This window comes from Desulfomicrobium macestii (genome assembly GCF_014873765.1).
Lineage (GTDB): Bacteria > Desulfobacterota > Desulfovibrionia > Desulfovibrionales > Desulfomicrobiaceae > Desulfomicrobium > Desulfomicrobium macestii.
This window is the reverse complement of record NZ_JADBGG010000004.1, coordinates 1-113,179: the sequence shown is the minus strand read 5'-3', so window position 1 is coordinate 113,179 and position 113,179 is coordinate 1. Positions and strand designations below refer to the sequence as shown.

114 protein-coding genes and 3 tRNA genes (1 of these 117 cut by a window edge) are annotated in these 113,179 nt (G+C 61.0%); 70 read left to right on the top strand and 47 right to left on the bottom strand.

Going from position 1 to position 113,179, the window contains the following annotated elements:
- The 18 genes from H4684_RS04080 to H4684_RS03995 form a co-directional block, all read left to right on the top strand.
- On the top strand, positions 1-54 hold the 3' portion of the coding sequence (locus H4684_RS04080; RefSeq protein WP_092188765.1) for a CesT family type III secretion system chaperone. The gene continues 420 nt to the left of window position 1, outside the view; the window shows 54 of its 474 coding nt (coding positions 421-474); its start codon lies off the left edge, out of view; the stop codon is at positions 52-54.
- On the top strand, positions 54-2,279 hold the full coding sequence (gene sctC, locus H4684_RS04075) for a type III secretion system outer membrane ring subunit SctC (RefSeq protein WP_225940230.1): 2,226 nt from the start codon (positions 54-56) through the stop codon (positions 2,277-2,279). The genes H4684_RS04080 and sctC overlap by 1 nt, the downstream gene beginning before the upstream one ends.
- Positions 2,276-3,742: a type III secretion system inner membrane ring subunit SctD gene (gene sctD / locus H4684_RS04070; RefSeq protein WP_192622909.1), complete on the top strand. Its 1,467-nt coding sequence runs from the start codon at positions 2,276-2,278 to the stop codon at positions 3,740-3,742. The genes sctC and sctD overlap by 4 nt, the downstream gene beginning before the upstream one ends.
- Positions 3,735-3,947, top strand: coding sequence for a hypothetical protein (locus H4684_RS04065; protein ID WP_092188769.1), 213 nt, complete (start codon positions 3,735-3,737; stop codon positions 3,945-3,947). The genes sctD and H4684_RS04065 overlap by 8 nt, the downstream gene beginning before the upstream one ends.
- Before the next feature lie 45 nt (positions 3,948-3,992).
- A complete protein-coding gene (locus tag H4684_RS04060) occupies positions 3,993-4,244 on the top strand; it encodes an EscF/YscF/HrpA family type III secretion system needle major subunit (protein WP_092188771.1) in 252 nt (83 codons plus the stop codon).
- Between the two features lie 10 nt (positions 4,245-4,254).
- Positions 4,255-4,623 (top strand): tetratricopeptide repeat protein, encoded by a 369-nt coding sequence (locus tag H4684_RS04055; protein ID WP_192622908.1) that lies wholly within the window; start codon positions 4,255-4,257, stop codon positions 4,621-4,623.
- A gap of 9 nt (positions 4,624-4,632) precedes the next feature.
- Entirely contained in the window at positions 4,633-5,247 is a 615-nt protein-coding gene (locus tag H4684_RS04050; protein ID WP_192622907.1) for a hypothetical protein, read from the top strand.
- Between the two features lie 19 nt (positions 5,248-5,266).
- The gene (gene sctJ / locus H4684_RS04045) at positions 5,267-6,085 is read left to right on the top strand and encodes a type III secretion system inner membrane ring lipoprotein SctJ (protein ID WP_092188777.1); all 819 of its coding nucleotides are present in this window, start codon (positions 5,267-5,269) and stop codon (positions 6,083-6,085) included.
- An 84-nt stretch (positions 6,086-6,169) separates the two neighbouring features.
- Positions 6,170-6,877, top strand: coding sequence for a hypothetical protein (locus H4684_RS04040; protein ID WP_192622906.1), 708 nt, complete (start codon positions 6,170-6,172; stop codon positions 6,875-6,877).
- Positions 6,856-7,476: an HrpE/YscL family type III secretion apparatus protein gene (locus H4684_RS04035; protein WP_192622905.1), complete on the top strand. Its 621-nt coding sequence runs from the start codon at positions 6,856-6,858 to the stop codon at positions 7,474-7,476. The genes H4684_RS04040 and H4684_RS04035 overlap by 22 nt, the downstream gene beginning before the upstream one ends.
- Positions 7,477-7,535: 59 nt before the next feature.
- Positions 7,536-8,852: a type III secretion system ATPase SctN gene (gene sctN, locus H4684_RS04030; protein WP_092188783.1), complete on the top strand. Its 1,317-nt coding sequence runs from the start codon at positions 7,536-7,538 to the stop codon at positions 8,850-8,852.
- Positions 8,853-8,854: 2 nt separating this feature from the next.
- Positions 8,855-9,343, top strand: coding sequence for a type III secretion protein (locus H4684_RS04025; protein ID WP_092188784.1), 489 nt, complete (start codon positions 8,855-8,857; stop codon positions 9,341-9,343).
- A gap of 23 nt (positions 9,344-9,366) precedes the next feature.
- Positions 9,367-9,996, top strand: coding sequence for a type III secretion HpaP family protein (locus tag H4684_RS04020; RefSeq protein ID WP_192622904.1), 630 nt, complete (start codon positions 9,367-9,369; stop codon positions 9,994-9,996).
- An 11-nt stretch (positions 9,997-10,007) separates the two neighbouring features.
- Complete coding sequence (gene sctQ, locus H4684_RS04015) at positions 10,008-11,135, top strand: type III secretion system cytoplasmic ring protein SctQ (protein ID WP_192622903.1); 1,128 nt, start codon at positions 10,008-10,010, stop codon at positions 11,133-11,135.
- On the top strand, positions 11,122-11,775 hold the full coding sequence (gene sctR / locus H4684_RS04010; protein WP_092188790.1) for a type III secretion system export apparatus subunit SctR: 654 nt from the start codon (positions 11,122-11,124) through the stop codon (positions 11,773-11,775). The genes sctQ and sctR overlap by 14 nt, the downstream gene beginning before the upstream one ends.
- A gap of 12 nt (positions 11,776-11,787) precedes the next feature.
- Positions 11,788-12,120, top strand: a complete 333-nt coding sequence (locus H4684_RS04005; RefSeq protein ID WP_092188792.1) for an STAS domain-containing protein — start codon at positions 11,788-11,790, stop codon at positions 12,118-12,120.
- 8 nt (positions 12,121-12,128) lie between these two features.
- Positions 12,129-12,545, top strand: a complete 417-nt coding sequence (locus H4684_RS04000; RefSeq protein ID WP_192622902.1) for an ATP-binding protein — start codon at positions 12,129-12,131, stop codon at positions 12,543-12,545.
- The gene (locus tag H4684_RS03995; protein ID WP_225940229.1) at positions 12,545-13,246 is read left to right on the top strand and encodes a lytic transglycosylase domain-containing protein; all 702 of its coding nucleotides are present in this window, start codon (positions 12,545-12,547) and stop codon (positions 13,244-13,246) included. Before H4684_RS04000 ends, H4684_RS03995 begins: the two co-directional genes overlap by 1 nt.
- A 136-nt stretch (positions 13,247-13,382) precedes the next feature.
- Here the strand turns inward: H4684_RS03995 and H4684_RS03990 are convergent, their stop codons facing one another.
- The 4 genes from H4684_RS03990 to H4684_RS03975 form a co-directional block, all read right to left on the bottom strand.
- The gene (locus tag H4684_RS03990) at positions 13,383-14,810 is read right to left on the bottom strand and encodes a GGDEF domain-containing protein (RefSeq protein ID WP_192622901.1); all 1,428 of its coding nucleotides are present in this window, start codon (positions 14,808-14,810) and stop codon (positions 13,383-13,385) included.
- A gap of 23 nt (positions 14,811-14,833) precedes the next feature.
- Positions 14,834-18,343, bottom strand: coding sequence for a hypothetical protein (locus H4684_RS03985; RefSeq protein WP_192622900.1), 3,510 nt, complete (start codon positions 18,341-18,343; stop codon positions 14,834-14,836).
- A 46-nt stretch (positions 18,344-18,389) separates the two neighbouring features.
- On the bottom strand, positions 18,390-18,845 hold the full coding sequence (locus tag H4684_RS03980; RefSeq protein WP_192622899.1) for a type III secretion system chaperone: 456 nt from the start codon (positions 18,843-18,845) through the stop codon (positions 18,390-18,392).
- A gap of 383 nt (positions 18,846-19,228) precedes the next feature.
- Positions 19,229-19,305: transfer RNA gene (locus tag H4684_RS03975), tRNA-Pro, on the bottom strand.
- A 95-nt stretch (positions 19,306-19,400) separates the two neighbouring features.
- Here H4684_RS03975 and H4684_RS03970 point away from each other — a divergent pair.
- From H4684_RS03970 to H4684_RS03930, 9 genes are all read left to right on the top strand, one after another.
- Positions 19,401-20,183 (top strand): SAM hydrolase/SAM-dependent halogenase family protein, encoded by a 783-nt coding sequence (locus H4684_RS03970; protein WP_092188802.1) that lies wholly within the window; start codon positions 19,401-19,403, stop codon positions 20,181-20,183.
- Entirely contained in the window at positions 20,180-20,908 is a 729-nt protein-coding gene (locus H4684_RS03965) for an adenosylcobinamide-GDP ribazoletransferase (protein ID WP_192622898.1), read from the top strand. The genes H4684_RS03970 and H4684_RS03965 overlap by 4 nt, the downstream gene beginning before the upstream one ends.
- A gap of 216 nt (positions 20,909-21,124) precedes the next feature.
- Positions 21,125-22,207, top strand: a complete 1,083-nt coding sequence (locus H4684_RS03960; RefSeq protein WP_092188806.1) for an NAD(P)H-dependent flavin oxidoreductase — start codon at positions 21,125-21,127, stop codon at positions 22,205-22,207.
- Between the two features lie 80 nt (positions 22,208-22,287).
- A complete protein-coding gene (gene fliJ / locus H4684_RS03955) occupies positions 22,288-22,731 on the top strand; it encodes a flagellar export protein FliJ (RefSeq protein ID WP_192622897.1) in 444 nt (147 codons plus the stop codon).
- Complete coding sequence (locus tag H4684_RS03950; RefSeq protein WP_192622896.1) at positions 22,652-23,305, top strand: MotE family protein; 654 nt, start codon at positions 22,652-22,654, stop codon at positions 23,303-23,305. Before fliJ ends, H4684_RS03950 begins: the two co-directional genes overlap by 80 nt.
- Before the next feature lie 3 nt (positions 23,306-23,308).
- Positions 23,309-24,049 (top strand): tRNA pseudouridine(38-40) synthase TruA, encoded by a 741-nt coding sequence (truA, locus tag H4684_RS03945; RefSeq protein ID WP_092188812.1) that lies wholly within the window; start codon positions 23,309-23,311, stop codon positions 24,047-24,049.
- A gap of 84 nt (positions 24,050-24,133) precedes the next feature.
- Positions 24,134-24,973, top strand: a complete 840-nt coding sequence (locus H4684_RS03940; protein ID WP_192622895.1) for a flagellin — start codon at positions 24,134-24,136, stop codon at positions 24,971-24,973.
- 192 nt (positions 24,974-25,165) lie between these two features.
- A complete protein-coding gene (locus H4684_RS03935) occupies positions 25,166-25,759 on the top strand; it encodes a hypothetical protein (protein WP_192622894.1) in 594 nt (197 codons plus the stop codon).
- Between the two features lie 84 nt (positions 25,760-25,843).
- A complete protein-coding gene (locus H4684_RS03930) occupies positions 25,844-26,599 on the top strand; it encodes a DUF4197 domain-containing protein (protein ID WP_192622893.1) in 756 nt (251 codons plus the stop codon).
- Positions 26,600-26,704: 105 nt separating this feature from the next.
- Here the strand turns inward: H4684_RS03930 and H4684_RS03925 are convergent, their stop codons facing one another.
- The gene (locus H4684_RS03925) at positions 26,705-28,057 is read right to left on the bottom strand and encodes a phosphohexomutase domain-containing protein (RefSeq protein WP_192622892.1); all 1,353 of its coding nucleotides are present in this window, start codon (positions 28,055-28,057) and stop codon (positions 26,705-26,707) included.
- Between the two features lie 356 nt (positions 28,058-28,413).
- Between H4684_RS03925 and H4684_RS03920 the strand changes: the two genes are divergently transcribed.
- The 7 genes from H4684_RS03920 (at position 28,414) to H4684_RS03890 (ending at position 34,494) form a co-directional block, all read left to right on the top strand.
- Positions 28,414-31,227 (top strand): FAD-binding and (Fe-S)-binding domain-containing protein, encoded by a 2,814-nt coding sequence (locus tag H4684_RS03920; RefSeq protein ID WP_192622891.1) that lies wholly within the window; start codon positions 28,414-28,416, stop codon positions 31,225-31,227.
- 194 nt (positions 31,228-31,421) lie between these two features.
- Positions 31,422-31,670, top strand: coding sequence for a type II toxin-antitoxin system Phd/YefM family antitoxin (locus tag H4684_RS03915; protein ID WP_092188820.1), 249 nt, complete (start codon positions 31,422-31,424; stop codon positions 31,668-31,670).
- Entirely contained in the window at positions 31,660-31,947 is a 288-nt protein-coding gene (locus tag H4684_RS03910; protein ID WP_192622890.1) for a type II toxin-antitoxin system RelE family toxin, read from the top strand. The genes H4684_RS03915 and H4684_RS03910 overlap by 11 nt, the downstream gene beginning before the upstream one ends.
- 191 nt (positions 31,948-32,138) lie before the next feature.
- Entirely contained in the window at positions 32,139-32,336 is a 198-nt protein-coding gene (locus tag H4684_RS03905; protein ID WP_092188824.1) for a twin-arginine translocase TatA/TatE family subunit, read from the top strand.
- A 308-nt stretch (positions 32,337-32,644) separates the two neighbouring features.
- Complete coding sequence (locus H4684_RS03900; protein ID WP_192622889.1) at positions 32,645-33,235, top strand: peroxiredoxin family protein; 591 nt, start codon at positions 32,645-32,647, stop codon at positions 33,233-33,235.
- The gene (locus tag H4684_RS03895) at positions 33,232-33,825 is read left to right on the top strand and encodes a peroxiredoxin (RefSeq protein WP_192622888.1); all 594 of its coding nucleotides are present in this window, start codon (positions 33,232-33,234) and stop codon (positions 33,823-33,825) included. The genes H4684_RS03900 and H4684_RS03895 overlap by 4 nt, the downstream gene beginning before the upstream one ends.
- Positions 33,826-33,981: 156 nt before the next feature.
- On the top strand, positions 33,982-34,494 hold the full coding sequence (locus H4684_RS03890; RefSeq protein ID WP_318779610.1) for a nitroreductase family protein: 513 nt from the start codon (positions 33,982-33,984) through the stop codon (positions 34,492-34,494).
- Between the two features lie 128 nt (positions 34,495-34,622).
- Here H4684_RS03890 and H4684_RS03885 read toward each other — a convergent pair whose 3' ends face one another.
- Together H4684_RS03885 and H4684_RS03880 are read right to left on the bottom strand one after the other, a co-directional pair.
- Positions 34,623-36,587: a TonB-dependent receptor plug domain-containing protein gene (locus tag H4684_RS03885; protein ID WP_192622887.1), complete on the bottom strand. Its 1,965-nt coding sequence runs from the start codon at positions 36,585-36,587 to the stop codon at positions 34,623-34,625.
- 89 nt (positions 36,588-36,676) lie between these two features.
- Entirely contained in the window at positions 36,677-36,946 is a 270-nt protein-coding gene (locus tag H4684_RS03880; RefSeq protein ID WP_192622886.1) for a TM1266 family iron-only hydrogenase system putative regulator, read from the bottom strand.
- A gap of 101 nt (positions 36,947-37,047) precedes the next feature.
- Between H4684_RS03880 and H4684_RS03875 the strand changes: the two genes are divergently transcribed.
- The gene (locus H4684_RS03875) at positions 37,048-37,548 is read left to right on the top strand and encodes a tetratricopeptide repeat protein (RefSeq protein WP_192622885.1); all 501 of its coding nucleotides are present in this window, start codon (positions 37,048-37,050) and stop codon (positions 37,546-37,548) included.
- A 71-nt stretch (positions 37,549-37,619) separates the two neighbouring features.
- On the opposite strand, the gene H4684_RS03870 is transcribed toward H4684_RS03875, so the two are convergent.
- The 10 genes from H4684_RS03870 to H4684_RS03825 form a co-directional block, all read right to left on the bottom strand.
- Positions 37,620-37,961: an iron hydrogenase small subunit gene (locus H4684_RS03870; protein WP_225940228.1), complete on the bottom strand. Its 342-nt coding sequence runs from the start codon at positions 37,959-37,961 to the stop codon at positions 37,620-37,622.
- A 12-nt stretch (positions 37,962-37,973) separates the two neighbouring features.
- Positions 37,974-39,215: a [FeFe] hydrogenase, group A gene (locus tag H4684_RS03865; RefSeq protein ID WP_192622884.1), complete on the bottom strand. Its 1,242-nt coding sequence runs from the start codon at positions 39,213-39,215 to the stop codon at positions 37,974-37,976.
- A gap of 396 nt (positions 39,216-39,611) precedes the next feature.
- On the bottom strand, positions 39,612-39,971 hold the full coding sequence (locus H4684_RS03860; protein WP_192622883.1) for a response regulator transcription factor: 360 nt from the start codon (positions 39,969-39,971) through the stop codon (positions 39,612-39,614).
- Between the two features lie 96 nt (positions 39,972-40,067).
- Entirely contained in the window at positions 40,068-42,260 is a 2,193-nt protein-coding gene (locus H4684_RS03855) for a TonB-dependent receptor (RefSeq protein ID WP_192622882.1), read from the bottom strand.
- A 175-nt stretch (positions 42,261-42,435) separates the two neighbouring features.
- Positions 42,436-43,047: an FmdE family protein gene (locus tag H4684_RS03850; protein WP_192622881.1), complete on the bottom strand. Its 612-nt coding sequence runs from the start codon at positions 43,045-43,047 to the stop codon at positions 42,436-42,438.
- 12 nt (positions 43,048-43,059) lie between these two features.
- Positions 43,060-43,815 carry an ABC transporter ATP-binding protein gene (locus H4684_RS03845; RefSeq protein ID WP_192622880.1) on the bottom strand — a complete coding sequence of 252 codons (756 nt, stop codon included), beginning with the start codon at positions 43,813-43,815 and terminating at the stop codon, positions 43,060-43,062.
- On the bottom strand, positions 43,812-44,879 hold the full coding sequence (locus H4684_RS03840; protein ID WP_192622879.1) for a FecCD family ABC transporter permease: 1,068 nt from the start codon (positions 44,877-44,879) through the stop codon (positions 43,812-43,814). The genes H4684_RS03845 and H4684_RS03840 overlap by 4 nt, the downstream gene beginning before the upstream one ends.
- A complete protein-coding gene (locus tag H4684_RS03835; protein ID WP_192622878.1) occupies positions 44,879-45,976 on the bottom strand; it encodes an iron ABC transporter substrate-binding protein in 1,098 nt (365 codons plus the stop codon). The genes H4684_RS03840 and H4684_RS03835 overlap by 1 nt, the downstream gene beginning before the upstream one ends.
- A 73-nt stretch (positions 45,977-46,049) precedes the next feature.
- Complete coding sequence (locus H4684_RS03830; RefSeq protein ID WP_192622877.1) at positions 46,050-46,973, bottom strand: energy transducer TonB; 924 nt, start codon at positions 46,971-46,973, stop codon at positions 46,050-46,052.
- 314 nt (positions 46,974-47,287) lie between these two features.
- Positions 47,288-48,262, bottom strand: a complete 975-nt coding sequence (locus tag H4684_RS03825; protein ID WP_225940227.1) for a sigma-54 interaction domain-containing protein — start codon at positions 48,260-48,262, stop codon at positions 47,288-47,290.
- 425 nt (positions 48,263-48,687) lie between these two features.
- Here H4684_RS03825 and H4684_RS03820 point away from each other — a divergent pair, with 425 nt between their 5' ends.
- Genes H4684_RS03820 through H4684_RS03775 form a run of 10 tightly spaced genes read left to right on the top strand, consistent with a single transcriptional unit; the run spans position 48,688 to position 56,390 of the window.
- On the top strand, positions 48,688-49,632 hold the full coding sequence (locus tag H4684_RS03820) for a sulfite exporter TauE/SafE family protein (protein ID WP_225940226.1): 945 nt from the start codon (positions 48,688-48,690) through the stop codon (positions 49,630-49,632).
- Between the two features lie 28 nt (positions 49,633-49,660).
- Positions 49,661-50,080 carry a DUF1634 domain-containing protein gene (locus H4684_RS03815; protein ID WP_192622875.1) on the top strand — a complete coding sequence of 140 codons (420 nt, stop codon included), beginning with the start codon at positions 49,661-49,663 and terminating at the stop codon, positions 50,078-50,080.
- An 11-nt stretch (positions 50,081-50,091) separates the two neighbouring features.
- Positions 50,092-51,324, top strand: coding sequence for a sigma 54-interacting transcriptional regulator (locus tag H4684_RS03810; RefSeq protein WP_192622874.1), 1,233 nt, complete (start codon positions 50,092-50,094; stop codon positions 51,322-51,324).
- A 2-nt stretch (positions 51,325-51,326) separates the two neighbouring features.
- Entirely contained in the window at positions 51,327-51,680 is a 354-nt protein-coding gene (locus H4684_RS03805; RefSeq protein ID WP_092188848.1) for a NifB/NifX family molybdenum-iron cluster-binding protein, read from the top strand.
- Positions 51,677-53,392: a sensor histidine kinase gene (locus tag H4684_RS03800; RefSeq protein ID WP_192622873.1), complete on the top strand. Its 1,716-nt coding sequence runs from the start codon at positions 51,677-51,679 to the stop codon at positions 53,390-53,392. The genes H4684_RS03805 and H4684_RS03800 overlap by 4 nt, the downstream gene beginning before the upstream one ends.
- A 2-nt stretch (positions 53,393-53,394) precedes the next feature.
- The gene (locus H4684_RS03795) at positions 53,395-53,787 is read left to right on the top strand and encodes a response regulator (protein WP_192622872.1); all 393 of its coding nucleotides are present in this window, start codon (positions 53,395-53,397) and stop codon (positions 53,785-53,787) included.
- Complete coding sequence (locus tag H4684_RS03790) at positions 53,780-54,406, top strand: hypothetical protein (RefSeq protein WP_192622871.1); 627 nt, start codon at positions 53,780-53,782, stop codon at positions 54,404-54,406. Before H4684_RS03795 ends, H4684_RS03790 begins: the two co-directional genes overlap by 8 nt.
- A gap of 23 nt (positions 54,407-54,429) precedes the next feature.
- A complete protein-coding gene (locus H4684_RS03785) occupies positions 54,430-54,813 on the top strand; it encodes a response regulator (RefSeq protein WP_192622870.1) in 384 nt (127 codons plus the stop codon).
- Positions 54,814-54,819: 6 nt separating this feature from the next.
- Complete coding sequence (locus tag H4684_RS03780) at positions 54,820-55,968, top strand: hybrid sensor histidine kinase/response regulator (protein WP_192622869.1); 1,149 nt, start codon at positions 54,820-54,822, stop codon at positions 55,966-55,968.
- A 2-nt stretch (positions 55,969-55,970) separates the two neighbouring features.
- On the top strand, positions 55,971-56,390 hold the full coding sequence (locus H4684_RS03775; RefSeq protein ID WP_015774444.1) for a response regulator: 420 nt from the start codon (positions 55,971-55,973) through the stop codon (positions 56,388-56,390).
- A gap of 61 nt (positions 56,391-56,451) precedes the next feature.
- On the opposite strand, the gene H4684_RS03770 is transcribed toward H4684_RS03775, so the two are convergent.
- The 7 genes from H4684_RS03770 to H4684_RS03740 all read right to left on the bottom strand — a co-directional run bounded on the left by H4684_RS03770 (position 56,452) and on the right by H4684_RS03740 (position 61,562).
- A complete protein-coding gene (locus tag H4684_RS03770) occupies positions 56,452-56,811 on the bottom strand; it encodes a response regulator transcription factor (protein ID WP_192622868.1) in 360 nt (119 codons plus the stop codon).
- A gap of 76 nt (positions 56,812-56,887) precedes the next feature.
- On the bottom strand, positions 56,888-57,265 hold the full coding sequence (locus tag H4684_RS03765) for a NifB/NifX family molybdenum-iron cluster-binding protein (protein WP_092375189.1): 378 nt from the start codon (positions 57,263-57,265) through the stop codon (positions 56,888-56,890).
- Positions 57,266-57,292: 27 nt separating this feature from the next.
- Complete coding sequence (locus H4684_RS03760; RefSeq protein WP_092188864.1) at positions 57,293-58,165, bottom strand: ATP-binding protein; 873 nt, start codon at positions 58,163-58,165, stop codon at positions 57,293-57,295.
- Complete coding sequence (locus tag H4684_RS03755) at positions 58,158-59,027, bottom strand: ATP-binding protein (RefSeq protein WP_092188866.1); 870 nt, start codon at positions 59,025-59,027, stop codon at positions 58,158-58,160. Before H4684_RS03755 ends, H4684_RS03760 begins: the two co-directional genes overlap by 8 nt.
- A gap of 9 nt (positions 59,028-59,036) precedes the next feature.
- The gene (locus H4684_RS03750) at positions 59,037-59,729 is read right to left on the bottom strand and encodes a DUF134 domain-containing protein (RefSeq protein ID WP_092188868.1); all 693 of its coding nucleotides are present in this window, start codon (positions 59,727-59,729) and stop codon (positions 59,037-59,039) included.
- An 84-nt stretch (positions 59,730-59,813) separates the two neighbouring features.
- Positions 59,814-60,386, bottom strand: a complete 573-nt coding sequence (locus tag H4684_RS03745; RefSeq protein WP_192622867.1) for a DUF134 domain-containing protein — start codon at positions 60,384-60,386, stop codon at positions 59,814-59,816.
- A 195-nt stretch (positions 60,387-60,581) separates the two neighbouring features.
- A complete protein-coding gene (locus tag H4684_RS03740; RefSeq protein ID WP_192622866.1) occupies positions 60,582-61,562 on the bottom strand; it encodes an ABC transporter substrate-binding protein in 981 nt (326 codons plus the stop codon).
- Between the two features lie 456 nt (positions 61,563-62,018).
- On the opposite strand from H4684_RS03740, the gene H4684_RS03735 reads away from it, so the two are divergent.
- From H4684_RS03735 to H4684_RS03690, 10 genes are all read left to right on the top strand, one after another.
- Positions 62,019-62,672 carry a CBS domain-containing protein gene (locus tag H4684_RS03735; RefSeq protein WP_192622865.1) on the top strand — a complete coding sequence of 218 codons (654 nt, stop codon included), beginning with the start codon at positions 62,019-62,021 and terminating at the stop codon, positions 62,670-62,672.
- A complete protein-coding gene (locus H4684_RS03730; RefSeq protein WP_092188876.1) occupies positions 62,659-63,453 on the top strand; it encodes an ABC transporter ATP-binding protein in 795 nt (264 codons plus the stop codon). Before H4684_RS03735 ends, H4684_RS03730 begins: the two co-directional genes overlap by 14 nt.
- Positions 63,454-65,358 carry an AMP-binding protein gene (locus H4684_RS03725; RefSeq protein ID WP_192622864.1) on the top strand — a complete coding sequence of 635 codons (1,905 nt, stop codon included), beginning with the start codon at positions 63,454-63,456 and terminating at the stop codon, positions 65,356-65,358.
- 220 nt (positions 65,359-65,578) lie between these two features.
- Entirely contained in the window at positions 65,579-66,466 is an 888-nt protein-coding gene (locus H4684_RS03720) for a branched-chain amino acid ABC transporter permease (protein ID WP_192622863.1), read from the top strand.
- Entirely contained in the window at positions 66,463-67,512 is a 1,050-nt protein-coding gene (locus tag H4684_RS03715) for a branched-chain amino acid ABC transporter permease (protein ID WP_225940225.1), read from the top strand. The genes H4684_RS03720 and H4684_RS03715 overlap by 4 nt, the downstream gene beginning before the upstream one ends.
- Positions 67,513-67,563: 51 nt before the next feature.
- Positions 67,564-68,721 carry an ABC transporter substrate-binding protein gene (locus H4684_RS03710; protein ID WP_192622862.1) on the top strand — a complete coding sequence of 386 codons (1,158 nt, stop codon included), beginning with the start codon at positions 67,564-67,566 and terminating at the stop codon, positions 68,719-68,721.
- Between the two features lie 95 nt (positions 68,722-68,816).
- Positions 68,817-69,614, top strand: coding sequence for an ABC transporter ATP-binding protein (locus H4684_RS03705; protein ID WP_092188886.1), 798 nt, complete (start codon positions 68,817-68,819; stop codon positions 69,612-69,614).
- A gap of 107 nt (positions 69,615-69,721) precedes the next feature.
- A complete protein-coding gene (locus H4684_RS03700; protein ID WP_192622861.1) occupies positions 69,722-70,978 on the top strand; it encodes a phenylacetate--CoA ligase family protein in 1,257 nt (418 codons plus the stop codon).
- A gap of 9 nt (positions 70,979-70,987) precedes the next feature.
- Positions 70,988-72,400: a sigma-54-dependent transcriptional regulator gene (locus tag H4684_RS03695; protein ID WP_192622860.1), complete on the top strand. Its 1,413-nt coding sequence runs from the start codon at positions 70,988-70,990 to the stop codon at positions 72,398-72,400.
- Positions 72,397-74,007 (top strand): PAS domain-containing sensor histidine kinase, encoded by a 1,611-nt coding sequence (locus H4684_RS03690; RefSeq protein WP_192622859.1) that lies wholly within the window; start codon positions 72,397-72,399, stop codon positions 74,005-74,007. Before H4684_RS03695 ends, H4684_RS03690 begins: the two co-directional genes overlap by 4 nt.
- A 238-nt stretch (positions 74,008-74,245) precedes the next feature.
- On the opposite strand, the gene H4684_RS03685 is transcribed toward H4684_RS03690, so the two are convergent.
- Positions 74,246-74,476, bottom strand: a complete 231-nt coding sequence (locus H4684_RS03685; RefSeq protein ID WP_092188894.1) for a hypothetical protein — start codon at positions 74,474-74,476, stop codon at positions 74,246-74,248.
- A gap of 12 nt (positions 74,477-74,488) precedes the next feature.
- Positions 74,489-74,980 carry a YajQ family cyclic di-GMP-binding protein gene (locus H4684_RS03680; RefSeq protein WP_092188896.1) on the bottom strand — a complete coding sequence of 164 codons (492 nt, stop codon included), beginning with the start codon at positions 74,978-74,980 and terminating at the stop codon, positions 74,489-74,491.
- 302 nt (positions 74,981-75,282) lie between these two features.
- Here H4684_RS03680 and H4684_RS03675 point away from each other — a divergent pair, with 302 nt between their 5' ends.
- Positions 75,283-75,687, top strand: coding sequence for a MucR family transcriptional regulator (locus H4684_RS03675; RefSeq protein ID WP_092188915.1), 405 nt, complete (start codon positions 75,283-75,285; stop codon positions 75,685-75,687).
- Between the two features lie 50 nt (positions 75,688-75,737).
- Here the strand turns inward: H4684_RS03675 and H4684_RS03670 are convergent, their stop codons facing one another.
- From H4684_RS03670 to H4684_RS03645, 6 genes are all read right to left on the bottom strand, one after another.
- Entirely contained in the window at positions 75,738-76,136 is a 399-nt protein-coding gene (locus H4684_RS03670) for a response regulator (protein WP_192622858.1), read from the bottom strand.
- A gap of 15 nt (positions 76,137-76,151) precedes the next feature.
- Positions 76,152-76,952 (bottom strand): hypothetical protein, encoded by an 801-nt coding sequence (locus tag H4684_RS03665; protein ID WP_192622857.1) that lies wholly within the window; start codon positions 76,950-76,952, stop codon positions 76,152-76,154.
- Positions 76,949-77,182, bottom strand: coding sequence for a hypothetical protein (locus tag H4684_RS03660; RefSeq protein ID WP_092188921.1), 234 nt, complete (start codon positions 77,180-77,182; stop codon positions 76,949-76,951). Before H4684_RS03660 ends, H4684_RS03665 begins: the two co-directional genes overlap by 4 nt.
- Positions 77,183-77,254: 72 nt before the next feature.
- On the bottom strand, positions 77,255-77,866 hold the full coding sequence (locus tag H4684_RS03655; protein ID WP_092188923.1) for a DUF4881 domain-containing protein: 612 nt from the start codon (positions 77,864-77,866) through the stop codon (positions 77,255-77,257).
- A 25-nt stretch (positions 77,867-77,891) separates the two neighbouring features.
- A complete protein-coding gene (locus tag H4684_RS03650; protein ID WP_092188925.1) occupies positions 77,892-78,947 on the bottom strand; it encodes a sulfite exporter TauE/SafE family protein in 1,056 nt (351 codons plus the stop codon).
- Positions 78,948-78,977: 30 nt separating this feature from the next.
- Positions 78,978-79,277 carry a DVU0150 family protein gene (locus H4684_RS03645; RefSeq protein WP_092188927.1) on the bottom strand — a complete coding sequence of 100 codons (300 nt, stop codon included), beginning with the start codon at positions 79,275-79,277 and terminating at the stop codon, positions 78,978-78,980.
- A gap of 289 nt (positions 79,278-79,566) precedes the next feature.
- Between H4684_RS03645 and H4684_RS03640 the strand changes: the two genes are divergently transcribed.
- From H4684_RS03640 to H4684_RS03605, 8 genes are all read left to right on the top strand, one after another.
- A complete protein-coding gene (locus tag H4684_RS03640) occupies positions 79,567-82,146 on the top strand; it encodes a sigma 54-interacting transcriptional regulator (RefSeq protein ID WP_192622856.1) in 2,580 nt (859 codons plus the stop codon).
- A 22-nt stretch (positions 82,147-82,168) separates the two neighbouring features.
- Positions 82,169-84,727 carry a PEP/pyruvate-binding domain-containing protein gene (locus H4684_RS03635; RefSeq protein WP_192622855.1) on the top strand — a complete coding sequence of 853 codons (2,559 nt, stop codon included), beginning with the start codon at positions 82,169-82,171 and terminating at the stop codon, positions 84,725-84,727.
- A gap of 357 nt (positions 84,728-85,084) precedes the next feature.
- Positions 85,085-86,722, top strand: coding sequence for a glutamate synthase-related protein (locus H4684_RS03630; RefSeq protein WP_092188933.1), 1,638 nt, complete (start codon positions 85,085-85,087; stop codon positions 86,720-86,722).
- Between the two features lie 108 nt (positions 86,723-86,830).
- Positions 86,831-87,976 (top strand): sensor histidine kinase, encoded by a 1,146-nt coding sequence (locus tag H4684_RS03625; protein ID WP_192622854.1) that lies wholly within the window; start codon positions 86,831-86,833, stop codon positions 87,974-87,976.
- Positions 87,963-88,631: a response regulator transcription factor gene (locus tag H4684_RS03620; protein ID WP_092188937.1), complete on the top strand. Its 669-nt coding sequence runs from the start codon at positions 87,963-87,965 to the stop codon at positions 88,629-88,631. The genes H4684_RS03625 and H4684_RS03620 overlap by 14 nt, the downstream gene beginning before the upstream one ends.
- A 146-nt stretch (positions 88,632-88,777) precedes the next feature.
- Complete coding sequence (locus H4684_RS03615) at positions 88,778-90,088, top strand: hemolysin family protein (protein WP_192622853.1); 1,311 nt, start codon at positions 88,778-88,780, stop codon at positions 90,086-90,088.
- 207 nt (positions 90,089-90,295) lie between these two features.
- On the top strand, positions 90,296-90,541 hold the full coding sequence (locus H4684_RS03610) for a type II toxin-antitoxin system CcdA family antitoxin (RefSeq protein ID WP_092188941.1): 246 nt from the start codon (positions 90,296-90,298) through the stop codon (positions 90,539-90,541).
- A complete protein-coding gene (locus tag H4684_RS03605; RefSeq protein WP_092188943.1) occupies positions 90,542-90,859 on the top strand; it encodes a CcdB family protein in 318 nt (105 codons plus the stop codon). It begins immediately after the preceding gene.
- A 1,264-nt stretch (positions 90,860-92,123) separates the two neighbouring features.
- On the opposite strand, the gene H4684_RS03600 is transcribed toward H4684_RS03605, so the two are convergent.
- The 9 genes from H4684_RS03600 to H4684_RS03560 all read right to left on the bottom strand — a co-directional run bounded on the left by H4684_RS03600 (position 92,124) and on the right by H4684_RS03560 (position 100,863).
- On the bottom strand, positions 92,124-92,357 hold the full coding sequence (locus tag H4684_RS03600; RefSeq protein WP_192622852.1) for a hypothetical protein: 234 nt from the start codon (positions 92,355-92,357) through the stop codon (positions 92,124-92,126).
- Positions 92,357-93,103 carry an N-acyl homoserine lactonase family protein gene (locus tag H4684_RS03595; protein WP_192622851.1) on the bottom strand — a complete coding sequence of 249 codons (747 nt, stop codon included), beginning with the start codon at positions 93,101-93,103 and terminating at the stop codon, positions 92,357-92,359. Before H4684_RS03595 ends, H4684_RS03600 begins: the two co-directional genes overlap by 1 nt.
- 52 nt (positions 93,104-93,155) lie before the next feature.
- On the bottom strand, positions 93,156-93,995 hold the full coding sequence (locus tag H4684_RS03590) for an MBL fold metallo-hydrolase (RefSeq protein ID WP_192622850.1): 840 nt from the start codon (positions 93,993-93,995) through the stop codon (positions 93,156-93,158).
- Positions 93,996-94,010: 15 nt separating this feature from the next.
- Complete coding sequence (locus tag H4684_RS03585; protein WP_192622849.1) at positions 94,011-94,922, bottom strand: Mrp/NBP35 family ATP-binding protein; 912 nt, start codon at positions 94,920-94,922, stop codon at positions 94,011-94,013.
- 158 nt (positions 94,923-95,080) lie between these two features.
- Complete coding sequence (locus H4684_RS03580) at positions 95,081-95,620, bottom strand: NifB/NifX family molybdenum-iron cluster-binding protein (RefSeq protein ID WP_092188953.1); 540 nt, start codon at positions 95,618-95,620, stop codon at positions 95,081-95,083.
- A 159-nt stretch (positions 95,621-95,779) separates the two neighbouring features.
- Positions 95,780-97,156 (bottom strand): sigma-54 interaction domain-containing protein, encoded by a 1,377-nt coding sequence (locus H4684_RS03575; RefSeq protein ID WP_192622848.1) that lies wholly within the window; start codon positions 97,154-97,156, stop codon positions 95,780-95,782.
- A 105-nt stretch (positions 97,157-97,261) separates the two neighbouring features.
- Positions 97,262-98,431: a methionine adenosyltransferase gene (metK, locus tag H4684_RS03570; RefSeq protein ID WP_192622847.1), complete on the bottom strand. Its 1,170-nt coding sequence runs from the start codon at positions 98,429-98,431 to the stop codon at positions 97,262-97,264.
- Between the two features lie 30 nt (positions 98,432-98,461).
- A complete protein-coding gene (ahcY, locus tag H4684_RS03565) occupies positions 98,462-99,883 on the bottom strand; it encodes an adenosylhomocysteinase (protein WP_192622846.1) in 1,422 nt (473 codons plus the stop codon).
- Positions 99,884-99,927: 44 nt separating this feature from the next.
- Positions 99,928-100,863: an ArsR/SmtB family transcription factor gene (locus tag H4684_RS03560; protein ID WP_192622845.1), complete on the bottom strand. Its 936-nt coding sequence runs from the start codon at positions 100,861-100,863 to the stop codon at positions 99,928-99,930.
- A 124-nt stretch (positions 100,864-100,987) separates the two neighbouring features.
- Between H4684_RS03560 and H4684_RS03555 the strand changes: the two genes are divergently transcribed.
- The 4 genes from H4684_RS03555 to H4684_RS03540 all read left to right on the top strand — a co-directional run bounded on the left by H4684_RS03555 (position 100,988) and on the right by H4684_RS03540 (position 102,321).
- Positions 100,988-101,470, top strand: coding sequence for a DUF721 domain-containing protein (locus H4684_RS03555; RefSeq protein WP_161949012.1), 483 nt, complete (start codon positions 100,988-100,990; stop codon positions 101,468-101,470).
- Positions 101,467-102,102, top strand: coding sequence for a DUF2927 domain-containing protein (locus tag H4684_RS03550; RefSeq protein ID WP_092188968.1), 636 nt, complete (start codon positions 101,467-101,469; stop codon positions 102,100-102,102). Before H4684_RS03555 ends, H4684_RS03550 begins: the two co-directional genes overlap by 4 nt.
- 61 nt (positions 102,103-102,163) lie before the next feature.
- Positions 102,164-102,237 (top strand) — tRNA-Gln (locus H4684_RS03545).
- A 6-nt stretch (positions 102,238-102,243) separates the two neighbouring features.
- Positions 102,244-102,321, top strand: a tRNA-Glu gene (locus H4684_RS03540).
- Between the two features lie 107 nt (positions 102,322-102,428).
- Here the strand turns inward: H4684_RS03540 and H4684_RS03535 are convergent.
- Genes H4684_RS03535 through H4684_RS03520 form a run of 4 tightly spaced genes read right to left on the bottom strand, consistent with a single transcriptional unit; the run spans position 102,429 to position 110,099 of the window.
- On the bottom strand, positions 102,429-106,292 hold the full coding sequence (locus H4684_RS03535) for an efflux RND transporter permease subunit (protein ID WP_192622844.1): 3,864 nt from the start codon (positions 106,290-106,292) through the stop codon (positions 102,429-102,431).
- A gap of 2 nt (positions 106,293-106,294) precedes the next feature.
- The gene (locus H4684_RS03530) at positions 106,295-108,412 is read right to left on the bottom strand and encodes an efflux RND transporter periplasmic adaptor subunit (RefSeq protein ID WP_192622843.1); all 2,118 of its coding nucleotides are present in this window, start codon (positions 108,410-108,412) and stop codon (positions 106,295-106,297) included.
- An 18-nt stretch (positions 108,413-108,430) separates the two neighbouring features.
- Positions 108,431-108,712 (bottom strand): YHS domain-containing protein, encoded by a 282-nt coding sequence (locus H4684_RS03525; protein ID WP_092188974.1) that lies wholly within the window; start codon positions 108,710-108,712, stop codon positions 108,431-108,433.
- Between the two features lie 16 nt (positions 108,713-108,728).
- A complete protein-coding gene (locus tag H4684_RS03520) occupies positions 108,729-110,099 on the bottom strand; it encodes a TolC family protein (RefSeq protein ID WP_192622842.1) in 1,371 nt (456 codons plus the stop codon).
- A 411-nt stretch (positions 110,100-110,510) separates the two neighbouring features.
- Between H4684_RS03520 and H4684_RS03515 the strand changes: the two genes are divergently transcribed.
- Complete coding sequence (locus H4684_RS03515) at positions 110,511-111,425, top strand: AEC family transporter (RefSeq protein ID WP_318779609.1); 915 nt, start codon at positions 110,511-110,513, stop codon at positions 111,423-111,425.
- 130 nt (positions 111,426-111,555) lie between these two features.
- Positions 111,556-112,146 carry a DUF4143 domain-containing protein gene (locus tag H4684_RS03510; protein WP_318779608.1) on the top strand — a complete coding sequence of 197 codons (591 nt, stop codon included), beginning with the start codon at positions 111,556-111,558 and terminating at the stop codon, positions 112,144-112,146.
- A 180-nt stretch (positions 112,147-112,326) separates the two neighbouring features.
- Here H4684_RS03510 and H4684_RS03505 read toward each other — a convergent pair whose 3' ends face one another.
- On the bottom strand, positions 112,327-112,608 hold the full coding sequence (locus H4684_RS03505) for a type II toxin-antitoxin system RelE/ParE family toxin (RefSeq protein ID WP_092188980.1): 282 nt from the start codon (positions 112,606-112,608) through the stop codon (positions 112,327-112,329).
- The gene (locus tag H4684_RS03500) at positions 112,601-112,855 is read right to left on the bottom strand and encodes a prevent-host-death protein (protein WP_092188982.1); all 255 of its coding nucleotides are present in this window, start codon (positions 112,853-112,855) and stop codon (positions 112,601-112,603) included. Before H4684_RS03500 ends, H4684_RS03505 begins: the two co-directional genes overlap by 8 nt.
- Between the last annotated feature and the right edge of the window lie 324 nt (positions 112,856-113,179).

Sequence of the window (113,179 nt, the reverse complement as noted above, 5' to 3'; positions counted from 1 at the left end):
CCGTCTCCCTTCAGCCTGTCCGGATTCGGCGGCTCCTGGTCTCCGGGACGTTGATGGGCATGGTCATTCATCCGCCTTCACGCTTCCTGCGCCGCGCGGCAGTCCTCCTGGTCCTCGCCCTGGCCGTCCTGACGGCGGCCCCGGTCCCGGCCGCCCTCGGCTCGCCCATGCTCAACGGCATCCGCCACCGTTCCGAACCCGGACACACGCGAGTGGTTCTGGATGTCAGCGCACCGGCGGACTTCACGCAGGCCCTGGAAGAAAAAGCCGGAACACGGCGGCTTCGGATCACCCTGCGCGGTATCGGCATGGCCAAAGACGTCAAGCCCGAGCGCGCCGTCGGCGACGGCATCGTCTCGTCAATCCAGGCCACCTCCACCCCGGACTCAGGGGTGGAGGTCTCCATTGACCTCATGGCCATGGGCCGCCACCGCATCTTCACCCTGACAGGCCCCGACCGGGTGGTCGTGGACATGTACACGGCCCCGGCAGTGAAAAAGCAGCCGACGACCGCGCCGACGCTCGCCGGACTCTCGGTCGCCCCGGTCCCCGTGGCGTCCGGGAGCGGTTTCTCCAAACCCTTCAGTTACTACGCGGACCAGCAGGAACTCGCCACGGTGCTCATGCACTTCGCCCGCGCGCAAGGACTTGGGGCTTCCCTGTCCGCCGGGGTGACCGGCAAGATCAGCGGCCGTTTCTCCGACGTGCCCGCGGACAAATTTTTGCAGGGCATGCGCGCCGCCTTTGGCGTGTCCTGGTATCGCATCGGCAGCACCCTCCATTTCTTCAATGACGCGGAGATGACCCGCGCCTTCATCACCCCCAGGGCGCTGACGGCCGAAAAACTCTATTCCATGCTCCAGCAATCGGCCGTATTCTCACCGCAGCTTCACCCTGTCCTGGCACCGGACGGGAACATGATCGTCGTTTCCGGTCCCCCGGAATACATCAACCAGGTCATGAGCGCCGTGACGGCCTTCGAAGAGGCCCAGACCGGGACCGTTGTAATGCGCGTCTTCCCGCTCAAGTACGCCTGGGCCGAAGACATCACCGTGAACAGCATGGACAAGACCGTGACCATACCCGGCATCGCGAGCATCTTGCGGGCCATGCTGAACGGAACGCCCGTCTCGGCCACGCGTGTGACCCAGCAAAAAGCAACGCTGGACACACTCTCGGGCACAGGGCTGGCCGCCCAGGGCCGGGAGTCAGAACAGCCGGAGCAGGCCGCGCAGCCCGAGGCGACCGGCCCAGGCGCCAACATCATGGCCGACCCCAGGGTCAACGCCGTTCTGGTCCATGACGCCGAATACCGCATGCCCTACTACGCCAAGGTCATCGAAGACCTGGACAAACCCGTGGAACTCGTCGAGATCCACGCGGCCATCGTGGACATCGATACGGACTTCAAGCGCGACCTTGGCATCACCTACCAGGCCGCGGACGGTTCCAGCAAAGGCTGGGGATTCGGCGGCGAGCTGTCGTCAAGCGACGGCGCATTTTCCGCCCTGCCCGTACCCGGCTCTCCGTCCGGCGCGGGGCTGACCCTGTCCACCATCTACACCATGGGCTCCGACTACTTCCTGGCCCGCATCCAGGCCCTGGAAGAAGAGGGCGAGGCACGCATGCTCGGCCGCCCGTCCGTCCTCACCGTGGACAACGTGCAGGCCACCCTGGAGAACACCACCACCTACTACATCCCCATTCAGGGCAACGAAGCGTCGGACCTGTTCAAGGTCGAGGCGGGCACGGTGCTGCGCGTCACCCCGCATATCATCACGGAGCAGGACGGACGGCGCACCATCAAGCTGGCCGTGAACGTCCAGGACGATCAGAACAACAACAGCGAAGCCACGTCTACCACGACCATCCCCCCCATCAAGCAGACCAAAATCAACACCCAGGCCATCGTCGGGGCCGGACAGAGCCTGCTCATCGGCGGCTACTACTACGAGCAGAAGGGCAGCGCCGAAAGCGGCATCCCCATCCTCAAGGACATCCCGGGCGTAGGAAATCTGTTCAAGACCACGTCGAAAAGCAGCAAACGCATGGAACGGCTCATCCTCATAACCCCGAGGGTCATCAATCTGCAGGACATGCCCGCCATCCCCCCACGGGTGGATGATCCGGCCATGCGCCAGAGCCCGACCCAGGCGGACTATTCAGAGCGCCCGGCACCGCCCAAGCGTAGCGGTTGTGCGCACGCCGCCCCGACCGACGAGGCACTCGCGGCGCCGTTCAGACCCGCAGCCAGGCAGGCGGGAGGCTCCCAGCCATGACCCCGGCCGGCTCCATCCGCCTGCGAATCTTTTCCGGCCCCCACATGGGCGCGGAAATCATCCTGCCGCCCGGGGAACACCTGGTCGGCAGTGACGATTCCTGCGACATCATCCTGAGTGAGGGATTGGTGTCGCCGCGACACGCCCTGGTGCGGATCATCCCCGTCCAGGACGACTCGCCGCAGGCCGACATCCGGCCCGTGGACGACACAGTACTGATCGACCAGAGCCCGGCCGCTGCCGACGGCACTCCCTGGAGCCCCGGTTCACCGTGCCTGCTGGGCTCGACCATGCTGGCCTGGCTGCCGGCCGAAGACACGGCTGAAGCATGGCAGGAACTCATCGCCCGCCTCGCGAAACCCGCAGACAGCACCGACAGGCAGGCAACGCCCCCTTTGGCAACCGACACACCGGTCGTCGAAGCCGGAACGGATCAGGCGCCAACAGAATTGGCAAACGCCGACTCCGTTGACTCCGAAGCGACGCCGCCCCGACCCCGAAGCCGGACCGCAGGCAAGATCATACGCGCCCTTGTGGTCCTGCTCTGCCTTGGCTCCCTGGCCGTATCCTACGAATTTTCAACCCGGCCGACCGGCGTCAGCCAGCAAGAACTCACTGAAATTCTGAAAGAAAGCGGGTTCACAAGCCTCTCGGTCCAACGCGACGGAGAGATCCTGGAGGTACGCGGGGAAGTGGCGGACGACCACGAACGGGCCCGTTTGCTCAGGCTGGCCCAAAGTCTGCAATCACCTGTTCAACTCGATGTCCACGTGCGTGCGGACCGGATCGGGGCCATCGCCTTCGCCTTCAACAGCCAAGGACTGTTCCCGGAGATCTTGAAGACCGAGGAAAGCAACGGCTACCAGGTGCGCGGCTACATGCGCAGCAGTCAGGTGGAGGAAGCCGCCTTCGCCGCGGCGCTGGAGGATTTCCCGGCCAACATGCGTCCCCTGCTGGTGCGGGACATCATCCATGCCGACGCAGTGGATGGAGTCCTGCGCCCCCTGCTGGCCCGCACGGGCATGGACTTCGTCTCGGCCGACTACCGCCCCGGGATGGTCCTCTTCTCAGGGACTTTTTCCGAAGCCCAACGCAGCGTGCTTGAGTCGGTCATGTCCGAGACGCAACAAGCCCTCGGCGTTCCGGTGCCTTTCAGAATTGTTGCCGCGACGCAGGTCACGCTGACCAGGGCTGCAACTCCCGCGAACACGACATCGGCCATGCCCATGGCTGCCCCGAGCCCCATGGCGGCAGAACCTTCCGAAGCGAGCATCGAGGGGCTTCAGGTGACGGGCGTGACCCTCTCACCCATGCGCTTTATCTCCGTACACACGGGTGAACGGGTTTTCGAAGGCGGATTGCTGCCCACGGGGCACACCCTGGAAAGCATCGATGACAAGGAACTAAGGCTCCGCAAAGACGGGGTTGTAACCATTTACAGACTGCGAGGCACCAATGAATGAAGCTTTTGTCTCGGTCCTGGACATACTGGAGAACGATCCATCGGGTGCGGGCCTAAAGCCCATCCGGGAAGACCTTCTGAACATGGACATGGACATCCGTAGAAACATGGACCGGGGTCTGGCACCGGATGAAATGACCACGGCCCGGACGTCGCGCGCCATGATCCAGGCCGCGGAGAGCATCCTGAACAAGCTCTCATCCTGATCTGAAAAACGCAGCCTGCCGCACCGGCGGGCAAGGAAGGTACATATGGCTATTTCAGGAACCCCCGGACTGAACCTGGGCAATCTCTTCGACAAGAGCATGGAAGCCGTGAGCAAGCGCGGCGCGAACATCGAGCAGAAAATGAAGGAGCTGCAGAACAGTGAGTCTGCCAGCCCCGAGCAGATGGCCATGCTCAATTTCGAACTTGGCCAGTACAACGCCATGCTCGAATCCCTCTCCACCGTCACCAAGAGCATGAACGACATGCTCAAAAGCCTCGCCCAGCGCGCGGGCTAGGGAGAAACCCATGCTTTCCACGGAACACAGACAACGCCTCCTCGACATCGCCAACGCAGGCTGCTCCAAGGGCCTCGTAGTCGAGGCGCGGGCCATCTACGAAGGCCTGCTGACCCTGGACCCGGAAATGGCTCCGGCCAACATCGGTCTGGCCTTGAGCCACATCGTCCTCAACGAGTTCACCGAGGGCGAGGAACTCCTGCGGGAGAAAGTTCTGGCTGCCGACCCGGCCGACCAGGAAGCCCGCGCCATGCTCGGCCTTTGCCTCACCCTGGCCGGACGGTGCAATGACGCCGAGGACATACTGGAACCCCTGTCCCGCGAAGGCGGTCCCAGAGCCGAACTCGCGACGACCCTGCTCGAACGCGCTCGTCAGTAGCAGACACCCATGGAACTGGGGTCCGTTGCCAACCTGGCCAGTCGGCTGCTCGCCGCCCTGGAAAAAACCGGAGTCTCCAGCGGCGCGGAGCTGCGCTCGGACTTCGGCCCCAGTGGGCAACCGGACCCTGAACTTGTACGCGCCTTCGAGGAAGCCATGGAGCGCGGCCCCGAGCCCGTTTCCCCAGGATCATCCGGGACCGACGACGCTACGGGATTAAACGAGCAGGCCCAGATCGACGTGCAGCCGACAGAGCAGACCCAGTTCCAAACGGAGGCCGTGCCAAACGGTCCCCAGGCCATGGACGCTCCGGAGGCCCCGGAGAAAATCGCCGACCAGTCCGAGGGCTTGCGCACGGCGGAAACGAATGGGTTCGCTCCACGAGAGGCTGCGGCTACGGATGCAGCCCCCCAGACGGATGCTTCGTCCAGGGTCGAGGCCTCGGACGGGCTGCGCGAACTTGAGAATATCCTGGGTCGCATCGAGTCGGGCCAACTGCGTGCCGAGGACCTGTTCCGCATGCAGTATCTCGCCGGGATGCTCAAGGTACACGCCGAAAGCGGCATGAAAGCCTCGCAAAAAATGGCCCAGGGGTTCGAAAGCCTCCTCAGACAAAAGGGATAACAAACACAAGGATTGCACGGTGCCCACACCCAACGTTTCAACTCCCCGGGGCCGCTTCCCCCTGCCCGGTCGGCTCATCCCGGCCATTCTCGTGCTATTGCTCTGTCTCGTCCTGGCGGGATGCCAGGTCGAAGTCTACCGGGAACTGAGCGAGGAACAAGCCAACTCCATGCTGACCGTTCTGCTCAAGCGGGACATCCAGGCCAAAAAGGTGGCCGAAGGCAAGAAAGGCTTCTCCATCACCGTCGATGAGAAAGAGCTCGTCCAGGCCCTGGAGATCCTCCAGGAAAACAACCTGCCGCGCGGCAGCTTCACGGACATGGGACAGATCTTCTCCGGGCAAGGCATGATCTCCTCTCCGGCCGAGGAACAGGTGCGCCTGGCCTACGCCATCTCCCAGGAACTCGCGGACACCTTCTCGCGCATCGACGGCGTGCTCACTGCCAGAGTGCACGTGGTCCCGGCCGGAGTCGCCCAGGCCGGTGAGCACCAGAACCTGCCGTCGGCGGCCGTATTCATGCGTCACCTGCCGGATTCCCCCGTGACCAACCTCGTGGCCCGGGTGCGCGAGGTCACGGCCAAGGCCGTTCCGAATCTCGACCCCGAACGCGTCTCGATCATGCTGGTTCCGGCGCGCGAATCCGTGAGTGTCCCCATGGTCGCACAGGAACGCTTCCTGGGCATACCGTACAGACCCGCCGACGGTCCGCCGTTTGTCCAGGCCCTGGCCCTTCTGGTCGCGGCCCTGTGCGTCAGCGGGGGCATCCTCTTGGCGGGGTACGAGCTGTACCGTCGCAATCAGCGCCGGAAGGATCCAAAGGCCGCCCTGCCCGAGTGAACCGGCGCGATCCAAACGGATCAGCGTTCCCGACACCAGCTCGGCGGACTCCTTCGCAAGTGACCCGTGACGACAAGGCAACGCATGCACAAAGACTTTTTTGTCCACATCATCCGGCACAAGCCGCAGCTCTTTCAATCCATGCTCGCATTCAACGGGCAGGATGAACTGCGGTCGACCAAGACGCCGGTCGGCCTGCTCCGGATCCAGGGCTTGGCCGCAGAGACCCTGTGGGCTCACGGGCGCGCTCGACGCCGCCTCGTCGACTACGTCACTTCCGACGGACCGAGCCACTTCTGGGACTTCGCGGAGGAATCGCGTCGGCTGGCCCTTCTGCCGCCGGAACTCCTGGACCGGGCCGTGCTCCAGTTCGGCGTGGCCCTGCATGCCGACGAACTGTCCCATCTCATCGCACGCGAGGACGTCCTGACCGCGCGAGGGGAAATAGGCCCGGAACTCTTTGCCTATGCCCTGCAACGCGGCAGATTCCAGGCAGGATCACTGGCTGGCCTCTTCGGCGACAGCCACGGCGGCCTGGCCGCGCGCATCCGTCGGCACGGACGCCAGGCCCTGTCCCTGTGCAGCTCCGTCTGGCCCCGGGAACTGCTGGACATCTGCGCCACCCGATTCGCCGAACTGGCCCCGGCGTTCTCCGCCGTGGGCGCCCCGGACAACATGGACACGGACCTGGACGAGACTCTCCCGGCCGAAGCCAGACGAGCCGTATGGTTTGGATTCAAGAAAATTCTGCTCAAGGAGGTCGCGCCGCAATGGGCTCCATGTTTCGACTAACCAAGGACACGATCTTGCCCCCGGCCGGCCTGCGGGTGCTCAAGGCCGCGGACGCCGCGACCCTCCATTCGTCCCAGCAGATCCTCGACGCCGCGCGTGAGCGGGCGGAAGCCATCGTGCGCGAGGCCGAAGAAGTTTACGAACAGCAACGCCAACAGGGCTACGAGGACGGCCGGACCGAGGGCAAGCTCGCACACTCCGAGAAAATGCTTGAAACGATCATGTCCTCGGTGGAGTTCATCGAAGGCATCGAATCGACCCTGGTCAACGTCGTCGGCCAAGCCCTCCGCAAGATCATCGGAGAACTCGACGACGCGGACCGCATCGTGCGCATCGTACGCACGGCCCTGATGGGCGTACGCAACCAGCAGCACGTCACCGTGCGCGTTGCCCCCGCCGACGCCGCAGCCGTGGAGAAGGCCCTGGCGGCCATGTTGCAGGCCGCCCCTGGTCGAACCAGTTTCCTGGACATCGTGCCCGACGCGCGCCTCGAACGCGGAGCCTGCCTCCTCGAAAGCGAACTGGGCGTGGTGGACGCCAGCCTCGAAACCCAGTTGCGGGCCTTGGAGAATGCGCTGCAGGCCCGCATCAACGCCTGATCCGCGCAGCGGGCCGGCATAATCCGCGCGGCCCTCGGCTGCACGGAAGGAGAACGGGAATGGCATTTGAATATATCGGCGCTCTCTTGGAGGAGACGGTCCAGAACACCAGTTCCGTGGAGGTCCGAGGCCGCGTGGAGCAGGTCGTTGGCACCATCATCCGGGCCGTGGTGCCCGGGGTCAAGGTGGGCGAGCTGTGCATCCTGCGCAATCCGTGGGACAGCTGGACCCTCAAGGCCGAGGTGGTGGGCTTCGTCAAACAGGTAGCCCTGCTGACCCCCCTGGGAGATCTGCAGGGCATCTCCCCTGCCACGGAGGTCATTCCCACCGGCGAAATCCACTCGGTTCCCGTAGGCGAAGACCTTCTGGGCCGTGTGCTTGACGGCCTGGGCAATCCCATCGACGGTGGGCCGCCGCTGAAACCTCGCACCCGCTACCCCGTGTACGCCGACCCGCCCAATCCGATGTCGCGGCGCATCATCGACCGCCCCATGTCCCTGGGACTACGGGTCCTGGACGGGATGCTGACCTGTGGCGAAGGGCAGCGCATGGGCATCTTCGCCGCAGCGGGCGGCGGCAAGAGCACCCTGCTCTCCAGTATCATCAAGGGCTGCTCCGCCGATGTCTGCGTGCTGGCCCTCATTGGCGAACGCGGCCGCGAGGTGCGCGAGTTCATCGAACACGACCTCGGGCCCGAAGGCCGCAAGAAGGCGGTGCTGGTGGTCTCCACTTCGGACAGATCGTCCATGGAGCGCCTCAAGGCCGCCTACACGGCCACGGCCATCGCCGAATATTTCCGCGACAAAAGCCGCAGCGTGCTGCTCTTGATGGATTCCGTGACCCGCTTCGGACGCGCCCAGCGCGAAATCGGCCTGGCCGCAGGCGAACCGCCCACCAGGCGCGGTTTCCCGCCATCGGTCTTCTCGACCCTGCCGAAACTCATGGAACGTGCCGGCACGTCGGACAAGGGCTCCATCACGGCCCTGTACACGGTGCTGGTTGAAGGCGACGACATGACCGAACCCATCGCCGACGAGACCCGCTCCATCCTTGACGGGCATATTGTCCTGTCCAGAAAGCTGGCCGCATCAAACCATTACCCGGCCATCGACGTGCAGGCCAGCGTCAGCCGCGTCATGAACGCCATCATTTCCAGCGAACACAAGGAGTCCGCCCAGAAGCTGCGCAAGATCCTGGCCAAGTTCGCGGAGGTCGAGCTGCTCGTGCAGATAGGCGAATACAAGAAGGGTTCGGACCGGGATGCCGATGACGCCTTGAGCCGAATCGACGCGGTAAATACGTTCCTCAAGCAGGGCCTGTCCGAGAAAAGCACTTTCGAGGAGACCCTGCAGGCCATGCACAAGGTCGTGGCCTGACCATGGCTCGCTACCCCCTGGCCCCTCTGCTCTCGGTACGGCAGTACAGGGAAGAAGCCGCTCAGAACCTGCTGCGACAGGCCGAGCGGATGGTCCGAGAGGCCGAAGCCACGCTGCGGGAACGCGAAAAAGAGCTTGAGCGCTATCGCATCTGGCGCGTAGAGGAAGAGGATAGGCGCTACGAGGCCATAATGGGACAACTTTTGAGCCTCGACGACCTTGAGGCTTTCAAGGCCGGACTCGGCCGCCTGCGCGATGCGGAACTTCTGCGCGAGGAGGACGTGACCAAGGCCGAGCAGGCCCTCGTCAAGGCCCGCCAGGCAGTGACCGACGCCAGGAGCGGCCTGAACAAGGCCCGTCGCGACACGGCCCGCATTCTGGCCCACAAGAACATATGGAATGAAATGACCCGCCGGGAAGCCGAACGGAAGGAAGACCTGGAAAGCGAAGAATTCAGGCCCCTGCCCATCGGTACGGGCGATGACGCCTGATCCCGGTCAGGAAGGACAAGAATATGCCGGATTTCATGAAAGTCGACTCCACACGCCTCGAAAGGGCTGGCGCGGGAGAGGAAAAGCCCGGACCGCAGCAACCCGACAAAGACTCGGTGCAGCGTTTCCAAGATTCCATGGACACGAAAGGAAAGGATCGCGAAGCCCGATCCGGTGACACTCCCACGAAAGCATCTGAAAACGCCCCGGATGACGATGCCCCCGGCCAGATGCCGTCCCTGCCCCTGAATGACCTGTTCAGCGGACGCATGGCGTCGATTACGCCCGGTGCAGCCCGGCCTGAAGCGCCCATGCCGCCCAGCGAACTGGCCGAGAAGCTGGTGGAACGCATCCTGGTCGGCCAGACCGCGGACGGTGGACAGGAAGTGCGGCTACGCCTCGGACCCGACGTATTGCCCGGAACGGAAATCCGTATGACCAAAGGCCCCGACGGCACCCTGCAGGTCGTTCTGGTCACGGACAACGCTTCGTCCTTCCAGACCCTTGTCGCGGCGCAAAACGACCTCAAGGCCAGGCTGGAAAATCTGGACAGTCCGGTGCGCATCGACATCACCTCCGAAAGCGGTGCGGAAGACAACGACAGCAATCGCCGTTCAAGGGGCTGGGTCCCCGAAACCGATGAACCCCGATGACAGGACCAACCATGCCTGAACACACGTCCGCCGTGTACGCTCCTCCGCGCCTGGACCCGCTCCAGGCCCACGTGGACAACATGCTTCTAACCCGCGAGCAGCCGTGGGCCGTGGTCGTCGGCCATCGCCCCGCCACGCTGCGGGCGGTGCCTGCGCCCTTTCCCTTCAAGGTCATGGGCTCGCTACGCCTGCACTGCGCCGGGGGCGCCTGGCGCGTGGAGCTGGGCGACACGGATTTCATACGCCGCCATCCCGCCATCGCCGAAGTTCCGCTCTGGACAGACCTGCCCGGGGCCGTACGCCTGGCTGTGCTGGACCTGATCCTTGGCACCTTGCTTGAGCCCCTGCAACGACTCATGGGCAACGCCGTCACCCTGGGCGAAGCCACGCTCGAACCCGGCGAGACCGAGGACGACAATCCGGCCGCATTCGTGCACCTGATTCTTGAATTTTCCGACGCCGAGCATGACGATACACCCGTGCCCTTGCGCGTCGCCATACCGGACCGACAGTCCGCCCTGCTCCTGTGCGATCGCCTTGCGGACCTGCCGGTCCGCGGCGCAGGCCAGGGCGCGGAAGAGCATCCCGACCTGCCCATCGCGGTGTGCGTGGACGCGGGCAGCATGCGCATCTCCATCCGGGAGCTTTCCGCACTGGAGCAAGGCGACATCCTCCTACCGCCCGACTACCAAGGCGCACAGGGCAGGATCATGCTCCGTCCGTGCCCTCCCGCGACCGGACAGGCCAATCCTCCGGGCGGTGCTGCCGGCGTGCTGTGCACCGTCAACGACACCCAAGCCACGGTGGTGAACGCCGTGACGAATTTCCAGGAGATCCCCATGACCACCACAAATCCGTCCGAGACCACTTCTCCCGCCGAAGATCAGGCAGGACTGGATGTCGGCGGCATCGACGTCGAGCTCTGCTTCGAGCTTGAACGCCGCACCATGACGGTCGCGGACCTCGCGGCCTTTGTGCCTGGCTACACCTTCACCCTCGGCTGCGACCCGCTCTCGCCGGTGTCGCTACGCATCAACGGAGCCGTTGTCGGCACGGGACGCCTGGTGGACATCAACGGCGTGCTCGGCGTGCAGGTCGATTCGTTGGCCCGGAAGGGGGGACAGGATGGTCGGGGTTAATCCACTCTTTTTCATCTTCGGCATCGCGGCCCTTGGCCTGGCGCCGTTTATGCTCATGATGGTCACCTCCTACGTCAAGATCGTGGTGGTCACCTCCCTGGTGCGCAACGCCCTGGGCGTACAGCAGGTCCCGCCGACCATGGTCATGAACGGCCTGGCCATCATCCTCAGCATCTTCATCATGGCGCCCATGGCCATGAACACGGCAGCGCTTCTGGAGACCGCCGACATCAAGGAAAACCCGACCCCCGCGGAAGTCGGTCGGATCCTGGAGCACATCTCGCCGCCCCTGCGCAAATTCCTGTCAGCCAACGCCAACGAATCGGTGGTTCGGACCTTCATGAGCACGGCCAAGCGCATTTGGCCCCAGAATCTTCACGAACGCATCGCGCCCGACAACATGTTCATCCTGGTTCCGGCGTTCACCATTTCGGAGCTGACCAAGGCTTTCCAGATAGGATTCCTGCTCTACCTGCCTTTTGTGGCCATAGACCTCATCATTTCGAACATCCTGCTGGCCATGGGCATGATGATGGTATCCCCCATGACCATCTCCCTGCCCTTCAAGCTCCTTCTCTTTGTGACCCTTGACGGGTGGGTGAAGGTCAGTCAGGGACTGCTCCTGAGCTACGCACAATAAATGGAGAAAGACATGCAAATCAACGTATCGCAGATACAGGACATCGTTGTCATCAAACCCAGCGGCAGCATGGACGCGACGACCACGAACATTTTCGTCAACGCCTGCCAGGAAAGCCTGGACGCCGGAGCGGTCAAGATCCTGATCGACCTGGCCGGTATCGAATACATGAGCTCCGCCGGCCTGCGCGGCATACTGACCCTGCTCAAGGGGAGCCGCACAAAAAAGGTCCCCGTGGCCTTCTGCAACCTGCAGCCCATGGTCAGCGAGGTCTTCAAGATATCGGGCTTCACCGCCATGATGCCGATCTACGACACTCCGGAAACGGCCCTGGCCAAACTCTGAGAGGAAACATGGCCGCTCTGACCGTGCCCGCCCGCATCGAGGAACTCAACTCAGTAAACGAGTTTCTGGAGAGTCGCATCCCGCCGGACTTCCAGGGCATCGCCTCCCACGTGCGGCTTGCGGCCGAAGAACTCCTGGTCAACGTCTTCACCCACGCCTACGACGGCGGCCCCGGCGAGGCCCGGGTGGAATGCCGCCCCGCGCGCCTGGACGGCCAGGACTACCTCTTTTTCAGCGTCACGGACTGGGGGCATCCCTTCGACCCCTTCGACGAGGCACCGAGGCCCGACCTCGACCTTGACGCGGACCACCGCCCCATCGGCGGTCTGGGGGTCCATCTGGTGAAATCCGTCAGCGCCCGCCACGAATACAGACATCACAACGGCGCGAACATCGTCGAACTCTACTTCGCCAAGCCCGAGTGATGCGCCCCCTCCGACACGCCGCCGCCACGCTGACCTGGGCCGCCCTGCTCGCCTCTCCGGCCCTGTCCGCGGACAGCCCAGGGCGCAGCATGCCCGGCATCCTCCAGGAGGAAATGAGCGTCTCCGAGCGCATGCCCCAGGTCGTGCGGCCCCTGCATGACGACGAAGCCTCGGCGCTCCGCGATCCCGCTCGCGGAACAGAGAACATGATCGAGCAGATGGATGTCTATTCCCTGTCCGATCACGCCCATCTCCTGGCCCTGCCGCGCATGGTTCCTCCCCTGCTCGTCACGGAGTCAGCCCAAGGGCGGGCGCACATGCCGACCATGGCCGAGTGGGACCCGATCATCGGGCACGGCAGCCGCGTCTCGGGCCTGGACCCGGGTCTCATCAGGGCCGTCATCCGCGTGGAATCCAACAACGATCCCCTGGCCATCTCCCCCAAGGGCGCCCAGGGCCTCATGCAGCTCATGCCCGGCACCCAGGCGCACCTCGGCGTGACCGACCCCTTCGATCCCCGCGCCAACGTTGAAGCGGGCAGCCTGTATCTGCGCCGCCAGCTGGACGCCTTCGGCACCCTGGAGCTGGCCCTGGCGGCCTACAACGCAGGCCCGGGCAACGTGCAGCGCCACGGCGGCATTCCCCCTTTTCGCGAAACGCAGGATTTCGTGCGCAAGGTCCTGGCGCTCTATACCCCTTAAGCCTTCGCACAAAAAAATACGCCCGTGTCAGGGATACGGTTTTTGGCAACGCCTGAAACCGGCCTGATCGGGCGCTTTGAAAAAAACAGACTGCTTCAGTTCATGCTGCCGGAATGAGCGTTCATCTCCCTTGTGTTCAAAGTTCCGCGCCGGCCAGCTCGACCCGATTCCTGCCCAGATTCTTGGCCTGATAGAGGGCCTGGTCCGCGGCCGTGATCGCCCCTTCCAAGTCTCCTTTATACTGGGCCACTCCAAAACTCGCCGTAACCCGGATCTCCTTGCCCGCGAAATAGTAAGTCGTGTCGGCGATGCGCGCGCGGACCTTCTCGGCGACTTCCAGTCCCCCTGCCGAGTCGGTATCCGGCAACAGGATCATGAATTCCTCACCGCCCCATCGGGCCAACGTGTCCTGCCCACGGATGATGCCCTTCATGCGCACTCCCGTTTCCACCAGAATGCTGTCCCCGGCATCGTGTCCGTGAGTGTCGTTGATCATTTTAAAATGATCGAGGTCCACGATGACGAGCGTGAAGGGCGTATTCTGCCTGCTGCTTCGGGCCACTTCGAGGTCGAGCCGCTCCTGGACGACGCGCCGATTGAAAAGGCGGGTCAGCGGATCGATGGTCGCGGCCTCCTGCAAAGCCTTTTGGGCCACAAGCCGTTCGGCCACTTCCTGGCTGAGCTTGTTGTTGACTTCCGAGAGATCGGAGGTGCGCTGACGAACCCGGATTTCCAGTTCGTCCTTGGCCTGGCGCAGGGAGTCGACGGCCGCTTGCGTCGTGCGCTGGGACAGGGACAGGCTGCTCGACATTTTATTAATGGCTTCGATGAGCCTGTCGAGTTCGTCATTGGTCTGAATGTCGAGCTGCTCGTCGTAGCGACCTTCCGCGATGGAGGAACAGCGGGAAATGGAAACGCGTATGGGTATCATGAATCGGTTGGCCAGGATTCGGGCCAGAACGAAGGCCAGGACAACGGCCGCGGATACCGCAACAGCACCGGAGATGCGCAGGGCGCTGTATTTTTCGCGAACCTGATCGGCGCGCATGTCGATGCCGACCAAAAACTGCCCCTTGGCGTTTTTGATCGGGGCGTAGCCCGATAGAAACGAGCCCCATTCGTCGGTGACGATCTCGTCGTCGACGATCATGGACGTGAAGCCTCTCTGCAAAGATGGCAGTACGTGGGCGTACTTTTTGCCCGGCAGGGCCTGTGCATTGGTTTCGTCGGAATCAATGACGAAGAAGATCTTCTCCGCCTCAAGGCGCATCACGTAAATGAAGGCGATGTCGGGGTTCATGCGTTTGAGGGTGCGCAACTGGTCGAGGGTGGCCACGTATTCGGGGCTGGCCATATCTTCCTCTGTACGGATGTGGCGCAAAGCCTCGGCGTCAAGAGTCTGGCTGATGAGCCCCGCGCTGGCCTGCAGGCGCTCCTTGAGCCCATCCATGAGGTTTTCCACAGCGCTCAGGTAGAAATACGTCCCTGCGGTGCCGGCGATGAATAGGACGATGAGAATGTGGCTCAGGAACAGTTTGGTGCGGACGGAAATGCGGATATTCATGCGGAAGCTACTCCTTGGCTCTCTTACTTTTTCGCCTCTCCCATCGGGAAGCGGGCATTCTTATAGGCGACAGGAGCGGTGAACACCCCTTTGCCACTCTTGTCGTCGGTGGGGGTAAAGGTCACCTTGTCTCCGCTCAGGCTCACGTCATACATGCGGGGCTCCTCGGTCAGGTCCGACTCGATAAGAATACGGGACATTATTCCGTCAACATCATGCGAAGCAACGACCCTCAGGGTCGTCCGCAACGAGTGTTGGTCAAACGGATGCCACGGAATCTCCACGCACTCGGCGAGGTACTTTTGCGCCTCCAAATTGATGCGCGTCTGAGTCGATTTAACGTTCAGATTGAAGGACTGGAGGGTCGAAAAGGTCTGAATCAAAGCCTGATGCAACTCATCGAATTTGGCGATGAAAGCCTTGTGCTTATCCTTGTCAGGGATGAACCGATCCAGTTGCAAGCCTTCGGCAGGGCTTAAAACATGCTCGCTGAACAGTCGTTCAATGGAACGGGCCACGACGGGATCAAGCCCTCTGGCTTTGGCGTCGACCAAAGCGGTCGTCAAGCGCCGCGTGTGGGTGAACAACTTGGTCATCTGCTTCTCGATATCCATCTGAATCCGAAAGTTCATCAGTGCTTCGGATTCCAGGATCATGGAAGTGGTCACCCGGGTCAGCGAAGACGGATTGTTCGGATCCACCACGCGGGACATTTGGCCGTACGTGCTGATCTTGTTAGCTTCTCCAAGTGCCGCTACTTCACGCGAATCAACATCACTCTGTGTCAGGTCGACGTTTCCGAGCAGAGGCGAAACACCCTTCGAAGCGTCAAGACCCAACGTCCCGACATTACGGGCGATATCAAACAACGCCGCATAGGCGTTGAACAGGGTCGCGCGCAGGTCCGTTATCTGCTGGGTCTGACCCACGGTGAACACGGTGGGATCATCCATATAACTCTGTTCCTGCCCTGCCAAAAATTCCATAGCCGGGAAGAAAGAGTGTACCGCCTTGCTCAGCGACTCCTGAGCTTCCTGACGCATCAGCCGCAGTTCCGGTGTCATTTCCTTAGTTCGGGACATGGTATCGGCATAGAGCATCAACTTGTGCGTATATTCGGAAAAGTTGGACCGCAATTCGTCGGCGTGGGACAATCCTGCTTTGGTCAAGGCGATAAAGGAGTCCTGCATCAGATTGACCACATCGGAGATACGGATACGCGCGGTGGTCATCTTGGACACACTCTCAAGCACTTCGTTCATGTGTCCCATGTTGTTCAGGCTGTCACGTCCCATGCCCACTGTGAAGCCCCAATCTTTCCACTCGTTCAAATCATCTTTGAGACTTTTGTACAGTTCAACTTTCTGTTGATCCGCAACGCTGTCGGTGGATAGAGACTTGTTGAGGGTATCCAGCAGACGTTCAAACATCGCCACGGTCTCTTGGCCGGGAATTTCGTGGGGGTGCGCCATGATAAAGTCGACAATGGCGTTGCAGTCGCTTTCCCATGCTCCCCGATCGACGCCTTCCGGACAGGACTGGCGTAGCATGTCCAATCCTTCGGAGGCCAACTGGCCCATGGCGTGCATGTTGATCATGCCATGGAGTTCAGCTTCCAGCCGCATCAGCCCTTGCAGTTCGGTATTCAGGGTCGCAAACAGCTTCGTCCGCTGATCCAGCCTGGCCTGTTTTCCGTCGATGCCGCTGAGAGCCGAAGCCATCTCGTAGGAATACGCCGTCTTGATATCTGTGATCCGTTCTGCCAGCTCTGAAAGCGTGCCGCGCAGCGAGGCTTCGTCCAGTTTGTCAGGATTCAGCGTGAGCGGCGTGCGCAGCTCGGCCAGCCGCTTATCCAGTTCAGAGATGCCGGTTTTGGGTGCCGAATTCCGATATTCCTGCATGTCCCTTCCGAACCGCTCGGCATCTTCCTGCATGCGCATTTTGCCGTTCTGTTTGAACTCTTCAATCTGCTGCGCACTCGGTTTGGGCACTGTGACCGTAAACGACGTGGTGGCATCAAGCCGGGTGAACAGCTTTTCAAAGCTCTGCACCGCGACACCTTGCAGTCCTTCGGTGAACTGAGCCGCGTTCGTCTTGATAAGATGCAGCGCAGGCAAATCCTTTGCGGAAATGAGCGAACCGGGTGCTTCCAGCAGGTGCCTGGTCATCACGGAACAGGCTTCGTGCCATGAGTTGCCATCCACTCCCGCAGGCGGCGTGTCGCCCTTGGCGGCCAACTGCCTGGCCAACGTAATGGCCGAAAGCTCCACCTCGATGCTTTTGAGTTCCTGGCGCGCGGCAACGAACTTGAGTGTCATGTCTTTAACCGAATTGACCGCGATCTGCGCCACTGCTCTGGCCCCCTTGGGCATTTCCGGACTTTGATTCTGACTGCGGATAAAATTGCGGATGAGGTCATCCGCCTTTTCGTCAAGCGGGCTTTGCAGGCTCTTGGTCTGCTCCAGTGTAGCGTTTTTGTAGAGGAAGAGTTTGGACAAATCGCGGTTGGCTTCTTCGGCCGAAACCAGCTGGGGCTGGTATTTGTCCACCGCCAACTGCCCGGCCATTTTGGCCGATTCCGTCTCCAGCGCCTTTTCGGCAATTTCCTTTCCCCGCTTGATGGTCGCGCCGATAATGGTGTCCAGCTCCTCCCGAACGGCATCGAACTTTTCCATTGTCAGTTTCGTTTCGGGGTTCAGGCCCTCTCGCAACAATCGGAGCTGGTCAGTGAATTCTGCCATTTCGGGGGCGCCGGTCTTGCACAATTGCTCCAGCCCGTTCAACTTCTCGCGCAGGAGCTGTCCGACACGCTGTTCTTTCGAGCCGAACAGACCCTTGAAAACGTCGCCCAGCTTTTGCAGCCCGGTTCGTTGGTCCACGGGTTCGGCCACGACATCAGGCAGGCTCGCATGAAGCAGCTTGTCGAATTGACGAACCAATGCGCCGTGGTCGCGCATCACGGGGTTGGGGTTTTCGTCCGGCATTCTGGCCATCACGGCAACGGCTGCTTTCATGCTGTTCAGCGCGTCGGGATTGTTCTTCATCAAACCGTTGATCAACCGCTGCAGGAAGAGCGACTCCGATGCTTCACGGTCCAGCCCGTACGAACGAGCCAGACTGTCGATTTCAGTTTCAAACGCGCTGAGTTCCTTGGCAATGCCGTCGATCAGGAGATTCTTTTCCTTCGCGATATCTTCCGAAAGTCCGGACTTGCCAGCGAGCGTCTGAAGATTGACAAACTTCCCGGCCATCCGGCCCAGGTTCACCTCGATGGCGTCCTGCGCCCGGCGCAGCTTTCCGGCTGAATGCCACCAATCGCACTTGTCGATGGTGGCTTTGAACACGCCTTCAAGCCCCGTGTTTGCCTTATGCGGCTTGTGCTGGGAGCGGCTCGAAGGAGACATGATTTCGGCCTTAACAATTTTATTGTCCTTCCCGATGGTAATGGGACGCTCGCCTCCGAGCTCGTCCATCTTAAAATTATCTTGCCGCAGTTGGACTCGCGACTCATTCGTACTAAGACCGATGCTCATAGTATCTCCTTACAACCTGTGCCGGTAGTATTCTCAAAATCACCCTTCAGACTCTGATAAAAGTACTGGGCGGCAGATCGGGCAGTTCGTCGCCGGGTAAAGGATCCTCGGTTGCTCCACTGGACAGTTTTTCTTTCCATTCGAGATACGTGGAAAAAAAGGCTTCAAACATTTCCACCCAGAGTTCTTCCGCCATTTCCGAAGTCGGCGCACGCATGAACAGGCACAACCGGTCCTCGGCATTCACCCCGAACGAGGCGTGGCCCGTATCGTTATACAGATAATGCGCCCGGAACAGTTTAAGCAACGTGTCACGCGACAGGATCGCGGCATCGTCCGTCAGCGCAGCAAAAACATGCAACCAATTCTTGGTGTCATCTTCTTCAAAATCAATGACGATGCTATCGTTCAGCCTGATTCTACAAAGCCCTAGTTCATTCAGGCATAACTCGGGAATGCCGAGACGTTTGCCGATATGTTGCACCATTTCGCTTGCAGTCATAGAAGTCCTCCGTGATATTTTGAGCACAAAATACGCCACACGTCAAAAAATACAATTATTCCAAATTAATAAAACTCAAGATAGAAAAATATTGGCGGTCCATTCAAAACCTGACCCCAACAATGTTGGCAATGCAGCGCCAACCGATGGCATTCAAGAAGACCAAAGGTTTGCTACCTACACGCTAGATGTGTTTCGTCGCACCATGCCAATGAGTCCGTCAAGTTCGGCTTAAATTTCCCTGACATGCATGGTGATGCAACCACAGCTGCCTCTATTTCTAAAGTGTTCGAAAATAGCACACTCACGCACTGCAGGGACGGCAAGTGCTCGAAAAATAAAAAAAGGCCTACAGATGATTTACCTGTAAGCCTTGTTTTTCCTGGTCGGGGCGAGAGGATTCGAACCTCCGGCCCTCGGTTCCCAAAACCGATGCGCTACCAAACTGCGCTACGCCCCGAAGAGCGCCGTATCTACACAGGCGCGCTCAACACTGTCAACAGGTTTCTCGATCGGGCTCTGGACAGGGTTTGAGCTTGGTCTTAGATACATCAAATGCGCCCGATTATCGTTCTACTCACTGACTTTGGTCTCCTTGATCCCTATGTCGGACAGATGAAGGGAGTCATTCTGCGTGAGGCGCCGGACGCGTGCATTGTGGATCTTTGCCACGAAGTGGTCGCGCATGACAGTGTCCAAGCCGGTTTTTTGCTGCAAGCCAGCCATCGTCACTTTCCGCCTCAAAGCATCTTTTTGGGAGTGGTCGATCCGGGCGTCGGATCATCCCGGTCCATTTTGCTGGCCCAGCGGGAAAATCAGTTCTTCCTGGCCCCGGACAACGGCCTGCTGTCGTTTCTGATCGACGAGCCCGTGTCATGGTGGCGGATTGACGCACAGGCCTTCGCCGCCGGCAACACCTTTCACGGCCGGGATATTTTCGCGCCCATCGCCGCGCGGCTGGCCCTGGGTGCGACACCGCAAGCCTTCGGATCGCGCGTCGCGCCGGACACGATCATGCGCCACGATCTAAGCTGGGCCGAAATCGGGGATCCCGTCGTTGACTGCACGGTCCTGCACGTGGACCGCTTCGGCAACTGCCTCTTGAACCTGCGCGCCGAACATTTTCATGAATCGCCAAAGACCTGGCTCCTCGATGACGGCAGAACCGTCGTCAAGGCTGTCGCCTACGCGAGCCTCGCTCCCGGACAGATCGGCCTCCTGGCGGGCAGTCAGGGCGTGCTGGAACTGGCGGTGAACCAGGGCGACTGCGCCCGTACCCTTGGCCTTGCCCCCGGCCTGAACATCCGCCTGACCCGAAAGGACACCCCGCACCCGTGAATCCGCTCAAAGACTTCCTCGTGGCCCTGACTTTCCTGACCCGCCTGGGCCGCGCCCATATCACCACCTCCGAGGCCATCAGCAAATCCATGCCCATGTATCCGATGGTGGGGCTGCTCCTCGGACTGATCCTGGCTCTTTGCTCCCGGCTCCCGCTCTCTCCTTGGGTCCTGGCCTGGATTCTGACCGGACTCAACATCTACCTGACACGGGGCCTGCACTGGGACGGCTGGGCCGACCTGTGGGATGGATGGGGCAGCGGCGCGACGGGCGAACGCTTCTGGACCATCGTCAAGGACAGCCACATCGGTGCCTTCGGGACCATGGGCCTCATTTTGGGCCTTGGGCTTCAGACCGCGCTCTTTGAAGCAGCCGTTTCCCGCGATGCATGGTCGGCGCTCATCCTTGCCCCTGTTTTTGGCCGGTTTTCCTGTCTGGTGCTGGCCCGCATGAGCCAAAACCTGTCCCGTCCGGGCCTCGGACAAAACGCCGTGCAGGGGGCGACGCGCTCTGCCCTGATCGTGGGCGGATGCACCACCCTGCTCCCGGCCCTGGCCCTGGCCCCGAGCCATCTGGCCGCGACCCTCGCGACGACCGTTGCCGTCCTGGCCGCGCTGCTGGCCCTGGGCCGCAAACAGGGAGGCGTGAACGGCGATTTTCTGGGAGCCGCCATCATTGCAGGGGAGATCTGCGTTCTTCTTCCCCTCTCCCTGCCGATCTGGTAAGTATTGGTACGTATCACACGTTTTTGAACGACTGTTCAGGACCTTAGCATAAGTCCGAAAACCATGCGTGCTGATCGGCAAATAACCAGGCCGAGGGGCCTTCATTGACCCCCCTTTTTTTTTGAGTTAGCAGCGCCACAAACGCCTTTATTAAGTGGTCACTCAAGCTCTTCACTTCCCGCCGACCACACGGCGCAATCCATACAGGAGAACACAATGGACTTCCCACAACTCAAGATCGGTGATCTTGTTGCAAAAATCCCCATCATCCAGGGCGGCATGGGTGTTGGCATCTCCCTTTCCGGGCTGGCTTCGGCCGTGGCCAAGGAAGGCGGCATCGGCGTCATCGCCGCCGCCATGATCGGCATGGGCGAGCCCGATATCGGAAGCAATTACCGCGAAGCGAACACGCGCGCCCTGGCCCGCGAACTGCGCAAGGCCCGCGAAGTGACCGACGGCATCCTGGGCGTGAACATCATGGTCGCCCTGACCAACTTCAGCGACTTGGTCAAGACATCCATCAAGGAAGGCGCGGACATCATCTTCGCTGGCGCCGGCCTGCCCCTGGACCTGCCCTCCTACATCAAGGACGGAGCCAAGACCAAGCTCGTGCCCATCATCTCCTCGGCCCGGGCCGCCAGCATCATCTGCAAGAAATGGCTGTCGAAGTTCGATTATCTGCCCGACGCCTTCGTGGTCGAAGGCCCCAAGGCCGGTGGGCACCTCGGCTTCAAGCCGGAACAGATCGACGATCCAGAATTCTCGCTTGAAAAGACCGTACCCGAGGTCATCGAGGCCGTGCGCGAATTCGAGGCCAAAGCCGGACGCCCCATCCCGGTCATCGCCGCGGGCGGCGTCTATGACGGCGCGGATATCCACAAGTACCTGCAGATGGGCGCGGCGGGCGTGCAGATGGGCACGCGCTTCGTGGCCACTCACGAATGCGACGCGGACATCAAGTTCAAGGAAAGCTACGTAAACGCCACGGAAAAAGACATCCAGATCATCAAGAGCCCGGTGGGCCTGCCCGGACGAGCGGTCAGCGGACCCTTTCTCGACGATGTGACCAGCGGCCTCAAAAAGCCTTTCAAGTGCCCGTTCCACTGCATCAGTTCCTGCGACTACACCAAAAGCCCTTATTGCATCGCGCTCGCCTTGGTGAACGCCAAGAAGGGACAGCTCAAGCACGGTTTCGCCTTTGCGGGCGCCAACGCATACAGGGTGAACGCCATCATCTCCGTGAAGGAACTCATCGAGTCCCTGCGCCAGGGCTATATCGCGGCCGCCAGCGCCGCCTAGCATCCAGCGGCCATAAGCTTCACGAAGCCCGGCCGGTATGGCCGGGCTTTTTTGTGCACGCTTTTTGCTGACATACCGACATGGCACGCCCCTTTCTGTTCAAACTTGAAAAAATCCTGGAATACCGCAGGCAGCTCGAAGACCAGGCAAAACTGGCCTTGAGCCTTACCAGACAACAGGTCGCGGAACAGAAACTGCGTGTCGATGCCCTGCACAAAGACCTGGAAGCCTGCCTTGTCGAACTCAGCGCGATCAAACAAATGACCCAACCGGAGCTGTGGCTCTGGTCGGGCTGGCGAAAACGTCTGGAACTTGACAAAACACAGGCACAGGCAAAACTTGTCGAACTGCAAAAGCTGGCCGAAACCCGTCGGCTCGAACTGGTGACAAAAGCCAAGGACCGCAAACTCCTGGAGAAACTCCGGGCCAAACAGGCAGAAAAACATGTTCAGGAAGAACAGAGAAAAGAGCAAAAGGAATTCGACGAAACAGGCACCCTCCGCCACGGGCGCACGCCTTACTAGGCTGGTCCAGGCTTTCATCGCCCTCGCGGCCGTCAAGCTGGCCGCCATCTGCCTGCTCTGGATTCCACCCACCCTCCCCGACAATCCCTTGCTGCAGCCCGTGATCGTCCGGCCGGCCATTGCCGCAAGCCAGGCCCTGGCGCAGGAGCCTGCCGCGCCCTCCACGCCGGACAACGCCACCGATTCCGACGCTCAGGCAAATCAGCCCCAGGACCTCAATGCACGGGAACAGGCACTGGCCAAGAAAGAAGCGGAACTGAAGGCACTGGAAGCTCAAGTCGATCAAAAGCTCACCACATTACGGAAGCTTGAAATCAGGATGCAAAACCTGATCGATTCCGCCGCAAGCATCCAGGACGAAAAGATGGCGCATCTGATCGACGTCTATTCGAACATGAAGCCCAAGCAGGCGGCGGTGGTGCTGCAAACCCTGGAAGAACCCATCGCCGTCAGAATCCTGGCAGGGATGAGCGGCCGCAAGGCGGGAGAAATCCTGTCCTCGGTGCGGGCCGATCGCGCGGCAGCGCTCTCCGCGGCCCTGACCCGGCTGCAGACCGGCGAGAACGGGAACTGAGGAATGCCGCGCATCAGGCTTACCGTGGCCTACGTCGGCACCCGCTACCAGGGCTGGCAGATTCAGGGCCAGGGCGCGACCATCCAGGGCACCATCGAGGATAAGCTGACCCGCATCTGCGGCGAACTGGTGCGGGTTCACGGCTCCGGACGCACGGACTCGGGCGTGCATGCCCTGGCGCAGGTGGCCCACTTCGACGTCCCGGAGTCCAAGGCGCACATCCCCTGGCAACAGGCCCTGAACGCCATGCTGCCAGACGACATCGCCATTCTCGACGCAGTGGAAGTGACCGAGGATTTTCATGCGCGCTTCTCGGTCCGCTCCAAGCGTTACGCCTACACCCTCTGGACCGAGCCGCACTTTATTCTGCCGCAGCGGGCGCCCTTTGTCTGGGCTGTTCGCGGGCTTGATTTCGAGGCCATGGACCAGGCCGCGCAAGAGCTGGCCGGAACCCACGATTTCGCGGCGTTCCAGAACGCCGGCACGGAGATCAAAGGCACCGTGCGCACCCTCGAACCCATTCTGCGCACCCAGGGGCAGAGCCCGGCGGAATGGGTCTTCCGCTTTCAGGCCGATGGCTTTTTGAAGCAGATGGTCCGCAACCTCATGGGGCTGCTTGCCGAAGCGGGCCGAGGCGGGCTGGGCCCCGGCGAAGTCCGCGCCATCCTTGAAGGATGTGACCGCCGCAAGGCCCCGGCCACGGCCCCGGCACGGGGGCTCACGCTGGAGGAAGTCGTCTATTAATGACTTTTAAAAATCATCCGATTGGTTAGGAATGTCCACCGGAATCCGCCTGCTTCGATAACAAGCGCCCGTAAAGAGGTTTTCATGGCCTTAAGCGATCTGCAAAAACTCTTCGTCGTTTCCACCGCCACCCAGATGTGGCAGCAGGATCTGCTCATGAACGTCTACTTCCAGGGTTCATCGGTGGGCACCAACCTGCGCGAAATGATACTTGGGCAGCAACCGGTCAAGCCCCTGACCAACCCCTACGACGAGGCCATCACCGGAAGGCTGCGCTCGGACAGCGCGGCCATCCGCCAGGCTGGCAAAAATGTGCAGGAAGCTTCCTCCATGGTCGGCATCGCGGCTGGCGCGGTGGGCACGATCAAAAGCACTTTAGAGGAAATGCAGAGCCTCGCCCAGCAGGTCAAGGACGGCGATCTGGCATACTCCGCGGATGTCGCCACGCAGTACAACGCCCTGCGCGACAAGATCACCGGCATCATCGAATCGACCCAGTACAACGGCATCTCCCTGCTCGACGATACGCGATGGGGCACCGACCAGATCGACGCGGACGGCAATGTCTTCATCCAGTCGTTCGCCCAGGGCGCGGACGGCGGCTTCGACGTGACCTTCCAGAAACTCGACGCCACCGGTCTTGCCGCACTTGACGGCGCGGCCCTGGAAGACAATCCGGCAGGCAGCCTGCAAACCGAACTGGACACCCTCTCCCTCCACATCGGGGACATGACCACCCTTGAGGAAGTCTACTCCCAGCGCGAAGACGGGCTGAACTACCAGGCCACGGCCCTCGATTCCCAGGCGGACCTGCTCGATCAGGCCGTGGAGGCGCGGCGACAGACGCCGGTCCTGTCCCTGGAGGAAATCCTGATCCGCCTCCTCATGCGCGACACAGGCACCCTGCTCGACGAAACAAGTTGAAGCATTGCGCCCGCAGCAAGGCGCGCCATCCATTTTTCCTTGCCCGCCATTCTCCGCGAAACTTGCCCGTTGCCTTTTTTGCGTTTACCTTCCGTTCAAAAATCATTTTCCGTTTGAGAACAAAACCGCCAGGCATGAACAAGGCTCCTCCTTTGACAAGGCCGCGCGGACTTGACCGTGGAGAAGGTAACCATGAACCATATACATTCCACAAAAATTCTTTTTTTGCTGATCGCCGGGATTCTGGGCATGCATTGCGGCAACGCATCTGCTTCATCTGAATACGAATTCTCAGCCAGCCTTTACGGCGGCGTCATGACCGACGACAACTGGCGCCAGTCCATTTCCGGACAAGCCGACGTGGTCGATTCGCACATCCTGGCAGGGGCCCTTGGCTGGACATTCTACCGTCCGTCCAACCGTCTCTGGTCCCTTGAGCTAGAGGCCAACGTGGCCCGGCATTTCGGCATCCAGGATCATTTTGAATTCAATGCACCCATCCTGACCGCCCGCTGGGAATATTTCCCCTGGAACAAATTTCTGGAAACAAGCCTGGCATACGGACTCGGTCCGTCTTACGCCACGAAGCTGCCCGATTACGAAAGACAAAAAAGCGGCGACAGCGAACAGTTCCTTCTTTTCTGGCACCTCGAGGCCGCCTTTGCCTTGCCGGAATCCAGATGGTCCACCCTCTTGCGTCTGCATCACCGCTCGTCCGGCTACGGAATGTTCGCCGACAAAGGCGGAAACAATATCCTGACCATGGGATTGCGATACGACTTCTGATCATCTCCAGCTGCATTTTTCCCTTGCCCGCAAGCCCCGATCGCACCTAGGTTAGTTCATCCATTCATCAACACTGGAGGTCCCATGTCCATACGTGTCCAACTGCCGAATCTGAAAATCGTCTGCGCCCTGGTCACGATGCTGCTGCTTGTCGGCGTTTCAGGATGGGCCCAGAACAGTCTCCTGCAACAGGGGCTCGGGCTGCTTTCCTCGGGAGGCGGAGCCAAGACCGGCTCCCTGTCCCAGGGTGAAATGGGCGACGGCCTCAAGGAAGCCCTGCGCGTGGGTACCGAGAACGTGGTCGCAAAGCTTGGCCAAACGGACGGCTTCAACACGGACAAGGCCATCCACATCCCCCTGCCGGGGCAACTGGCCACGGTGCAAAAAGCCCTCAAGGCCGCAGGCTATTCGAGCCTCGTCGATGACCTGGAGCTAAAACTCAACCGCGCCGCCGAACAGGCCACGCCCAAGGCCAAGGCCCTCTTCGTGGATGCCATTTCGGCCATGACCATAGAGGACGCCCAGAAAATCCTGAGCGGCCCCGAGGACTCGGCCACCCAGTACTTCCGCAAGTCCATGGGCCCTGGCCTGTCCAAGGAAATGAAACCCATCGTCGACGCCACCCTGGCCGATGCGGGCGCGGTGCAGGCCTATGACAACATGATGGGGCAGTACAAGGCCCTGCCCTTCATGCCCGACGCCAAAGCCAACCTCTCGGATTACGTCGTGGAGAAGGGCATGGACGGCATCTTCCACTACGTGGCCAAGGAAGAGGCCGCCATCCGCACCAATCCTGCCGCCAGAACCACGGACCTGCTCAAGAAGGTCTTCGCGCAGTAACTCCCCAAAAAAGAGAGGGCGAAGCTTTAAAACTTCGCCCTCCCGAGCTCCGGGCATCCCCAGATCCTTCCTGCCCATCCGATCCAGCCGACCCATCCGGTCCATTCAGCCCATGGAATCCACAATACCAAGAATTTCCTCGGTCTTCTCGTCCATGAGCGCCCTGTCCCCGCGCGACTCGACGTTGAGGCGCAGCACCGGCTCTGTGTTGGAAGAGCGCAGGTTGAAGCGCCACTGATCAAACTCAAGACTCAATCCGTCGGTATCGTCACGGCGCCCCCCCTGGGCGGCAAACCGCTCCTCCACGGCGGCGATGGCTGCGGTCGCGTCCTTTACCCGGCGGTTGATCTCGCCGCTGGCCGGATATGCGGTCATGGCCTGATCCACCAGTTCGGCCAGGGACTTGCCCGTGCGCGAAATCTGCTCGGCCACCAAAAGCCAGGGGATCATGCCCGAATCGCAGTAGGCGAAATCGCGGAAGTAGTGATGCGCGCTCATCTCGCCGCCATAGACAGCGTCCTCCAGGCGCATGCGCTCCTTGATGAAGGCGTGTCCGGTCTTGGACATGATGGGCCTGCCCCCGGCCGCCTTGACGGCGGCGATGGTGTTCCAGGTCAGGCGCGGATCGTGGATGATGCCCGCCCCGGGAACCTTGCGCGCGAACGCTTCGCCCAGAAGACCAACCAGATAGTAGCCTTCGATGAAGCGCCCGCTGCCGTCGAAGAAAAAGCAGCGGTCGAAATCCCCATCCCAGGCCAGCCCCAGGTCCGCCTTGTGCTCGATCACGGCCCGGGCGGTGAGTTCCCTGTTTTCCGGCAGCAGGGGATTGGGCACGCCGGCCGGAAAATTGCCGTCGGGCTTGTGCAGAAGCTTGTGGAACTTGAAGGGCAGCCTGCGCTCCAGCAGGTCCACTATGCTCCCGGCTCCGCCGTTCCCGGCATTGACCACGATGGACAGGGGACGCAGCACGTCGCGATCCACATAGGACAAAAGATGATCGATGTAGCGCGGGCGCATTTTGAGTTCATGCAGCTGACCGCTTCGCTGCGCGACCTTGAATTCCCCGGCCGCCGCCAGGTCGCGGATGGCGAAAAGACCCGTGTCCCCGCTGATGGGGCGGGACTCTTCGCGCACGAACTTCATGCCGTTGTAGTCCCTGGGATTGTGACTGGCCGTGACCATGATGCCGCCGTCCAGCCCCTGATCGAAAACCGCGAAATACACTTCCTCGGTGCCGCTCTCGCCCAGGGTGAAAACATCCACGCCCGAATCGCGCAAGCCTTTGGTCACGGCCTCGGCCATGGCCGGGCTCGACAGGCGGATATCGTGTCCGACAACCACCCGGTCGGGATTCAGGAACGCGGCATAGGCCCGGCCGATGCGATACGCCAGGGCCTCATCGAGTTCATCCGGGACGCGTCCGCGAATGTCGTAGGCTTTGAAGCAGGAAAGATTCATGGGTAAAACTCCTGAAATAATGACATGCATTGAAATATCATGAGCAGCAGGGCCGGACTGACGGCTAGCAAGGCCGGACCGCCCGATGCAAGCAAAAAGACGGATTCCGCCGCCACGCCGACCACCACATGTGGTTATGCCCTCCGGTCCGGCATGTCGACATGGACTTGCGCCCTGAAGCATGCAGGCGCGTGCGGTTTCTTGTGAATCGCATCCGATGCCGGGATAAAACGAATCAAAACGGACGGTTAAATTTAAGGGAAGCGCTGTTGCATGAAAAACAGATTGATCTTGTCAGAATTTTTGTTTTCAAATATTATTATCAGTATCGTTTATCAACAACACGGGAGACGCTCATGCTTGATTCGAAGTATCGTGCCTTTCACAACGCGGTGGCCGCTTTTGTCCCCATCGCGCGCATCATCACCGATCCCTTGCGTCTGCTGGCCTACGGCACCGACGCAAGCTTTTATCGCCTCGTGCCGAAGATCGTCATCAACGTGGAATCCGAGGAGGAGGTGGCCCGCATCCTGCGCCTGGCATACAAAAGCCGCATTCCCGTGACGTTTCGCGCGGCAGGCACCAGCCTCTCCGGCCAGGCCGTGACGGACTCGGTGCTGATTCGTCTGGGCGAAGGCTGGCTTGGCTGCCGGGTCTATGACCAGGCCCGACGCATCGACCTCGAACCCGGCATCATCGGCGCCCACGCCAACCGCACCCTGGCCCCCTTCGGCAAGAAAATCGGCCCGGACCCGGCTTCCATCGACAGCTGCAAGATCGGCGGCATCCTGGCCAACAACGCCAGCGGCATGTGCTGCGGCGTGGCCGAGAACAGCTATCAGACCCTTGAAGAGCTGCGCCTCATTCTTGTCGACGGCACCGTTCTGGACACGGGAGACGACGAGTCCAAACGCAGGTTTACCGAAAAGCACCCGGAAATCGTGAACGGACTTGCGGACCTGCGCAACCGGGTCATGGCGGCTCCGGAGCTTGAGGCGCGCATCCGCCACAAGTTCAAGATCAAGAACACCACCGGCTACAGCCTAAACGCCCTGGTCGACTTCGAGGATCCCTTCGACATCCTCAAACACCTGCTGGTGGGCTCCGAGGGGACGTTGGCCTTCATCTCCAAGGTCACCTACCGCACCGTGACCGAGCACGCGCACAAGGCCTCGGCGCTGATGCTCTTCCCGGACATCCGCACGGCCTGCGAAGCGACCATCATTTTGAAGAAACAGCCCGTGGCGGCCGTGGAACTGATGGACCGCCCGGCGCTCAGGTCCGTGCAGGACAAGGACGGCATGCCGCCCTACCTGAAGGAACTGAGCGAAAGCGCCGCCGCGCTGCTGGTGGAGACCCGCGCCGAGGACAAGGCGGGGCTTGACGCCCAGATCGAGACCATAAGGGCCGCCCTTGAAGGGGTGAAGATGGTCCGCGACATCGAGTTCACGCCCGTGCCCCAGGAATTCGCCAAGCTGTGGAACATCCGCAAGGGCCTCTTCCCGGCCGTCGGCTCGGTGCGCGCCACCGGCACCACGGTCATCATCGAGGACGTGGCCTTCCCCATCGAGCGCCTGGCCGACGCGACCCTTGAGTTGCAGGGGCTGCTGGAAAAATACGGCTACTCCGAGGCCATCATCTTCGGCCACGCCCTTGAAGGCAACCTGCATTTCGTCTTCACCCAGGACTTCGGAGACCCGAAGGAGATCGAGCGCTACAGCAAACTCATGGACGACGTGGCCACCATGGTCGTCGACAAGTACGACGGCTCCCTCAAGGCCGAACATGGCACGGGCCGCAACATGGCGCCCTTCGTGGAGATGGAATGGGGCCAGGACGCGTACCGCCTCATGCAGGACGTAAAGCGCATCTTCGATCCGCTGACCCTCCTCAACCCCGGCGTCATCCTGAACCCGGACCCCAAGGCCCACTTGAAGGACTTAAAACCCCTGCCCGCCGCCCACGAACTGGTGGACAAGTGCATCGAGTGCGGCTTCTGCGAGCCCATCTGCCCCTCCAAGCACATCACCCTGGCCCCGCGCCAGCGCATCACATCCTGGCGCGAAATACAGCGCTTGAAAGGCAAGCCCGAACACAAGGCGGAGCTGGCCAAGCTCACGAAAGCCTACGGCTACCAGGGCGACGGGACCTGCGCCACCGACGGGTTGTGCGGCACGCGCTGTCCCGTGGGCATCGACACGGGCAAGATGACCAAGGCCCTGCGCGCCGAGAGCGCGAGCGTCCGGCAGAAAAAAGCTGCCGACTGGATCGGGGAGCACTTCGCGGGGGTGGCCCGGACCGTGTCCGGAGTGCTGCAGGTCGTGGACGCGGTGCACGCCGTGACCGGGACCAGGTTCATGGACGTGTCCTCCGAAACCCTGCATCGCATGACGGGCAAGCGCGTCCCGCGCTGGAACGAACGGATGCCCGGCGGAATAAGCCGCATTCGCCGCGAAAAGGTGAACACGGACAACCCGCTCAAAGTGGTCTACTTCCCGAGCTGCATCGCCCGCAACATGGGGCCGTCCCGGTGCGAAAAGATCCGCCCCCTGCCCGAGACCACGGTGCGGGTGCTGCGCAAGGCCGGCTACGAAGTGATCTACCCCGAGAACATGGCCGCGCTGTGTTGTGGACAGGCCTTTGAAAGCAAGGGCTTCGTGGCCCAGGCCGACGTCAAGAGCGCCCAGCTCGAAGAGGCGCTCCTGGCCGCAAGCCAGAACGGGGCCATGCCCGTGCTGTGCGATACCAGCCCGTGCCTGAAGCGCATGCAGGAGGTGCTGGACCCGAGGTTGAAGATGTTCGATCCGAGCGTCTTCGTGCTGGAACACCTGCACGACAAGCTGACCTTCATCCAGCAGGACAGGCGCGTGGCCCTGCACGTGACCTGCACATCACGCAAGCTGGGTCTTGAGGGCAGGCTTGTGGAGCTGGCGCGAAAGTGCGTCACCAAGGTGGTCGTGCCGGAAGACATCTTCTGCTGCGGCTTTGCCGGAGACAAGGGCTTCTCCGTGCCGGAACTGAACGCCTCGGCCCTGAAGACCCTGGCTGAAAAGGTTGAGGACTGCACCGAGGGCTACTCCACCAGCCGCACCTGCGAGATCGGCCTGGCCCTGCACGGCGGCATCCCCTACCGCAACATCCTCTACCTGGTGGACGAGTGCACGGCCTGAGGCTGGACAAAGGCTCCCGTTTCACAAACCACTGATCTTGCAATCCTGCGGCGGTCAGGACTCGACAGTCCGGGCCGCCGCGCACTTTTGATACCAGATCTTCCGGCGCTTTGGTCTCCATGCTTGCCGCCTTGACCACGACCAAATAAAAACCTAATTGCAGTACTATTAACAGCACTAAAAAAGGAGAAGCCATGCCCAACATGATACTTGCCGATGTGGCGGCCAGCGTGTCGGAACTCAAGAAAAATCCCATGGCCACCGTCGCCGCGGGCGAAGGTTTCCCCGTGGCCATCCTCAATCACAACGAACCGGTCTTCTACTGTGTACCGGCTCATGCATACGAAACTCTCATGGACAAACTCGAAGACATGGAGCTTGCAGCCCTGGCCACCGCGCGCAAGGATCAACCGGAGATCGAGGTGGCCTGGGATGACCTATAGCCTGCGGTTCAAGGAAGAGGCCAAAAAGGAATGGGACAGGCTTGATCCCGTCATCCGCGAGCATTTCGCAAAAAAACTGCTCCAGCGGCGTGAGCGCCCAAGAGTGAACAGCGCCCAACTCTCGGGCATGCCGGACTGCTACAAGATCAAGCTTCGGAGCGCCGGTTACAGGCTGCTTTATGAAGTCCGCGACCATGAAGTAGTCATTGTCGTGATCGCGGTGGGAAAGCGTGAACGCAGCGCGGTATACAAGATTGCAGCCAAAAGACTGCGCTGATTTTATGCACGCATCTTCCCACTTTCACTTGCCCGGGACCCCTGATATGGATGTCCGCACCCAACGCCCAAGATGACCTTGGCCGTTGCCCGGTCGGCACGGAATCTCCCTGCCGCACCGTCTTTTTCCATGTGTCTTCCCGGCTTCAAACGCGTCAAACCATTTTTCCAGCACCTCTTGCGGAGGCTCTCATGTTCGGAATTGGCGTTCAGGAACTGCTCATCATTCTGGTCATCGCCCTTTTTGTCTTTGGGGCGAAAAATCTCCCGCTTCTCGGCACCAACATGGGCCGGGCCATCTTCAATTTCAAGAGAGGGCTCAGCGAACCGGAAGTGATCGACATCACCGCCGAATCAAAATCCAGGGACGCATCCGGGCAAAACCCGTAATATCCAGGACGGCATCCATCCCGTGCCGGTGCGCCCGTCAAGGCCCATCACCCGGCTTCCGGCACGAAAATCCGGGCCTGCCGACCGGACAAGCCCGCGAACCATCCCGAATGACATGATCCCCGCCGACCACCAAACGGCGGGGATCTTCACTTATTTTCCGGTGCAAAACCCTGAGTATTGGAAAGTCATTTGCCGCCCCCGCCGCATCTTGCTATGCTTGATCCAAATTTTCATGTGTTAACCGACAATCCGCATCCTCCGGGACTACCATTTCCCTTCATAAGAACCTGACTCAAGGAGTCTTCATGCCAACCAGAATCATATTCACATTCCTTTTCCTTTCGCTGTTTGCCGGCAGCGCCCTGGCCATGGAGGCCACGGACAGCGCGGCCTCACACCCACTGCCCGTGGGCAGCACCATGCCGGATCTGCTCCTGCGCGGCGAACTGAGCCCGGAGCATCTTGGGCACCTGGGACTTAAAGGCCCCGCGCCAAGGCATCTCTCCGAAATAAAAGCCAAAACAGTCATCCTTGTTGCTTTTAGCATGTACTGTCCGCACTGCCAGCGCGAAGCCCCGGCCCTTAATGAATTGAACGCGCTGATCGCCAGTCGGGGCCTGAGCGAGGACGTCAAGCTCATCGGTGTCGGCATCGGCAACTCGGATTTCGAGGTACAGGTCTTCCGCGACAAATACGCCACCACCTTTCCCCTCTTTTCCGACCCGGATTTTACGGTGAACAAGGAAATCGGTGAAGTCGGGACCCCGTTCTTCTACGTGCTGGCCATGAACCCGGAGAAAAAGGAAATTCGTGTCGCCAAGACACTGCTCGGGCGCATGGAATCAGCGGAAACATTTCTCGAGCAAGCCTTGAAAGCCTGTGACGGAGGAAAATGAACATGATGCGAGCGCTGCTTTTCGCCGCACTGCTGACCATTATCCCGGCCTGGCTTCCGGCCCAGGAGACGCCGATACCGCAGGAACGAATCTTCGAGACAGGCAGCCTGCCCCCGCTGGACAGCAGCCTGAAGGTCAAGGTCGGGGATCCGGCCCCGGACTTCTCCCTGCCGACCATTGATGGGCGCATCGTCACCCTGGCCGAATTCCGGGGCAAGAAGAACGTCGTACTGTCCTTCATCCCGGCGGCCTGGACGCCGGTCTGCTCCGGGCAGTGGCCCGGCTACAACATCGTGCAGGACATGTTCGATCAGGCCGAAACCCAGCTCGTGGGCATAAGCGTGGACAATGTGCCCACCCTGCACGCCTGGGTGCAGGAGATGGGCGGGGTATGGTTCCCCGTGGCCTCGGATTTCTACCCGCACGGCAGGCTGGCTGACGCCCTGGGCATCCTGCGCTCAACGGGCGAGGCCGAGCGCTCCCTGTTCCTGATCGATAAGCAGGGCATCATCCGCTACATCGACGTGCACGACATCAATTCGCGCCCGGACCTGGGGCCGCTCATGAAAGCCATGCAGGAACTCAAGTAGTGAATGGTGATTGGTGAATGGTGAATGGGAGAGAGAGTGGATGCTAGCCGCGCCGGTTTCCCGGAAAGTCGGACTCGACGCGACGCAGATCGGGATTTACAGGAACAGCATCAGCCTTGATTGGGAACACCCTGCAACCAGAGAGCAAGGAGAAACATGATGGAACTCCTCAACGCCATCCACACCCGCCGCAGCATCCGCAAATATCTCGACAAGCCCGTCACGGAGGAGATGATCGGCATCCTCCTCAAGGCCGCCATGAGCGCGCCTTCGGCGGGTAACCAGCAGCCCTGGCATTTCATCGTCATAAGGGACAGGGCCAAACTCGACACCATCCCAAGCTTCCATCCCTACAGCAAGATGGTCCTGCAGGCCCCCGCGGCCATTGTGGTCTGCGGCGACCCGGACGGCAAGAAATGGCCGACCTTCTGGGACCAGGACGCGAGCGCCGCCACGCAGAACATCCTCCTGGCCGCCCGTGACCTCGGGCTTGGCACGGTCTGGGTCGGAATCTACCCGGAAAAGGACCGCATGGACGGCTTTCGCAAACTCCTCGGCATCCCGGAAAACATCATCCCCTTCTCACTCGTCCCGGTGGGCTGGCCGGATGGAAGCTTCGAAGCCGTGAATCGCTTCAGGCCGGAACTGATCCATAACGAGTCGTGGTAGCAGACGATTCAGCCAACTTGAATGATGCGAGCCTGACAGACGAAACACTTCTTGTCCGGCATTGGCCAAAAAAACGGAGCGCTTGTCCAAGACGAGCGCTCCGTTTTTTTCAGTCGTACATCCGTCGCTCAGAAGCTGACGTTCCAACTCCCCACAACCGAGATACCCGGTTCCATCAAATCCACTCCCCGGGAAGTAGCCAGGTAGCTGGCATACTGACGGTCCAGCAAATTGTTGATGGTTAGCCCAAGGTCATGCTTGAAACCCGACGCTTCGAAACCGAAACCGCACCGGGCGTTGAACAGCGCATGAAAATTCGAGTGTTCCACGTCTTCAGGTGTCTCATGCTGGCCAGCGACCATAACCGTTTCCCCCGACCACCAGAAACCGTTTTCCAAAGTCTGTCGTAACCCCGCCAAAGCATTGAATGGTGGGATGAAACGTAACGGCTCCCCGGCTCCCACATCGCGCCCTCTGGCATAGGCAGCATTGCCGAACAGTTCCCAGCCCGCCATGAATTCCCATTGGGCCGCCGCCTCGGCTCCGTAAATTTCAGCCGAGGAAACATTGTCCATCTGGCAAAGGGTTGGCGAGACGGGGGCGCTGACGATCAGATCATCCACAAAGTTGGCGTAGAGCGAAAAATCCGCTCCCAGGGTCCTGCCCGCATAATGGGCTCCGGTTTCCAGAAAGATCGAACGCTCCGGCTCAAGATCGGCATTGCCGATTTCGGTGACTCCGCCGCCAAGATTTATGTTCTTGAACAATTCCAAAATATTGGGAGTTCTATACGAAGATGCGACCAATCCGGTCAGGCTCCAGGACTCGAATATTGCATGTGTCAGGCCCAAATGCCCGGCCCAGCTCACATCGTCACGGGAGCCGGACTGTACGGTCGCGGTCTCATCGTTGTCGATGGATACCTGATCAACCCGCCCCCCAACGTTCAAGACCCATTTCGGTGCAAAACTCCAGTCGTCTTCCATGTACGCGCCAAGAGAGTGTTGCGTCGTGGTTGGTGTGGGCTTGTCCTTCAGGAATGATCCATTTTTGAGTTTCTTTTCCCTTCCGGACGTCATGTGCCAGTTCCATGCCTCAAGTCCTACGGTCAGGAGGTGGTCACCCAGCCCGAAGCGGTTGCGCCAATCCGCGGACACGGTCTCGTGATCGGCCCAAGGCTCGATCCGGGTCACCGGACCCGAAGGAAAATGGTCAATGCGTGGCTTGCGCTCAATGAACTGGTAACCAAAGCGGAGCGACGACTCCAGCAACAGGCTGCCGGAAGGTGTGAATGAGTGCCGCACTTCCATCCGCTTTGAATCATTGCGCGTCAGCGTCACATAAGCCCCTACCGGAAGCGGGGCGGTGCCGGTGCCGGGAATGCCTACATCCCGCGCCTGTGTCGCGGAAAAGCTCAGCGCGGTCTGATGCTCGTCACTCCATTTGAGCGCCCCTGCCAACGACCCGGAAATATCCGCATACTGGCTGTTCTCCACGCGATCCCCGTCTCCGTCCAGATAATCGTCGTGATCCCTGGAAGTGACCGAACCACGAACCCAGGAAGATGGCGTGGAGTACCCAAGGGAAACGGAGAGGCTCCCGCCTGCAGGATTGCTGGTCCCGGAAATACCCGCTCCACCGCGCCACTGTGGCGTATCCGTAAAGGAACCGCCCTTGGTGATGATGTTGACCACACCGCCCACCGAGCCCGAGCCATAGAGGGCGCTAATCGGCCCTTTGAGCACTTCGATGCGCTCGATCTGCTGGGCGGGAACCAATCCGAAACGACCGTTGATGTCCGTAGTCATGTTCACGCGCATGCCATCGACGAGCACGACCACGCTATCGCGGGTCATGCCCCGGATGATGACGTCCGCGCTCCAGGGTGAATCATTGGAACGTGATACGCCGGGTATGCGGGCAAGACTCTCGACGACGCTGGAACCGCCCTGCTCGCGCAAATCATCCTCCTTTACCACGCCGATTCCGCCGGGAGTCAGACTGGCAGGGGCGGGCACTCCGCGGGCGGTGACCGTGATGTCTTCGAGATGGTATGTACGCCGTCCCACTTCGTCCGGACTTTCTTCTGCCATCAAAGTACCATGGTTCAATCCGACCAAGACCGCCGCTGACACCAAGACGACTGCCACGCGACCAACAAATTTTAACTTCATTACCTTCCTCACAATAACATTGACTTTACTTTCACGCCGTCAACGAGCCCAAGCTTGCCCGTAAATGCCCCCAGGACGTTGGTTGTGACCTTGATGCTCACACAAATCAGCGTCATGTTCCGCTCGGAACACGGCAACTCCGCCTGGCCAACGATAATGCCGTCGTACTCGGCCAGAAGTTCAGCTACCCGTGCCCTGTCCGGCGCAGCATTGAGAATCAGAATCCCGACCACTCCCAATCTTTCCGTGGATGCCTTCCTGACTCTGCCCTTCTTCATGTCCTGCACCTCATCCCGGAGGCCCACTCCGTCCTTGATCTTGCGTCACAACACGAATACAAAATAAAAATTCGTAACACTTAAAAGCTCCAGGAGATACCATGCTGTTTCGTCCATTACTGCTCATCATTTTTCTCGGTCTGCTTGGCGGGTTCTACGATCACGCCCAAGCCGAGTTGCCCCGGACCCTAATCCAACAGGGAGAACGTTTTCTGGCCATGGGAAAATATCCTGCAGCCGTAGCCAGATATTCCAAGGTCATTGAATGCTGCCCCGAAACCATCGAGGCTTCGGAGGCGCACAACGACATCGGCGTGATCCACGCCCGCCAGGGCAACATGGATCTGGCCGTGAAGGAATACGAGATCGCCCTTCAGGGGATTCCCTACCCTCTGGCCCATTTCAATCTAGGCAAGGCCCTGGCTGATAAATTCAAGGAAAACCGTGATGAAGAACTGAGGAAAAAAGCCCTCTTCCATTTGCAGGCGTTCCACTCCTACATGTCCAAAACAGATAAGCTCCCGCCCATAATCACCTGCCAGCGCAACGAGATTGAGGACTTCCTCGCCTCGAGCATCGAAGCTCTTTTCGGGAACAATTAAAACGCAACCCTTGGTTCAGCACGATCCTTGCCGCAGGTTGCAGGAGGTGGGTTACAACTTCATCCCAGGCATCACAGCTTCAGCTGGATGCCCTTGTCGCGCAGGGCCTTGAGACCCGCGCTGCGGTCCACATAGTGAGTGTGCAGCAACTCATGCGATTTGTGGCCACAGGGCCCGTCATGCAGAAAACCGTCCTTGGCGTAGATTTTCTGAATCATTGGATTTTCCTGGGATTTTCTGATCTTGTAGACCTTGGCGTCGGCATCGTAAACGGATGTCTGCCGATGGGCGACAAAATCCATTGCCGCGGCCTTGGCCGTGCCTACAAAGTGGACACCGGTCACGGCCATGGCCGTCATCACTCCGGTGACCTTGATAAAACTCCGGCGCGTCAGTTCCATGATGGTATTCATTATTCGCCCTCCCTAGCAGCTGATGCCGAAGCGTTTCTTGTAGGTGTCGAGAAGAGGCGAACTCTGAACGAGCAAGCCCGGATCCAGAGGCTGTCCTCCACCGTTCACGCACCCGCCGGGACAGGTCATGATCTCGATGAAATGGTGCTTCGACTTCCCGGCCTTGACTTCCTCGCAGAGTTTGGCGGCGTTTTCGAGACCGCTTGCCACGGCCACGTTGACCGCGCCGAAGTTGGGCACATCCACGCTGGCCGTGACGATGCCTTCGCTTGCGCGCACGGCCTTTATTTCGGGGTTGTCCAGCTTCTGGCCGGAAAGAACCTCGTAAGCCAGTCGCAGAGCTGCTTCCATGACGCCACCGCTGGTCGCGAAAATTGTCGCGGCTCCGGTGGATTCTCCCAGGACCGGGTCAGGCTGTTCATCTGGGAGACTGACAAAATCTATCCCAGCCTTCTTGATCATGTAGGCCAATTCCCGAGTGGTGATGGTCGCATCGATGTCACGGAATCCGCTCGCCTTCATTTCCGGCCGCAACCCCTCGTACTTCTTGGCGATACAAGGCATGATGGACACGGTGTACATTTTCTTGGGATCGGTCTTGGTCTGCTCGGCTCCGTACGTTTTGGCCAGGGGCCCAAGCATGGCGATAGGCGACCTGCAGGTCGATACGTGAGGAAGAATTTCCGGATAGAATGTCTCCACGAACTTGACCCAGCCAGGACAGCAGGACGTGAATTGCGGCAAGGGATGTTTGGGATCGGGTTTGGCGACACGGTTGATCAGTTCGGTGCCCTCTTCCATGATGGTCACATCGGCCGTGAATTCGTTGTCCCAGATGAGGTCAAAACCAAGCTTGCGCAAGGCTGCATGCATCTTGCCGCCGACAAAGGTGCCAGGAGGCATGCCGAACGGTTCGCCGAGGCCATAGCGCACTGCCGGAGCAGGCATGGAGACAACTACGGTGTTTGGATCCTTGAGCTTGGCCAGAATCTCATCCACGAACGAAGTTTGCTCATAGATGGCGCCGTAAGGGCAGTTGGCCAGACATTGGCCGCAGTTCACGCAACCGGCCGGATCGACGACCTTGTGGATTCCCGAGTCGTCAACGGGTTGGATGATGCCTGTGGGACAGATTTCGTGACAGTTGCCACAGGCCTGGCATTTTTCCGGGTCCACCTGAACCATGGAAAACGAGTTGGGGTCCGCGGAGTTGGGCAATTGCCCCGTGGACATGACTCCTTCGATCTCGATCATGAAGCTCCTCCTTCGGCCTTGACGGCCATGACGTTAAACGAGACCCATTCGTGCTACTAATTTAAAATCAGTAACACGAATGACCATTACCGCAAACCGGAAGACTGTCAATATATGGCAACGTCGGAAGTGAATCCGCCATGCCAAAAATAAAGCGCCACGGTTCGCAAACCTGAGCTCACCGCCAGGCTGGACGGTTCCCTGCACGCGGAAATTGATCATGCAAGAATGACTCGGATGGAATTGAAAGCTTGAGATTGGATTTCGTGATCACCCCTCATCAGCATTGTCGGTCCATCGACTTAAACATCGTCAACGGGGGAAGGGCCACCTCCCTCTTGGCGAGGGAGATGGACAATACTGTGAAGAACGGAGGAGATTATACTCCCCCCGACATTAACCCATGTCGTAAAAAAGGCACAACTGATTCATGACTCTGGCGCCATCATTCCATTCCGGCATGGCGGGAACCGCGCAGAGGACGCCCAATCCCTCGCAGTATGCGAACAGTTCAGGCTCGGTCATGTCCGCAATGACTGCGGTATGGAGCAGCGAGTTGACCCGCAGCAAGTCCTGCAGTGTCCGTGTGATGTCCGCACCGTCCAGGAGCGCATCGAGGACGACCAGATTCCAGGACAATTCACAAGCGTGTCCCAAAAATTCGTCCGGGTTGGCAAACCAATCCACGTCACTGCCCATGCCTCTGGAAAAATCATGCAAATCAAACTTGCGATCGGAAACGATTGCAACTCTCATGTATACTCCTTCAAGCTGCGTCCACTTTTCTGAACACATTGTGACAAGATGATGCCGGCACTGCGTCAATGATTGCGCAGGCCGGCATCCTTGCCATCAGAATTCAAGACCTATGCTGAAAACCGCCGTGAACGGAGCTCCCACATAATATGAAGCACCGCCTTCGCGGGTGTCGTCCGAAGCGTTGATCCTGGACACGTATTCGGTGTCGAACAGATTGTAGAGGTTGAGCGAGAGCTTTAAACCCTCTGCGAAATCCACGTCGCGGTTGACGTAATTCATGCTCAAGTCCGCCACAATATAATCATCGACCTTCTCCTTGTGCTCCACGTCCCCGTAACGTTCGCCCATGTAGCGTACTCCGGGAACAAATTCGAAATCCCCGACCTTCAAGACCAGCCCGGCCTTGACCATCCATTCCGGAGTATCGACGACCTGCTCGCCCCTGGTTTTAAGCGTGTTGCCCTGATAGGAAAGATCCTTGTCGTAGGTCAGACGCGTATAGGACGGATTGACAAACGCCGTCAGAGCCTGTGTCAGATAGAAATTACCCTCCACTTCCAGGCCGTAACCCGTGGCCTTGCCGACATTCTGGGCGTAGCTCAGATCCACGCGCGGGTCATAAACAGTGGTCAACAGATTGTCGTGCCTTGAGTAGAACACCGCCGGGGTGATGTCGAAGCGCTCATGGGTGATGCGCAGCCCCAGTTCGAAATTGTCCGACGTCTCGATGTCGTATCCGGCGAACATGTCCTTCAGCGTTACTCCGGCAGCCTGGAATTTTCCCGTATTTGCATTGTAGAGATTGATCAGCGGCACATATGAATAGGGCCTGATGTGACTGCGACCGTAACTGGCGTAGGGCTGGAACATCTCGCTTACCGCGTAGCTCACGCCCACGCTTGGCAGCCAGATGTCATACACACGGGAATCACGGGCCAGATCCGGGGCTTCCGCCAGAACTCCGGCCGTCGACGTGAAGCCTTTGCTGGCGGGCTCGTCGTAGCGAAAATATTTGAGCCCGGCCTGCCAGTCGAATGCGCCCACGGTTCCGGCCAGGGTGGCGAAAGGACTGTTCACGTAGCCGTTGCCGTCGTTCTCGGTGCGGATGCCGTGATTGATGAACGCACCGGTGGTGGGATGGAGAATATCCGTGTTGATCTGCATGTCCACGGACTCGAACAGATGGCCAACGGACAGCCGGACCTGCTCCAAGTCGACTTCCAGTTGCGACAGCAGGCCAATGCGCTCGATATCGCGCATGCGCTTCTGAACGACGCCTCCCTGTGAAATCACGCCCTGGTATATTTGCGCGTCCTCCCATGAATAATACGGCCGCAGAGTCGCCTTGAACATTTCATTGAACGTGAAAGGCACCACCGCAATGATGTCCATGTTGGCGTGCTCGGACCTGTTGTTCCTGTAGTGATAAATGTCCTGATTCTTCACTCCGGTCAGCGTTTCCTGGAAATCCTTGCGGTAATTCCCATGCAGATCCCGGACATCATCATAGCCGATGGCGCGATAAAGATCCTGTTCGACATCGTTGTAATTGAACCAGACACGAACGGCGTCCTCCCCATGATACGGTTGCTCGACCATGAAGTTTGCGTTGACGCGCGGTCCCAGATCCCCCGGGCCTTTCCATTTCTCGGCCTCGGTCCATGACGCCGATGCGCTGAACGCAGTGCCCAGGGGCCCGACGCTCCCGGTATCGACCCTTGAATGTGCCCGGCTGTAGGCATTGGAGCCAATGGCAAAATTCAGATCCAGCCCCGGCTCCTTTTCGGGCCAGCGGGGACGCAGCTCCACGGCCCCTCCGCGCGCGCCCACTCCCGTGCCGAGTCCGGCCGGAATGGCCCCCTTGTAAACGGCGAGGCTCTCAAAATTTTCCATGTCGTAGAGATACTCGCGCGGCCCCATGGGGTTACCGCCCCAGTTGGGCACGCCCTCCACCGTCATGGAGCCCAGAAACCCGCGCACTCCGCGTACCCGCGTATTCGTCTGCTCCACGGCCAGACCCGTTGCATCGACACTCTCGACCTGCACTCCCGGCAATGAATTCATGGCCTCGTAAACGCTGGTTTCAGCCTTGGCACCGGGCAGATCAAGGCCGTTCCTTGTGATCTCGGTTCCTGTGTAGACCTGCTCGTTGGCCTGTCTGGTTGGAGTGACCAGTTTCTCGCCTACAACGGTCATCTCCTCCAGTTGCACCTCCTGCCCCGCTGCCCTGGCATGAACCGCCGCCAAAAGCAGGAAACAGACAAGAACCAGAACTTTCCTCTCCATGAGCCCCCTCCAAAGTAATTTATTTTAAAAAAATATAATAAAATATATACGAAAATAAATATCGTGCCACTAACGGGCGCAACATTCCCACGGCAAGGCATGGTCTGCACAGGAACATGTCATGCCTATGAAAACATATCAAAAAAGGCGGACCAAAAAGGCCCGCCATCCAAAACTATATTTTCTGCTCAACCATCTGAAAACATGGGATGCATAGTGTCTGCCCGGCAAAACGGCGCGTGCGCGACTCCATGGTCTTCTCGCCACAGTGCGCGCAGGCAAGGCTTTCCAGGATCTTGGGCGGCCGTGGCGCGCCCTGCTCAACCGGGGTGACGCAGAACATCTCCTCAAGGGGCAGGGTCATGAAGCGCTGCTGCAGACCGGCGCGCAGTTCGGTCATGCGATTCTTCTGCGCTTCCGTGGCCGTGCCGTCCCCGCTGGCCTGCATCAGCTCGGCCATCTCGTCATCCATTCCGCCTCTCGCGGCCGGATTCAGCAGCGCCCGGACCCCCTTGCCCGTGGCTCGCCTGAAAAAGGAAAAGGCCATCTTGCCGTGATCGCGGTGAATGAGATTGCCCTTGCCCATGGTCGTGCCCAGCAGAAACTGCAGCGCGTCCACACCGCACATGTCCGTCTCGACCACGGCCACGATCTCCGTATCCCTGGGATTTTCAAGCTCGCGCAGGGCCAGCTCGGCGGCGCGGATGCCGATGGCCAGGCCTGGGCAGCTGTGTCCGTGGAAAGCGATGGTCGCGTCAATCTGTTCCGGTGAAATCTGGCAGGACATGCAATTCTCCTTTTAATTTTGGGGGATGACTATGGATTGGCCGTCAATGCGATGAATGTGCACCGGCAGGCCGTAGACTTCGTGGATGATCTCCGGGGTCACGCAGCCGGGCGTGGTCATGGCGTGGATGTCTCCATCCTTCAGGAAAATCGTCTTGTCGGCATGGCGCAGGGCCATGTTCAGGTCGTGCATGCTCATGACCGCCGCGATGCGGTGCTCATCCACCACCCGGCGGATGAGGTTCATGATCTCGACCTGATTCTTGAGATCCAGCGCGCTGGTGGGCTCGTCGAGCAGCAGCAGCGAAGGCTCCTGCACCAGGGCGCGCGCGATGCACACTTTCTGCAATTCGCCGCCGCTCAGGGTGTCGATGTGGCGCATGGCCTTGGAGCACAGGTCCATGGTGTGCAGGATGGCGTCGGTCTTGCGCAGGTCGTCGTCGCTCATGCGCCAGCGTATGTGCGGGGTGCGACCCATCAGCACGGCGTCGAAGACCGTCAGGCGGGAGGCCTCGTTCTTCTGCGAGACATAGCCGATGTCGCGGGCGATATCGGCGGGCGCAAGCGAGAGAATGTCGCGCTCCTGCACCAAAATCGCCCCCGAGGCCGGGCGCAGTATGGCGTTCATGCATTTCAGGAGCGTGGTCTTGCCCACTCCGTTGGGGCCGAGAATGGCCAAAAGCTCGCCGCGCTCAAGGCTGAAATCGATGTTTCGCAGAAGCGGATGGCTATTGTAGGTGAAATGCACCCCACACACCGAGAGCATCATGAGCGCCGCCCCCTTACAATGAGATAGAGAAACGTCGGCGCGCCCAGAAAGGCCGTCAGCACCGATACTGGCAGAAGGTGCGGGGCCATGACGAGCCGGGCCGCCGTGTCCGAGACCAGCAGCAAGAGCGCTCCGCCGACCAGCGATGCAGGCAGCAGAAACCTGTGATCCGCTCCAATGACGCGGCGGAACATGTGCGGCACGACCAGCCCTACGAAGCCGATGATGCCCAGGAAGGCGATGAGCACGGCCGTGACCAGGCTCGCCAGCAGCATGCCGACAATGCGCACGCGCTCGACCCGTACCCCGAGTCCCCGGGCCGTCTCGTCCCCGGCGTCGATGGCGTTGTAGTTCCAGCTGTTGGCCAGAAAATAGAGAGTGCAGCCAAGGGTCGCAAAGCTCATCAGCCCAAGTTCGGTCCATGAAGCGCGGGCCGTGTCCCCGAAAGTCCAGAAGACCATGGCCGAGAGCTGCACGTCGGTGGCGAAATACTGCAGGAACATGGTTCCGGCGGTGAAGAGCGCGCCCAGGGCCACCCCGGCCAGGACCATGGTTTCGGGCCTGGTGCCGCGCGTGCGTGAAATGGCGATGATGATCCCGGATGCCACCAGGCTGGCCAGGAAGGCCGAGACGGTGGTCACATAGGGACTGGTGATGTTCACGGCGCTTTGCCCCGAGGTCATGAGCCCCGAGTCCAGGGCCATGACCGAGAAAGCCGCGCCAAAGGCGGCTGCGTGGGAAATGCCCAGGGTGAAGGGGGACCCCAGCGGGTTGCGCAGGATGGCCTGCATGACCGCTCCGGCCACGGCCAATCCGCCACCCGCGACCATGGCCGCCAGCGCCTGGGGCAGACGGATGCCGCGCACGATGGCGTCCACCCGGGGGCTTGCGGACTGGCCGAGAAGGCTCGCGAGAACGTCGCCCAGCGGCAACCCCGCCGCGCCGACACACAGGGACAACAGCAGAAAACCGGCCAGCGCGAGGATGCACGCGACCACGACCAAGGCCTTCCCGGCCAGATAGCGTTTGTACTCCTCGGGCACGTTTCCGTGATCGGAATGCATCAGCGCACCGGCACCGGGACGAAGGCCAGTCCGGAAAAGGTCTGATTCATCTCATCGAAAACAGGCTTGCCGACGACAAATGAGTAGATCTCGTCGGCCTTGGCTTTTGGATCGACGTCCGCGAACCGTTCCGGATAGAGGGTCTTGCCCACGAAATAGGCGTTGGCCAGGATGGATTCGAAATTCTGGGAATACCAGTTGTAGGGCAGCACCCCGTAAACCCGCCCCTCGCGCACGGCCGTGAGCGTTGCGTAGGCGGGATCGGTGCGCAACTCGTGCAGGCCACCGGCATCCTCGCCCATCTGTAATGTGGAGAGGTCAAGAAACAGATGGTCAGGATCCCAGACCACGATCTTCTCCTTGGCCACATCCGTGTTGCTCAGATCCCTGCCCGCCCCGCCCTCTTCGCGGGCCAGGTTGCGGGCCTGCACGAACAGAAAAGGCGGATAGGTCGGCTCCGTGGACTGAAAACCGTGCGGCCCCTTGTAGGCCACGCCGCCGATGTAGGCCGTGGGCCGCCCGGAATCCGGGATATCCGCCGTGCGCCGCGCAAGATCGGCGATGGCCGCATCGAAATAGGCGACGAGGCTTTCGGCCCGCTCCTCTTTGTCCACGATCCGGCCCATGAGCCGCAGGGAGGCATAGAAAGCTTCACGTTTCGCACCCAGATTGCCGGCATCGAGCACGACCACGGGGATGCCTGTCTTGTTCTGCAGTTCCACCGGGTCATGGCCCATGGTCGCGTAGGTCTTGAAGATGACCTGCGGCTGGGGATCGAGGGTCAGGATCAGCTCCGGGTTGTCCTGGCCCCGGAACCGGCCGAAGATGGGCATGGTCTTGAATTGCGGGTTGGCCATGGCATAGGGCCGCGAATCGAAGCGGTTGCGCCTTGATTCGATGTCGTCCACGGCCACGACCAGATCCTGGGCCTGTAGGTAGGCCAAGAGGCGCAGGCAGCCGGAGCCGGAGCAGATGACGCGATTGACGGGAGCCTGAAGTTCATGGGTGCGCCCCAGAGCGTCGGTGACTTCAAGGGCCTGAGCCGGAGAGGTCGCGCAAAAGACAAGGCCGATCAGGAGGAACGTGCGAAGCGGCATCGGAATCTCGCGTTGCTTGATGGTTTGAAAAAAAGCGCGGGTCCTTGGAGGCACCGCGACTGTCGCCTTGCTGTCAGCTTCCTTTCAGAGCGAAACGAATCGGCAGCAAGGCGGCACACTCCATACCCCGCCCTCCCCGCGTGGCGGGGGCGTAAACGGATGCCCTAACCGCGGCCAGGGCGGCTTCGTCAAAGCCGTGCCCTCCGCCCTCGACAACCTGGGCGTCCCTCAGATCTCCGCCGGGGCCTATGACCAGGCGCAGGACCACCAGCCCTTCCCGGCCTCGGCGGCGGGCCAGTTCCGGATATTTGGGCATGACGCGCTGAATGAAGCGAGGTCCATCCGCATCGCCAAAGCGTGCCTCCACGGGTCCGCATCGGCCTGCGCCATGTCCGCCACCCTGACCACCCGAGACGGAGTCGGAAATGGACGATACGCTCACCGCCGCCAGATCCGTCCCCCCACTTTCCACCGCGCCGTCCGAGTCGGCATTCAAGGCCGATTCCGGCTCCGACACACCTTGCTCCGCTTCACACGGGGGAGCAGGAGCAGATTTTTCCTCGATCCTCGGCGCTTCTTTCCTTACAACTTTGACCGGTTCCCTGGGCTTGGCCTTGACGGAGCGGGGCTTCTGCGCCGCAGGCACCACCGGAGACATGGGCACTCTCTCCCGGACCGGCTCAGGACTCGACGGAACCGACACCGGCGGACCGGAATTTTCGGCGGGTCCGGAAGGCGGGCTTGCACCCGGAATGCCGGATACAAGGCTGATGCCGAGCACGACATCGGGCAACGCCCTGTTCACGGGCAAGGTCAGACCCAGAAGAAAAATCAGGCCATGCAACAGCATCGCCATGCCAAGACAGGCCAAGGTCGAAAAACCGCTCCCGCGCGGCGCACTGCCCTCCGGCGCGGGAGGAAGAGGGTAACACTCGCACTGCCCGAGCTCCGGTACGTCAAGACAGGCGGGGTCTGTAATCCCGACTAGATTGCTCATGAATTCAAGGAGTAATATGATTTATGTGACGCATTGACCCATAACCCATCCCATTCGTGTAATCAATACAAAAAGCGTGACACCATGCACATATCATTTCCCCATTGATCCAACCACTCATTTCAGCACCCACGATGAGCATCCGGCTTTTCAACATGCCGGATATACACGACTCTTTTCAAAGCGGCAAAATTTTGCCGCAGCAATACCACAGACGCTGCAAATCGCGGCGGCGCATCACGGCATTCAGGATTTACTCTGGGAAATTAAGGCTGGAAAAAGCGATGAAACCGCCGGGAACTGGCGGGATGGGATCAGGTCAGCTTGAGGTCGTATTCGGCCAGTTTGTAGCGCAGGGTGCGGGGACTTACGGCCAGGATCTCGGCCAACCGGGCCTTGCTGCCCCCCGCCTCGGCCCAGCCCCTGATGATGGCCGTGACCTCGGCCTGGCGCACGGCCGCTTCCAGGGTCATGACGTTCTGGCCGCATTCCGTCGCCGGCAACCCGGTGGCCAGGCGCATTTCCAGGGGCAGATGGACGGGTTCAATGAGCGGATCGGCGCAAAGCAGGACCAGCCGTTCGGTCAGATTACGCAACTCACGCACGTTGCCAGGCCAGGAATAGCCGCACAGGGTATCAAGGGTGGCCGGGGCCAGCCGCACATCGGGCTTGTGATAACGGTGCCGATACATGGCCAGAAAATATTCGGCCAAGGGCGGGATGTCGTCGATGCGCTCCCGCAGCGGCGGAAGGGTCACGGGGATGACGTTGAGACGATAATACAGATCGGCCCGGAATTCCCCGGCCGTGACCATCTTGTTCAGCACCCTGTTGGTGGCCGCAACGATGCGCGCGTCGAAAGGCTGGGTCTTCTCCCCGCCCAGGCGACGGAAGGTCTTTTCCTCCAGGACACGCAGAAAATCGACCTGATTGGGCGGCGGAATCTCGCCCACTTCATCCAGAAACAGGGTGCCGTCGGCGGCCATCTCGAAGCTGCCCTTGCGCTGGCGCTGCGCACCGGTGAAGGCTCCCGCCTCGTGCCCGAAGAACTTGTCGGCGAAGAGTTCGCCCTTGAGCACGCCGCAGTTGACGGGGATGAAGGGCTTTGCCCTGCGGCCCGAAAGCTGGTGCACGAGCCGGGCGAAGAGCTCCTTGCCCGTGCCCGATTCGCCGTAAACCAGGATGGTCGCATCCGAACCAGCCACCTGCGTGGCCAGACGATAAAGGTCCCGCATGGTGCGCGACTGGATGACGAACTTGCCAAGGCCGTCCTCGGTTCCAAGCTCCAATATCTCCGCTCCGGCGGAATCCTCCGGAGCATTCGGCAAATTATTGCCAGCTCGAACGCGCCCCCGACCCCTGGCTTTTTTACCGCTATCCGCTCGAAATTCCATTAATTATGTCCTTTATTACGCATACTGAAAAACCGGAAGGACGGCTTGAAAATTCCCCTCCCGACCTACCGGCCGATTGAGAAAAAAGGAACAAACTTGCCGATTGCGGCAATATTTTGCCGTTTACTCCCTGCGTTCGCACACGTCAACACACGGCCGGCGTGAATTTCCGTGCTGGCACGCTCCTTGCCTAGATAGAGCTTCGGATGCGCTGTGCATCGTGGTGCTGAATCAATCAATGCTTGAGGAAACGTGTAAACGGGAGCGAAACAGGAATGAAACTGAACACGAAGTGGATGCGAATTCTGGGAGGGGCCGCAATGGGCGCACTCCTGTTGGTCACTTTGTCTTGGGCTAGCAATAACCCCGAACTCGCGGATGAAGCAGCCAAACAGCTGGCGGAAGCCACGGGCACATCTTCCGCCCTGCCCTGGTGGGCCTGGCCTACCATCTTGCTGTTTTTCTGTTTTATACTTGGCATCATCGCGGTTCTTGCCGGTGTTGGCGGCGGCGTGCTCTACGTGCCGCTGGTGAGCGGATTTTTCCCCTTCCATCTTGACTTTGTCCGTGGCGCGGGCCTGCTTGTGGCCCTGGCCGGAGCCCTCGCCGCCGGTCCCGGTCTGCTGAAGCGCAACCTGGCCAGCCTGCGCCTGGCTCTTCCGGTGGCGCTCATAGCATCAAGTTGCGCCATCGCCGGCGCCTTCCTTGGCCTTGCCCTGCCGAACCACATCGTCCAGATGTGCCTGGGCGGCACCATCATGGGCATCGCCATCCTGCTTCTGCTCTCCAAGAACACGGCCCGTCCCGTCGTTGAAAAGCAGGACGCCCTGAGCCTGGCCTTTGGAATGAGAGGCGCCTACATGGAACCTGCCACCGGCGAGATCGTGGAGTGGAAAACACACCGCACCGTCATGGGCCTCCTGCTCTTCATCGTCATCGGCATCATGGCCGGCATGTTCGGACTTGGCGCAGGCTGGGCAAACGTTCCCGTCCTGAACCTGCTCATGGGCGCGCCGCTCAAGGTCGCCGTCGGCACCAGCAAATTTCTCCTCTCCATCACCGATACCTCCGCCGCCTGGGTTTATCTGAACCAGGGTTGCGTCATCCCGCTCATGGCCATTCCCTCCATCGTGGGACTGATGATGGGTTCTTTCGTCGGCGTGCGCCTGCTGGCCATCGCCAAGCCCACCTTCATCCGCTACATGGTCATCGGCGTGCTGCTCTTCGCGGGTGGAAAGGCATTGGCCAAGGGCCTGGGCTTCTAACATATTCCAGAATCTAAGGAGAAAAGACATGAATAAACCCGATACCAACGCGCCTGCCGAACAGATCGCATACGCAAACATCCTCTTCTACGGATGTTGGAGCGGCCTCGCGCTCATGCTGGTAACATACTTGCTCTACGTCACCGGCATCATGGACCCCTACGTGTCCATGGACAACGTGATCAAATACTGGGGGTTGCCCGTGGGACAGTATCTCGCGGACAACAACGTGCCCACCGGCTGGGGCTGGGCGACCCTACTGTCCAACGGCGACTTCCTGAACTTCCTTGGAATCGCGCTTCTGGGCGGCCTGACCATCGTGGCCTACATCCCGGTCACCCTTGCCTACCTCAAGAAAAAGGACTTCGTGTTCGCCATCATTGCGTTTCTTGAAGTCCTGGTCCTCTGCTTCGCGGCATCCGGAATCGTCGGAGGCGGCGCGCACTAAAGGAGAGGCTCGTGCTCAAACGGATTGAAGAATTGATCGGCACCGATTGCCCGGACCTGCCCTCCCTTCTGGATGGGCTGCCCGTTGGGGTGGCCCTCCTGGACAACGAGGGGCATGTCCTCATGCTCAACAAGGCCCTCGAAGCCCTGACCGGGTACAACCGGGAAGAAGTGCGCGGGCTGCCTTGCAGGCACGTCCTGCGCAGCCGGGCCTGCCTGCAGGACTGTCCCCACGGGAAGGAGACGGTTCCGGGAGTCGGGATCGAGACCGATTGCATCAACCGTCATCACCGCAAGATTCCCGTCCGCATCACTCCGGTGCGCGTTCTGGATGGAAACAACCGGCCCATCTGCGTGCTCGACGTGGTGGAAGAATTGACGGCCCTGCGGGAAATCGAGGCACGCCTGTCCCAGGTCGCGGACCACGGCCAAATCGTGGGACGCAGCCCGGGCATGAAAAAGATTCTCGGCCTTGTGCCTGTCATCGCTCAGCACGACACTCCGGTGCTGATCACCGGCGAAACCGGCACAGGCAAGGATCTTTTGGCCGAATCGGTGCACAAGGCCTCGCCACGATCACGCGAGCCTTTCGTGCGCTTCAGCTGCGGGCCCATGCCCTCCGAACTGCTCGACGCCGAACTGTTCGGACGCATGCAGGGGCCGGACGGAGAACTCAAGTCCGGCAGGTTCCAGCAGGCCCAGGGCGGAACCCTGTACCTCTCGGAAATCGCGGATCTGCCTCTCTCGCAGCAAAGCAGTCTGGTCAGATTTCTGGACGAGGGCACCATTCTGCCTGTCGGCGCGGGCAAACCCATGCGGGCAAACGCCCGGCTCATGGCTTCCACGGCCGAGTCGCCGGAAAAGCTGGTGCAGGAGGGGCGTCTGCGGGAGGATCTTTTCCATCGCATTTCAGCCATCCGCCTGCACCTGCCCAGGCTCAAGGATCGCGGGGAAGACCTCGGGTTCCTGCTGCATCATTTCATGGGCCATTATGCGACGCGTTTCAAAAAGAACATCGCCGCCATAAGCCCCAAAGCCCAGCGCCATGTGTACGCCCACGATTTTCCGGGCAACGTGCGCGAGCTCAAAAACATCATGGAATTCGCCGCCATGGTATGTAGCGGCGACACCATCCGGACCGAGCATCTGCCCATGCACCTGACGGACGACGCCGAAACCGAAGCGCCTGTTCGCCCGGTGGAAAAGAGTCGCAAGGCCGGTCGCAAGAACACGGAGGAGCGATAGCAATGGAACGCCGCGTGCTGATCACCGTCGCCAAGGACGAAATCGCCCCTCGCTTCGACCTGACTACCGAAGCCCTGTTGCTGACCATTTCCGAAAGCGGAGAAATCGTCTTGCGCAAGTCCTTTCTTCTGGCTTACGCTTCCGGAGACGAACTTTGCGATCTGGCCCTTTCCAGGGACATCGGCACCATCGTCTGCGGAGGCATTGAGGACGAGTATTACCACTATCTGCGCTGGAAGCGCATCGACGTCATCGACTCGGTCATGGGTCCGGTGGAACGCGTTGTCTCCCGCCTGACGGAAGGAACACTCAAAGCCGGAGACATCCTCTACGACCGGGCATTGGAAACGACATGAAAAAAATCCTGTCCGGCCCCATGGAAGCCATCAAGGCCGATCTGGCCACGGAGATCAATTCTCCCGACCGCTACAAACTGTTGCGGCGCAAGATCGTTTCGCTCATGGCCCTGGTCACCCTGCTGCCGCTGCTCTCGCTGGCCGCAATCAATTATTACGAGCACCAGAGCTCCATGTCGGCCGAAATCCAGGCCCCGCTCAGGGCGCTGGTGGGCAAGGCCAAGCATTCCTTCGAGCTTTTCCTGGCCGAACGGACCTCGGCGGTGAGCTTCATCGCCTCGGCCTACTCCTTCGACGAACTCTCCAACGACGCCAACCTGCAGCGCATCTTTCAGGTCATGCGCCGCGAATTCACCGGCTTTGTCGATCTCGGGCTCATCGATACCGCCGGCAACCAGGTCAGCTACGCCGGCCCCTACGATCTCAAGGACCGCAACTACACCTCCCAGGACTGGTTTCACCAGGTCCAGTTCAAGGGCACGTACATAAGTGACGTATTCCTGGGTTTTCGCAAATTTCCCCATGTGGTCATCGCGGTGCGGCACACCACGGAAAGCGGTCAGTCATGGATTCTGCGGGCCACCCTCGACACCATGCATTTTGACCGCATCATCTCGGCCATGGGCCTCGAACCGGGCAGCGACGCCTTTCTGGTCAATCGCAACGGAGTCCTGCAGACCGAATCGCGACGCTACGGGAAGGTGCTGGACATGTTGCCCTTCAGCCTGCCGCCAACGAATTTCGAATCCAACGTGCAGGGTATCCGCGACCCCGATCAGAACGACATCTTCATCGCTTCGGCCTTCATCGCCGACTCGGACTTCGTTCTCGTGGCCGTCAAGCTCAAGCCGACGTTCTTCAGCACCTGGTACACGGTTCGCCTTGACCTGCTTGTCATCTTTGTCACCGGCGTCATCTTCATCTTCATCGCCGTCTACCGCCTGACCAGCGTGCTCATCAACCGTTTGCAGGAAAGCGACGAACAGCGCCTCGGCGCCATCCACCAGATGGAGCATTCACAGAAGCTGTCCTCCATCGGTCGCCTGGCCGCGGGCGTCGCGCACGAAATCAACAACCCTCTGGCCATCATCAACGAAAAGGCCGGGCTCATGCGCGACATCATGGACCTGCGGCCCGACTTTCCGGACAAGGACAAGTTTGCCAGACAGATCGAGTCCATTCTCAGATCCGTGGATCGCTGCCGGGGCATCACCCACCGCATGCTCAGCTTCGCCAAGCGCATGGACGTCAAGATCGAGATTCTGGACCTGAACGCCGTGCTGGTCGAAACATTGGGCTTTCTCGAACGCGAGGCCCAATACCGCAATATCGAACTCAAGCGCGAGCTCTCCATGAATCTGCCAAACATCGCCACCGATCACGGCCAGATTCAGCAGGTCTTTCTCAACATCCTGAACAACGCCCTGGCCGCCGTTCCCGACGGTGGGCGGATCGTGCTCTCCAGCTGGAACGTGGATGACGACTATGTCGCCATCTCCATCGAGGACAATGGATGCGGCATGTCCGACGAGACGGCGAAGAACATGTTCGAACCGTTCTTCACCACCAAAAAGGAAAAAGGCACCGGACTTGGCATGTCCATCACTTACGGCATCGTCAAACGCCTGGGCGGAGAGATCAAGGTCAAGAGCAAATTGAACGAGGGCACCACCATGACCATCCTGCTGCCCAAACACCCTGTGGAAGGTTAATCATGGATATGAACACATGGAACATCCTGTTGGTGGACGATGAAGTCGATTTCATCGTCACCCTGGCCGAACGTCTGGAACTCAGAGGGGTCAACGCCCGCGTTGTCCATGACGGAGAATCGGCCCTCAAAGCCGTGGCCGACAATGTGCCGCAGGTGATCGTGCTGGACGTCATGATGCCGGGAATGAAGGGAATCGAAGTACTGCAGAAGGTCAAAAGCGAGCACCCGACGGTCCAGGTCATCCTGCTTACCGGGCAGGGCAAGACGCGTGACGGCATCGATGGCATGCGCCACGGCGCCTTTGCCTATCTGACAAAACCCCTTGATCTCGAAGAACTGATCCGAACCATCAACGAGGCCATCAATCCGCCGGAAGGAATTCAACATGTCTGAAATCCCGAAAGAAGCGCGTTTCATGGGTGCTGTCACGGCTCAGAACATGCACGAAATGCAGAACATTCTGGCCATCATCCGGGAATCGGCGGGCCTCATGGGTGACATCCTCAAAGTCAACTCCAGGGTCGATTTCAAGCACAAGCCCAACATGGAGCGCACCCTTGAGAACATCACCTTCCAGGTGGACCGTGGCAAGGGGTTGCTGGACGCCACCAGCCGGCTGGCCCATACGCCGGACGCGGATCTGCTCGAATGCTGCGACCTGACCGCCTACTCCAAGACACTGTCCCAACTGGCCGATCGTTACGTACGTTTGAAAGGCGCGGCCCTGACCCTCACGGCCCCGCCCAACGCCTTGCCCGTTTCCATGGGCGCCCTGCAGGTGCTCATGAGCGGTTACAGGGCGCTGCAGTGGGCAGTGGGTACGGGCACCAAAGAAGGCGTGCTGCGTGTCGGCCTTGAAGGCGGAGCAGATTTTCATGTCCTGACCATTTATCCCCCGGACGGGGTGAGTCCCGACCCGGACGGAGTCGCCGCCTTGGGGGCGATGCTTGCGCCGGGTCGAGTGGAGTGGGACGGCAGTTCGCTGCGGCTCTTTTTTCCCGTTCAGTCTTGAGATCACAATCGCGGTAGGAGCACATGGACGAACCCAGCATTTTGCTCATTGATGACGAAGAAGCTTTCGTGACCACGCTGCAAGAGCGGCTTGAGATGCGCGGATTCTCGGCCAAGGTGGCCCTTGACGGTCAAAGCGGACTGGACATGATCGCCGAGGATCCGCCCGACGTGATCGTGCTCGACCTGCGCATGCCGGGAATCAGCGGCGTGGAGGTGTTGCGCCGCATCCGCAAGCAGTGGCCCGGCCTCCCCGTGATCATGCTCAGCGGGCATGGCTCGGACATGGACTTTGAGACCTGCGTCCATCTAGGGGCGGCGATGTATCACAAAAAACCTCTTGATATCAACACGTTGATAGAGAGTGTCCGTACCGTGACCCAAGGCAACCAACATCCCCAGCGGTAAATCGATATGGTACGAGTCCTGGTCGTTGACGACGAACGCGATTTCACGGACCTGCTCTCCGAGCGGCTGCGCACGCGCGGCATGGAGGTCCGGACAGCGTATGACGGGCAGGGAGCCTTGGCGGTCGCGAAGGTCTTTGCACCGGAGGTCGTGGTCCTCGACATCACCATGCCGGGCATGAGCGGACTTGAAACCATGGACGCCCTGCGGGCCGAAAAACCTGCTCCGGAAGTGATCCTGCTCACGGCCGACACCACCCTGGGCACGGCTGTGGCCGGCATGAAAGGCGGCGCCAGGGATTACCTGACCAAGCCGGCGGACATAAACGTCCTGGTTGCGGCCATCGGGGAAGCCGAAGGACGGCGGATGGAAAACATGTCCAGGCAGCGCATGGCCGAAACGGCCAAGCTGGCCGCCATGGGGGAGCTGGCCACGGGCGTGGCCCACGAGATCAACAACCCGTTACAGGTCGTGCTCAATGAGGCGGGATGGATCGAAGAAATCCTGGATGACGTGGTTCTTGAGAACAACAGCCGAGAGCAGATTCTCGAATCCATAGACCTGATCCGGCGCCAGGGCCTGCGTTGCAAGGCCATCACCTCCAAGCTGCTGACCTTGAGGTGCGCCTTGGACGCTAAGGGAACGACCGCAAGTCTCCCTGAACTGGCGCAGGATGTTCTCGATGCACGCCGGAACCGGATCGAGCAGATGGGCGCAAGGGTCGAGCAGCTCTGGCCGGAACCGCTGCAAGGAATCCGCCTGCCGGATTCGGAGTGGAACCAGGTCCTGGGCAACCTCGTCGACAATGCCCTGGACGCGCTCGAATCAACGCCCGCCAAGGAGCGCCTGCTGCGTTTGCAGGGCAGCATCGAAGACGCCCGGCTGCGGATTTCGGTCCAGGATTCGGGCTGCGGCATGGAAGAGCATCTGCTGACACGAATTTTCGAACCCTTTTTCTCCACCAAGGAGGTGGGCAAGGGGATTGGACTGGGGCTGGCTATTTGTCACGGCATCATCGAGGCCATGGGAGGGAGCATATCCGTGCGCAGCACACCTGGGCATGGCTCAACCTTCACCATAACGGTGCCCATGGCCGTGCATGCACACAACGAACATAACGGGCCGGAAGAACCGGCATCTGCCAAGGAGGAATGAACATGAACAAGATGAAGCTTCTGATCGTGGACGACGAGAAGGATCTCTGCCGCATTCTCGCCGATCGCCTGAATATCCTGTATGGCGTGTCTCCGGATGTGGCCCACACAGGTGACGACGCCCTGGAGATGGTCAAGAAGAAAAGCTACGATGTCGTGGTTCTCGACATCGAGATGCCCGGCATCGACGGCATCGAAACCCTCAAACAGATAAAGGCCATCAACTCCAAGATCCAGGTCGTCCTCTTCACCGGTCACGGCAGCGAAGAGACCCGCCGCCTGGCCGAAGTCATGGGCGCCTTCAGCTATGTCGACAAGATCGACGGCCTGCCCAAGCTCGCCCCCATGATCGAAGGCGCCTTCCGTCTGCGCAAAGTGCTCGAAGACACCTACGCCGACGCGGCCATGAACGAGTACAACTAGACACGAAAAAGGGGGAGCGCGATTGCCCGCACTCCCCCTTCAAGTTTTCATCCGGCCTTTTTCAGCCCATTCCGTAAAGCACGCAAAGCAGATTCATGGCCTTGGCCCCGTCATCCCACTTCGGGTTCCCGGGCACGGCGCAAAGCACTCCGAGTCCTTCGCTGTCCTCGTGAAAATCTTCCTCGCTCATGTCCGTGATGACCACGGTGTTGAGCATGGCGTTGACGCGCAGCAAATCCATCACAAAGGCCTTGTAGTCCATCCCGGGCGTCATGGCATCGACCACGACAAGCTGCCAGGGCGGGGTCTGTGCACGGTTCAGTACATCTTCCGTGCTGTTCGCCCACTCGACATCGCCCCCCAGGCCCTGTGCGAAGTCGTGCAGGGCTTCGTTCCGATCGGTGACAATGACCACCTGCATGTCGATCTCCTTCAAAGATGCTTGAAAAAAAGGCCGAACGGTCTCCAACGGCGAAATCGTCCGGCCAGGAGGATGGCTATTGACCGCCGCCGCAGGTGTATTCCTGGGTGAAGGGCACCAGCGCGCCCTTCAGGAGCGCATCCACGGCCGTTCCGACACTCGGTGCGCCGGCGCCGTAAAAAACCTGGATGCCGACCTGGTTGAAACCCATAAGCGGACGCATGCCCATGCCGCCGGCAATGAGCAGGTTTACCCCGTTGCTGGCCAGATGATTGACGGGGGCCATGCAGCCGCCCTGGGCATGGGGGACGTTGGGGAGGGTGCTGACCTGAGCCACGGAACCGCCCTCTACGTCGATGATGGTGTACAGGTCGCAATGCCCGAAATGGGCGCCGACTTCTGCTTCAAGTCCGCCCGGGAGCGCCGAAGGGACTGCAATTCTTACTTTTTCCATGAACGTGTTTCTCCTTGTTCGATAAACTTATGAATGCAAAAGATCCGTGATGGTCCGCCACGCCTGCCGGACCTGCGTGGCGATGGCACTGTCTTCGCCCTCGGTAATGGCCTGCCGCCGGACCATGGCCTCGGTGACCGCCGTGTCATGAGGCAGCAGCGCAGCCAGTGTGTAGCCCTTTTCCTTGCACAGCGCACCAATTCGACTTGTTTGCTCTGGATTGAGGTCATGCTTGTTGACCACGACCGCGACCCTGGTGCGGAAATGATCGCACAGGCTGGCCACCCGCTCCAGATCGTGCACTCCCGATGGAGTTGGTTCGGTCACGACCACGGCCAGATCCGTCTGTGAAAGGGAAGCGATGACCGGACAACCGATGCCTGGCGCGCCGTCGCACAGGATGAGCTCAAGGCCGCGCTCTTCGGCGAGGACGCGGGCCTCTTTCTTCAGGCGCGAAACCAGAAGCCCCGAATTCTCCTGCCCTGGGAAAAGCTGCGCATGCACCATCGGACCGAAACGGGTCTCGCTCATGTAATGCTGCCCGCAGTGACGGGGGGGGAAATCTATGGCCTGCTCCGGGCAGAAAGCCACGCAGACCTTGCAGCCCTCGCAACGCAGCGGGGCGATGCGGTACACGTCACCGTCCTGATCGATGGCATCGTACCGGCACATGGATGCGCACAGGCCACAGCCCGAGCACTTTTCCGGATCGATGATAGCCTCGTGCCCGGAAATGAAGGCCTCGTCGCGAACGACGGCGGGATCCAGCAGAAGATGCAGATCCGGCGCGTCCACGTCCAGGTCGCAGATCACCTTGCTCTCGGCCAAATGGGCGAACGCGGCAGTCAGAGAGGTCTTGCCGGTGCCGCCCTTGCCGCTGATCACAACTACCTCACGCATTTCGGGCCTCCTTGGCCATACGCCGCAAGTCCTGGCCCAGCTTGACAAACAGTTCGCCCAAGCCCTCATCCATTTCGGCCAGGATCATCCCTTTGGAGTAATGCTCCGCGATGTCGCGGCGGTAGGGAATTTCGGCCAGGATAGGCAGGTTTTGGGCCGTGCAGAATTCGTAGACACGCTTGTCTCCCAGACCAGCCCGGTTAATGACCACGGCGATGGGCTTGCCGTAGGGGGAAAACGCCTCGAAGGCCAATTTGAAATCATGAAAGCCGAACGGCGTGGGCTCGGTGACCAGCACGATGACATCGCTGTCGGCAACGGCGCTCATGGCCGGGCAACTCACGCCGGGAGGGGCGTCGACGAGCACGTCCAGGGACCGCTCCTCGCTCTCTGCCCTCATGCATGAACGCACGTGCCGCATGAGCGGGGGGCTCATGGCCTCGCCGACGCGCAGCCGCCCGGTCAGGCACGGCAACGCGCCCCGGGCAACACCGCGTTCCATGACGCCAAGCTCGCGAGTTCCCGTGCCGATGGCGCCTTCGGGACAGATGGCCATGCATCCGCCGCAACCATGGCACATCTCCGGAAAGGTCATGATGGCCTTGCCCATGACCGCGATGGCCTTGAACTGGCACAGCTCGGCGCACTTGCGGCAATGCGTGCACTTGCTCTCGTCCACTTCGGGCACTTCGATGGTCACGACGTCGGTGTCCGTGACTTCCGGTTTCAAGAACAGGTGAAGATTTGGTTCTTCCACATCCAGATCAACGGCCATGAGAGGCCGGGACCAGGAAACGGCCAGAGAGGCCGTGACCGTGGTCTTGCCCGTCCCGCCCTTTCCGCTGGCAACCGAAACGATCATGATGGCACCCTATCTGTTTGGAGAGTCGGTGAATTCAACCTTGCCGGCCTTGAATGCCTCCACCGCATCGGCCACGGTGCCGCCGCTCATGTTATGGCCGATCTTGACACCGCCGCCCTTCAGCGCCGCAAAAGCCTTGGGGCCGACACTGCCGGTCAGAAGCACCGAGGCTCCGGCATTGATGATGTTTTCGGCGGCCTGGATTCCGGCCCCGTGGGACAGGGTCTGGGAGCCGCCGTTGTCGATGTACGTGGACTCCATGGTCTCAAGATCGACGACGACGAATCCCGCCGCGCGGCCAAAACGCGGATCAACGCGATCCGTCATATTCGGGCCTTCACTGGTAATGGCTATCTTGGTCATGCTAAGCTCCTTCTTGCGGGCCGCCACACGGTCCGGATTCAGTTGAAAACACGGCATCTGGGCATCATGGGCGATGTGCAGAGCCAATCCTTCCACCAGCGCCTTGGCCACGACGCGACGGGCATCTCCAAGGATGCGGCCGAAAGTGTGCCGGGAAACATGCATGCGCTCGGCGCCTTCCTCCATGCCAAGCCCTTCGTAATCGGACAGGCGCAGGGCTTCAAAACCATCCATGGACAGATAGACTTCCGTCAGTTCGCGCAGGGGAATTCCCTGCGGCTTGAAAAACGACGCCTTGGGGCATCCTTCGATGCGACGGCATTTCCTGGGTCGTGGCATGGCACCTCCGTTTTGCTCAAACGAGCATTTATTCCTCGGATTTCACGGTGTCAATCCCCGGCGAAGCCGGAGCCTTGTCGTCGGTCAGACAGGATCCGTCGCGACGGACCCGCCCCTGGCCGGCTCCACCCTGTCCGGCCCCACCCTGACCGCCTCCGGCGCCGCAACCCGGACGCCTGCCGCGACATCCACCGCCCTGCCCGCCCTGGCCTGCCCCGCCCTGACCGCGTCCGCCCTGTCCTCTTCCACCGCCGCCTTGTCCTGTTCGTCCTGGCATGATCGTTCTCCCTGCATTTGCCCCGCGCCCTTTGCGCAGATCTTGCCACGCAGACAACACGGAGTCGTTTCCTCAAAATCGGCGCCCGTCACGGTGTGCTCGCCCTCTATATCGATACGTATGACCCAGCCACGCGAGAGAGCCCGCGCCGTCTGGGTCCGGGCCTCTCCCAGGATGCGGCACAGCGTCGGCCTGGAGACCTGCATTCGTAAGGCTGCGTCCGCCTGACTCATACCCTCGCCGTCCACCAGCCGCATGGCCTCGAAGCCATCGAGCCCGATCACCACACCGTGCAGCCGCCCCATGGGCACGCCCACGGGCTTGAAAACCGTCACTTCAGGCACATCGGCCACAAATCTGCATTTTCTCCTGCGTCCCACGCGCTCTCCTTGTTTTATATTGAAATTATGTTCAAAATAGTCCCGCTATCACGGTCTGTCAACAGGCACGCGAATAAAACAAGGGGGACTTTGAAAAATGACAATCCAACCGGGATCGAATCGAAGAAGAAGGGGGCTGTCGTGAAAGGCAAGGCTGCAATGGAGGGGATATGAAAAAGAAGAAGCTGTGCGGGGTCAGTCCAAAAGAAGGGCGTTGCGCCGAATTTCCTCGGGAAGAAGAATGCCAAACCGTTCCAGTTGCTTGCGGCTGAAGTAAAATTGTCCCGCCCTGTCCGTCAGGAATGGAGCATTCTGAGGCGAAAACGTTCCTTCCAGAATTCCACGGGCTATCTCCCCGGCAAGGCGGCCATGCTCCGTACCCACCAGAACCAACGCTCCGGTGAAACCGTCTTCGCCGATAGTGTAATCCTGATTCGAGAAGACCGGGACCGGACTATTGGAGGATGTCCACGAAACCACGACCGGGATGTCGACATAGCCCTCTGAGCCTCGCACGGCGTGGAAGGTCGGCGTGAGTACAAAATCGTAATCCGAAGCCCCGCGAATCCGATCTTGCCAGTCGGCCCAGTCGGAAGCCACGTGAAATTGCACGTCCAGCCTTCCGACATGGATAGACGGACGGCCCTGAAAAACCAGATCGACGATGGAAACCGAGGTCAGGCTATTGTCCAACAGTACGAGAACACGGCGCGCCAGGGGCATGATTTCGGTCAGATGCCGCAACCAGGGGATCACTGGGGTGCGTTCCAACACTCCGGCCATGTTGCGGGGAAGTTGCGTGAAGTAGTTGCGCGGATTGTTGTTGATGCCAAAGTAGACAATCGGGATGCCCGTTTGCGCCACTCGCGGACCGAGCATGCTCAAGGCGTCGTCGTCCCCGAGCATGACCAGGTCAGGTTCGATGCTTTGAACGGCTTCCCAGGCCCTGCTGGCGCTCAATGCAAAATCAGATTCGGGAATCCTCTTGGTATCCATGAAGAAGGAGTGGACATCAAATCCCTCGCCCAGGGCCTGACGAATGCCTTCCTCGCACTGGGCGGTCCAGGCCAGCACCGGGTGATAACTCTCGATGATCAGAACCACTGGCGTCCGGGCCAGGGCGACCGATCCAAAAAAAACGAACACAAGGCAACACGCCACTCGGACACCCAACATAGACGCCTCCATTTTACTCCGGGCGCGACCAGCTTGAGGAGGTACCCGAGGGAGAGCTGCGGATATTCAATACTTTCAGGCAATGAATATTTTAGCAGTTCTGTATGGACAACGCAAGAAACGGTCTTTTCTTCACCACACTTCGCAACTTTTAATGCCAATGCAATAAAAGTTGCTCTTGGTTCACTGCGTCGTAGCCAGGGGACTTGATGCATCGCACCAAATATCCTCAATAAAAGTTGCTCACCCCCTCGCCCATTCTGCCAATTCCGCACCTTGACCAGTAAATTCGCCAACCGCGAAAAGTTTCCACAAATATAACACAACAACCTGAAATTGTACAATATTAATCCACTTCAATACATCATTCAACGCCGTTCTGGCACGAGCGAACCTTTTTGGCACGAACCTTTCTATTAGGAAAACATTCCCGCATACGACGAAAAAGGAGCAATCATGTTTGTCGGGCTTAAAATGCTTAAGAATTTCATAGCGATGCCACCGGATGCACTGGTCGAGGACGCGCAGCGGCTCATGGATGAGCAGCAACTCTGGATGCTGTTCGTGGTCAAGGACGAAAAACTGATCGGATACGTGCGCACCGAGGACATAAGCGCCGCCATGCCCTCGCTGGCCACGGGTCTGGACAAGCACGAGATCAACTATCTTCTGTCCAAGCTCACCGTCGGGCGAATCATGCGCACGGACATCACGCCCGTGACCCCCGAGACGGAGATCGAGACCGCCGCCATGCTCATGCACGCCAAGAACCTGGCCGGACTGGCCGTGGTCGATCAGGACGGCGACCTCATCGGCTACATCAACCGCACCATCATGCTTGAAGTGCTGGCCGAGGAAATGGGCTACGGCCAGGGCGGCTCGCGCATCGTCTTCGAGGTCGTGGACCGTCCCGGCGTGCTGCGCGAAGTCTCGGGCATCATCGACGCCATGGGGTATTCCATCATCTCCACCGGCACCTTCACGCACAGGGAACGGCGCATGGTCGTCATCCGCGTGGACACGCCCAACCCGTCGTCCATCGCGGCCGCCCTGCAGAAAGCCAGCTACGACGTGGTCGGCCCCGAGGATTTCAAGCATGAATGGCAGTAGCGCCCTGCTCGAAATCAAGGAGGTCAGTCTGACCTTCAAGAACGTGGCCGCCCTTTCGCGGGTCTCGTGCTCCGTTCAAAAAGGCAGCATCAGCTCTCTCATCGGGCCCAACGGCGCGGGAAAGACCAGCATGCTCAACTGCATCTCCGGCCGTTACACCCCGACCAAGGGCAAAATCAGCATGGACGGCCGGGAGCTTTCCGGCGTGCCCGCGCACAAGCGCACGGGCTTCGGACTGGCCCGGACCTTCCAGAACATCGCCCTCTTCCGGGGGCTCTCGGTCCTGGACAACCTCATGGTCGGTCGCCACTCACGCCTGAACTACGGGCTGCTGGCTTCCATCTTCTACCTGGGCAAGGCCCGCGCCGAAGAGACCCGTCATCGGGAGCGCGTGGAAGACATCATCGATTTCCTGAACCTCTCGCCCTACCGCCACCAGATCGCCGGGCACCTGCCTTACGGGGTGCAGAAAAAAGTCGAGCTCGGACGCGCGCTGGCCGCCGAACCCGAACTGCTGCTGCTCGACGAACCCATGGCGGGCATGAACCTGGAGGAAACCGAGGACATGGCCCGCTCCATCCTGGACATCAACGAGGAATGGGGCGTGACCGTCTTTCTGGTGGAGCACGACATGGGCGTGGTCATGGACATCTCCGACCATGTCGTCGTGCTCGATTTCGGCCGTGTCCTGGCCAGCGGCACGCCAGAGGCAATCCAGAACAATCCCAAAGTCATCAGCGCCTACCTCGGCGACGATGACGGCCTGTATAAGGGACGCTGAATGACCGCTCCGTACGATACCACCCTGCCAAGCCTGCTCCTTGAAAACAGCCGCAATCGTCCCGGCCGCACGGCCCTGCGCGAAAAGACCCTGGGCATCTGGAAACCCGTGACCTATGCCGAATACTGGGCCATCACCTCCGAGTTCGCCGCCGGGCTCAGGGCGCTGGGCCTTGGCCGGGGAGACATCATCGTCATCATCGGCGACAACCGTCCGGAGTGGCTCTGGGCCCAGCTGGCCATCCAGGGCCTCGGCGGGGTGTCCCTCGGACTGTACCAGGACTCGCCCGGCGAGGAGATCGGCTATGTCTTCGAGCTGTCCAAGGCCCGGCTGGTGGTGGCCGAGGATCAGGAGCAGGTCGACAAGATCCTGTCCATCCGGGACGATCTGCCGCTGCTGGAATACATCATCTATCACGATTCCAAGGGGCTGATCGGCTACGATGCGCCGGGACTCAAATCCTTCGATGACATCCGCAAACTGGGCCAGGACCACGCGCACGAATTCGAGCAATGGATCAAGGACGTCACCCCCGACGACACAGCGCTCATCGCCACCACCTCCGGCTCCACAGGACGGCCCAAGCTGGCCATGCTCTCGCACAGGAACCTTCTGTCCATGGCCTGGAATCTGGGCCTGTCCGATCCCAAACACGCAAGCGACGAGTTCGTGTCATTCCTGCCCCTGGCCTGGATGGGCGAGCAGATGATGGCCGTGTCCTCGGCTCTCCTGTTCGGCTTTTGCGTCAATTTCCCAGAGGAACCCGACACGGTGCAGGAAAACATCCGCGAAATCGGGCCGCACCTCATCTTCTCGCCGCCAAGAGTCTGGGAGAACATGGCCGCCAAGGTCCGGGTGCGCATCATGGAGACAACCCGCTTCAAGCGTTTTCTCTTCAACATCTTCATGCCCATCGGGCTCAGGTACGCAGGCACCGTGCTGCGCGGCGAAACGCCGTCCGCGGGCCTGCGCATGGCCAACAGGCTGGCCGACTGGGGGCTTTTCAGGGCCCTGCGCGACCGGCTCGGCTTCTCGCGCGTGCGTTCGGCGTCCACGGGCGGCGCGCCGCTTGGCCCCGACACCTTCACCTTTTTCCACGCCCTGGGCGTGAACCTGAAGCAGATCTACGGCCAGACCGAGATCGCGGGCATTTCCTGCATCCACCGCGACGGCGCGGTCAGTTTCGAATCCGTGGGCGAACCCATAGCCGAGACCGAGATCCGCATCGCCGAAGACGGCGAGATCCTGTCCAGAAGCGCGGCCGTGTTCAAGGGCTACCTCGGCAACGACGCCGCCACCGCCGAGACCGTCACCGACGGCTGGCTGCACTCCGGCGACGCAGGCTTCTTCAAGGACAACGGCCAACTGGTCATCATCGACCGCCTCTCCGACGTCATGACCACGGCCAGGGGGGTGCGTTTCTCGCCCCAGTTCATCGAAAACAAGCTCAAGTTCTCGACCTACGTGCAGGAAGCCGTGGTCCTCGGCCACCAGCGCGACTTCATCACCGCCATCATCTGCCTCGACGGCGACATCGCGGGCCGCTGGGCGGAATCCAGGGGCCTGACCTACACCACCTATCAAGACCTGGCGGCCAAGCCCGAACTCTACGACCTGATCGAATCCGAAATCCGGACCATCAATCCGTCATTGCAGCCCGGCACCGAGGTCACGCGCTTCGCCCTGCTCTTCAAGGAGCTCGACGCCGATGACGGCGAGCTGACCCGCACGCGCAAAATCCGGCGCAAGGTCATCGGGGAGCGTTACGCGGAGCTGATCCATGCACTCTACGACGGCACGGACAACACGGACCTGTGCATCGCCATCACCTACCAGGACGGGTCGCACCGCGAAATGACAGGGGCCATCTGCATCCGCGACGTTACGGATGGGGGAATGTCATGATGGAGACGAGGATGGAAACGGAACTTTACGGAAGATGGATCCCCGCCTTCGCGGGGATGACTCGGTGGATTGTCCGTGGACCGCGCTCTCTGGTTCTGGAGTCGGCATGTCCGCCTTGCGTCGATGTCATTCCCGCGAAGGCGGGAATCCATGCCTTTCACGCGTTTCAGAAACTCTGGAGCGAAAACGCCGCCGACGGCAACAACCCATAAGGTCATTTATGGAATACTACCTCCAACTCATCATAAACGGCCTGGTGGTCGGCTCCATCTACAGTCTGGTGGCGCTGGGATTCGTCATCATTTTCAAGGCCACCAAGGTCGTCAACTTCGCCCAGGGCGAACTGGTCATGGTCGGCGCGTACATCTGCTTCGCCCTGACCGTGCAGTTCCAGTTGCCGTTTCTGGTCTCCTTCCTCCTGACGCTGGTCTTTTCCATCGCCCTGGCCATTCTCGTGGAGCGCCTCATCCTGCGGCCGCTCATCGGCGAGCCCATCATCTCCGTCATCATGGTCACCATCGGACTCTCGTCCATGCTCAAATCTTTCGTGCAGATGGTCTGGGGCACCCAGATCCAGGTCTTCCCGGCCATCCTGCCCCAGGAACCCTACATGCTTCTGGGCCTGCCCATCGCGCCGGTGTATGTCGCGGCCTTCGGGCTCTCGGTGCTGCTCTTCGGGGTCTTCAGCCTGTTCTTCAAGTACTCGTCCCTGGGCATCGCCATGCGCGCCACGGCCTTCGACCAGCAGGCCGCCCAGTCCATGGGCATCGGCATCAAGTCCATCTTCGCCCTGTCCTGGTGCATCGCGGCCGTGGTTTCGAGCATCGGCGGCATCATCCTCGGCAACATCAACGGCATAAACGCCCAGCTCGGCCAGCTGGGGCTGAAAGTCTTTCCCGCCGTGATCCTTGGCGGGCTGGACAGCCTGCTCGGCGCGGCGCTCGGCGGCCTGATCATCGGGGTGCTGGAAAACATCTGCGAGGGCGCGGCCAAGGACCTCTTCGGACTGGGCGGATTCAAGGAGGTTGCCTCCTTTGTGATCCTGGTCATCATTCTCATGATCAAGCCTTACGGGCTTTTCGGAACCAAGGAGATTGAACGGGTATGAGCATGCAAAAATGCGGACTCTTCTACACCACCTACGCCCGCGAGGACGGCCTCTTCCCCTCCAAATTCCAGAAAATCTGTCTGGCCCTTTTCTTCGCGGTCCTGCTGGTGTGCCCCCAGTTTCTGGACTCCTACGTCATGTCCATCCTGAACCTGATCCTCATCGCGGTCATCGGGGCGGTGTCCCTGAACCTTTTGACCGGCGTCTGCGGCCAGATGTCGCTGGGGCACGGGGCTTTCGTCGGGGTCGGGGCCTACGGCGCGGCGGTGCTGTCCAACATGGGAGTGCCCTTTTTCCTGGCCCTGCTCGGCGGGGGCGCGGTGGCGGCCATGGTGGGCATGATCTTCGGCATCCCGTCGCTGCGCCTCAAGGGAATCTATCTGGCCATCTCCACCCTGGCCGCGCAGCTCATCCTGGAATACGTCTTCCTACATGCCGGAAGCATCACCGGCGGGGCCAACGGCCTGCCCGTCGATGCGCCCGAAATCATGGGCTATTCCTTCGACACCGATTCCAAGATCTTCTACCTCATCCTGCTGGTCACCGTGCTGTGCGTCCTGGTCGTGACCAACGTGATCCGCACCCGCCCCGGGCGGGCCTTCGTGGCCATCCGCGACTACCACCAGTCCGCCGAGAACGTGGGCGTGAACCTTTTCGCCTTCAAGCTGCAAGCCTTTGGTCTGAGCTCGTTCCTGGCCGGCATCGCAGGTGGCCTCTGGGCCCACTACACCATGTACATCACCCCGGAGCAGTTCTCCATGGGGCTGTCCATCAGCTATCTGGCCATGATCATCATCGGTGGAATGGGGTCTGTCCTGGGCTCCATCTTCGGGGCCATCTTCATCACCCTGCTGCCGGAGATGCTCAATCTGCTGACCACGTCCCTGGGGGGCATCGCCCCGGACCTGAGCGCCATCATCGTGCCCATGAAGGAAGGGGTCTTCGGGCTCATGCTGGTGCTCTTCCTCATCTTCGAGCCCGAAGGACTGGCCCGTAAATGGAGGCTGACCAAGGCCTACTGGAAACTCTACCCCTTTGCATACTAACGGCCCGGCCCTCTCGCGCCGGGGAAACCTTTTGCCGCATCCGGAGACACCATGAAAAAACTTCTTGCCCTGACCATCCTGGCCCTCATCGCCAGCATCAGCACGGCATCGGCCGCCTACAAGGTGGGCCTCCTGTCCGACCTCACCGGCCCCACGTCCAGCGTGGGCGGCCCCTACGCCGACGGCATCAAGGCCTATGTAGGATGGCTGAACGACAACGGCGGCATAGACGGCGAACCCGTGGAACTCATCCAGGTCGACTACGCCTACAACGTGCAGCAGGCCCTGGCCGCCTACAAGCGTTTCACCTCCAGCGGCATCGTGGCCATGCAGGGCTGGGGCACGGGCGACACCGAAGCCCTGGTCAAGTTCGTGGCCAAGGACAAGATCCCGGTCTTCTCGGCTTCCTACTCCGCGCACCTGATGGACCCGGCCAAGGCACCCTACAATTTCACCGCCGCGCCGGATTACTCCACCCAGGGCCGGGCCGGACTCAAATATCTGCGCGAGACCTGGAAGGAAGAGCGCGCCCCCAAGCTGGCCTTCGTCTTCCCGGACAATCCCTACGGATCGGTGCCCATTCCGGCCATGAAGGAATATGCCGCCGAACTGGGTTTTGAGATCGTGGGCCAGGAAAACGTGGACCTGAAAGCCATCGACGCGACCCCGCAGCTTTTGAGCCTCAAGAAGGTCGGACCCGACTTCGTCTGGACCGGCGGGACCACCCCTTCCACGGCCGTGATCATGAAGGACGCCCAGAAGCTCGGCATGACCTGCACCTTCCTGACCAACATCTGGAGCAGCGACGAGAACATCTTCAAGCTTGGCGGCGAAGCGGCCAACGGCCACTTCGGCCTGCAGGGCGGAGTCATTTACGGGCAGGACGTGCCGGGCATGGCCCTGATCCGCGAACTGACCAAGGATGAGCCGCAGATGACCCACTACGTACGCGGATTCGTTTCCGCCATGGTCATGTGCGAAGGCATGAAAATGGCCAAGGCCAAGGGCGAGGTGACGGGAGAAAGCATCAAGGACGCACTCGAAACCATGCGCGATTTCGACCCCGAGGGACTGGCCCCGGCCATCAGCTACTTCGCCGACGACCACCGTCCGAACCTCTCGGTGAACATCACCGCCTTCAAGGACGGCAAGCTCGAATTCGTCAAGACCGAAACCCTGGAACGCAAGAAGGAATGGCTCGGCCATTAGGCGTAAATTGTGGAGGCGAAGCGCCAAACCGGTCCCGCCTCCACAATCACGCGGACGGTTCTTTTCAATCAACAGCAACTTCTTGAGAACAAAGCATGAACATCCTCCAAGTGATGAACCTGGAAGTGGTCTACAACGATGTGGTCCTGGTCTTAAAAGGCCTGTCCCTGGACGTGACCACGGGCAGCATCACCACCCTCCTGGGCGCCAACGGGGCCGGCAAGTCCACGACGCTCAAGGCCATTTCCGGTTTGCTGGCCGGAGAAAACGGCAAGGTCACCTCCGGGTCCATCATGTACGACGGCACGGAGACTGTCCGCCTTGTGCCGGAAAAACTGGTCCGGGCCGGAGTTTTTCAGGTCATGGAAGGTCGGCGCATCTTCGAGGACCTGACCGTGGAGGAAAATCTGCGCTGCGGAGGGTACACGCAACCCGCGCGCCTTTTTGCGCACAACTCCGAAAAAGTGTACGCGTATTTCCCAAGACTCAAAGAACGCCGCCATCAGCTGGCGGGCTACATGTCCGGCGGCGAGCAGCAGATGCTGGCCATCGGGCGGGCGGTCATGGCCAGTCCCAAGCTGCTGCTCCTCGACGAACCGTCCCTGGGCCTGGCGCCGCTCTTGGTGGAGGAAATTTTCGAGATAGTGGGCAAGATCAACAAGACCGAAGGCGTGAGCGTGCTGCTGGTGGAGCAGAACGCGCGCATGGCCCTGTCCCTGGCCGATTACGGCTATATCATGGAGAACGGGCGCATCGTCATGGACGGCAAGGGCGAGGACTTGCTGCGCAACCCGGATGTGCAGGAGTTCTATCTTGGCCTCGGACATGGCGGGGAAAAACGCAGCTATCGCGACATCAAGCATTACAGACGCAGAAAACGCTGGCTCGGATGAAGACGTCGCTCTCGGGGCCGTTCCCCGTGCAGTGACTTCACCCTGCCGACCCCGGCCATCTGAAAACATCTCCAAACATCTCCAAACCTCTATTGATCGGAGCGTTCATGGACAGGACAAAGGGCTACTATCACGATCTGGAAACCGAATCCCGATCCGTAAGGGCAGGCAAGCAGCGCAACTCCATTCAGGCCATGGTGAAAAAGGCGTTGTCCTTTGATGGAGAATTTCGTGAACGGCTCGCATCGGCGGGCGTCGTGGCGGACGAAATCCGCTCCCTTGACGATTTCACCTCCATCCCCGTGCTGCGCAAAAAGGACCTGTCCCGGCTGCAACGCGAGAAGGGGCTGACCTGGTTTCTGCCCGGCGCCCCGGGAACTCTGGCGCGCATCTACCAGTCTCCGGGTCCCATCTACGACCCCGAAGGCCGGGGGCCGGACTACTGGGGCTGGACCGAGGCCTTTCATGCCGCCGGCTTCCGCTCCGGCGATCTGGCGCAGATGACCTTCAGCTACCATCTCACCCCTGCCGGGCTGATGCTCGAAGAACCCCTGCGCGCCCTGGGTTGCGCAGTGATCCCGGCCGGACCGGGAAATTCCTCCGTGCAGTTGCAGCTCATGCAGGAATTGCCCGTGACGGCCTTCGTGGGCATGACCAGTTTTCTCAAGACCCTGGGCGAAAAGGCCAGGGACAAGGGGCTCGACCCGAAAAAGGATTTCGGGCTGCGGGTCGCGTTTGTGGCCGCCGAACGCCTGCCGGAGAGCCTGCGCACGGAAGTGCAGGACATGTTCGGCATGATCATCCGCCAGGGCTACGGCACGGCCGACGTGGGCTGCATCGCCTACGAGTGCCCGGAGCTTGGCGGCATGCACCTCTCAAACCGCTGTTTCGTCGAGATCTGCGATCCGGCCACGGGCCGCCCTGTGTCCACGGGAGAAATCGGCGAGGTGGTGGTCACGCCGTTCACCCCGGACTATCCCCTGATCCGCCTGGCCACCGGAGACCTTTCGCGCCTCGATGACGCCGATTGCCCCTGCGGCCGCACAGCGCCGAAGCTGCAAGGCATTCTGGGACGGGTGGACGACACCGCCAAGGTTCGCGGACAGTTCGTCTATACCGCCCAGGTCGCGCAGGCCTTGAGCCGTTTTCCGCAGGTCCTGCGTCATCAGGTGGTGGTGAGCAACGACGAGGGCAAGGAAACCCTGACCCTGCGCATCGAAACCAATGGCCCGGCGGACCACGGCGCCATCGCCGCAGGTTTTCAGGAAGTGATCAAGCTACGCCCGGTCGTGGTCACCCTCGGCCTGGGGGAAACCATCCCGGAAGGCGCGCCGGCCCTTGTTGACGAACGCACATACGATTAGGAAACAGACATGACGAAATTCCCATCCTATCCCGTCCTGCTCGTCGATGATGAGGACACGTGGCTGCGGTCCTTTTCCCTGGCCCTCAAATCCCACGGAATCGACAACATCATCTGCTGCAACGACAGCACCACGGTGCCCGAAATCCTGGCCAAGACCGAAATCGAGGTCATGGCCGTGGATCTGGCCATGCCCGGCATGTCCGGACAGGACCTCATCGACACCGTGTCCGCGACCAATCCGGACATTCCCATCCTGGTCATCACCGGCATGAGCCAGGTGGAGACGGCGGTGCAATGCATCAAACGCGGCGCCTTCGACTTTTTCGTCAAGACCAACGACAAGAGCAGCCTTGTCTCCGGCATCAGGCACGCCATCGAAATCCGCGAACTCAAGCGCGAGAACAGCAGTCTGCGCACCCGCTTCCTGCAGGACACCCTGGAGCACCCCGAGGCCTTTGCGCCCATCGTGACCTGCTCCAAGGCCATGCGCTCCATCTTCCAGTACATCGAGGCCATCGCGCGCAGCACCCAGCCCGTGCTCATCACCGGCGAATCCGGGGTCGGCAAGGAGCTTGTGGCCAAGGTCATTCACGATTTGAGCGGACGGCAGGGCGAATTCGTGCCCGTCAACGTGGCCGGTCTCGACGACAACATCTTTGCCGACGCCCTGTTCGGGCACAAGAAGGGAGCCTTCACCGGCGCCGACAGAGCCCGCCCCGGCCTGGTGGAAAACGCCAAGGCAGGCACCCTTTTTCTGGACGAAATCGGCGACCTCCCCCAGGCCTCGCAGGTCAAGCTGCTGCGCCTGGTCCAGGAACGCGAATACCTGCCTATCGGCTCCGACGTGACCCGCAAGACCGACGCCCGCATCATCGCGGCCACCAATGTGGACCCCGGCGTCATGGCCGAGGCGAAACGCTTCCGGTCCGACCTGTACTACCGCCTGCGCGCACATCACGTGCATCTACCTCCCTTGCGCGAACGCCGCGAGGATCTGCCCCTTCTGATCGACCACTTCATGCGCCAGGGCTGCCAGCAGCGCAAACGCCCGGCAGTGCCGGTCGAGCTTTTGAACCTGCTCGCAAGCTACGACTTTCCGGGCAACATACGTGAACTGCGATTCCTGATCCTGGACGCCCTGAGCTGTTCTGGAGACGACGAACTGGACCTGGACCGCATCAAGGCGCATGTGCGCAAGAATCCCGCCGCATCCCGCAAGGTCCAGCCCGGGGAAGGCACGCGCCTGCAATTCGGCCCGGAACTGCCGACCCTGAAGCATGTCTGCGCCGAACTGGTGCACGAGGCCATGCGCCGCACCGGAAACAACCAGGCCCTGGCCGCGAGCATGCTGGGCGTGTCCCGGCAGGCGCTCAACAAGCGCCTCAACAAGCTTCGCCAGATGGAGGACCCTGAAGAGTGAACGCCGGACGGGAAGATCTGCTGCAAAGGCTGCGCGAGCTGGAACGCTCCAACCGCCAGCTCACCCGCGAAGTGCAGGACCTGCGCGCCCTGATCGACACGCCGCTCAATGTCATGCTTTTTTCCCTCGACCTGAACTACAATTACATCACCTTCAACCAGGCCCACCGGGAATTCGTCAAACACAACTGGAACCTCGACATCCACCCCGGCATGCACGTTTTCGACGTCCTGAACGAGCCCGATGAGCGCGCCAGCTCCCGCCGCAATTTCGACCGAGTCCTGGCCGGCGAATCCTACATCCTGCGGCGCAAATACAGAAAACCCAAAGGAGAGATCGGCTTCTACCAGAACACCTACGTGCCCTTGCAACGCGGAGGGGAGATTCTGGGTGCCGTGGTCTTTGCCCACGACATCACCGAGTGGAACGAGCGTGAAGAGGAAGGCAAGAAATACCGCGCCATTTTCGAAAAGGCCCTGGAGGGCATCTACCGCTCCACCTCCGGGGGACGCTTCATCGAAGCCAACCGCGAGATGGCCCGCATCCTGGGCTACGATTCACCCCAGGATCTCATGTCCACGATCACCGACATCAGCCGCCAGCTGTACTGCGACCCCGACGACCGCGAGCTGGTCTTCTCCATCCTGCGCCGCGACGGTGTGCTCAAGGATTTCGAGACCCGCATGCGTCGCAAGGACGGCAGTGAAATCTGGGTGGAATTCAACGCCCGGATCGAAAAGGACGATCAGGGCCGCACGGTGTTCATCGAGGGCAAGCTGACGGACATCACGACCCGCAAGGAAGCCGAGCGCAAGGCCCAACTCCGGGGACAGAAGATGATCCAGGCCGACAAGATGGCCTCCCTTGGGGTGCTGGTGGCGGGCGTGGCCCACGAGATCAACAACCCCAACAGCTTTCTGACGCTGAACCTGCCGCTCCTGCGCGACGTCTGGGCCGACGCCCTGCACGTGCTGGACGAATATCAGGAAGAACATGGGGATTTCGTGCTCGGCGGGCTCGAATATTCGGAACTCAGGCAGCAGATGCCGCTGCTGCTGCAGGGCATGGTGGACGGGTCGGAGCGGATCAAGGATATCGTTTCAAGACTCAAGGACTATTCACGCCAGCGCCCTGAAGGGGAACGCGAGACGACCGACGTGAACAGCGTCGTGGCCGGAGCCCTGGCCTTCGTGCGCCAGAAACTGAAAACCGCGGCCCCGGGCTATCTCGTCAGGCTGGGCGCGGAGCCTGTGCTGGTGGAAGCAGACCTGCAACGCCTCATCCAGGTGCTCATCAATCTGCTGGTCAACGCCTGCGAAGCCGTGCCCGCCTCGGGCGGCGAGATCACGCTGCAGGTCCTGTCCGGATACGGGGAGGACAAGGCCTGGGCCGGAGTGGAGGTGCGCGACAACGGCTGCGGCATCCTCCCCCACGACCTCAAATACATCCAGGACCCGTTCTTCACCACCAAACGGGAACTGGGCGGAACGGGCCTTGGCCTGTCCATCTCCTCGGCCATCATGCACGACCATGGCGGTCGCCTGGAATTCTCGTCCCAGCCAGGCCAAGGCACCTGCGTACGCATGCTCCTGCCCATGACACGATGAAATGGTGAATAGTGTGCGGAAAAACATAGGGCATGCAAGACGGTAACTGCAAAAAGTCGCCATCCCCTTGAAGAAGGAGATGACGACTTTTTAACTATCTAAAAAGAATGGATTTCGCGACTTTTCCAACCATATCCCGCATTCGCGGGAATGACCATCAGGTTCTTTCGTAACTGTTTTTGCAGTGCAGTCTGCAAGGGCTTGCCCTCACTGCCTTCCATTCACCAATCACCATTAACTATTCACTCTTCTCTATCATCCGCTCCTTCACGATGGCGCTGTCCATGGCGAAGTCGATGATCCCCGATACAAGGTAGCCAAGGGCCACAAGCACAAGCAGCGCAATCAGAAGCTTCATGGTCTGCCGGGGCTGTCTCCAGAAAAGAAACACCACGACCGCGCCCACTCCCAACCCGATCAGCGGATTGGACATGATCCAGGCCCAAATCCCCATGATGAATGCGTGCATGCGCACCTCCGGTTACTTTTTCATGTTCACGAACTGCAAGGGCAACTCGAACTCGGACCCTCTCAGCAGCGCCATGACCTCCTGCAGGTCATCGATCTTCTTGCCGGAGACCCGCACCTGTTCGTCCTGGATGGCGGCCTGGACCTTGAGCTTGCTGTCCTTGATCAACTTGACCAGCTTGCGGGCGGCATCCTTGTCTATGCCGTCGTGCAGCTTGATTTCCTGTTTGAGCTGACCACGGGAGGTATTTTCGGTCTCCCCGAACTCCAGGGACTTGGGATCGACCTTGCGGCGCACGAAATGCGAGATCAGCATCTCCCTTATGGCCCGTATCTTCATCTCGTCTCCGGTAACCAGAGAGAGGATTTTCGTCTTGCGATTGAAGTCCATTTCCGTGATCACGCCCTTGAAGTCGTACCGGGTCTCGACTTCCTTGCGCACATTGTTCACCGCATTATCAACTTCCTGCAAATCGATTTCATTCACAATATCAAAAGATGGCATTTGTCCTCCTTTTGGTCTCGCCGTCTATCGTAACATGGACGCATGCTGACCTCAAAATCCCATCGTCGTCAAGCTTCCCAAACAAATGTATTCCCCCGGAAAGATAATCACCACCTTGGGAAACCACATATTTCCTCAACGGATTCAGACACGTTCACAACGATCCTCCCGGCAATCAGGAGCAGACATAACAGATTGTCAACAAAGCATTTGACATTCCATCATTCTCTACTATGAAGTAAGCTACTTTGTCTGACGGTTTACAGCGTTATCAATGACCCTATTATAGCTATGGAGTAAAAATGGAAGATTATCTGAAGCAAGCAATCGAAATCGTGAAGGCCCAGGCTTCTGTCCGCAACATGAACGAAGACGAAATCACCTCAATGATCCGCGCCCTGACGCAGAGCATCCGTGGTGTCGCCGAAGGCGTTGTCCCCGTTGTCGACACTGAACCCGCCGTGGATCCCAAGAACGCCATCCGTGAAAAGAGCGTCATCTGCTGCGAATGCGGCAAGTCCTTCAAGGTCCTGACTAAGCGCCACCTGGCTACCCACGGTCTGACCCCCGAAGAGTACCGCGAAAAGTACGGCTACAAGAAGGGCACTTCCCTGGTCGCCAAGTCCCTGGCCCGCGACCGTCGCAAGACCATGCAGGGCATGAAGCTCTGGGAAAAGCGCAAGAAGGCCGTCAAGACCCCCGCGTAACGCAGAAAACCCTCGTCACCGAGGGTTTTTTCATTTCCGGAGTCCGGGATTCATGCGCTGCGGCGCTCAAGCAGGCGATCGCGGAGCAGGTCGATGCGCTCCAGAAGATTCTCCACGGAACAGGGCTTGAGCAGAAAGTCGTCGGCGCCAGCGCGCATGGCTTCCAGGGCCAAGCCCGTATGGGCGTGACCGGACAGGATGATCACCCCGAAATCCTCGCCCTTCAGTCGGCGCATCTCCCGCAGCACCTCGATCCCGCCCAGGTCCGGCATCTTCATGTCCAGGACCACTATGTCAACGGAGTGATTCCCGAACCAGTCCAGGCCTGCCCGGCCCGAGGACGCCGTGGCCACGTCGAGCTTCTTGCGCCGCAGGTACTTGGCCATGGTGCCCAGAAACTCTTCCTCGTCATCCACAAACAAGAGCTTGCAGTCTTCAAGAGAACTCATGGCCTCTCCATGGGATCATGCCTGAGCGGGACAGGCGATGTCGCCCAGCCGCACGGGCGAATCCGCGGGAATCCGTATTCTGATTTCATTGCGGTCGCAGGACAGCACCGTCCCCTGTCCGAGGTCGCCGCGCAGGGGATGCGTGAACCTGAACGGCGCACCTTCCTCCACGCTTGAGCACGAGCGCATCTCCACTTCCGCTTCCAGGTATCCGTCGATCTTCCGCAGTCTGAATATCTCCCCACACCCGTGCTCCGCAAGCAGTTCATGCCACTTCCTGCCCAGCAGGTAATTGCCGCCGGCTGTCGCAAGTCCGAAAAAACCAAGCACTGCGGCCACTATCAATGGGTCGGCCGCGGTCCAGCGTGTCACGAGGGAGGGGGAATCGGCCTGCCTGGCCTTGGCGCTGGCGAAGACGCGGACGGTGAAGACCAGGGCCGGGTTCTGCTTTTCCCCAAACCTGTCGCGGACCTTGAACACGTAGGTTCCGGGGCGCGGCACGGGACTGACTTCAAAATATCCGCGCCACATGCCACCGCCGAAGAGATAGCCCGTGAAAACGGCTTCGGGCACCAGGCGCAGGGAGCCGTCGAAGGCGCCGCCCTCAATCACGAAATCCCTGATCCGCTCGGTCTTTGGAGGCATGGGGCCGCTCACCACGTAGCGTTCACCCGGGATGAGTCGCACCTGCCCCGATCCACCGAAAATTCCGCCGCGCAGGCCGTCGAAAAGGATCAGCAGGGTCAGGACCAGCAGAATCATGGCCACGGTGCCGCTGGCGCGCTGGAGGCGCCAGATCCGCTGGGCACGGATCACGCCGCATCTCCGCACATGGAATCCGCGCTGCGCCGCAGCTTCCGCTTGGCCGCGAACCCCAGGACAATGATGGGCAGCAGCAGGCTCCCGAAAACCCTGAGGAAGACAAGGGTGAACTCCTCGGGATTCTGCGCGGCCATGTACATGGCAACGGTCAGCGCCCCGAGAACCAGGGCGTTGATGGACAGGACGAGGATCTTGTGCAGCAGGAAAAATCTGTATTCGCTCACGTCGGACTCCTTAAAGGGGGATGCGCGGGACGTCCAGGAGGGCGGTTGTCCACCCCGCGCATCCCCGAGGCTTTACTTCTTGAAGATGTCGGTCTTGCTGACGTTCATGAAGCGGATGGCTTCGCCTTCCGTCTTGTAGTACACCCGCACCTCGTCGCCGGCGTCCCAGGTGCTCTCGGGAAACCCGAAGTACTCTTCAGGCACGCTGAAGGTGGCGAGCATCTTCTGGCGACCTGAATAGACGGTGACGGTCTTATTGTCCTGATCGACCACGGGGAACTTCTTGGCCACGTTCTTGTCCTTGTCGAAAACCAGGGGGTGGTCCTTGGCGATGTCCTTCTGCACGTCCACGATGGTGATGGGCAGATCTTCAAGGGCCTGGTTGTTGGGATTGAAGATGCGGATGACCTTCTTGTCCACGTCCAGCTTCATGCGATACCCGGCCTTGGGGTCCGCGCCGCGCTCGGCCGGATCCGTAGGCATCTTGTACGTGTGCGGAGGCAGAATCGAATAGTCGGGATTCTGGGAATCCATGGCCTTGTCCTGGATCACGGTCACGGTCTGCTTGTCCTTGTCGAAGGCGATGACCCGTCCCTGATCCACCTTGCCGTATTCATCGCACCCAAGGACACCGAAGGTCAGCAGCGCGATGGCGAGTCCGAGCAGTATGCGTCTGGTATTCATGTTCAACTCCTTATCTGATTGCGGGCTAGTTCCTGCGGTTCTTGGCAGCCAGTTCCATCTTAACGCCCTGGACCATGCGCACGAAGATGTAGATGGACATGCAGCTCACCAAGCCGAGGACCAGGACCGTCGACGCATTATTGAGCAGGTTCTTGTAGGCGGGCAGCCAGGGCTGGACCAGCTTGAGCAGGATGGACACCGCGCAACCGATGACGGCCAGGCCGAAGGCGATGCGGATGCCATAGCCCTTGATGTACTTGGTGGCCACGGCGCCGACCTGGGCGCCCATGGCGGCGCCGACCAGCATGATCATGGCGGCGACGAGCTCGGTGCGGCCCTTCCAGGTGTAGGTGGCCGCGCCGTAAAGGCCGGAGATGGCCACTTCAAAGAGGTCGGTGCCGACGGCGACATGGGTCGGACAGCCGATCATGTAGATCAGGGCGGGCATGCGGATCAGACCGCCGCCGATGCCCAGGATGCCGGCCAGCCAGCCGGTGAAGAAGCTGACGAAGATGGGCAGCCAGGCGGAACAGTAGATGCCGGCTTCCTTCAGGTGAACCATCGGGGGAATCTTGATCTTGTGGAGAGCCTTGTGCCACTCGACGCCGGTCTCAAGGCCGGTCAGCTTCTCGCCGCGGGCGAGGGCCGCGCGCTCCTTGGCCTTGCGCTTGGCGACATCATGGAAGACCATCCAGGCAATGAAGGCCAGAAGCACGATGTAGATCCAGCGCACGACCTTCTCGACACTGCCGATGCGTTCCAGCCACATGACCATCTGGGCCCCGGCCTCGAAGCCGACCACGGTGCCCACCAGCATGATCAGACCCAGTTTGTAGTCGACGTTGCCGAACTTGCCGTGGCGCATGGTGGAAATGAGAGACTTGCCCGCCATGTGCGCGATGTCGGTGCCGATGGCGAAGGCCATGGGGAAACCGAGAATGTTGAGACCGGGCGTGACCATCCACGCCCCGCCCATGCCGAAGAAACCGCCGATGATGCCGACGCCGACTCCGAGGATAATGAGGCCGGGCCAGAAAATTTTAACGCCTGCGATGGGCATGAGGACATAGAGCCAATCCATGGTTTATCTCCTTGGTCGATGGTGTACGGTTTAGTGTTCCGCCAGATTGCGGGACTTCAGGTCGATGCCGATCCAGCTCATGATGATGTCGGCCAGGACACCGAACACCACGCCAGTGATCGGGATCAGGACGACCGTCAGGATCATGAACTGAAAATGACTCTCATTGTACAGATTGGCCCACCAAGCCAGAATCCCGGTCAGCTTCCGGGTGTCCGCCACCAGCACGATGGGGGCCGCGCCTCCACCGCCGGCCGCCAGGGCGAAACCGGGACACAGCAGGACCATTGCCATCAGTGACCACCAGAGCCTGTTCAATCTTGCTTTCATCATAACCTCCAGAATGTTTGCTTCCCCGGTCCGGCCTCAGCCTCATTCAAGGCTTCCAGCCCGGACCTCTCCCCTGCCGTTTCGTTTCAGAAGTTCTTCCCGTCATGCAAATTCAACGGGTTAATCACGCATCTGTAGCCAAAATAGCAAAGGACGAGCCAAGGCGATCACGCATGAATTTTGCCCTGTATTTCAAGTGATTGAACATTCTTGTTGCGCAATTTTTCACAAGAGGACACTATACGCAAAAATATTTCGCGATAATCCAGCGACAACCCGGAGGACAGAAATGCCCTACTCCTACCCCCCCACGCTCGACCCGGTGCTCAACCTCGAAAAACCCGTGAAGGAATGGAGTATAACCCGCATCCTCCTGCTTCTGGGCACGCCGCTGGTGGCCGGCGTGCTCTTGGTCATGACCGTCTCGACCTACCGGATCTCCTCCCACTACCTGAATCGCGCCTACGCGCGAAACGCTCACACCAGGGCGCTGGCCCAGGCCCACGAGCTGCAGCAGCTGCTCAAGGACGCGCGCTATGAAATCCAGAATCTGGCGCGCTCCGATGTCTCGGCCCAGGCCATCCAGAAATACATGATGGACAAACCCGCGACAAAGCGGAACAAATACTGCGAAATCGCATTTCACGGCACTGCGCCACAGGACAACTACGTCCTATTGAACACGGGGGAGAAGGTCTGGAAGGTTCCGGACGAGCAGGCCGCGGGCGTCAAGTTCGGCGCCTTCACGCGCAGGGAGAGGATCGGGGGCAAGATCGAGGACTTCGTGCAGATCGAACAGCCCGTGCAGGCCTACTACACGTCGGTTCCGTACCTGGGCTCCGTTGAGAACATCGAGTTCTCGGTCATCAGGCTGAGCACGCCGGTGCTGGACGCGGAAAAGAGATTCCGGGGATACCTGACATTGTCCGTCGATATCATCGAGATTCAGCGGATCATGACCACCTTCTCCTCCAGGCAGTCGCCTCTCTACATCTTCCCCCAGGAAAAGGAGCAGGTCAGGAGCTTTTTCTTCGACGCAGCGGGATGGCTCATCTGCGAGACGGGGCAGGCCGGCAACCCGCACCTCAAAATCTCCATCGACGACATCCGCACGGGTCTGCAGGGCGATCTCGGCCGACCGGGATTCGCGACCGCGTTCCGGCCGAATCCGCAATACGAGAAATACTGGGCTGTGGTATCCGCCGTGCAGGCCGGTAAAGACGGCGAGATCGGATTTGCGAACTTCCTGAACGACCCAAGCAACACCGGCGGAGACCATTACCTCTATTATGTTCCAATCCGTTTCCAGGAGGAGGCCACGGGAAATCCGGTCATCCTCGGAGGGATCGGGTGCATCGACACAAGCTTCATGCTCAAGGCCTCGCGCTATGAAGTGGCCATGGCCCTCGGCATATCCTGGTTCGTGGCGCTCCTGCTCACCATCGCGGCGTTCGTTTATCTCAATCGAAGGATCAGCAACCCGCTGAAGAGACTGGCTTCCGCCACGGAACAAATAGCCATGGGCGACGATGCCGCCACCCTGGAACTGGCTCCGCTGCCCAAGGAGCTGCGTCACCTCCAGCACGTCATCAACATTCTTCTGCTGCAGCTGCAGACGGCCCGCAACGAGACCCGAATCCGCCAGGGCCTGATCTTCGACGAGATGCAGCGCCAGCCAGTCAGCCTCGATGCGCTGGCGGAAAACGCCTCAAGCAAAGAGTCGTCACGCTGCGCAGAGAAGGCCTTCGGCATCGTGGGTTCGAGCCAGGCGGTGCGCAACCTCAACGCCATGATCCACAAGGCGGCCCAGGTCATGGCCGACGTGCTGATCATCGGTGAAACCGGCACGGGCAAGGAGCTCACGGCCGAAGCGATCCACCGCGCCGGCACCCGCGCCACAGGCCCCTTCATTTCCATCAACTGCGGCGCGCTGGACGAAAACCTGCTCATGGACGCGCTCTTCGGACACGTGAAGGGCGCATTCTCCGAGGCCAAGACGGACCGCAAAGGCGCATTCCTCGCCGCTTCGGGCGGCACGCTGCACCTCGACGAAATCGGCAACGCATCGCCCAAGGTGCAGCAGTCCCTGTTGCGCGCCCTGGCGGCGCGCAGAATCCGTCCCCTGGGTAGCGATCAGGACCAGCCCTTCGACGCGCGCGTCGTGGCCGCCACCAACGTCGACCTGCTTGAATCCGCACGCAACGGGAAGTTCCGCGAAGACCTCTACTACCGGCTGGCCGTCATCACCATCTCGACCCCACCCTTGCGCGATCGCAGGGAGGACATCCCCGCCCTGGTCCGCTCGTTCATGCGTGAGCACACCCGGGGCACGACTCCGCCGGACATCAGCCGCGGTGCCCTGGACAAGCTGCTGCAGCACGACTGGCCGGGAAACATCCGCGAATTGAAGAACTGCATCACCCGCGCCATGACCTTTGCCGAAGGCAACCTCCTGCTGGCGGACCACATCGAGTTCGGTCAGAACCGCGCAGCCGGACCCGCATCGGAGCCAGCCACGGCCCAGGGTCCTGCAGTCCAGGCCAAGACTCCGGCCGGTTCAAGAAACGGGAGCAGCCCGGAACCGCTCGCCACGACAACGCCGGAAGGGCCGCCAAGCCCCTCCGCGCACACGTCGTCCGCACTGCCCGAGGCGGTCCTGGCCACCCTGAACCCGCGGCAAGTCAAGGCCTGGCCCTCGATTGCCGCCAATGGTGGCACGAACCGTGCTCTGTATGAAAGCGCCGTCGGGGAGGAGATTTCGGTCAGAACCGCGCAATACGATTTGCAGGATCTGGTCAACAAGGGCTTGCTGAAGAAAACCGGCAAGGGCCCGTCCTCGCGGTACGTGGTGGCCGTCCGTACTCCATAACCTGCATCCGGGAGACTGCATCATGGGATTCCGGGATCTGATCCAGGCACTGCTCCCCCAAAAAAAAGCCGGGCAGGAGAACGAAGCCGTGCTGCGTTCCTTCCGCCTGCAATACACGCATTTCAAGGACCTGCTCCTGTCCAATGCGGAACTCGGCACGATCATGGCGGAGATCGACGAGAAGCTGAAAGGGGCGGCCCTGTTCGGAATGAACGAGATCCGGGCGCTGGCCACCAGAAGCGTCTTCCACACCATGCGCATGGTCACCTCCCTGAACGCCATCTCGGGAGACCGCTATGGCACGCTGCCGGCCATGGTGGAACACATCAACGCCCGCATCAGCGCCATCCTGGACAGCAAACCCCAGCCCGTCATCACGGAATACACTTTTCCCCTGTCGGCCGTGAACAAAGGCTTGGTGGATGTCGTCGGCGGCAAATGCGCAAACCTCGGAGAAATGCGCAATCGCGCAAACATCCCCACTCCGGCCGGTTTCGCGATTACCACGGCCGCCTACGAAGCTTTTCTGCGCGGCGAGGGTCTGCGGGATGAAATTTTGAAGCAGCTCCGCGAAGCCAGGGCGGACGCCCCCGCCACCGTGGTCGCCGCGTCCGAGGCCATATTCAGGACCATCAACCGTGTCGGCGTCCCCGAAGACGTCATGCGCGACATCCTGGACGCCTGGGACCAGAGCTTTGCCGATCCCGCATCAACCCGGGCGGCCTTGCGCTCCAGCGCCATCGGCGAGGACGGCATCCTCTCCTTCTCCGGACAATACAGGACCATCCTCGGCGTCACGCGGGAAACACTGGAGAACGCCTTCCGCGAGGTCCTCGCCAGCCTCTTCTCGCCCCGCGCCATCACCTACCGCATCCATCACGGCGTGTCCTTCGAGCACTGCGCCATGGGCATGGCCTGTATCGAAATGGTGGACGCCCTGGCCAGCGGAATCATCTTCTCGCGCCACCCCGTGAACCCCCTGTCCGACGAAATGGTCCTCAATGCCATCTGGGGCCTTGGGGCCTATGCCGTGGACGGGATCATCGAGCCCGACACCTGGCACGTCAGGCCGGGACCCGTCCCCCATATCGCTATGCAGCATGTCGCCGACAAACGGGTGCGCCTCGTCTCCGACTCCTCAGGCAAGCATGAGGAGGCGGTTCCGGAGGCATTGCGCACCGCGCCTTGCCTGAGCACCGCGCAGGTCCTGGAGCTTGCAGCCATCGCGTCCCGTCTGGAAGGACATTACCACCATCCTCAGGACATCGAGTGGGCCCTGGACCGGGACGGGCGGATCATGATCCTGCAAAGCAGGCCCATGCGGCTGGCCCACGCCCACCACAACGGCCTGGCTACCACCGCCATCGAAGGCGCGCAGCTGCTCATCGACCAGGCGGACATCGCCTGCGCCGGCATCGGCTCGGGACAGGCCGTCCTGGCTCAAAACCTCGACAATCTCGCCGATTTTCCGGAGGGCGGCATCCTCATCGCACCCCACTCGCTCCCCAACTACGTCCTGGTCATGAACCGCGCCCAGGCCATCGTCACCGAGGCCGGCAGCATCACCGGGCACATGGCTTCCCTGGCACGCGAGTTCGATGTCCCGACCATCCTCAACGCCAGGCTCGCCAGCACGAAAATCCTCGACGGACAGACCCTGACCGTGGACGCCATCACCGGCCGGGTCTATGCCGGGGTCGTCCCCGAACTCATGACCTTCAAGTCGGCGCAGCGCTTCAGAATCGCCGATTCCCCGGTGCACGCCATCCTGCGTCAGGTCGCCGACCAGATCGTCCCCCTGCACCTGCTCGACCCGAAGTCGCCGGTCTTCAAACCCGAGTCCTGCACCACCCTGCACGACGTCATGCGCTTCGTGCACGAACTCTGCTACACGGAAATGTTTCGCATCAGCGACCGGGCCTCGGACGCCGGTGCCGTTTCCTGCCAGCTCAAGGCCAAACTGCCCATCGACCTGCACCTCATCGACCTCGGCGGAGGGCTGAGGGACGTCTACGGCCCATACGTATTTCCCGAACAGGTCACCTCGGCACCCCTGGCCGCCCTCCTGTCCGGGATGCTGCGCCCCGAGGTCCACGTTCGCGGACCACGCCCCATCGACGTTGGCGGTTTCCTCTCGGTCATGACCCAGCACATGCTCGAACCCCCGACGGTCCAGGCCCAGCGCTTCGGCGAACGCAGCTACGGCATCGTCTCCGACACCTACCTGAACTTCAGCTCGCGCGTGGGCTACCACTACAGCGTCGTGGACGCCTACTGCGGCGAGACCGTGTCCAAGAACTACATCACCTTCCAGTTCAAGGGCGGGGCCGCCGACGAGATCCGCCGCGAACGCCGCGTGCGCTGCATCGCCCTGATCCTGAGCCGCCTGGGCTTCACCACCGACGTGCGCGGCGACATGACCCAGGCCCGGTTCCAGAAATTCTCGCGGGAAGATACCCGTGAACGCCTGGACCAGCTGGGCCGCCTGCTCATCGTCACCCGGCAGATGGACATGCTCATGACCAGCGAAGCCGCCGTGATGGCCATGGCCGACAACTTCATGGCCGGCGACTACCACTAGGCAGGTTGCCCGCCCTCCCGCACAGCACTGGACACGTCGCCAGTCCCATGCCCCACCCGCCTGTGCACGTCATGCCCTCGGATGCCGCCCGGCAACGATGCCTGGGATACTTGCCCTTAATTTGGGAAAAATGCCCGCTCCTGTGGTTTAAAATGACCAGAAAATCGGGCGCGGATCCTATCGACACGACCTTTCCATATCCATAGATAATCTATTGAATTTCTTCATGCGTCAGCGTCGCCGGGCCCAGGTCCGGACAGATGTGCAGCGTCACCACGCAAGGTCAGACCGCCTTCGTGGTGACGTCCGCGTTCAGGGGAAATATACACTCAAATTTGCATACGGGAGACGAAAACGATGATCCAATGGCCCAAAAGCAACGATGTTCTCGGCACCACCAACCGCGGAAACCCGGCCGAATCCGGCCTGTGCACGTTATGCCGCTCGGACTGTGCCGGAAAATGTGAAACCTGGATGTCCTGCCTCAAGGGGCGGCACATGCTCTATCCCCGGGATTTCGGCTCCGTCACCGCCGGCAGCGCGAATACATGTCATGTCGGCGTGAGCTACAATTCCCTGCGCATCCAGGGTTTCAGCTACGGTGCCCAGGGCGTCGCCGCAGGGCGCACCACCAATCCCGATGATTGTCTCTTCACCAACGTCTCCCTGGAAACGTCCTTCGGCGCCACGGAAAAGACCAAGGTGCGCATGCCGCTCATGACCGGCGCCCTGGGTTCCACCTTCATCGCCGCCAAATACTGGGACTCCTTTGCCGCCGGTTGCGCTCTGGTCGGCATCCCGATCGTGGTCGGTGAAAACGTGGTCGGCGTGGACCGCGCCTCCAGCATGTCCGGCGGCCGCATCGAGAAATCCCCGGAACTGGACCGCCGCATCGAGATCTACAACCGCTACTCCGACGGCTACGGCACCATGATCGTGCAGCTCAACGTCGAGGACGCGCGCAACGGCGTGGCCGAATACGTCATCGAAAAGTACGGCAACAAGGTCTGCATCGAGCTCAAATGGGGCCAGGGTGCCAAGAACATCGGCGGCGAGATCGAGGTCACGAGCCTGGACTACGCCCTGTTCCTGAAAAAGCGCGGCTACCTGGTCGATCCGGACCCGGAACTTCCCGAAGTGCAGGAAGCATTCAAGGCCGGAGCCATCAAGGGCTTTGCCCGTCACAGCCGCCTGGGCTACACCGACCTGCCGTCCTCCGATGCCGTGCACCAGAACTTCATGGAAACTGTGGCCTACCTGCGCGGGCTCGGCTACACCAAGATCTCGCTCAAGACCGGCTCCTATGGCATGGAAGCCCTGGCCATGGCCATCAAGTATGCCACCGACGCCAATCTCGACCTGCTGACCATCGACGGTTCCGGCGGCGGCACGGGCATGAGCCCCTGGAACATGATGGAGACCTGGGGCGTGCCCTCCGTCCTGCTGCACGCCAAGGCCATTGAGTACGGCAACATCCTGGCCTCCCAGGGCAAGAAGGTCGTGGACATGTCCTTTGCCGGCGGCTTGGCCCGCGAAGACCACATCTTCAAGGCCCTGGCCCTGGGCGCCCCCTTCGTCAAACTGATCTGCATGGGCCGCACCCTCATGATCCCAGGTTTCCTGGGCTCCAACATCGAAGGCGCGCTGAATCCCGAACGCAAGGAAAAAGTCGCCGGCAACTGGGACACCCTGCCCAAGACCGTGCGCGACATCGGCGAAAGCCCCGAGCAGATCTTTGCCGGCTACGAGTCCCTCAAGGCCAAGATCGGAGCCGACGAGATGAAGACCGTGCCCTACGGCGCCATCGCCGCCTGGACCCTGGCCGACAAGCTCGGCGCGGGCCTGCAGCAGCTCCTGGCCGGTGCACGCAAATTCTCGGTCACCGAGATCACCCGAGGGGACATCGTCTCCGCCAACCGCGAAACCGCGCACGAGACCGGCATCCGGTTCATTACCGACGTACAGGACGAAATCGCGCGCAAGATCCTGGCCTGATCCCAACAATCCCCAGGGGTGGACCGGCCGCATGCCGGTCCCGCCCCTGGCACCCTGCCCCATCCTGTGCTACACGGCCAACGCGCCCGTTGCCCAGGAGATACGCTCATGACCATCCACCCCGACACCACCGACAGTTTTCCCGCCTCAAGCGAGGAGTGGAGGATGTTTGTGGCCCAGAGCCGCAAGACCCACCACGATCTGCTCGAGCGCATAAAAGAGCTCAACTGCCTGTACGGGATCAGTCGGCTGGCCCAAAACCGCGAACAACCACTAGGCGAACTCCTGTCAGGCATCGCCGACTTGATCCGCACTTCCTGGCAATATCCCGACATCGCCTGCGCCTCCATCCGCCTCGGCGACACGTGCCACAACTCCGGCAATTTCGTGCGCACCCGCTGGTGCCAGTCCAGCCCCATCATTATCGAGACAGACGAATGCGGCACGGTCGAGGTCTGCTATCTGGAGGAACGTCCGGACAGCGACGAGGGTCCATTTCTGCGCGAGGAACGCAGCCTCATCGACGCCGTGGCCGACCAGATCGGCCGCATCGTGGCCCAGCGCCGGGCCGAGGAACAGATGCGCGCCCTGTCCCAGGAACTGATCATGGCCCAGGAAAATGAACGCCAGCGCATCGCCCGCGAACTGCACGACCACCTGGCCCAGGACCTCTCCCTGGCCCGGGCCGACCTGGAGCGCATCGGATGCGGCCTGCCTGAAGGAGGCCCCTGGCGCGCCCAGACCGGAGTCATCGCCGAGAGACTCGGCACGGCCATCCGCTCCATCCGGGACCTGGCTTACGGCCTGCTCCCGCCGGGGCTGACCGAGCTTGGCCTGGTCGAGACAGTGCTCGCGCATTGCGAGGACTTTTCCCTACGCCACGGCATCGCCGTCGATGTCTTTGCCGACGGACTTGGCGGAGTCGCCTTCGATTTCGACACCCAGATCAACATCTACCGCCTCATCCAGGAAGCTCTGAACAATGTGCGCAAACATGCCAAGGCCAGCCGCGTGACCATCCGCCTGCTCGGGTCCTACCCGAATCTGTTGGTGCGCATCGAAGACGACGGGTGCGGAGCCGACATGGACCGCTGCCTGTCCCAGGCCGGCCGCACCAAACGCATGGGCCTGTGGAGCATGCGCGAGCGGGTCAAGCTCCTGGGCGGCAAGATCAGCTTTCGCTCCAAACCCGGACAAGGCCTGCACATCCGCATCGAAACCCCGCTCAACAGGAGCAGCAATGAGCACGCCTAAACGCATCCTCATCATCGACGATCACCCGCTCTACCGTGACGGCCTGAAAGCCCGCCTCGACACCAGACCCGACCTCTGCGTCGTCGGCGAGGCAGGAACCTGCGCCGAGGGACTGCGCCTGACCCAATCCCTGGCCCCGGACCTGGCGGTCATCGACATCTCCCTGCCCGACGGCAGCGGCATCGAACTCACCCGGGAACTGCGCGCCTCGCGGCCGGACCTGCCCGTGCTCATCGTCAGCATGCACGCCAAGCTCGATTTCATCGCCGCCGCCTTCCAGGCCGGAGCCAGCGGCTACATGTCCAAGGAATCGGGAGGCGAGGGAATCCTGCAAGCCATCGGCACCGTCCTCTCCGGCGGACAATACCTCGACGGCTCCCTCTCGCCCTCGGTGCTGCGCCGCCTGAGCGACATCTCCGGCCGCAAGGCCAAGACCCTGGACGAGTCCTACGGCAGCCTCTCGCTGCGCGAACAGCAGGTCATGCGCCTTCTGGCCGAAGGACTGACCCCGGAGGAGATCGCGGCCAAACTCTTCGTGTCCCGCAAGACCATCCTCAACCACCGCTACGCCATCATGACCAAACTTGGCATAAAAAGCCCCGTGGCCTTCGTACGCCACGCCGCACGCCTTGGGCTGATTGAAATAGACGACTGATCCGGCGTTCGCGAAATTTCGGCGTCAACGCCATTTGCGTCTTTACCCTGACGGGCGATCATGGTTACAGATGAACGAGAACGCCGCGAGGGCTCCCACCACGCAGGCCAAAGTTCAAACAGCCCGTTTTCATCAAGGACTTCTTCATGCTCCGCTCTTTAGCCTTTCTGCTGCTGGTCGTCCTGCTGGTTCTGGCCAACGGCTTTTTCGTGGCTTCGGAATTCGCCCTCGTGGGCGTGCGACGTTCTCGTATCGCAACCCTTGCGGACAGCGGTAACAGAAAAGCCAAACTGCTGCTGCGCCTCATCGATCACCTGAACGCCTACATCTCCGCCACCCAGCTGGGCATCACCCTGTCCTCCCTTGCCCTGGGCTGGATCGGCGAACCCGCCATCGCCGAGCTGCTGCACCCACTGCTCGAAGGCCGAGTGCCCCCCGCCGTGCTGCACTCCATCTCATTCGCCATCGCCTTCAGCCTGATCACCTTCCTGCACATCGTGCTCGGAGAGCTCGCGCCCAAGACCATCGCCCTGGAACGGGCCGAGAAAACCGCCCTGGCCATCGCGCTGCCCATGGAAATCTTCTACCGCATCTTCTACTGGCCCATCCGCCTGCTGGACTGGTCCGGTACGCGCACGGTGCGCCTGCTCGGCTTCACCCCCAGCGCCACCCACGGCTCGGTCTACACCGAGGACGAACTGCGCATGCTCATCGACGCCAGTTACTCCAGCGGACAGATCGAGGAGGAAAAACGCCGCCTCATCCGCCGCGCCTTCGACTTCAACACCACCGAGGCCTGCGAGGCCATGATCCCGCGCTCCGAGATCGCGGCCCTGCCCGTCACCTCCACCCTGGACGAAGTCCTCGAAGCCTTCCGGATTCATGGCTACTCCCGCCTGCCCGTCTACGGCGAGGACCTGGACGATGTCGTCGGCGTGCTCTTCCGCCAGGACATGGAACCGTTCATGTCCCGCGAACCGGGACTGGTCTTCTCCATGACCGCCCTGCTGCACCCGCCCGCCTTCGTGCCCTCGGGCAAACGCCTGGGCAGCCTCTTAAAGCAGATGCAGGCCACACGCACCCACCTGATCTTCGTCATGGACGAATACGGCGGACTCGAAGGTCTGGTCACCCTGGAAGATGTGCTGGAAGAAATCGTCGGGGAGATCAACGACGAATATGACGAAGAAGTGCGTTCACAGATCGTGCGCGACGGCGCGGCGTTCATCCTCGACGGAATGCTCGCCGTGCGCGACGCCAATCGCAAGCTCGGACTCGGATTGCCTGAGGACGAGGCCTACACCACCGTGGCCGGATTCCTCCTGGCCCAGGCCGGACGGGTCCTTGAACCGGGAGACATCGTACCCGTCAAGGACGGCGAGTTCAAAGTCGAGCGCGTCGAAAGACGCCGCATCACCCGCATCCGCTTCACCCCCGAAGCGCGTCAGACGAGTTGAAAGCCATGTCATTCCCGCCTGCGCGGGAATGACATGGCAGCAGTGCGCCCAACCACAATATTTCCCGTACACTTCGCTCGAAAAGGCTTCCCGCGTAACTCGCGTTACGAGCGGGCCGGGGTGTTTCGGGGCGGGGCCGTCGACGCCCTTGCTCTTTGATCCATATGCGCATATTTTATCCACATACTTCATACAGGAGAGATGCGCATGAATCTCGCATATAACACTCAGGCACCCAAGAAACCGACCAACGTCAGCATCAACAGCGATCTGCTCGCCAAGGCCAAAGCCTTGAAAATCAATGTGTCCGCGACGCTTGAAACCGCCCTGGCCGACATCGTCGCGACCCGTCAGCGTACATTGTGGAAAGAGGAAAACCGCTCGGCCATCGAAGCATACAATCAGTTGGTTGAAGATGCCGGTGCCGCCGGTGACGGCATGCGGAGTTTTTAGATGGCGCAATTCACGGTCTATGCAAATCCGAACCGTTCCACTCGCGCGACCTACCCGTACCTGCTGGACATCCAGTCCGATCTTCTGGACGACCTGCGCACAACTGTCGTCATCCCCCTGTCTCCGCTCCGCCTTGCCGGCAAGGCCGCCATCTCCAGGCTCTGCCCAGTGCTGGACATCGACGGCGAATCGTACGTCGCACTCACGCAGCAACTGGCCGGTGTGGACAGAAAAATCCTCGGCAAGGCAATCTGCGATCTTGGCCGCTACCGATCAGACATCATCGCCGCCCTGGATTTCATCGTTTCAGGCATCTGAAACCCTGGCGAAACAAAATGCCTCCGGCGAACAGATAATTTTTAAGAGTTGAAAGCCATGGATTCCCGCCTGCGCGGGAATGACACGGCAGCAGTGCGGCCAACCACATTGTTTCTCGTACACTTCGCTCGAAAAGGCTTCCCGCCAACTCGCGTTACGAGCGGGCCGGGGTGTTTCGGGGCGGGGCCGTCGACTGTCTGACTGATCCAGGCATCGTTTGTTTCCTGGCCGTTGACCGCAAAAAACACGGAAGGATGCCGAAAACTCAAGGCCGGGAAGCATTACGAGGCCGGAGAAGGAGTTTCGGCGGACCCGACCCGAAACGCACCGGATCGCGGCCGCCCTGCGCCAAAAGAGTTTCGGCGGCCTCGCCCCGAAACGCACCGGATCGCGGCCGCACGAAGAAACAGGATGCCTTCAGCGAGCAGGTCATTTTAAAGAGTCGAAAGGCATGGATTCCCGCCTTCGCGGGAATGACACGGCAACAGTGCGGCCAACCACATTGTTTCTCGTACACTTCGCTCGAAAAGGCTTCCCGCCAACTCGCGTTACGAGCGGGCCGGGGTGTTTCGGGGCGGGGCCGTCGACTGTCTGACTGATCCAGGCATCGTTTGTTTCCTGGCCGTTGACCGCAAAAAACACGGAAGGATGCCGAAAACTCAAGGGCGGGAAGCATTACGAGGCCGGAGAAGGAGTTTCGGCGGACCCGACCCGAAACGCACCGGATCGCGACCGCACGAAGAAACAGGATGCCTTCAGCGAGCAGGTCATTTTAAAGAGTTGAAAATCATGGATTCCCGCCTGCGCGGGAATGACACGGCAACAGTGCGGCCAACCACATTGTTTCTCGTACACTTCGCTCGAAAAGGCTTCCCGCCAACTCGCGTTACGAGCGGGCCGGGGTGTTTCGGGGCGGGGCCGTCGACTGTCTGACTGATCCAGGCATCGTTTGTTTCCTGGCCGTTGACCGCAAAAAACACGGAAGGATGCCGAAAACTCAAGGCCGGGAAGCATTACGAGGCCGGAGAAGGAGTTTCGACGGACCCGACCCGAAACGCACCGGATCGCGGCCGCACGAAGGAACAGGATGCCTTCAGCGAGCAGGTCATTTTAAAGAGTCGAAAGGCATGGATTCCCGCCTGCGCGGGAATGACACGGCAGCAGTGCGTCCAACCACTTTATTTCCCTTGCGTTTCGATCAAAAAAAGCCCCCGACACGCTTCGTCTCTATGACCATTTTCCAGACACAGCCTCTTCCATCAGCCTAAATATCGATCTTGGTCCCCGAATACGTGAAGGCATTCCTGTTCATTTTTATGAACGAACCCTTGTCGATGCCCACAGCCTTGCCGCACTGGCACCAAACCTTGCCGTCCCGTTCCTCCAGAATCCAGATCTTCTCGATCCGCTCCCGGTGGCAGCGCAGCACCTCGCCCGGTCCCAGCTTGCGATAGCGCCACAATTTCTTGCGACACGCCGCGCACTTGATGATCAGCATTATTCCGGTACGCTCTCCATCCCGGCCCATTTCGGTTCGTGCAGGGGCAGGATGTGGTCGGCCAGGGTCTTGGCCCGGACCAGGGTTTCGTAGGCTTCATAGGCATTGACGTGGGTGCCGGGGGGGATGACCTCCATCTCCATGGCCGTAACTGCCTTGGGGGGATAAAGATTTTCCAGAATGGTGCAGAATCCGCAGATGAGGACGCTGCCCTTGTCCGTCTCCACGCGCACGGACATGCCGCCCTCGGTGTGGGCCGGTGTGTGAATCATGGTGATGCCGGGCGCGATCTCCGTGTCGCCCGTCAAAGGCACGATCTGACCGTTCTCCTCCGCCTCCTCGATGTAGTCCTCCAGATAGCGGAAATCGAGAGGGTGCGGGTCGTGGATGCGCGCAAGCTCCTTTTCATGGACGTAGATCTTCGCGTTCACGCACCGTGCGTCGTTCTCGCAGTGGTCGTTATGCAGGTGGGTGTGCAGGACGATGTCGATGTCCTCGGGCGTCAGGCCGTAACGGGCCAGCCCCTCGTCGAAGGTATGGATCTTCCCGCCGATGGCCTTTTCCCGCTCCTCTGAGATCACCGGGTGCATCTCCCCCGTATCCACCAGGATCTTCCTGTCGCCGCCTTCCAGATACCAGCAGTAGATGGGGATGGTGTAGGGCGTGCCGTAATCGTGCTGATAGGTCATCATGCCCTTGTCGAAGACCTTGGTGCCCATGACTATGGGATGAATGATGTAGGTCATGCAATGCTCCGGGGGATGGCGTCGCGGCCGGAAAGCCGCGAACGCGTGAATCTCAAAGCTCGGACGTGTCCAGACGAAACCCACTGTAGCCGGTGTGCACGGGACAGTCCAGATGATCGCGCAGATAGGCGATAGCCCCCTCCCCTGTACAATGACACGGGACCAGCAGTCCGGGCTGCATGTCACGCAGGGCCCGCGCGGTCATTTCCAGACGCTCACGGCTGGCCGAGCCAAGGTGAAGACCGCCGATCACGGCGCGGATGCGGCTCTCGCCGGTGATTTCCCGCAGATGGGTGAGGGTGTTGATCAGGCCCGCGTGACAGCAGCCCACGCAGACGATCAGCCCCTTTTCGGTGCTGATCCACAGGGCCTGGTCGTCATCGACGGGATCGGAACGCAGGCCATGGGGATCAAAATAGAATGGTCCCCCCGCATCCTCGAAATCCGTCCACCTCGGGATGAAACCGCTCAGGCCGATTCCATCTCCGAGCAACTGTGCCCCGCCATTCCAGAACATGCGTTCCGGAGGCAGAGTCGCCAGGGCCCGCATCGAGAACATGGGCATGCGGATGTCCCGGGCCTCGCCGCCCGCGATGCTGTAGCGGGGCTCGGTCACGCCCGAATGGCAGTACACCCGCACTTTCGGCGCGGCCCCGAGCACCATGGGCACCGCGCCGGTATGATCGTAATGGCCATGGCTCAGGACCAGCGCGTCGGCGCGGCCCAAATCTATCTCAAGCGCACGGACGTTTTCGGCCAGGGCGGTGCCCTGGCCGGTGTCGAGCAAGATGCGCCCGTCGCCATGTTCTATCCACAAGGCGAAGCCATGCTCCGCCAGACATCCGAAGCCGGCCTGATTGTCGACCAGCACCGTCAGCACGGTCTTGTGCATGATGAATCTCCGGGATCAGGCATCCTGTTTGACAGTTGGCAGCTCCAAAAGCGGTGCGACAACACTGCGCATGAGTACTGCCGTCGGGCTTGCGGCATGGTGCATGACGAACGCCTGCCCCATGTCGCCGGCTTCGGCCACCATCGGATCGATGGGGATGGAACCGAGAAAGGGAACGCCCATGTCCTCAGCCATGAGCCGTCCGCCGCCGGAACGCAGGATATGGGTCAGCTCTCCGCACTTGGGACACACGAATCCGCTCATGTTCTCGACCACGCCCAGCACCTTCATGCCGACCTGCGCACAGAAGGTGATGGACTTGCGCACATCCATGGCCGCCACACGCTGCGGCGTGGTCACCACAACGGCTCCGTCGATGGGGTTGATGAGCTGGCAGATGGACAGGGGCTCGTCGCCGGTGCCGGGAGGCGCGTCAATGATCAGGTAATCCAGATCGCCCCAGGCCACGTCCTTCAGAAACTGCTTGATGACGTTACCTTTGACCGGACCGCGCCAGATGACCGCGTCGTCGGGATTGCGCAACAAAAAGCCCATGGACATGACCTTCAGGTGCCCAAGCTCCACCGGCACGAGGCCGTCGGGACCGGCTTCGATGTTCGCCCCTTCCAGGCCGAGCATGGTCGGCACGCTGGGTCCATGGATGTCGACATCGAGGAGCCCGACCTTCTTGCCCGCGAGCATGAGTCCCATGGCCAGGTTCACGGCCACGGTGCTTTTTCCTACGCCACCCTTGCCGGACATGACCATGATCTTGTGCCCGATATGGCACAGCCGGGATTGCAGGGCCCGACGGTCCTCGAAATCCTGATCGTTCTCACCCAGCTCGCGCTTGGCCGCCGAGCAGCTGGAATCCTTGCATGAATCGCACGAACTGGCCCTGGGGGCGCTGTTTTCCATATTCTCCATTCAGTTACTCCACGATACGCGGTTAGTTGTTCAATTCTTCCAAACGGCGGCCAAGCCGCCCCTGTTCATCCTTCAACTCCCGAGCCCGCAAGGCTTCGGTTTCGACACTTTCCACTGCTCCCGCATCCCGGGCGGAAAAAAACTTCCAGAGACGGAGGTCAGTCGACGGTGGACGAACCGTCCTTGCCCGAATCCTTCTCCGGCCCGCCGCGCAAATCCCGGCCCCGCCTGTTGCGGATTCGCGCGCAGCCCGGCTCCCCATCCGCCCAGCCGTCCAAGCTCCGCAGGCCTGAGCCCGTCCTTGCCGGGGATGGTTCCGGATCTGCCCTGCGTGATTGCTGCTGCATGCCCCTTTGACGCCCAAGACCTCTGCCCCGGCAGCCGGGCATGTCAAAACTTTCGTCCAGATCGCCACGCTCCCACGCCGTAATGACCCGTTCCAGATCGCCGGTCACGAATCCGACAACCTTGATTCCTCCGGCCACGAGAGCTTCCTGCATGGGTCTGGAAATGGCCCCGCAAATAAGCGTCCCGACGTCCAGGCGAAGCAGGTCCTCGGCCCTGTGCAAGGGCTCGCCGCGCGACAGGACATGCTCTTCCCGCTCGCGGACCCCTTCGGCCAGCAAAAGGATGCGCCCGCCGACGTCAAAGACCGGCGCGATACGATCCTGCCATTGATGCAAGGCAATGCGCGACATTATGGCTCCTCTTTCCCTTTTGCGAAGCATGAGGCGTGCCGCCGGAAGGACGCACATAAAACACAAACAACACATTGATAATAAAGAACATTATACAGAAAAGAAAAAACATGGAGGGGCGCGAACGCACCACAAGGGAGGAAATGGGTAGCGCCAGGGCTACTCTTTCGGGGAAGATCGGCCGTCGCGTTCGGGCAGGGCCATGCCGAGGCGCTTCATGCGCCGAAAAAGCGTGGTCTTATGGATGCCCAGCTCGCGCGCGGCGGCCAGGCGATTGAAGTCGTTGCGCTCCAGGGCCGCGTGAATGGCCTGCCTGTCGAGCATGTCGTGCATGGCGCGGCCTTCGCCGAAGTGTCCGCGAGGGGCCAGCAGGGTCAGTTCGTCCGGCAGGTGGTCGATGTCGATGCGCCCTTCGCCGCAAAGCACGAAGGCCCTCTCGATGCAGTTCTCAAGCTCCCGGATGTTGCCCGGCCAGTCATGGGCCATGAGCAGGGACAGGGCCTCGGTGCCGATGCCCGTGACCGTGCGCCCCTGGATGCGGTTCAGGCGGCGGATGAACTGTTCCACCAGCAGCGGCAGATCGTCCTTGCGTTCACGCAAGGGGGGCAGCTCGATGCGGATGACATTGATGCGATAATAGAGGTCCTCGCGGAAATCACCGGACCGGATCAGCTCTGCCAGATTGCGGTTGGTGGCCACGATGACGCGGGCGTCGGTGGATTCGGTCCTGGATGACCCCAGCGGTTCGAAGGTGCGCTCCTGCAAGACGCGCAACAGGCGCACCTGCAGGGCCGGACTGATTTCCCCTATCTCATCCAGGAAAATCGTCCCGCCCCGGGCCTGGGCAAAACGGCCCAGCCGGTCGCGGTTTGCCCCGGTGTAGGCTCCGGCCTTGACTCCGAAGAGCTCGGATTCAAGCAATGTGTCCGGCAGGGCCGCGCAGTTGACGGCGATGAAAGGTCCACCGGCATGAGCGCTCAGGGAATGGATGGTGCGGGCGAAGAGTTCCTTGCCGGTGCCGGTTTCGCCGGTGAGCAGGACCGTGCTCGGGCTGGCGGCGATGGCCGGCAGCATGGAGAAGAGCTTGTGCATGCGCGGACTGCGGCTGAAGAGCTCACCGACATGGTAGCGGCCTTCGAGTTCGCGCTTCAAGGCATCGATTTCCGAAAGATCGCGGAATGTTTCGGCTCCGCCCATGACCTGGCCATTCTCGTCGCGGAACACTGCCGTGGACACGCTGATGGGGATGCGTTCCCCCTGGGCCGTAATGATGTACCCGCAGGTGCCGATGCGCGGCCTGCCGCTCGAAAGCGTATCCTGCAGGGGGCAGTTGTCGCCGCACAGGCTGGAGCGGAAAACTTCGGAGCACAGCCGTCCGATGGCCTCGGAGCGGGGCACGCCGGTGATCTCTTCGGCGGCGCGATTGAAGGACGTGACGCGCCATTCAAGATCGACGGTGAACACCCCATCCGAGATGCTCTCAAGGATGGCGTCCGTGGGCGTGCGTGCCGCTGTGTTCTTTGTGGACGGGGGCATGGCTTTTCTTGTCCCTCTCGGCAGGCCCGGTCAAGGGCGAGGGGAAACAAAGAAGGGCGGAAAGGAGACAATCCCTTCCGCCCCGCATGATGAATCAGGCCCGGCCTATACCTTGGCGGCGGTTTTCAGGTCCGCGACGGCGTCGGTCACTTCCCAGGGGAAGACGAAATCCTCGCGGCCGAAATGGCCGTAGCAGGCGCTCTTCCTGTAGATGGGCTGGATCAGGTTGAGTCTTTTGATGATGTAGTAGGGGCGCAGGTCGAATACCGCGCGCACGGCCTTGGTCAGGACCTCATCCGGGACGACGCCCGTGCCGCCGGTGGTGACCAGCACGGAAACCGGCTCGGCCACGCCGATGGCGTAGGCGATCTGCACTTCGCAGGTGCCCGCCAGGCCAGCGGCCACGATGTTCTTGGCCACGTAGCGGGCCATGTAGGCGCCGGAGCGGTCGACCTTGGACGGATCCTTGCCGGAGAAGGCGCCGCCGCCATGGTTGCCCATGCCGCCGTAGGTGTCATTGATGATCTTGCGGCCGGTCAGGCCGCAGTCGGCCAGGGGCCCGCCAGCCACGAAACGGCCCGTGGTGTTGATGTAGATGCGGGTGTTCGCGTCCATCATGTCTTCGGGCATGACCTTGGCGATGACCTCGCGCTTGATACCCTCGACGATCTCCTCGTAGGTCACCTCGGGGGTGTGCTGGGAGGAGACGACCACGTTGTCGATGCGCACGGGCTTGCCCTTGCGGTATTCGACGGAGACCTGGGTCTTGCCGTCGGGACGCAGGAAGTTCAGGATGCCGGACTTGCGCACCTCCGCCAGGCGGCGGCTCAGGCCGTGGGCATAGTAGATGGGCGCGGGCATGAGCGCGCTCGTCTCCGTGGTGGCGTATCCGAACATCATGCCCTGGTCGCCGGCGCCCTGATCCTCGGGCTTGGCGCGGTCAACGCCCATGGCGATGTCCGGGGACTGCTTGTCGATGGAGGACAGCACGGCGCAGGTGTTGGCGTCAAAGCCCATGTCAGAGCTGACATAACCGATCTCGCGCACCGTGGAGCGCACGATCTCGGGCAGGTCGGCATAGGCTTCGGTCGTGATCTCACCGGCGATGACGGCCATGCCGGTGGTGACCAGGGTCTCGCAGGCCACGCGGGAACGGGGATCCTGGGCCAGCAGGCAGTCCAGCACGGCGTCGGAGATCTGGTCCGCGATTTTGTCGGGGTGTCCCTCGGTCACGGACTCGGACGTAAACAGATAATGATCGGCATTGAGAATCATGAAAAATCTCCTTCTTGCATGGGGAGGTTGTTAATAGCGGTAGTGATCGGGCTTGTACGGACCGGTCACGGGCACTCCGATGTAATCGGCCTGCTCCGTGGACAGGGTCTCAAGCTCCACGCCCAGACGCGCCAGATGCAGGCGGGCCACTTCCTCGTCCAGAATCTTGGGCAGAGTCATGACCTGCGGGGGATAATCGTTCTTGGCCAGATCGAGCTGGGCCAGAACCTGGTTGGTGAAGGAGTTGGACATGACGAAGCTGGGGTGGCCGGTGGCGCAGCCCAGATTCACCAGCCGGCCTTCGGCCAGGATGATGAGACTCTTGCCGGAAGGCAGGGTCCATTTGTCCACCTGCGGCTTGACCGTGACCTTGGTGCAGCCCGGTGTGTCTTCCAGGAAGCCCATGTCGATCTCGTTGTCGAAGTGACCGATGTTGCAGATGATGGCTTCATCCTTCATGGCCAGCATGTGCTCGCCGCGCACGACATGGTAATTGCCCGTGGCCGTGACGAAAATGTCCGCCTCCTGGCAACCCTTGACCATGGTCGTGACCTCGTAGCCTTCCATGGCCGCCTGCAGCGCGCAGATGGGGTCAACCTCGGTGATGAGCACGCGCGCGCCGAAGCCGCGCATGGACTGGGCGCAGCCCTTGCCCACGTCGCCGTAGCCGCAGACCAGCACGACCTTGCCCGCGACCATGATGTCCGTGGCCCGCTTGATGCCGTCGGCCAGGGACTCGCGGCAGCCGTAGAGGTTGTCGAACTTGGACTTGGTCACGGAGTCATTGACGTTGAAGGCCGGGAAGAGCAGCTCGCCGTTCTTGGCCATCTGATAGAGGCGATGCACGCCGGTGGTGGTCTCCTCGGACACGCCGCGGATGCGGGCGGCGATCTTCGTCCACTTCTGGGGATCGGCCTTGGCGCTGACGATGAGCCGGTCGAGCACACAGCGGAATTCCTTGTTGTCCGTGGTCCGGGACAGCAGGGACGGGTCCTTCTCGACCTTCACGCCCTCATGGACCAGAAGCGTCGCGTCGCCGCCGTCATCGACGATGAGGTCCGGACCAGTGCCGTCGGGCCAGGTCAGGGCCATCTCCGTGCACCACCAGTAATCTTCCAGGGTCTCGCCCTTCCAGGCGAAAACCTTGGCCAGGCCCTGCTCGACAATGGCGGCCGCGGCATGGTCCTGGGTGGAAAAAATGTTGCAGGAGGCCCAGCGCACATCCGCTCCCAGAGCATGCAGGGTCTTGATGAGCATGGCCGTCTGGATGGTCATGTGCAGGCTTCCGGTCACGCGCAGGCCCTTCAGGGGCTTTTCGCTGCCGTACTTGTCGATGAGCGCCATAAGTCCGGGCATTTCGCGTTCGGACAGCTGCATTTCCTTGGATCCCCAATCGGCCAGACTCATGTCGGCGACCTTGTGATCAAGCGTTGGGTCAATGGGTAACGTCATGGTATCTCCTTTCCTTGCTTGTCTGTGGCTTTGGCCACCTGATGTTAAACTGAAAATTCTTCCCGGCGGGCGGTGATGACCATGAGGGTCAGCCCCAGATTGACGGAGTGCCGCTCGCAGCTCAGCTCCTGGAATCCGGCCTTCTCCATCCACGACTGCAGATCGTCCGGGGAAAAACCGAGCCAGCGGTCGCCGTAGCGCGTGCGCAGGGTCTCGTTGTCGTGCAGCAGAAAATCCACCAGCACCGCCTGTCCTCCGGGGCGGACCACCCGGCCCATTTCGGCGATGCCGTCCTGAGGCGCGGCCAGATGGTGCAACACCAGCGACATGATGGCCGCGTCCGCTTCGCCGTCCCGCAGAGGCAGATGTTCGAGGTCGCCGATGCGCAGGCTGACCTCAAGCCCCTCGGGCAGGAGCTTGGCTGCCGCGTCGAGCATGCGCGGCGAGTTGTCCACCCCGATGACGCATTCCGCCGCTCCGGCCAGATGTCCGAGCAGAAGCCCCGGGCCGCAACCCAGATCGACCACGGTGCCCCGCTGCGTCTCGGCGGCGGCAAGGCGCTTCATGATGACCGGCCCAAGCGCGAAATCGCCGAGCATCTCGCGGCTCAGGCGGTTCCAGTCCGAAGCGATGCCGTCAAAGAAACGGGTCGTCGAAAGACGGCGATCGTTCAGGACCTGTGCGGCACGGTCCAGATCCTGCCGGTGCTCGGGCAGTTCCCCGAGCCCTTCCAGCACGGCCGCCAGCAATGCGCGGGAGCCGTTGGTCGAGGAGGATGAATAGAAGGCCCACAAGCCATGGCGCTGACAGGCCACCAGCCCGGCGTCCATAAGAATCTTGAGATGCCGCGAGATGCGCGACTGGCCCATGTCCAGAACCTGCATGATCTCACCCACGTTAAGCTCATGCGCGGCGAGCACGCCGACGAGGCGAAGCCTGGTTTCATCGGCCAGGGCCTTGGTCTGGGTCAGTAGTTTCATGAGTGACGCGTGTGGTTATTTTTATATATCAAGATATCCTGATATAGGCTCGCCTACATGCCCTCCACGCTAAGGTCAAGAACCAGTCTTGCCTGGCACCTGCAAGACGGTTAGTTAAAAAAAGATGCAGCAAAGACAAAAGAAAGTCCGGTCCGCCTCCGAGGCGCTGAACACGGTCCTCGGCACGCCGGAAGCCGCCCTGGAGCTGGCCATTGCCCGGTTGTGGAGACACTGGCCCGAAATTCTCGGGGCGGAGATCGCGGAAATGATCCGCCCCCTGGGACACCGCAAAACCACCATGCTTCTTGGGGCGACCAACTCCATGGTCATGCAGGAGTTTTCCTTCTTCGCGCAGAACATCCTGGACAAGGCCAACGCATTTCTGGGCAACGCCTATTTTCAGAAGGTGCAGATCGAGCTCATGGCCGGTCGCCCCGCCCTGGACCAATCCCTGCTCCCGAAGTTTCCGCCGCGCCCCGAGGCCCCGAAGCCCGACATCCTCGGCAACCTGCTGCCCTGCATGGACCCGTCTTCGCCCGTGACTTCCTGTTACCGGGCCTACGTCAGGCATTTCCGCCCGGACCTTAAAATCCCGGAGAACGAATGAACAGACACGCGCTCTTCCTGGTCGTCATCGCCCTGCTGTTCCTGCCCACGCAGGCCCTGGCGGACACGGACGCGATCCTTCGCGACTACATTCCAAGCGGCAAGATCACGCGCTTCGAGGAACCGGTGCTCTTCTGGATCGGCGGCAAGGATCGCCTTGAAGGACAATATTATATCGATACCGTCGTGAACGAAGTGCGGCGCATCATCCCCCAGCTGAACTTCAGGCAGGTCTCGTCCATGAACCAGGCCAACGTCCGATTCTTTCTGACCGACTCCAAGGAAGAGTGGCAGGCGACCGTGAGCAAAAGTGCCCAGGGCATGGCGGGCTGGCAGGAGATAGGGGATCTCATCCGAGGCTTCACGCTGCTGGCCTCGAACAACGGAGTCATCAGAAAGGCCGACATCGCTCTGCATCTGAACTTTCAGACCTCGGGCGGCCAGAAGCTCTGGATTGTCCGGCACGAACTCATGCACGCCCTAGGCATCATGACCCACCCGAAGGCAACCGTGGATACGGTCCTCAACTCCAGGCAGGCGCAGGAAGAAAAGAACAGCATCTTTTCGGACTCCGACATCCTTGTCCTGAAAACCATTTACAACCCGAATCTTTCCCCGGGAGGCTCCTGGTGAAAGTCTCCGTTTTCCGATCTTGACAGCCCAAAGCTCTTTCCCTAATGAGACTTTTCGCTGCTGGGCGATCGTTCAACGGTAGGACAGCGGACTCTGACTCCGTCAATCTTAGTTCGAATCTAAGTCGCCCAGCCACCATGCGTCCCCATCGTCTAGCTAGGTCCAGGACACCGGCCTTTCACGCCGATAACAGGGGTTCAAATCCCCTTGGGGACGCCACTTCAGCACAAAATCGGGACACGCTCCCGCCCCCCGGAGGTTCCGGGAAACACCCCCTAGGCCCCGCGCGAAAGCACGGGGCTTTTTTTTGTGCATCAGGGGCGTTTTCAACCCCTCTTCCACCGCAGCTTCCACTCCTCCACCCAGCAATACAGCACCGGCACTACGAAAACCGTGATCGTCGCGAAGACCATGCCGCCAAAGGACGGGATGGCCATGGGGATCATGATGTCCGAGCCACGGCCCGAGGAGGTCAGGATGGGCACCAGGGCCAGGATGGTCGTGGCCGAGGTCATGACCGCCGGCCGGATGCGCCGCTTCGCCCCTTCCAGGACCATCTCCCTGATGGAGGCGATGGAGTCCGGCTTCGATCGCGCCTTGCTCTCGTCCAGGAAGGTGGCCATGAGCACGCCGTCGTCCGAGGCGATGCCGAAGAGGGCCAGGAAGCCGACCCAGATGGCCACGCTCAAGTTGACGGGCTGGACCTGGAAAAGCTCGCGCATGTCCACCCCGGCCAGGTGAAAATTCAGGAACCAGTCCTGTCCGTACAGCCAGATCATGGTGAACCCTCCCGACCAGGCCGTGAAGATGCCCGAGAAGACCATGAGCGTGGTCGCGATGGACCCGAACTGCAGATAGAGGATGATGACGATCAGCAACAGAGCCACGGGCAGGACGACCATGAGCTTCTTCTGGGCCCGGACCTGGTTCTCGTAACTTCCCGCGAATTCCAGGGTCACCCCCGCCGGGATGACCAGGTTGCCGTCCGCGCGCTGCTGATCGAGGTACGCCTTGGCCGACTCCACCACGTCCACTTCCGCATACCCCGGCTTCTTGTCGAAGAGCACGTAGCCCAGCAGGAACGTGTCTTCACTCTTGATGGCCTGGGGGCCGCGCACGTAGCGGATCTCGGCCAGCTGCCCGAGCGGGATCTGCCTGCCGCCTGCGGCCGGGACGGAGATGCGCTCCAGGCTTTCGACGGAATCGCGCAGGTCGCGCATGTAGCGCACCCGGATCGGATACACCTCGCGGCCTTCGATGGTCGTGGTCGCCACCATGCCGCCCACGGAGGCCTGGATGATCTCCTGCACCGTCGCGAGCATGATGCCGTAGCGCGAAATGGCCTCGCGGTCCGGCACGATCTCCAGATACGGCTTGCCCACGATGCGGTCCGCCACCACCGCGGCCGGCTGCACCATGGGCACTTCCTTGAGCAACCGTTCCACCTCCATGGCCACGGACTCGATGGTCGCCAGGTCCGGCCCCTTGACCTTGACCCCCATGGGCGCGCGCATGCCCGACTGCAGCATGACGATGCGCGCGGCGATGGGCTGCAGCTTCGGGGCCGAGGTCATGCCGGGCACTTCGGCGGCTTTGACGATCTCGTCCCAGATGTCGTCGGGGGATTGTATCCCGCCCCAGGCCTCGCGCCCCCGGTTCAGGTCCGGGTCCAGCGCGGGCCGCCAGAGCCGGAAGGGCTGGCCGCCCGCGTCGGGAATGAGGCGGCCCTGTTCGTCGCGCTCGAACCAGCCGCGCACCAGATAAGGCATGCCGTCGGCCGCAGGGACCGGGGTGCCGCCCGCGTCGCGGAAATAGTCCTTGGCGTCCTCGCGCCAGACGAAGCGCAGGCGTCTGCCATCGGCGCCCAGCAGGTACTCGTTCTTATAGTTGATGACGGTCTCGACCATGGACACGGGCGCCGGGTCCAGGGGCGAGTCCGCGCGCCCGAGCTTGCCCACGGCGCTCTCCACTTCCGGGATGGCCTGGATGGACATGTCCTGCAGGGCCAGGAGGTCCTTGACCTCGCCCAGTGAGGCGTGGGGCATGGTGGTCGGCATGTAGAGGAAGGAGCCCTCGTCCAGCGGCGGCATGAACTCCTTGCCCAGACCCGGGAAGGCGTGGACGAAAGCCACCATTGGCCGCGTGGTGCGCAGCCCCTCGGGCAGGACGGACAGGAAGGGGGCGGCCCCGAGCCAGACCACGCCTCCAAACAGGGTCAGAACACCCGGAATGACGAGAAAAAGGGCTTTATGCCGGAGAAAAATTCTCAGCAGCGGCCCGTATGCAAGGCGGAAGACCTGGAAAAAACCCATCAGCAGGCCGATGAGGCCAATCACGAAAAAGGTGTTGACCATCCGCCCCTTCTCCAGCCCCAGCGGCAGCCAGTCCAGGGCCAGGAACACGGTCACGGCCAGGGCCAGGCCCAGGCTTGCGCCCCAGCGCAGCCAGGTTTGCCAACGCTCGGGCAGCCGATCGTACACCAGGCGGTAGAGGCCGACCACGACGAGGCCCGAACCGATCCAGACGGACTTCCAGACCGCGACCACAAGACCAGCGACCACCAGGGCGGCCACGAACCACAGGGACGGACGCATCTGCCGGCGGCGGAAAATGAGCGCGGCCGCTGCCGGAAGGATGGTCAGGGCCACGATGATGGAGGCGATGAGGGCAAAAGTCTTGGTGTAGGCCAGGGGGCCGAACAGCTTGCCCTCGGCCCCGGTCATGAAGAAGACGGGCAGAAAGCCGACGATGGTCGTGCTCACGGCCGTAAGCACGGCGCTGCCGACTTCGGAGGCGCCCTCGAAGACCACCCTGCTCATGGGCGTGTCCTCGGGCGAAGAGTCCATCTTCTGCAGGATGCTCTCGCAGATGATGATGCCCATGTCGACCATGGTCCCGATGGCGATGGCGATGCCCGACAGGGCCACGATGTTGGCGTCCACCCTGAACTGCTTCATGGCGATGAAGCACATCATCACGGCCATGGGCAGAAGCGCCGAGATGAGAAAGGAGCTGCGCAGGTGCATGACCAGCACCAGAACCACGATGATGGTGATCAGGATCTGCTGCTGGAGGGCCGAACCGAGCGTATCGAGGGTCTCGTGGATGAGGCCCGAGCGGTCGTAGAAGGGCACGATGGTCAGCTTGGAGCGCGTGCCGTCGGGCAGGACCTTCTCCGGCAAACCGGGAGCGATGCGGGCGATCTCGGCCTTGACCGCGTCGATGGCCGCCAGGGGGTTTTCGCCGTAGCGCACGGTGACCACGCCGCCGACCACCTCCACCCCGCCCTTGTCCAGCAGGCCGCGGCGGTTCGCCGGGCCGAAGCTGACGTGGGCCACGTCGTCCACGGTGATGGGGATGGAGTCGCGCATCTTGATGACCGAAGTGCGCACCTGTTCGAGATTCTTGATGAAACCGACGCCGCGGATGACGTACTCCACGCGGTTGATCTCCATGGTCCCGGCGCCCACCTCCATATTGGCCATCTTCAGGGCGCCGACAATCTCCGGCAGGCTGACGCCGGCCGCGCGCATGGCGTCGGGATCGACCTCGATCTGGTACTCGCGCACGAAGCCACCCACGCCGGCCACCTCGCTCACCCCCTCGGCCGAGGTCAGGGCGTAGCGCACGTACCAGTCCTGCACGGAGCGGATCTCGTCGGGATCCCAGCCTCCCGTGGGCCGGCCGTCTGGGTCGCGGCCCTCCAGGGTGTACCAGAAGACCTGGCCCAGGGCCGTGGCGTCGGGGCCCAGGGTCGGGCGCACATCGGACGGCAATGTGGACGGGGGCAGGGAATTGATTTTCTCCAGCAGGCGCGTGCGCGACCAGTAGAACTCCACTTCCTCGTCGAAGATGACGTAGATAGTCGAGAAGCCGAGCATGGAGTAGGAACGCACGGTCTTCACGCCGGGCATGCCCAGCAGGGACACGGTCAGCGGATAGGTGACCTGGTCCTGCACGTCCAGGGGGGAGCGGCCAGGCCAGGCGGTGAAGACGATCTGCTGGTTCTCGCCGATGTCCGGGATGGCGTCCACGGGCACGGGGTCGCGCTCGATGCCGGGCGCGTGCCAGGCAAATGGGGCGACGATGAAGCCCCAGCCCAGCGCCATGCAGACCAGAAGAACGACGACGAGCTTCTGATCCAGACAGAAGCGGATGATGCGGTCCATGAGGGACGTGTGCTCGCTCATGCCTACTCGCCCCTCAGCTGGCGTTTGACCTCGCCGCAACGCAGCATTGCGGCCCCGAAATAGGGGTTGTTGACCTTCGGATCACCCTGCAGCCATGTCGCGCCCTGGTTGCCGAAGGCCATGGGGCAGTAGAGTTCGTAGACCGGCCCTTGCCCTGCGCCGTAGGTTTCCACCATGCGGGACATGGCCACGGACAGGGGGTAGAACCCGGCGCGCAGGCCGTCCATTTCGGCGGCCTGCTCCATCTCGTCGAGGCCCGAAGCGATGGCCGCCGAATGCCCGGACCATGCTTCACCGCCCTCGGCGCGAGCGCTCTCGTTGGCCTGCCCGAGGGCCTGCCTGAAAAGGACGAGAGCCGCGTGGGCCGTGTTCGCGTCATCGCCGGCCAGGGCTTCCTGTACCGGAATATAGGCGGCGTACAGGGCGTCGAGGGCGCTGCGCAACCCGGCGGGGGCCTCGATCTTGGCCGTGAGCTCCTGCAGGGGGAACGCGGCCCGGACCCGGGCGAAATGCCCGCGCATGTCGTCCAGCACCTGGGCGGCGCGGCGCGGGGTCGGGGACTCGTAACCCAGCAGGGCGTCGTTCCCCAGGAGCATGGACAGCTCCTTCCATTCCAGGGCCGCCTCGCCGTCCAGGGCGTCGGCGTCCACGCCGTTCAGGGCCTTGCCGAAATCATGGTACGCGCCGCGCACAGCGTCCAGGCCGCCCGCGGCCACGGATTCCTCCACGGCCCCGAGGCGCTGGGCCAGGGCCGCCAGGCGGACGCTGAAGGGCTGCGGCACGTCGGCGAAGCGCACCCCGCTCGCGGCCGGGGCCTCGGCCGGGTTCATCATGCTCGGCCGGGCCACGATCTGCAGGGCCGCGTCGATGCGGAAATTGCCCTGCACCACCACCAGCTCGCCCTCGGCGATGCCGCCGCGGACCACGTAGCCCTGGTCGGTCCGGGGCCCGAGCACCACCTCCCGGCCCTCGTACACGCCGGGCCGATCCGGGTCGGCCACGTACACCACGGCGCGCTTCCCGGTGATGAGCGGGGCCGAGGCCGGGATGACCAGCTCGCGCGGCCGCTGCGCGGCCCCGTCCTGCTGCATCGCGCTGACGAACATGCCGGGCTTCAGCGCCAGCCCGGGGTTGGGCACCTCCACCCGCACCTCCACGGTGCGCGTGGCCGGGTTCACGGACGTGCCCACATACACGACCTTGCCCGTGAACTCCTGCCCCGGCAGGGCCTCGACCCTGAAGGCCACGTCTTTGCCGGGGGCCATCCAGACCAGGTCCGATTCGTAGGCCTCAAGCACCACCCAGACCCGCGAGAGGTCCGCCACGGCATAGATGGGCATGCCCGTCTGCACGTACATGCCTTCCACGACCTTCTTCTCGATGACGATGCCCGACTGCGGCGCGGTCAGGGTGACATGGTCCGCCGGGGTTCCGCGCTTGACCATGCCTTCGATCTGCGCCTTGCCCATGCCCAGCAGACGCAGCTTCTCGCGGGCGGCGTTCTCCATGCGCAGGGCGGAGTCCGCGACCAGACGGCTGCCGCCCGACATGCGCTCGCGGGCCCGCACGGCCTGGATGAGTTCGGCCTGGGCCGCCACCAGCTCGGGGCTGTAGACGAGGGCCATGGCCTGCCCGGCCCGGACCACGGCACCGGTCGTGTCCACGTGCAGCCTGTCGATGCGACCGCCGACCCAGGCCGTGATGACGCCCACGCGCGATTCGTCGTAGGCCACCTTGCCGAAGAGATGGGTCTGCACGGAGACCTCGGCCAGGCGCGCCGCTTCCACCCGGATGCCCGCCAGCCGGGCCGCGTCCGGGGAAAGGCTCAGCTGGCGCAGGCTCGTCCGCCGGTCCTCGCCGTCCGGTATGGCCAGGGGAATGAGGTCCATGAAGCAAATGGGGCACTGCCCGGGTTCGGGCAGCTTGATCTGGGGATGCATGGAGCAGGTCCACAGGGACGCGGCGGGCGCGCCTTCGGCGGTCTCCTGTCCGGCATGGTCGTGTCCGTCATGCCCGGACCCTGGAGGCGCCCACAGGAGGTACCCCCCGCCAAGGCCGAGGACCACGAGAAGACATCCGGCCGTGGCCCACACCGCGTATTTCCTGAGTGTCGCGTTCATGCATCCCTCGAAGAAGGTTTACTGTTTCTTTTCCGCCGGAGCGGCTTCGGCCGGGACCTTTTCCAGCTCGACGCCTTCGGCCTTGAGCTTCTTCATGTACTTCTCGGGATTTTTCCTGAAGGTCTCGGGGCATCCCGCGCAGCAGAAATACACCCTCTCGCCCTTGTAATCCACATAGAGTTCCTTGTTGATGGCGCCGCCCATGACAGGGCATTCGGTCTGGGGCGCGGCCCAGGCCGGGGACAGGGACAGGAAGGCGAAGACGGTGGCGGCCGCGCAGAGCAGAATGAGCTTTTTCATGATGGTTCTCCTTGCCTCACTTGGAGGCTTCGGGTTTGGTCAGGGAGACCCGCAGGTCGCGGGCCTGTTCTTCCCCGGCCAAAGCCGGGGTCCTCGAAAATGTGCGGGGAATCTCCTCCCCGGCCAGGACGTCGAGATCGGCCAGGCGCACGGCCTGGTCCGTCAGCACCCGGTGGTACTGCAGTTCAAGTTCGATGAGCGTCTTCTCGGCGGTCAGCAGGTCCAGCATGGAGGCCTTGCCCGCCTGGTACGCGTCCATGGAGGCATCAAGGTTCTGCCGAGCCTTGGGCACGATGGTTCCGGACAGAAGCTCAAGGCGCCTGGACCCGTCGCGGACGCCGAAGAGCAGCCTGCTGGCCTGGGCCTCAAGGCCCGCGACCTTGTCCGCCCGCTCCAGGCGCGTCGCCCGGGCGGAATTTTTGGCCTGCCGCACCGCCGCCTCCCGCGCCTCCTGGTCGAAGGGCAGGTTGATGCCGAAGGTGATGGCCACTGGGTCCTTGCCCTCGTTGACCACCCCGGCCATGCGCGGGGCGTCGGTGTAGATGGACTCCAGCCCCACGGTCAGGTCCGGAAAGAACTCCCTGCGTGCGAGATCCGCGGCCGCATCGGCTGCTTCGGCCTTGGCGTCGAGGGCGGCCAGCGCCAGGTTGTGTTCCGTGATGGCCGAGGTGATCCGGCCGTCATCCCAATTCGTGTCCATGAGCGGGACGCTGCCGGGCATGGGCAGTATCTCCCCGGCGGGCCTGCCCAGCAGGGTGCGCAGGCGCTCGGACAGGGGAAACCGGTAATCGTTCAGGGAAGCGACGCGCTCCTCGACCTTGGCCCGCTCCACCTGGACGCGGGTGAAATCCGCGTAGGAGGCGCTGGACACGGCGTACCGGGTCTCCACCAGTGCTTCGAAATATTTCAATATTTCAAGCTCTTCCCGCGCGGAATCAAGCGCCTTGCCCAGATAGGCGTACTCGAAATAGGCGGCCCCGATCTCGCGGAAAAGTGTCAGCTTGGCGCTCTGGGCCTGGGCCAGCAGGGCCGCGGCCTCGCGCTCGGCCATGGTGGCCTTGAGGTCGCGCTTGCCGAACCACGGCAGCATCTGCGCCACGCCGAAACGCATGCGCTGGGGCCCGGTGCGCGTCTCGACGGGCACGGTGAAGACGCCGAAAGACAGCCTCGGATCGGGCCAGGCCCGGGCCTGGGGCACCTTGTCCAGGGCGGCCTCGAAGCGAGCGAAGGCGGCCTGCAGACCCGGATTGGCCCGCGCGCCCTCCTCCAGATAACCGTGCAGAACGCTCTGCTCCGGCCACTCGTCCGCGAACGCGGCCTTGCCCGCAAAGACCAGCACCGCGGCAAGGCCCCAAACGGCCAGGCGGGTCAGGGACATCCTCATCATGAACCTCCGGCATAATAATCTCGGCAAAACATAAGCAACTGCCATGCTTGAACTCATAAGCCCCATGATTTCATGAAAATAGCTCAAAACATTTAAATCGGACTATTTTTATACGATTAATGCACGCAACAAATTGCACAAGAGCCCTGCACAAAATGGCGACACCCACGAATTCTGCACACCTGAAGCGGACTCTGCGCCCGGATAGGCCATCATCAAGCGTACCCGGATGAATGTATCGATGAAAAGGCTTCAAAAGCATAGATGCACGTGATGCTTCTGGCCAGAAAAAAAATCTGAAAGGCGGAGCGACGCCAAAAAAAAATGAAAAGACAGGACGTTTCGGTCCTATGCAATCCTTCTTTACAGCCGCCGTTGGTGCATCTACGGTACGCCCTGCGGAGGTGCCAGGTGAACGTTCTTCAGACCATCCTGCCGATTTTCTTACTTATTCTAACGGGCTTCGTGCTCCGCAAGGCGGAATTTCCAAGTGCGGCCTTCTGGCCTCAAGTCGAGCGACTGACCTACTACGTGCTTTTCCCGGCCCTGCTCGTGGGCAAGCTGGCCACTCTGCATATCGCAGATCAGCCGGTGCTGTTCATGTCCGTCACGCTGGCGCTGTCCATAACCGTGATCGCCGGGCTGCTCATGTTCATGCGACCGTTGGTGCAAAAAGACGGACCGGCCTTCACCTCCATCTTTCAGGGCGCCATCCGGCCCAACACGTATCTTGGCCTCTCTGCCGCCGGAGGTCTCTTCGGCGACGAGGGCCTGACCCTTTCCGCGGTTGCGCTCATGACCATCATCCCGCTGGTCAATGTGCTTTGCGTGCTGGTTCTGTCCAGACATGGACGCGACACCAGCATTCGCGGATTACGGGAGACGCTGGTGCAACTCGGCCGCAATCCGCTCATTCTGTCCTGCATCGCCGGTTTCACCCTGCAATTCTTGAACATCGGCCTGCCCGCCCCGGTGCTGGAAGGCTTGCACCTCCTGGGCAGCGCCTCGTTGCCCCTGGGACTTTTGGCCGTAGGCGCAGGGATGTCGTTCACGGCGGCCCTTCAAGGCTGGAAGGACATCGGCGTCGGCTCGGTCTTCAAGCTTCTGCTGCTGCCGCTGCTTGCCTTCGGCATCGGACGAACCCTGGGTCTTTCAGGAACGCCCATGGGCGTCTGTCTGGTCTTCGCGGCCGTCCCGGTCTCTGTATCCTCCTACATCCTGGCCCGGGTCCTCGGCGGCGACCACGACCGCATGGCCGCCATCATCACCATCCAGACCCTCCTCGCCCTGCTGACGCTGCCCCTCGTGCTGGGCCTGCTGCTTTAAACGGCTCATGCGCGGTCCGTGCTGAAGGGCGTGGGGTATTTCAAGGGATGGAAGAAGATGAACAAACCTGACGGGCGGCATCCCGAACCCAGGAATTTTGCGCTGGAAAGGAAGCAGGTGAAGCCGTTTTGTGTTTCGCGAACGAATCGAAGCACAAAAATCTATTTATTTGAATTCATTCAATTTTAAATTGAATTCGCACTATAAAACTTACAATTGGACGAGCATCAACTTACAATTGGACGAACAAAAACTTGCAGTTTCAAACCCCACCCCCTGGCCCAGGCGGAACTCGCCGGAAGAAAATCCCCGCAGTTCCTACCCGCATTGCTGCAAAGGCCTGGCCTGCGCGCTACTCGGCCTGGGTGCCGACGCTCTCTGGAAAGACCGCGTCGTGATTGGCCGGATACTCGCAACATTCATCTGTCTGGAACTCAAACACCAGGCAGACTGGCTGGATGATGCGGTCTCGTTCAGGCATTTCCGGGACAAGGACAAGATGGAAGTGGATCTGGTGCTGGAATGCGGGGGGAGGATCGCCGGGGTAGAGATGAAGGCGTCATCGACCGTGACCGGCGATGATTTCAAGGGTCTGCGAAAACTCCAGCAGGCCGTGGAAAACCGGTTTGTGGCCGGGGTTGTGATGTACGACGGCGAGGCAGTTGTTCCCTTTGGAAACCAGCTTTATGCCGTACCGATATCGGGCCTCTGGGAGAAATGATACACGAGGAAAATCGAGGGTCAGACAATCGGAAATACTTTCTCTTGACCTGGGTCCTTTTGATGGGCGCCCCCGTGTTCCCTCAAACGACAGTGAGACCGGCCTCAGGAGGAACCAGCCCGTGGCTACTGGCTCTAGGAGTATCCGTGAGACTGGGCAGCATCGACAAAACCGCCGTGATCAACCATAAACCTGATCGTGGGTCCCAATATTGACCGGGATGATCTCCTTGTCTTCAATCAGAAATTCGATGGTCAGCCTGTAGCTCATGGTGATGGAAATGGAATGAAGTCCGGCCAGCCGGCCTTGCAGTGGATGAATGCGAAGGGATGGGTGGAAAGGATTTGCCTCCATGAGGAACAGGCATTTTTCGTATTGGCCGAGGAGTTCCGGATGCGCCTTGAAGAATTTTCTCGCTCTCCGGGAGTAGCTCTCAGTAAAGATGATCGCAAATTTATTCATGGCCCAGGCTTTCGATGTGCTCGGCGACGGATCGATGAGCTATCGCGCCTTGGGCCTTGTCCCGCCGCGTTTCGAGCAGGGCCGCTTCGAGTTCGCACTCGCGCAGGTGGTTATACTGTTCCACGCTCATGACGACATACGCGTTCTTGCCACGCACGGAGATGGCCACCTCCGGAGCATGAACCAAACTTTCAGCGATACACGCCACGCCCCTGCGTTTGATTTCATTTGCTGTAATCACGGACATTCCGAACTCCTTTAATGCTTTGATAAGTACTTTTTTAGGCGCTATAAAAAGCACTGTCAACAATACTTCAAACCAAAGTAGATACATCACCTCGAGTTGTGGCCCTCACTCCGGCCTGCCAAGCATCCCATCTTCTGGGCAGCCTGTCCCTAACATCCTCGTATCCAAAGCCCCGCTCGACCGAGCTACCCGACTCTTTTCAGACCAGGAAAAACTAGAAACTGTTTTTAGTTGTGTGCGTCAAGTTCTGCAAATTCTTCCACAGCATAACGGGTATGCTCAAGCATATGGCGACCGAGAATGGGCCCATCCAGAGCTCGTCGG

Excerpts from the sequence above, each read along its gene's own strand:
- sctC (WP_225940230.1), top strand. The coding sequence starts at position 54 with ATGGGCATGGTCATTCATCCGCCTTCACGCTTCCTGCGCCGCGCGGCA.
- sctD (WP_192622909.1), top strand. The coding sequence starts at position 2,276 with ATGACCCCGGCCGGCTCCATCCGCCTGCGAATCTTTTCCGGCCCCCAC.
- H4684_RS04065 (WP_092188769.1), top strand. The coding sequence starts at position 3,735 with ATGAATGAAGCTTTTGTCTCGGTCCTGGACATACTGGAGAACGATCCA.
- H4684_RS04060 (WP_092188771.1), top strand. The coding sequence starts at position 3,993 with ATGGCTATTTCAGGAACCCCCGGACTGAACCTGGGCAATCTCTTCGAC.
- H4684_RS04055 (WP_192622908.1), top strand. The coding sequence starts at position 4,255 with ATGCTTTCCACGGAACACAGACAACGCCTCCTCGACATCGCCAACGCA.
- H4684_RS04050 (WP_192622907.1), top strand. The coding sequence starts at position 4,633 with ATGGAACTGGGGTCCGTTGCCAACCTGGCCAGTCGGCTGCTCGCCGCC.
- H4684_RS04040 (WP_192622906.1), top strand. The coding sequence starts at position 6,170 with ATGCACAAAGACTTTTTTGTCCACATCATCCGGCACAAGCCGCAGCTC.
- H4684_RS04035 (WP_192622905.1), top strand. The coding sequence starts at position 6,856 with ATGGGCTCCATGTTTCGACTAACCAAGGACACGATCTTGCCCCCGGCC.
- sctN (WP_092188783.1), top strand. The coding sequence starts at position 7,536 with ATGGCATTTGAATATATCGGCGCTCTCTTGGAGGAGACGGTCCAGAAC.
- H4684_RS04025 (WP_092188784.1), top strand. The coding sequence starts at position 8,855 with ATGGCTCGCTACCCCCTGGCCCCTCTGCTCTCGGTACGGCAGTACAGG.
- H4684_RS04020 (WP_192622904.1), top strand. The coding sequence starts at position 9,367 with ATGCCGGATTTCATGAAAGTCGACTCCACACGCCTCGAAAGGGCTGGC.
- sctQ (WP_192622903.1), top strand. The coding sequence starts at position 10,008 with ATGCCTGAACACACGTCCGCCGTGTACGCTCCTCCGCGCCTGGACCCG.
- sctR (WP_092188790.1), top strand. The coding sequence starts at position 11,122 with ATGGTCGGGGTTAATCCACTCTTTTTCATCTTCGGCATCGCGGCCCTT.
- H4684_RS04005 (WP_092188792.1), top strand. The coding sequence starts at position 11,788 with ATGCAAATCAACGTATCGCAGATACAGGACATCGTTGTCATCAAACCC.
- H4684_RS04000 (WP_192622902.1), top strand. The coding sequence starts at position 12,129 with ATGGCCGCTCTGACCGTGCCCGCCCGCATCGAGGAACTCAACTCAGTA.
- H4684_RS03995 (WP_225940229.1), top strand. The coding sequence starts at position 12,545 with ATGCGCCCCCTCCGACACGCCGCCGCCACGCTGACCTGGGCCGCCCTG.
- H4684_RS03990 (WP_192622901.1), bottom strand. The coding sequence starts at position 14,810 with ATGAATATCCGCATTTCCGTCCGCACCAAACTGTTCCTGAGCCACATT.
- H4684_RS03985 (WP_192622900.1), bottom strand. The coding sequence starts at position 18,343 with ATGAGCATCGGTCTTAGTACGAATGAGTCGCGAGTCCAACTGCGGCAA.
- H4684_RS03980 (WP_192622899.1), bottom strand. The coding sequence starts at position 18,845 with ATGACTGCAAGCGAAATGGTGCAACATATCGGCAAACGTCTCGGCATT.
- H4684_RS03970 (WP_092188802.1), top strand. The coding sequence starts at position 19,401 with ATGCGCCCGATTATCGTTCTACTCACTGACTTTGGTCTCCTTGATCCC.
- H4684_RS03960 (WP_092188806.1), top strand. The coding sequence starts at position 21,125 with ATGGACTTCCCACAACTCAAGATCGGTGATCTTGTTGCAAAAATCCCC.
- fliJ (WP_192622897.1), top strand. The coding sequence starts at position 22,288 with ATGGCACGCCCCTTTCTGTTCAAACTTGAAAAAATCCTGGAATACCGC.
- H4684_RS03950 (WP_192622896.1), top strand. The coding sequence starts at position 22,652 with ATGTTCAGGAAGAACAGAGAAAAGAGCAAAAGGAATTCGACGAAACAG.
- truA (WP_092188812.1), top strand. The coding sequence starts at position 23,309 with ATGCCGCGCATCAGGCTTACCGTGGCCTACGTCGGCACCCGCTACCAG.
- H4684_RS03940 (WP_192622895.1), top strand. The coding sequence starts at position 24,134 with ATGGCCTTAAGCGATCTGCAAAAACTCTTCGTCGTTTCCACCGCCACC.
- H4684_RS03935 (WP_192622894.1), top strand. The coding sequence starts at position 25,166 with ATGAACCATATACATTCCACAAAAATTCTTTTTTTGCTGATCGCCGGG.
- H4684_RS03930 (WP_192622893.1), top strand. The coding sequence starts at position 25,844 with ATGTCCATACGTGTCCAACTGCCGAATCTGAAAATCGTCTGCGCCCTG.
- H4684_RS03925 (WP_192622892.1), bottom strand. The coding sequence starts at position 28,057 with ATGAATCTTTCCTGCTTCAAAGCCTACGACATTCGCGGACGCGTCCCG.
- H4684_RS03920 (WP_192622891.1), top strand. The coding sequence starts at position 28,414 with ATGCTTGATTCGAAGTATCGTGCCTTTCACAACGCGGTGGCCGCTTTT.
- H4684_RS03915 (WP_092188820.1), top strand. The coding sequence starts at position 31,422 with ATGCCCAACATGATACTTGCCGATGTGGCGGCCAGCGTGTCGGAACTC.
- H4684_RS03910 (WP_192622890.1), top strand. The coding sequence starts at position 31,660 with ATGACCTATAGCCTGCGGTTCAAGGAAGAGGCCAAAAAGGAATGGGAC.
- H4684_RS03905 (WP_092188824.1), top strand. The coding sequence starts at position 32,139 with ATGTTCGGAATTGGCGTTCAGGAACTGCTCATCATTCTGGTCATCGCC.
- H4684_RS03900 (WP_192622889.1), top strand. The coding sequence starts at position 32,645 with ATGCCAACCAGAATCATATTCACATTCCTTTTCCTTTCGCTGTTTGCC.
- H4684_RS03895 (WP_192622888.1), top strand. The coding sequence starts at position 33,232 with ATGAACATGATGCGAGCGCTGCTTTTCGCCGCACTGCTGACCATTATC.
- H4684_RS03890 (WP_318779610.1), top strand. The coding sequence starts at position 33,982 with ATGATGGAACTCCTCAACGCCATCCACACCCGCCGCAGCATCCGCAAA.
- H4684_RS03885 (WP_192622887.1), bottom strand. The coding sequence starts at position 36,587 with ATGGCAGAAGAAAGTCCGGACGAAGTGGGACGGCGTACATACCATCTC.
- H4684_RS03880 (WP_192622886.1), bottom strand. The coding sequence starts at position 36,946 with ATGAAGAAGGGCAGAGTCAGGAAGGCATCCACGGAAAGATTGGGAGTG.
- H4684_RS03875 (WP_192622885.1), top strand. The coding sequence starts at position 37,048 with ATGCTGTTTCGTCCATTACTGCTCATCATTTTTCTCGGTCTGCTTGGC.
- H4684_RS03870 (WP_225940228.1), bottom strand. The coding sequence starts at position 37,961 with ATGAATACCATCATGGAACTGACGCGCCGGAGTTTTATCAAGGTCACC.
- H4684_RS03865 (WP_192622884.1), bottom strand. The coding sequence starts at position 39,215 with ATGATCGAGATCGAAGGAGTCATGTCCACGGGGCAATTGCCCAACTCC.
- H4684_RS03860 (WP_192622883.1), bottom strand. The coding sequence starts at position 39,971 with ATGAGAGTTGCAATCGTTTCCGATCGCAAGTTTGATTTGCATGATTTT.
- H4684_RS03855 (WP_192622882.1), bottom strand. The coding sequence starts at position 42,260 with ATGGAGAGGAAAGTTCTGGTTCTTGTCTGTTTCCTGCTTTTGGCGGCG.
- H4684_RS03850 (WP_192622881.1), bottom strand. The coding sequence starts at position 43,047 with ATGTCCTGCCAGATTTCACCGGAACAGATTGACGCGACCATCGCTTTC.
- H4684_RS03845 (WP_192622880.1), bottom strand. The coding sequence starts at position 43,815 with ATGATGCTCTCGGTGTGTGGGGTGCATTTCACCTACAATAGCCATCCG.
- H4684_RS03840 (WP_192622879.1), bottom strand. The coding sequence starts at position 44,879 with ATGCATTCCGATCACGGAAACGTGCCCGAGGAGTACAAACGCTATCTG.
- H4684_RS03835 (WP_192622878.1), bottom strand. The coding sequence starts at position 45,976 with ATGCCGCTTCGCACGTTCCTCCTGATCGGCCTTGTCTTTTGCGCGACC.
- H4684_RS03830 (WP_192622877.1), bottom strand. The coding sequence starts at position 46,973 with ATGAGCAATCTAGTCGGGATTACAGACCCCGCCTGTCTTGACGTACCG.
- H4684_RS03820 (WP_225940226.1), top strand. The coding sequence starts at position 48,688 with ATGGGCGCACTCCTGTTGGTCACTTTGTCTTGGGCTAGCAATAACCCC.
- H4684_RS03815 (WP_192622875.1), top strand. The coding sequence starts at position 49,661 with ATGAATAAACCCGATACCAACGCGCCTGCCGAACAGATCGCATACGCA.
- H4684_RS03805 (WP_092188848.1), top strand. The coding sequence starts at position 51,327 with ATGGAACGCCGCGTGCTGATCACCGTCGCCAAGGACGAAATCGCCCCT.
- H4684_RS03800 (WP_192622873.1), top strand. The coding sequence starts at position 51,677 with ATGAAAAAAATCCTGTCCGGCCCCATGGAAGCCATCAAGGCCGATCTG.
- H4684_RS03795 (WP_192622872.1), top strand. The coding sequence starts at position 53,395 with ATGGATATGAACACATGGAACATCCTGTTGGTGGACGATGAAGTCGAT.
- H4684_RS03790 (WP_192622871.1), top strand. The coding sequence starts at position 53,780 with ATGTCTGAAATCCCGAAAGAAGCGCGTTTCATGGGTGCTGTCACGGCT.
- H4684_RS03785 (WP_192622870.1), top strand. The coding sequence starts at position 54,430 with ATGGACGAACCCAGCATTTTGCTCATTGATGACGAAGAAGCTTTCGTG.
- H4684_RS03780 (WP_192622869.1), top strand. The coding sequence starts at position 54,820 with ATGGTACGAGTCCTGGTCGTTGACGACGAACGCGATTTCACGGACCTG.
- H4684_RS03775 (WP_015774444.1), top strand. The coding sequence starts at position 55,971 with ATGAACAAGATGAAGCTTCTGATCGTGGACGACGAGAAGGATCTCTGC.
- H4684_RS03770 (WP_192622868.1), bottom strand. The coding sequence starts at position 56,811 with ATGCAGGTGGTCATTGTCACCGATCGGAACGAAGCCCTGCACGACTTC.
- H4684_RS03765 (WP_092375189.1), bottom strand. The coding sequence starts at position 57,265 with ATGGAAAAAGTAAGAATTGCAGTCCCTTCGGCGCTCCCGGGCGGACTT.
- H4684_RS03760 (WP_092188864.1), bottom strand. The coding sequence starts at position 58,165 with ATGCGTGAGGTAGTTGTGATCAGCGGCAAGGGCGGCACCGGCAAGACC.
- H4684_RS03755 (WP_092188866.1), bottom strand. The coding sequence starts at position 59,027 with ATGATCGTTTCGGTTGCCAGCGGAAAGGGCGGGACGGGCAAGACCACG.
- H4684_RS03750 (WP_092188868.1), bottom strand. The coding sequence starts at position 59,729 with ATGCCACGACCCAGGAAATGCCGTCGCATCGAAGGATGCCCCAAGGCG.
- H4684_RS03740 (WP_192622866.1), bottom strand. The coding sequence starts at position 61,562 with ATGTTGGGTGTCCGAGTGGCGTGTTGCCTTGTGTTCGTTTTTTTTGGA.
- H4684_RS03735 (WP_192622865.1), top strand. The coding sequence starts at position 62,019 with ATGTTTGTCGGGCTTAAAATGCTTAAGAATTTCATAGCGATGCCACCG.
- H4684_RS03730 (WP_092188876.1), top strand. The coding sequence starts at position 62,659 with ATGAATGGCAGTAGCGCCCTGCTCGAAATCAAGGAGGTCAGTCTGACC.
- H4684_RS03725 (WP_192622864.1), top strand. The coding sequence starts at position 63,454 with ATGACCGCTCCGTACGATACCACCCTGCCAAGCCTGCTCCTTGAAAAC.
- H4684_RS03720 (WP_192622863.1), top strand. The coding sequence starts at position 65,579 with ATGGAATACTACCTCCAACTCATCATAAACGGCCTGGTGGTCGGCTCC.
- H4684_RS03715 (WP_225940225.1), top strand. The coding sequence starts at position 66,463 with ATGAGCATGCAAAAATGCGGACTCTTCTACACCACCTACGCCCGCGAG.
- H4684_RS03710 (WP_192622862.1), top strand. The coding sequence starts at position 67,564 with ATGAAAAAACTTCTTGCCCTGACCATCCTGGCCCTCATCGCCAGCATC.
- H4684_RS03705 (WP_092188886.1), top strand. The coding sequence starts at position 68,817 with ATGAACATCCTCCAAGTGATGAACCTGGAAGTGGTCTACAACGATGTG.
- H4684_RS03700 (WP_192622861.1), top strand. The coding sequence starts at position 69,722 with ATGGACAGGACAAAGGGCTACTATCACGATCTGGAAACCGAATCCCGA.
- H4684_RS03695 (WP_192622860.1), top strand. The coding sequence starts at position 70,988 with ATGACGAAATTCCCATCCTATCCCGTCCTGCTCGTCGATGATGAGGAC.
- H4684_RS03685 (WP_092188894.1), bottom strand. The coding sequence starts at position 74,476 with ATGCACGCATTCATCATGGGGATTTGGGCCTGGATCATGTCCAATCCG.
- H4684_RS03680 (WP_092188896.1), bottom strand. The coding sequence starts at position 74,980 with ATGCCATCTTTTGATATTGTGAATGAAATCGATTTGCAGGAAGTTGAT.
- H4684_RS03675 (WP_092188915.1), top strand. The coding sequence starts at position 75,283 with ATGGAAGATTATCTGAAGCAAGCAATCGAAATCGTGAAGGCCCAGGCT.
- H4684_RS03670 (WP_192622858.1), bottom strand. The coding sequence starts at position 76,136 with ATGAGTTCTCTTGAAGACTGCAAGCTCTTGTTTGTGGATGACGAGGAA.
- H4684_RS03655 (WP_092188923.1), bottom strand. The coding sequence starts at position 77,866 with ATGAATACCAGACGCATACTGCTCGGACTCGCCATCGCGCTGCTGACC.
- H4684_RS03650 (WP_092188925.1), bottom strand. The coding sequence starts at position 78,947 with ATGGATTGGCTCTATGTCCTCATGCCCATCGCAGGCGTTAAAATTTTC.
- H4684_RS03645 (WP_092188927.1), bottom strand. The coding sequence starts at position 79,277 with ATGAAAGCAAGATTGAACAGGCTCTGGTGGTCACTGATGGCAATGGTC.
- H4684_RS03640 (WP_192622856.1), top strand. The coding sequence starts at position 79,567 with ATGCCCTACTCCTACCCCCCCACGCTCGACCCGGTGCTCAACCTCGAA.
- H4684_RS03635 (WP_192622855.1), top strand. The coding sequence starts at position 82,169 with ATGGGATTCCGGGATCTGATCCAGGCACTGCTCCCCCAAAAAAAAGCC.
- H4684_RS03630 (WP_092188933.1), top strand. The coding sequence starts at position 85,085 with ATGATCCAATGGCCCAAAAGCAACGATGTTCTCGGCACCACCAACCGC.
- H4684_RS03625 (WP_192622854.1), top strand. The coding sequence starts at position 86,831 with ATGACCATCCACCCCGACACCACCGACAGTTTTCCCGCCTCAAGCGAG.
- H4684_RS03620 (WP_092188937.1), top strand. The coding sequence starts at position 87,963 with ATGAGCACGCCTAAACGCATCCTCATCATCGACGATCACCCGCTCTAC.
- H4684_RS03615 (WP_192622853.1), top strand. The coding sequence starts at position 88,778 with ATGCTCCGCTCTTTAGCCTTTCTGCTGCTGGTCGTCCTGCTGGTTCTG.
- H4684_RS03610 (WP_092188941.1), top strand. The coding sequence starts at position 90,296 with ATGAATCTCGCATATAACACTCAGGCACCCAAGAAACCGACCAACGTC.
- H4684_RS03605 (WP_092188943.1), top strand. The coding sequence starts at position 90,542 with ATGGCGCAATTCACGGTCTATGCAAATCCGAACCGTTCCACTCGCGCG.
- H4684_RS03600 (WP_192622852.1), bottom strand. The coding sequence starts at position 92,357 with ATGCTGATCATCAAGTGCGCGGCGTGTCGCAAGAAATTGTGGCGCTAT.
- H4684_RS03595 (WP_192622851.1), bottom strand. The coding sequence starts at position 93,103 with ATGACCTACATCATTCATCCCATAGTCATGGGCACCAAGGTCTTCGAC.
- H4684_RS03590 (WP_192622850.1), bottom strand. The coding sequence starts at position 93,995 with ATGCACAAGACCGTGCTGACGGTGCTGGTCGACAATCAGGCCGGCTTC.
- H4684_RS03585 (WP_192622849.1), bottom strand. The coding sequence starts at position 94,922 with ATGGAGAATATGGAAAACAGCGCCCCCAGGGCCAGTTCGTGCGATTCA.
- H4684_RS03580 (WP_092188953.1), bottom strand. The coding sequence starts at position 95,620 with ATGTCGCGCATTGCCTTGCATCAATGGCAGGATCGTATCGCGCCGGTC.
- H4684_RS03575 (WP_192622848.1), bottom strand. The coding sequence starts at position 97,156 with ATGCCCCCGTCCACAAAGAACACAGCGGCACGCACGCCCACGGACGCC.
- metK (WP_192622847.1), bottom strand. The coding sequence starts at position 98,431 with ATGATTCTCAATGCCGATCATTATCTGTTTACGTCCGAGTCCGTGACC.
- ahcY (WP_192622846.1), bottom strand. The coding sequence starts at position 99,883 with ATGACGTTACCCATTGACCCAACGCTTGATCACAAGGTCGCCGACATG.
- H4684_RS03560 (WP_192622845.1), bottom strand. The coding sequence starts at position 100,863 with ATGAAACTACTGACCCAGACCAAGGCCCTGGCCGATGAAACCAGGCTT.
- H4684_RS03555 (WP_161949012.1), top strand. The coding sequence starts at position 100,988 with ATGCAGCAAAGACAAAAGAAAGTCCGGTCCGCCTCCGAGGCGCTGAAC.
- H4684_RS03550 (WP_092188968.1), top strand. The coding sequence starts at position 101,467 with ATGAACAGACACGCGCTCTTCCTGGTCGTCATCGCCCTGCTGTTCCTG.
- H4684_RS03535 (WP_192622844.1), bottom strand. The coding sequence starts at position 106,292 with ATGAGCGAGCACACGTCCCTCATGGACCGCATCATCCGCTTCTGTCTG.
- H4684_RS03530 (WP_192622843.1), bottom strand. The coding sequence starts at position 108,412 with ATGAACGCGACACTCAGGAAATACGCGGTGTGGGCCACGGCCGGATGT.
- H4684_RS03525 (WP_092188974.1), bottom strand. The coding sequence starts at position 108,712 with ATGAAAAAGCTCATTCTGCTCTGCGCGGCCGCCACCGTCTTCGCCTTC.
- H4684_RS03520 (WP_192622842.1), bottom strand. The coding sequence starts at position 110,099 with ATGATGAGGATGTCCCTGACCCGCCTGGCCGTTTGGGGCCTTGCCGCG.
- H4684_RS03505 (WP_092188980.1), bottom strand. The coding sequence starts at position 112,608 with ATGAATAAATTTGCGATCATCTTTACTGAGAGCTACTCCCGGAGAGCG.
- H4684_RS03500 (WP_092188982.1), bottom strand. The coding sequence starts at position 112,855 with ATGTCCGTGATTACAGCAAATGAAATCAAACGCAGGGGCGTGGCGTGT.